Origin of the sequence: Spongiivirga sp. MCCC 1A20706 (assembly GCF_046524175.1) — a bacterium.
In the GTDB taxonomy this organism is placed as follows: Bacteria; Bacteroidota; Bacteroidia; order Flavobacteriales; family Flavobacteriaceae; genus Spongiivirga.
This window is the reverse complement of record NZ_JBEFZF010000001.1, coordinates 57,672-173,014: the sequence shown is the minus strand read 5'-3', so window position 1 is coordinate 173,014 and position 115,343 is coordinate 57,672. Positions and strand designations below refer to the sequence as shown.

Here is a 115,343-nt window from a genome sequence, read left to right as displayed (position 1 = left end):
TTTCTCCTTCAGCCATGAACTTAAATTTTTATAATTTATAGTATATACAATAGGGCAATATACGTATTTTGGATGCTTGTCTAAAGCAATTAAAGGCTAAAATTTACCATTACTTATTAACAAAAAATATGGCTGCCAAAGTTCATAATAAGGCTGTTAAATGTTTTGATTTTAAAGGTATTTTTTGTCTATTTACTTGACCTAACCTAAGAAAGGTATGGTTTTTGACCATACGATCTTATATTTTGTATTTTTAAAGAAGAAGGAGGAAGATCTTATGGATGATAATTTTTCACCAAGAGTAAAAGATGTAATCGCTTACAGCAAGGAAGAAGCGCTGCGGTTAGGTCATGATTTTATAGGAACAGAGCATTTAATGTTAGGACTGCTACGCGACGGAAGCGGCAAGGCTATTAATATTTTAAATGCGTTAGATATTGATTTAAATCACCTGCGACGAAAAGTGGAGATTTTGAGTCCTGCCAATCCCAATGTAAGTGTTGGCAATGACAAGAAAAATTTACATTTAACACGACAAGCTGAACGTGCATTGAAAACTACTTTTCTAGAAGCAAAGTTATTTCAAAGCACCTCGATAAATACAGCACATTTGTTATTGTGTATTTTGAGAAATGAAAACGATCCAACAACTAAACTACTTAATAAACTGAAGGTAGATTATGATGGTGTGAAAGAACAATTTAAACTTATGATCACTAGTGACGACGATTATATAGACATTCCAAAGGCTGAATCATTCTCTGAAGAAGGATCTGCCGAGGAATCTAAAGATAACCCATTTAATAGCCCCGGAGGTAAAACCAGTAAAAAGTCTAAGACCCCAGTGCTCGATAATTTTGGACGCGACCTTACCGCTTTTGCCGAAGAAGGAAAACTCGATCCAGTAGTGGGACGCGAAAAAGAAATTCAGCGCGTATCGCAGATTTTGAGTCGCCGTAAAAAGAATAACCCCTTATTAATAGGTGAGCCTGGAGTAGGTAAATCAGCCATCGCTGAAGGACTAGCACTTCGTATCATCAAAAAGAAGGTTTCGCGCATACTTTATAACAAGCGTGTAGTCACACTTGACTTAGCAAGTTTAGTTGCAGGAACTAAATACCGCGGCCAGTTTGAAGAGCGTATGAAAGCGGTGATGAATGAACTTGAAAAGAATGATGACATTATTTTATTCATAGATGAAATTCACACTATTGTAGGTGCAGGTGGAGCAACAGGGAGCTTAGATGCATCCAATATGTTTAAACCCGCCTTAGCAAGGGGTGAAATTCAATGTATAGGCGCCACTACTTTAGATGAGTATCGTCAATATATAGAAAAAGATGGTGCGCTAGAGCGTCGTTTTCAAAAGGTAATGGTAGAGCCTACTTCTGTCGAAGAAACCGTGGAGATTCTCAATAACATCAAAGAGAAATACCAAGAACATCATAATGTGGAATATACGGATGCTGCTATCGATGCTTGCGTGAAGTTGACCAACAGATACATGACTGATCGTTTTCTGCCAGATAAAGCAATTGATGCCCTAGATGAGGCTGGCTCTCGGGTTCATATTACGAATATCGACGTGCCTAAACAGATTCTTGAATTAGAAAAGCGATTAGAAGAAGTTCGTGAAAGTAAAAATTCTGTAGTTAAAAAGCAGAAATATGAAGAAGCGGCGAAACTGCGGGATGACGAAAAAAGAATTGAAAAAGAATTAAGTATCGCTCAGGAAAAATGGGAAGAAGAATCAAAACTTCATAGAGAGCTTGTAACTGAAGATAATGTTGCCGATGTTGTTTCGATGATGACAGGGGTGCCAGTCAACAGAATAGCACAAACGGAAAGTAATAAACTTGCAGAGTTACCGCAACTTATCAAAGGTAAGGTAATAGGCCAAGATGATGCTGTTGCTAAAGTGGTTAAAGCCATACAACGTAACCGGGCAGGACTCAAAGACCCTAATAAACCAATTGGTTCGTTTATATTTTTAGGTCAAACTGGTGTTGGAAAAACCCAGTTGGCAAAAGTACTTGCAAAAGAATTATTTGACAGCGAAGAGTCTTTGATTCGTATTGATATGAGTGAGTACATGGAGAAATTCTCGATCTCCAGATTGGTTGGTGCACCTCCGGGTTATGTGGGTTACGAAGAAGGTGGACAACTGACAGAAAAAGTTAGGAGAAAGCCTTACTCCGTTGTATTACTCGATGAAATTGAAAAGGCGCATCCAGATGTTTTTAATATGCTCTTGCAGGTGCTAGATGATGGATATCTGACAGATAGTTTAGGTCGTAAAATAGATTTTAGAAATACAATCATTATTATGACATCAAACATCGGAGCGCGTAAATTAAAAGACTTTGGTCAAGGTGTTGGTTTTGGTACATCTGCTAGAAAACAACAAGCTGATGACAATGCTAAAGCCGTAATTGAAAATGCACTTAAGAAGGCTTTTGCCCCTGAGTTTTTAAACCGAATCGATGATGTTGTTGTTTTCAATGCGCTTGAACGTGAAGATATTCATCTTATTATTGATATCGAATTGGAAAAACTATTCAAACGTATCAAAGAAATAGGTTATGACCTTAGTTTAAGTAAAGAAGCAAAGGACTATATTGCTGAAAAAGGCTTTGATAAGCAGTATGGAGCGCGACCACTAAAACGTGCAATCCAAAAATATATTGAAGATGCTTTAGCCGAAGAGATTATATCTTCTAAAATTGCTGAAGGAGATAAAATCCATATGGATCTTGATAAAGAAAATGAAGAATTAATTATAAATATTAAGAAAGCCGAAGAATCGGCAGAGTCTTAAGAAAATAATTGTGAGGTTCTAAAAAACTTCATCCTTGTAATTAAGGGTGAAGTTTTTTTGTATCTTTAAATAAACAGCTTAGCATATCAACCACCCATGAGTGATGGCATTTTCTTAGAATTTGATTTTGGACAGGTTAGCATTTTTGACTCCTATATGGTGGTAGTCATGGATGAAGACACCACAGTTCAAAGAAATTACATGCCTTACTTACAAGAAATCTCGGACACATATTTTAAAAACAAGTCTTTTGTCTACATTGCTAATAGAATTAATAATTATGCCGTAGACCCTTTGATTTACAAATCAGTCTCCCAGATTGAAAATCTTATTGCATTTGCAGTCGTCTCTACAAGTGAAAATGCTAAAAATCAGATTAAAATCGAAGCGCAATTTTATGACAAAGAACTCAAACATTTTAATGAATTAAATCAAGCAATTAATTGGGCATCTAACTATGTAAAGCTGGAACGATCAAAATCAAAATATGATATCCTGTCCGATGACACTCCAGTTAATTTAGAATTAGATTTTTGTAAAGTTGCCATCTACAAGTCTTACGTTATCGTCAACATCAATGAGGGATTTACCACACAACCAAATCAAATCGATATTTTTAAAAATCTGGTAAACGCCTACTACGGTACTAATCCATTTGTTTATATTTCACATCGTGTTAACTCCTATTCGGTGAATCCAGCCGTATATAACGAAACTTCCAAAGTTGAAAACTTACGTGGCTACGCTATTGTTGATGAAAAATCTACAATGTATAATAGTGCTCAGGTTGAAAAGCTGTTCTACAATAAAGCCTTCGAATCATTCGACAACTTAGAAGAAGCGAAAAAATGGGCAATTAGGCTCTTAAACGAAGGGTTTACTCCAAATCTTTGTTAATTATTCACCGTAGTTTTCAACTATTGAGTATTTAAAGTAACAGGAATAGTTATTATTATTTAATTTTACATCAATAAAATCTATTGTATGACAATTACCCAGTTACAATATGTTCTGGCAGTCGCAGAACATCAAAATTTTACCAAAGCAGCTGAAAAGTCTTTTGTTACACAGCCTACCCTAAGTATGCAAATTCAAAAATTAGAAGATGAACTTGACATATTAATATTCGACCGTAGCAAAAAGCCTATTCAACTCACTGAAATTGGTCAAAAAATAGTGAACCAAGCTCGTAATATTGTAAATGAAGCGGACAGGATACAAGATATTGTAGATCAACAAAAAGGGTTCATTGGTGGAGAATTCAAACTAGGTATTATACCCACGGTTACACCCACTCTACTTCCCATGTTTTTAAATAATTTCATTAAAAAATACACTAAAGTTAATCTCAAAATAGAAGAATTAACTACGGAAACAATTATTGAAAAACTGCTGGATGGCCACCTAGACGCTGCTATAGCCGCTACGCCCTTAGAAAATGAGCTCATTAAAAAAAGAGTGCTTTATTACGAACCTTTTGTTGGTTATATTAATGAGAGTCATCCACTGTATAAAAAGAAATCACTTACCATTGAGGATATTGATATTGATGATATGTTGTTATTAGATGATGGCCATTGTTTTAAAAATAGTGTTATCAACTTATGCAGAGTTAGTAATCCCGTTGAAAAAAATGGATTTCAACTGGAAAGCGGTAGTTTTGAAACCTTGATCAAATTGGCGAATGAAGGGCTTGGAATGACATTATTACCCTACCTTCATACCTTAGATTTAAAAAATAACGAAGAGAAGTTTTTAAGACAGTTCGAGGACCCTAAACCGGCAAGGGAAATAAGTCTAATATTTCACCGGTCAGAACTAAAAATGCAAATAATTGAAGTATTACAAAGCACTATTGCAGGAATTATTAAGGGTGCGATTGCGTTTCAAAATGTTCAGATTGTGAGCCCGTTATCTAACAGCAAATAAAAAGTCCGCTTTTCAGCGGACTTCACAAATATTAATTTTTTAAGTAAACTAGACAAGGTTCTAATTCCGGCTGCATCAGCACTAATTGTCGAACCCAAATTTTTAATTCATCCACTTCATGGGGTAATAAACGTTTCATAGCTTTTTTCAATTCCCGCGCAAATAAGCTAATATCAAAACTTACGCGTTGTAGTACATTTTTTGAGTACTCAAACATTGCTCTCGCCATAATTTCAGTTTAATTTTAATTGATTTGGTCTTCAATAAAGATAACGATATTTTGTCATTTTTATTAAACAGAATGCTGTTAAACTTGTTTAAATATTTATTAAATCCGATAAACTACTCATAACCAAACAACTGCAAATGCATTTTAATCCTTTTTAGCTAAAGGCGCGTTATTCTTAACATTCAGCTTAAAATATTTAAGATTTTTTTATAATTATAACATTCGAAACATTCTGAAACTTTGTTGAATCTACTCTTTATATTTAGCTTTTTGTTTAACTTGTTATAAATTATGTAATACATGAGTAAGACCTATTTTGTAGTTATTATTTGTTGCTTATTACTATTTTCTTGTGCCGCCACCAAACGCGAGGCGAGACCTAAACAAATTGAAAAATACCTTAAACAGCCTTTTTATAAAAATCAATTTACTGGTTTCAAGCTTTTCGATCCTGAAAGCCAAAAAACTATAAAAAGCCTAAACGCATCTAAATTTTTTATTCCAGCTTCCAATACTAAGATTATAACTCTTTTTACTGCTTTAAAATCTTTAGATGATTCAATTACCGGGCTTAAATATTTACATCAAAATGACACATTATATATTAAAGGAACAGGAGATCCTAGTTTGTTACATCCTTATTTTAAAGATAGTACTGTTATTAAATTTCTTCGGTCAACTAACACTCCTATAGTTTTACAAGTAGGACAATTTCAAGATAATACGTACGGCGCTGGTTGGGCGTGGGAAGATTTTGACACATATTTTTCTCCAGAAAAAAGTGCTATCCCCATCAATGGTAATGTATTGACTATAAACAAGAAGAGTGATACGATTACTATTTATCCATCATTGTTCAAAAAAGACATCACCTACAAGAAGTCATCATTTAGAAGAGACCGGCATAAAAATATATTTAATACCTTGGTTTTAGAAAATGATACTATACAAATACCATTTATCACAAGTGATAGTTTAACTGCCGTTTTATTATCAGCGGAAATTGGAAAACAACTGATTATATCTGATTCAATAAAAAAAGGTGAATATCAAACATTAAAAACAGTGAAAACTGATAGTTTGCTATCCCGCATGATGATCGAGAGTGACAATTTTATTGCTGAACAGCTATTAATTCTTAGCGCCGACAAACTATTCGATACGCTCAGCGGTAAAATGGCACGGAACCATATTATTCAAAACAACGGACATCTTTTTATTGAAAAACCGCGCTGGGTAGATGGTTCTGGTTTATCCAGATACAACCTTTTTAGTCCAGACCATTTTGTAAAAGTCCTAGACGAGTTATATAGCACTGTCGACCATTCAAGATTATTTGATTTGTTTCCAAAAGCTGGGGTAAACGGAACGCTAAAATCATATTTGATACATGAAAAGGAACCTTTTATCATCGCTAAATCTGGCGCAATGGGAAATACGTACAATCTAAGTGGATACCTAAAAACAAAAACAGGAAAAGTTTTGATTTTTAGTTTTATGAATAATCATTTTCAACATCCAACTAATAGCGTACGAAAAAAACTTTATCAATTATTAAAAGCTATTAGAGACGAATATTAATCTATTGCCTTTACAATTGGCTTATAAAGACCCCTGAATAGCGTTGATATCACCTTTCCTTCATGAACAACATCCCATACTTGTAACACTGTGCCATCCCCATTTTTGGACCACGTAATGCGATTTTTTACCAGTTTACCGGCTTTGTTTTTGGACTCATCTGACTCCAGTACCATTTTATCTTCAACATAATTTCCAGACAACTTTAATATACTTCCTTGGTTGTCTATCCAAACTTGTTCCCATTTATTAATGGCAGCATTATAAAAATTATAGCTTGTACCCGTATAACCAGCAGTCGCGCTAGTCCATTCTTCTTTAATAATACAGCCATCCTGAATTTTTGAAATTTTATTAATTCCAGCCTTACTTCCATTAGGGTTTGTAACCTCCCAGTCGCCAAGCCAGAAATCAAAAGTGGTATGCTCTTCTGAGCAGCAATTGCATGGTTTATTATTTTGAGCATCAGTATTTTGAATTCCTAACACAAGGATACTTAGTGTTATAAAGAGTGTTATTCGCATATTGTTTCATCTTAAAAATCAATATTATATAAACATTTTTAAGATTACTTTAAGATTGTTCTTAAAACTATCACAAAAAACAGGTAAAAGATTATCGGTATTTACTAATAAAAATAGAGTTAACCATAAAAGTTGTAAATTCATAAGGCTTTAGGAGTGTATACTAAACAGGCTAATTCGACCCTAATGTTCATCAACCAAAAAATCGCGCTAACCACGCTGTGTTTATTTTGCATATCTATATGTAATGCCGCTTCATCTATGTTAAAAGGAATCGTAGTTCCTGATAACGATGAGAAAACGATCTTATACAATAAACAGAAGGCGCTAGAAAATGCTCAGTTGGGTAATGCAGCTGAAGCCTTATTTTATGCAAAAGAATACATAAAAGCTACGAAAGATCTATCCATCATTAATGATCATTTGTTTCAGGATATTAAATCATCTCCAGAATATATCTCATTTAAAAAAAGGTATGCTCCAAAAATCACTTTTTGGAATATCATTTACTTCGTAGCTGGTTTCTTAGGCATTTTCGTCGGTATTTTTATTCATTTTAGAAAAAAGGCCGACCACATTGGTATTTTACTGATCAGTTTATTTATTATTTTTCATTCACTTTTCACGCTTCATCTTAGTGTGCATTTAAGTCAGCTACAATACAGTTTACCAAATACTTTGTTCGTATCGACAACTTTTTCATTTCTTTATGGGCCATTGGTGTACTTCTACATAAAAAGAGCGGCACATGGATATTCATTCAAATGGATAGATTCTATTCATCTTATCCCATCCCTCGTGCTTTTAGTGTATATAGCCCCGTACTATAGTATGGATAGTTTAGAAAAATTCAATGTGTTGTTTGCCGGTGACGCTTTCTTACTTCCAGGAGCCAATGCTATTATTATCATTAAAATAATTTCGCTAGTCACCTATGCTTATTTGTCTTATAGACTTTACACTAATAGTAAGATTAACAAACCTGATAATACCAATAACAACACCTTTATCTGGCAGCGTAACATCATTCTTATTTTTTCAATTTATGTAATTACATATATTATTTATGCGGCAGCCTTGACGAGGCTCATAAGCTTTGCCCCTATTGTTCACGTTCAATTGATACTGATGATCGGGCTCATTTTTTATGTCACCTATATCGCATACGTCCAGCCTGATGTATTTAGTGGTAAGATTTTATTAAATGACCCTAAAGAACTGTTTAAATACAAGAAATCAGGGCTTACCACCTCCTATTCTATTGAGCTTAAAGAGCAATTGTTGTTTTTGTTAAATGAGAAAAAACTGTACAAGCGAAATGACCTCAGCCTTGATATGCTTTCAAAAGAACTCGGGACAAACAGACATGGAGCCTCTCAAGTAATTAATGAACACTTCGATATGAACTTTTTTGAGTTGATTAATTCTTTCAGAATTCACGAGGCAATAGAACTACTTAAAAATGATATTCAACATAATCTGCATATTATAGACATTGCCTATGAAGTAGGCTTTAATAATAAAGTAACATTTAACAAGGCGTTTAAAAAAGTTACCTCTTGCACTCCTTCTCAATATTTACAATCTCAAATGATTTCAGTGGCGGGTAAAGTATAGGTAAACTTCTATCGGCAAGGTAAACTCTTACAAGCATTACCTAAGAAAATCTTAAATACGCATTTCTTTAAAACTGCAATTGCTTCAGGGCAGTGCAGTTTAGAATTTTTTTACTATCTGAAAATCCCACTAAACCTTGTTTAATTTTTAGAAGTAATTATTCGAATTAGCCATCGCATTCTTACTGCCTGCCTTTTTTCCAATTGCACTGACTCAAACAATTTTTAACAAATTCAATTTTTATGAAAGTAAAAAATTATTTTGCGATGTTAGTGTTTTTGGTGTTGGGTACATCATCATTAATAGCGCAACAACAAACAGTAAAAGGGTTAGTGATATCCTCCGATGACGGAGGTCCACTACCTGGCGTAAGTATTGTAGTCCAAGGCACATCTCGAGGGACACAAACAGATTTTGATGGGAATTATTCAATTTCCGCATCTCCAACTGAATCGTTAGTATTCTCTTATGTTGGATTTAAAACACAAGTTATTTTAGTTGGCAGCAAAACTGAAATTAACGTAACCTTAGAAACAGATACCGAACAACTAGACGAAGTCGTTGTAGTTGCTTACGGTACAACTACCAAAGAGGCCTTTACTGGTTCAGCCAGTGTCATTGGCGCAAAAGACTTAGAAACACGAAATGTAACTTCACCAATTGCTGCTATAGAGGGTAGAGCTACTGGTGTGCAGTTCACCTCATCACAAGGTCCCGGTTCTTCTCCAGGAATTGTTATTCGAGGTGTTGGTACACTCAATGGAAGTACAGATCCCTTATTTATTGTAGATGGCGTTCAATATCAGGGAGCGTTAAATACAATCAATCAGGAGGATATTGAATCGTTCACGATTCTTAAAGATGCTGCCTCCACCTCTTTATATGGTTCAAGGGCTGCTAATGGTGTGGTAATCATTACTACCAAAAGTGGTACCAAAGGAGCCATAAAAGTAACTGCATCCACACAGTACGGCTTAGTATCTCCATCAATTCCATTTTATCCAGAATTAAGTCCAGGTCAATATTATGAGACCATGTGGGAAGCTCTAAAAAATTCAAGTGCTGGTGGTGGTGATCCTGCTTTCGCTTCTGCAAATATCTACAACCAGCTTGGTTACAATCCATTTAATGTTCCCAATGATCAAATTGTGGGAACTGATGGAAGACTAAATCCTAATGCCCAGATTATATATCAAAGTCTTGATTGGTATGATGTGTTATCACGTACTGGTATCCGACAAAATTACAATGTGAATGTTTCTGGCGGAGGTGAAAACCATAAAGTATTCTTCTCAGCATCCTATCTTGATGAAGAGAGTTTTGTTGTTACATCAGGATTCGATCGTTTAACGACAAGACTTAATGCGGAATTTGACGTTAGTAACAGCATCACTATTGGGGGTAGTGCTAACATTACAATTACCGAAACTACAGCACCGAGCTCCGCTGGAACTGGGAGTATTGTGAACCCTTTTGGTTTTGCGAAAAACATTGGTTCAATCTATCCTGTATTTGTAAATGATTTACAAGGGAATATTGTACGGGACGTTTTTGGAAATCGCGTCTTTGATAATGGAGAAGGCTTCTCTGAATTTAATATTGGATCAAGACCTTTTAGTCAAGGCCGCCATGCCCTTCAAGAACTATTATTAAATGATGAAAGAGATCGAGATAACACCTACGGTTTTCGATTTTTTACTGACATAAAACTTTTTGATGGCCTTAGTCTTCGAGTAAATTATGGTCGGGACATTAACGAATTGTTAGAAAAAGAATACGAAAATAACATCATTGGTGATGCACAACCCGATGGACGATATAGTGAAGAGCGAGCCAGAAGACAAATCACCAATTTCAATCAGATTTTGACCTATCAAAAAAGCTTTGGCAACCACAACTTAGATGCTACGGCCGGCCATGAAAGTACAGACTGGACATTCTCTGGAAATAGTGGTTTGGCCACAATACAAGCGGCGAATGGTATATTTGAATTTGCAAACTTTTCAAACATTGTTGATTTGGACGGATCAACCGCTCAAAAAGGTCTTGAAGGATACTTTTTAAGAACCAATTACAATTACGATAACAAATATTATCTAAGTGCATCTGTGAGACGAGACGGGTCATCGGTTTTTGATCGCGATAGACGCTGGGGTACTTTTTATTCATTTGGCGGATCTTGGAGAATTGATCAAGAAAACTTTTTAGCCAACTCCTCCGTAATTAATCAACTAAAACTAAGAGCCTCATATGGTGAAGTAGGTAACGATAATTTGAACGATTTCTTTCTTTCTCAGGCAAGATTCTCTATTACTTCGAATGCCGCAGCACCTGCTATTATATTTAGCAATATAGGAAACTCCGAACTGCAATGGGAAACTATCGAAAATTTTGATGTCGCATTGGAATTTACCTTGTTTGACAACTTCTTAGATGGTTCTGTAGAATATTATAAACGAAATTCTTCAGATCTATTGTACAACTTACCAATTGCCCCGAGCAACGGACTCAATGAAGTGCCAATTAATGATGGTGATATGTTTAATTCCGGATGGGAAGTTTCGTTAACAGCAAACCTTATACGTAGAGAAGATTTCAACTGGAATGTAACCCTACAAGGATCTACCTTAAAAAATGAAATTACTAGTCTACCAGATCCCTTTATCAACGGATCAAAACGCTGGGAAGTGGGGCGTTCAAGATTTGATTTCTTCCTTCTCAGAACCGCTGGGGTTGATCCTGCAACAGGAGATCAACTATTCCTACTGTATGAACTAGATGAAAACAACAATAGTGTTCCTGTACTTGATGCAAATGGTGAAATTGCAACTACAAACGATTGGCAAGAAACCGAAAGAGCTTATACTGGGGACAGCTCAATACCTGACTTTTTAGGCTCAATAGCCAGTAGTATTAGTTATAAGGGTTTTACTCTAGACTTCTTGATAAATTACGGAATTGGTGGTTCTATTTTAGATAATGGATATTCGGCAATGATGCACAGTGGTGAATTTGGCGATTCATACCATCCTGATATTTTAAGAGCATGGCGTCAACCTGGCGACATAACAGATGTTCCAAGATTAGAAGCAGGCAACCCTAATTTGGTTAGAACGCAATCTGAACGCTTTTTAACAGATGCATCATTTTGGACACTTAAAAACGTAAACCTAGGTTACAACTTTAAGCAAAGAATTGCAAGTCAATTAGGGCTTGATAACCTAAGGATCTCAATATCTGGCGAAAATTTATATACCAAAAGTGAAAGAGAAGGCTTAAATCCGCAGTTTGGTCTAGCCGGAACCGGCGCTGGTAATGACTTTAACCCACCAAGAATAATTTCAATGGGTCTAAATTTAGGATTTTAAAAAAAGAACAATAATTATGATACATAAAATAAAACTTCTGTTATTCGTAATCCTAGGGATTGCCATAACATCTTGTGAAGAAGACTTTTTGGAAAACACTCCAACAGATGCCATTTCAGCGGCAGATGCACTGGCAAATGAAGATAATATGCAGCTTGTCTTAAACGGTCTACACCGAGGTTTATATTCACAGCTTCAAAATATTCTTCCTGGTGGTAGTTCATTTAGAGCGGGTAACCATTATTGGATTCCAATAGGGGATAATTTAAGTGGTGAACTCATACATTCCGCAAATGCTGATAATTTAGGATGGCGTACTGAGATGCAGTGGAACTCTCATACTGATCCAACATCATTAACTACACGTCTTTTATGGTACCATCGCTATAATACTATTTTAGGGGCCAATTTACTTATTAATCGAGCAACAGATGGAACTTTAACCCAATCACCTAAATTATTCGAAATTTTAGGTCAAGCATACACCTACAGAGCGTACGCATACCTTTCTTTGGTACAACATTATGCTAGAGGCTATTTGATTGGAAATCCAGCATCAGATCCTGGTGTACCAATTTTGTTTTCGTCAGAATCTCCTTTTACAAGCGAACCAAGATCAACCGTACAAGAGATATATGATCGTATAGAACAGGATCTTAACGCTGCAATTGATGCATTCGAAAATGGTTCAGGTAGATCAGGAAGTGGTCCTGCGGTTAAATCACAATTGAGTATTGATGTAGCGTATGGATTATTAGCACGAATGGCCTTATCAAAAGGCGATTGGCAGTTAGCAGCCGATTCAGCCATAAGAGCTCGACAGGATTATCCTATTATGGGTGAAGAAGATTGGTTATCGGGATTCAACTCTAACGAACTTCCAGAAGTAATTTGGGGTAGTAATGTAATCGAAGCAGAGACTACCTTTTTCCGTTCTTATTTTTATCTAATGAGTAACACATTTAATGGAAGCCAAATTAGAAACAATCCAAAAATCGCTGATCGAAGATTGGTAGATGCCATTCCTGATACTGATTACAGAAAACAGGTGTTTATCATAAATGCACCAAACACCAACACATCAGCTGCAAATGGCCAAGGTGGTTTTGGCAATGATCCTAATTATACGGATGAAGATGAATTTAATGCTGATGTGGATTCTTTAAACTCGGTCTACGGAATTACTACCAGGTTTAATTTACACCCGTATATGCATTTTAAAATGAAGAATGCGCTTCCAGGTACTATCAGTCCAGATGACATCATTTATATGCGCTCTTCTGAGATGTACTTGATTGAAGCAGAAGCCAAGGCCATGATGAATGATATTGCAGGGGCTCAAGCGGCATTAGAACCTTTAGGCTCTGAAAGAGATAGCGCTTATGATGCATCAATCTTTAATACACAAGAGCTGTTAATGGAGCATATTAAGTTTCAAAGACGCCTAGAATTATGGGGTGAAGGCTTTGGTTATACCGATAAAATTCGCTGGGATGAAGGTATTGACCATGCTGCTGACGGAGGTTCAGGTGCATCGGCCATACTTTATCAAGAAGCATATCAAATTGAAAGACCCTCTATTAATGACGATTGGATTTTCAAAATCCCACAGCAGGAGATTGATGCCAATCCAAACATAGGGCCAGGAGATCAGAATTAAAATGGGTTTGGTTTGATTACGCAATCATAAAAATCCAAAAAGAGAAAACTAATTTTGGTTATTTAGTTTTTAAGGTGAGGTGCCATTTACCCTGTAAATGGTGCCTCTTTTTTTATAGGATAAAAGAGGAAAATTGTTTTAAACTCCAGATAGAAACTTAATAGTCTCTTTATTAAAAAAATCGGGCTGTTCAACATTAACAACATGTCCGCAATTGGGCACTACACATAAAGAAGAAAAGCCATGTGCCTCTACAACTTTTCTAACTGATGGCAGAAACATATAATCTTCTTCACCCATCACATAATGAGTAGGAATCTTTAACTCAACCTGTCTGAAAAAACGAAGCAACGGATTAATTTCGGCAGTAAGCTTAAACCACCTTACAAATTCCTTTTGATACAACTTTTTTGCTTCACGAATAAACAACAACCTCGATTCCTTGTGATTCTTATTTGGCATTATAATAAATGCAAAGAATTTATAAAGCCATAAATAAGGTACCAACGATTTAAAGATAATACCGACTCGCATCAAAATTTGAGATCGGATATTTAGTTTCATAATCGCCCCACCCATGATCATACTTTTTACTCGATTAGGGTGCATTTCAGCAAGCTGACGAATAATTATAGTTCCTAACGAAATACCAATAAAATGAGAATTCTCAATTTTCAAATGATCCAGAACGACTAAAATATCATTAGCGATAGATTGAAATGTATAGCGCTTATCGAAAGCATCTTTCAAAGCTGTTTTCGAATTTCCATGGCCTCTCAAATCTAAAAGCAAAATGTTATAGTGTGTTCTAAAGGCACGTAATTGCTTATACCAGATGGTACTGCTACCTCCTGCTCCGTGCACAAAGGTTACCCAATCTGTAGCATTGGGGTTTTCATATATAGTGTAGTTTAACAAGCAACTAATTTAAAGACCAAAGGTAGGTACAATAAAAATCAATAACAACTCATTCTCAAATCTGATAATAGCTTATACAAAATTAAAATAATAATTAAAATAACTAGCTAATTATCAATTATTTAGCTATATTTATAACTCACTAACTTACTACACCAATGAAACGCGTTGCCACCAAAATCAAACGAAAACTTAACCGTATCGCTATTGAAAAACGGTATCTACAAATGATAGAAAAAGCTTATAATTTTAGGCAAACAGATGCTGGTTTAAGCGATTTCTTTGAATATGAAGCTAATAAGTTGCGCTCTAAAATTCATGCTTTAGAACTGGAATAGTATACTTATTGATCATATTATTAGAGGAAAATTCTCATGAAAAATATATGCCAATCCCATTATTTACAATTATTTAACGTAAATAATTCATCTCATGGCCTGCTTTTTGACGTATATATACTGATTTAAAACATTAAGTTATGAAAAAGTCACAATTTTGCAGAGTGGGGGCTGTAAAAGCCGCAAGCGACTTAGGATGGCCATTGGCAGATTTGAAAAGAAAGTATCAGCTGTTTTGGGAAAAATCGTATAGTATGGAACAAACTGATGCAGGCTTAAGCGATTTTTTTGCTCATGAAGCTAAAAAGGCTTTGCGCTCTTTAAAGAAATATGAAGCGGCTACCTTTAGTATATAAGTGTTTTAAAGTAATCAAAAGCTTTTACGAGTCGCGAGCCATACCAAGAAAAGTACTCACCGTCGACAAGTTGAATCTTCGCATTTGTTAAACGCTCCAATTCAATAATATGTTTTTGTTTAAAGGGAAATGGCTCTGAAGACAAGAATATCAAATCGGGATTACATTGCTTTAAAAAAGTCTCTAGCGCAACTTCGGGGTATCGATTCTGCTCAACTACATTTTCAAATTTATTTACCCTTAGTAGGTGATCGATAAAGGTTGCTTTGCCAGCAAGCATCCAGGGGTCTTTCCAAATAAAATATGCGACTTTTTTAATTGATTTGCTACTAATTTTCTCTTGAAAATCATTGAGGGATTGTATGATATGATCAATGATTATCGAGGCTTTATTTTCCCTTTTAAAAATCGAACCATATTCTTTGATTAAAACCAAACAGTCATCAATTGAAGAGATATCCGATACGTGAACCGGGGCAATTCCAGATAATTCGCTAACCATTTCCTCAGTATTTTCCTCTTTATTACAAAGAATAATATCTGGGTCAAGTGTTTTAATCTTGTCCAGGCGAACCTGCTTTGTACCACCAACAACGGTTTTAAATTTTCGGATATGATTGGGATGAACACAAAACTTCGTAATACCCACTAATTCATTCTCTAAACCCAGATCACAAATCAATTCAGTCTGACTAGGTACTAAAGAAACAATGCGTTTTGGAGCACCATTTAGCTGGATTTCTCTGTTAAGCTGATCGACTATAATCATTCACGTGACATTAATATGTCTTTCATTTGTTGCTGTAATTCTGCCGCTTTTTCTCTTGCGGCAGCAGCAAAATTATTCCCCTGACCAGCATAAATAATGCCTCTAGATGAATTAATTAATAGCCCGACCTGATCATTCATCCCATACTTACAAACTGCATGCAAGTCGCCACCTTGCGCTCCTACTCCCGGTACCAATAGAAAACTATCTGGAATTATTTTTCTAATCTCCAATAAATACTCAGCCTTAGTCGCCCCCACTACATACATTAAACGGTCGCTATTGTTGTAAGCTATTGAAGTTTGTAGTACCTTTTTATACAATGGCAAACCATCAATTTCTTCGGTCTGAAAATCGTATGCTCCCTTGTTGGATGTTAGAGCCAACAGAATAGTGTGCTTATTATCAAAATCAAGAAAAGGTTCTACCGAGTCTCTTCCCATGTATGGTGCCACTGTTACCGAGTCGAACGCCATATCTTCAAAAAATGCTTTAGCATACATACTAGCCGTATTACCAATATCACCACGTTTAGCATCAGCAATGGTAAAGACATTAGGATAATTATAGTTTAAATACTCAATAGTCTTTTTAAGAGACTGCCACCCTTTTATACCATAAGCTTCATAGAAAGCGATATTTGGTTTGTATGCAACAGCTAAATCATGTGTGGCATCAATTATTTGCTTATTAAACTCAAAAATAGGGTCATCACTATTCAATAAGTGAGAAGGAATTTTCTCTAGATCAACATCCAAACCTACACATAAAAAGGAGTCCTTTTCATAAATTTGATCAACAAGTTGTTGGGTGGTCATACTAACTACTTAAAATGAAAAACCCAGACCTTAAGCCTGGGTTTCAAAAATACGATTATAAAAGCATATTTAATTGATTAGTTTTATTTCAACGCGACGGTTTTTTGCACGCCCCGCCATATACATATTAGTAGCGACTGGGTATTTTTCTCCTAAACCAACAGCTTCTAGTCGAGATGCATCAATTCCGTTTTTGATAAGATAATCTCTTACCGCATTCACCCTTAGCTCGGACAATCGCTGATTCATCTTTTCTTCTCCTCTGCTATCAGTGTGTCCTTCTAATCGGAATCTCGCATTCGGATACTGCTTCATTACTGCGGTCATCTCCTGTAATATAGTAAATGACTCGTTCTTAAAATCTGCTTTATCAGGAGCAAACAAGATAGTTTTCCCATATTCATTTAGCTTGGCAACTACCGCTTCAGTTACTTCAGGACAGCCTTTTCCTGCAACTGTGCCAGCAGTATCTGGGCATTCATCATCTTTATCAAAAACCCCATCGCCATCAGAATCTGGCCAAGGGCATCCATTATTCTCCACAGGCCCTGCATTATCAGGACAGATATCGACATCATCATTAACACCATCACCATCCTTGTCTACAATTGGGCAGCCTTCATTATCCTTTCTTCCCCCCTCATCCGGACACTTATCATCTTTGTCGTATACGCCATCTTCATCACGATCAGGCCAAGGACAACCTTCGTTTTCAATAGGTCCTGGAGTATCCGGGCATGCATCTTCTTTATCTAAAATCCCATCACCATCTTTATCTCTAGGTTTTCCTCTATAAATTGGTACTTTCAAACCGGCATACACATCTACACCTTGCGATTCATCGTTAATAATATTAGATAGCACAGAACCTGAACCAACAAAAAGTGGGCCAACACGAAAACCGGTTCCCCACGAAAAACCACTATACTCTTTATAGCCGACAGGCATATAAAAACTAAACCATTTGCTTTCATAACGTGGAGTGATAAATGCGTTGGTAGCCACACTACTGCTATTTCTGCTAGCTGCTTTTACCAATGAAAAATCGGCATTAGCATTGATATAAACACTTGGGATTATATTATAATCTATAGTCACATGACCTGCGGTAGGAAGCCTAGGATCTAAATCTTCATCTGCTTCTTGAAATGTATAGATATCTCTTAGGGCATCTTCAAAACTTAGGTTTTCAAAATCAGTTTCGCTAATATCAACCCCTGTAAGATTATACAGTGCTTGATTACTGTTTTTATAGCTAATGGACCCAATATCAGTGACTGACAACCCCACTTTTAATTTATATCGCGTTGGATCGCCTTGTATATTGCCTTCGCCCCCATCAGGTCTATACTCATAGGAAAAACCAATGTCCGCACCAAAACCGGTTGATCCTTCTACCAGCTCTATATTCTCTAAATCTCCCGCCAGGTTGCTACTACGACCGTATGTTAAACTACCACTAGAATCGAACGATGCAATATTTGGGGCGGTACCATCGGCATCATAGTTAATATCTACTGTTCCTTCTCCATATGCATTTCCTAAACCTTGTAAGTACTTAACTGATACACCCCCGGTAAGAAAATGATTTCCTTTATCCATAAGTACCGTTGCATATGAAAGGCCTAATTCACCCCAACCATGTGTAGTCCCAAAAAAGTCGTTTGCATTAACTACAAAATCATTGTCAGCATCAAAATCATTGGTCACTGTTTCAAAAAGCTCCCCATTAATATTATTTACATTGGCAAACAAACGCGCTCTAGTAAAAACAGCAATGGTGTGCTTGGGCTTTATATTGAACATGAATGATGGTCCCAATACATCGGCAGTTACAATATAACTATTAGCGTCAGATGGAGATGTAATCGCATCTCGCTCAAAATCAAAATCGCTTTTTAATAAATTCGATAATGATATTCCGTAATAATCATTATCGCCTAAGGCACTCAAAGAGGCAAGATTAATATCAGCTTTATAAGGGGAGTCGACCAAAGTTGCGGGGTTCGATACAACGCCGTGGACACCTTTATAATTGTCAGATAAAAATCCGATATAGGACTGTGAATAGGTAAAAAAACTGGATCCGAGAAATGCAGTAAGCAGAAAAATATACTTTTTCATCTTGTAGCAGGTTATTGGTTTTGAATTATTTAGCAATTAGGGGCTTCCTAATTATGTTGGTTCAACGTGAAGATACTATTATTATTTTCAAGTTTTTTCAAAAAGCAAAAAGAGCCGATAAACGGGGTTTATTGGCTCTTTTTTTAACGGTTTACTACCAGTAGTTAGATGACTTCACCAGCCTCTTTCAACTTTTCTGTATTTTGTACCAACTGCAACTCATCTATGATCTTTTGAATGTCACCATTAATAATGTTTTGTAAATCATATAGGGTAAGGTTAATTCGGTGATCGGTTACTCGGCCTTGCGGATAGTTATAGGTTCTAATTTTAGCAGATCGATCCCCGCTACTTACTTGGCTGCTTCGCTTAGCAGCATCCTCCTCTTGTTTTTTGGCCAGCTCAAGATCATATAGACGTGAACGTAATACCTTAAAGGCTTTTTCCTTGTTTTTATGTTGCGATTTTTGATCCTGGCATTGCGCTACTAATCCCGTGGGTACATGCGTAAGCCGCACGGCAGAATAAGTAGTGTTAACCGACTGCCCCCCAGGCCCGGAAGAACAGAAATAATCAATACGAACATCTTTAGGATCTATCTGTACGTCAAATTCTTCTGCCTCAGGTAACACCATTACAGTAGCCGCACTGGTATGTACACGTCCTTGAGTCTCCGTTTGTGGTACCCGTTGTACCCGATGCACACCCGCTTCAAACTTTAAAGTACCATACACCTCTTCACCTGTAACTTCAAACTGTATTTCTTTAAAACCACCGGCAGTTCCTTCGCTAAAGTCAATCACACTCACCTTCCAGCCTTTACCTTCACAATATTTGGTATACATACGGTGTAAATCTCCGGCGAAAATACTTGCTTCATCGCCACCAGTACCTGCGCGTACTTCAACCACGACATTCTTACTATCTTCAGGATCTTTTGGGATTAACATTAGCTTGATTTCCTCTTCAAGTTTTGGCAGTTTTTCCTTGGCTTCTTCTAACTCCATTTTTGCCATTTCAACCATTTCAGCATCACTACCATCAGCTATAATCTCCTCGGCTTCCTTAATATTGTCAGTAAGTTGAATATAGACAGCGCGCTTATCAACTAGGTTTTTAAGATCCTTATACTCCTTATTTAACTGAACATATTTCTTCTGATCAGAAATAATATCTGGTTGTATAATTAAGTCACTTACCTCGTCAAAGCGTTGTTTTACTATTTGTAATTTCTCTAGCATAAATCTGTTCCAATTCTAAGATCGTAAAGGTACACTTTTTGAAGACTTTTCTATCGTTCCCTTGTGCATATTGCGTCTAGTTGAATATTAAAAATATAATTAATTCTCTCGGTCGGGCTTTATGCACAACAGGGTAGCCAACTTCAATCCCTAATGCGATGTTAATCTTTTTGCAGCTTCCTGATGAAATCATAATTTTCATGAATGCAACTATCAGCAATACTGCACTTTTACAAACAATTTCTGCAGTCTACAAGCTTTATAAGCTTAATAGCTCTTTTTTTAACTGGTAATAATGCTGTATTTATAACTGCCAAAATAATTTGTTCATTCGCTATTATCTGGGGATATTCAAGCAACAGGCAAAAAAACATTCTTGCTTTCTATCATAATCTTGGTATTACCAAAACGAAGCTGATCTTGATTTTTGTTTTACTGGATTTTATGCTTTGTGCCACCATCCTATTATTTAAGACATGGTTATGGTCGTTGAAATAGATAATGTTGAATTAAGTTTTGGTGTGAAAACCATATTAAATGGGGTTTACCTAAAGGCAGAAACCGGAAAAGTAACCGGACTCTTAGGCCGGAATGGCTCAGGTAAAAGCAGTTTGCTATCCATTATTTTTGGAAGCCTACAACCTAAATATAAGTTGGTTCGGGTTGATAAAAAGCCGGTTGTAAGAAAATTATACACCACGGGAAAGGTATACTTATCCTCACAAATACAGACAATACCAAACTTTATGAAGCTTCATAAAGCATTCTATTTACAGCAAATTTCATGGACCTCCTTTGTTAGTGATTTTCCTCAATTAGAAAAATACAAAAATAAGAGACCGGAAAACTTGTCAAGTGGTGAATTACAACTAGTAGAAATTTACTTAGCCTTATTCTCAAACAAACCAATTATTTTGTTAGATGAACCCTTTATGCATATTGCGCCTATTTATGTCGAAAAAGTAAAAGAATTCATTAAGCAGCAAAAAAATAACAAAGCCATTATTTTAACTGATCATTATTACCAAACCGTAATCGATGTAGCAGATGATATCTATCTCCTAAAAAACAGATGTACTTAAAAGATCGATCGACTTACAGAACTGGAAGATTATGACTATTTACCAAATGGAGTTATCGCTAAGAAAACTAATAGGTAAAGGAGCCAAACTCACTTTTAATAGTCAGCTTTTTAGAATCAGCCGCTTCTACTCGACCGACAATTTGAGCATCGACATTAAATGACTTTGAAATTGAAATGAGATCATCAGCAATGGAAGCGTCTACATATAATTCCATTCGATGTCCCATATTAAACACTTGATACATCTCTTTCCAATCGGTTCCGGACTGCTCCTGTATCAACCGAAATAAAGGAGGTATCTCGAACATATTGTCCTTTATAATATGCAGCCCATCTACAAAATGAAGAATTTTTGTTTGCGCACCACCGCTGCAGTGAACCATTCCATGAACCTCTTTCGCATCGTATTTCGAAAGAATTTCTTTAATAATTGGTGCATAAGTTCGTGTTGGCGATAACACTAGTTTACCGGCATCAATCGGAGCATCTTCAACGGTATCTTCTAATTTAGTATTGCCTGAATATACCAGTTCAGATGGTACGGCGTGGTCATAACTTTCAGGGAATTTTTCAGCTAAATACTTCCCAAAGACATCATGCCTGGCCGAGGTTAGCCCATTACTTCCCATCCCGCCATTATATGCTGTTTCGTAGGAGGCTTGCCCATATGATGAAAGCCCAACAATAACATCTCCAGCTTTAATATTAGCATTGTCAATGACATCAGTACGCTTCATTCGCGCAGTTACGGTACTATCAACAATAATTGTCCTAACTAAATCGCCCACGTCAGCTGTTTCTCCTCCAGTGGAATGTATGGTGACACCAAAACCTTTTAACTCTTCAATAAGTGCTTCAGTACCATTAATTATTGCAGAAATCACTTCGCCCGGAATCAAGTTTTTATTTCTACCAATAGTAGAAGATAGCATGATATTATCGGTCGCACCAACACACAACAAATCGTCAATATTCATGATCAACGCATCTTGCGCAATTCCTTTCCAAACAGAAATATCACCCGTTTCTTTCCAGTACATATAAGCCAAGGATGATTTGGTCCCGGCACCATCTGCGTGCATTATCAAACAATATTCATCGTCATTGGTAAGATAATCTGGTACTATTTTGCAAAAAGCCTTCGGAAAAAGCCCCCTGTCAATGTTCTTAATAGCGTTGTGTACATCTTCTTTTGATGCTGATACACCTCTTCCCGAATAACGTTGTGAAACTTCTGAACTCATGAATTTTTGTTGTACAGCAAAAGTAGTATTAATCTAAAAAAAATTACTGCTTTCATAGTAATGAAAGCATAATTTTATTAACGTGTAAACAACAATTCACGATACTTTGTTAATGGCCAAAGTTCGTCGTCAACCAATAGTTCAAGCTTGTCACAATGATATCGTATTTCTTCAAAATAAGGTTTTACCTTATCGCAGTACATAGCCGCTTTTTTACCAAGATCGATTAAGGCATTTGCTTTTTTACGTTCTTCTATCATTTGGGTAACACCGGCATTAATCTTTTCGATATGGTTTGAAATTTGTTCAATCAAATCCATTTGCTCTAACGCCATTTTTTTGAATGATGTCCCATAAATATCTTTTAATCCCTTCACGTTATCGATCAATAAATTCTGATATTTTATCGCTGTGGGGATAATATGGTTTCTAGCCACATCACCAAGCACGCGCCCTTCAATTTGAATGCGTTTAGCATATTCTTCTACTTCAATTTCATAACGCGCTTCTAACTCGACTTTGTTCATCACTTTCATTGTTGAGAATACATCGATAGTCGATTTTTCAATTTGAATTTTAAGCGCTTCGGGAGTGGTTTTATTATTGCTTAGTTTTCTTTTTTTCGCTTCTTTTTCCCAAGATTCATCATAGCCGTTACCGTCAAAAAGTATGCGCTTTGAACCTTTTATATACTCTCTAAGCACATTAAAAATAGCCTCATCTTTTTTCAAACTTTTTTTATCAATAAGCTTGTCTACTTCTATTTTAAAATCCTGTAATTGCTTAGCAACAATCGTATTCAAAATAATCATAGGCTTCGCACAATTGGCTTTAGAACCTACAGCTCTAAACTCAAATTTATTTCCTGTAAATGCAAAAGGAGAAGTACGGTTTCTATCCGTATTATCTAATAAAATCTCAGGGATCTTGCCGACGACGTTGAGTTTTAAATCGGTTTTTTCCTGCGGAGAGAGTTTACCAGTCGTGACCCCCTCTAGCTCTTTTAATACTTTGGTAAGCTGATCACCAATAAAAACAGACATAATTGCTGGTGGAGCTTCATTAGCGCCCAAGCGATGGTCATTACTTGCTGATGCAATACCAGAACGCATTAGTTCTTCATATTCTTGTATTGCTTTGATTGTATTAATAAAAAAGGTAAGAAACTGTAAGTTACTCATTGGGGTTTTACCTGGGCTTAGTAAGTTAACACCAGTATCAGTTGTTAAAGACCAATTATTGTGTTTTCCCGAGCCATTAACACCTTTAAAAGGTTTTTCATGCAACAATACTTTAAAATGATGTCTTGCTGCTACTTTGCCCATTAAATCCATCACCAACGAATTATGGTCAACAGCCAAATTAGCTTCTTCATAAATTGGCGCCAATTCAAATTGATTTGGTGCTACCTCATTATGTCTGGTCTTTACTGGAATACCTAGCAACATACATTCTTTTTCAAGATCTTGCATAAATCGCAATGCTCTGGTGGGTATACTACCAAAATAATGATCGTCTAGTTGTTGCCCCTTAGCTGATGTATGCCCTAGCAAGGTTCTTCCAGTCATTGTAAGGTCTGGTCTTGCCATAACCAAGGCTTCATCAATTAAAAAATATTCTTGCTCCCAACCTAAAGATGCATTTACTTTACGAACACTTTTATCAAAATACTTCGCAACATCAGAGGCAGCTTCATCAACGGCATGAAGCGCTCTTAATAATGGTGTTTTATAGTCTAACGCTTCTCCGGTATAGGACACGAACACCGTAGGTATACATAAGGTTGTACCGTATATAAACGAAGGCGATGAAGGGTCCCAAGCCGTATACCCACGTGCTTCAAATGTATTACGAATACCCCCGTGTGGGAAGCTAGATGCATCAGGTTCTTGCTGCACAAGCTGCCCACCATCAAACTTTTCAATACCTTGATTGCTGTCTAACAGTTCGAAAAAAGCATCATGTTTTTCAGCAGTTGCACCAGTTAAGGGTTGAAACCAATGGGTATAATGAGTTACACTTTTAGACATGGCCCAATCCTTCATTGCTGCAGCAATTTGGTCAGCCACTACTCTTTTTATTTTTGAGCCGTTAACAATGGCATCTTGTACACTCATAAATGCGTCTGTTGTGAGGTATTGACGCATTGCTTTTTCATTAAATACATTTACTCCGAATAAAGCCGATCTTTTCTCGTTATCATCAATAATAATAGGCTTACGCCCCATTGTTTTCTTCAAAGCATCAAATCGCAGCGTTGACATATCTATATTTTTAAGCAAATATATTGTTAATAATTAATTTTAAATATCCATACCCCCTATTTTTTTAGGGTGTTGATAAATATATCTTGTTTATTGGCATTTTACCCCCTTAATTTTGATAGCCTTTCTTAAAAACTCATATATTTGCTGCGAAATTTTGTTAGTTCAAAAAAAGAATCACCTATTATGAGTAAATCTAAATTAGAGTACATCTGGCTTGATGGTTACAAACCCACAGCTAACCTAAGAAGTAAAACTAAAGTTGAAGACGATTTTAGCGGTAAACTAGAAGACTGTCCTATTTGGTCTTTTGATGGAAGTTCTACCCAACAAGCAGAAGGAGGATCTTCTGATTGCTTACTAAAGCCAGTGGCTATATATCCTGATCCTGTAAGAAAAGACGGATACTTAGTAATGACCGAAGTATTAAATGCTGACGGTACTCCACATGAATCAAATTCAAGAGCAACAATTGATGATGATGACAACGATTTCTGGTTTGGTTTTGAGCAGGAGTACTTCATCATGGATGTAAATACACAGTTACCACTTGGTTTCCCAATTGGTGGTTATCCAGGACCTCAAGGTCTATACTATTGCTCTGTTGGTGGTAAAAACACTTGGGGTCGCGAGTTCGTTGAAGAACATGCCGATCTTTGTATTGCTGCAGGATTAAACTTTGAAGGTATTAACCAAGAAGTGGCTGCAGGACAATGGGAATTCCAATTATTTGCTAAAGGTGCTAAGAAAGCGGGGGATGAAATTTGGATTGCTAGATACTTATTGGATCGTTTAACAGAATCATATGGATACTATATTGAATATCACCCAAAACCTGTAAAAGGAGATTGGAACGGTTCTGGAATGCACGCTAACTTCTCAAATACGACTTTAAGAACATGTGGATCTCAAGAAGTTTACGAAAAAATATGTGAAGCATTCAGACCTGTGGCAGCAGAACATATTGCTGTGTACGGAGAATTTAATGATCAACGTTTAACAGGGTTACACGAAACTGCTTCGATTCATGATTTTAGTTACGGAATATCTGACCGTGGGGCTTCTATTCGTATTCCTATTATCACCGTTGAAAAAGGATGGAAAGGTTGGTTAGAAGATCGTCGTCCAGCATCTAACGGAGATCCGTACAAAATTGCGGGTAGAATCATCGAAACTGTAAAGTCTGCTGATGTTTAATTAGTAAGCTTAGAATATATTAGTAAAAGCCATCTTCAACAAGATGGCTTTTTTATTGGATAAATTCAAAGAGGTCAAACTACAAAACCCGAAAATTAAATTATTTAAATTCCAAATAGATTACCATTTGCTTTCGTTAAAAGCTAATTCAACGGGCAGTTAAAAAATCAAATAACCATTAATAGAAGCCTAGGTAAGCGTTACATATAAAAACGCCATGTACAAGCCGAGTAACACAATACCATCTCGCCAGCCTAATCGAAATCCTCTAGGCAAAAATACCAGAGGAAGCACAATAAATGATATCCCCAGCATCCAGAAAATATCACTAGTTAGTAACCCCTGGTCAATCACTTTAACAGGCGTTATCATTGAAGTAATACCAAGTACTGCACCAATGTTAAAGATGTTTGAGCCTATAAGATTACCCAGTGAAATTGCTTTTTCCTTTTTAATTACCGCAATTATAGATGCAGCAAGTTCAGGTATACTGGTACCAATGGAGACCACGGTAATACCAATAATACGCTCACTAACACCAAAGGCAGCTGCCATGCTTTTAGCGCCTTCAATAAGTAATTCTGATCCTCCCCATAATCCAAAGCCTCCTATTGCCAGAAATAGAATGACCTTATACAAAGGTATTACTTCATCATCTTCTGGAGATTCATCGACAACAGCAGGTTGTTGAAAACGCAGTAAATACACCAAAAATGCGATGAGTAAAACAAAAAAGATTACGCCTTCATACCAAACTAATACACCATCAAAGGCAATAAATAGATACAACAAAACAGATATAAGCATCATCATAGGCCAATCTGTTTTGTAAAAACCTTTTTCAACTTGAATGGCCGATAAGCTAATAGTGATACCCAATACCAAAGCAAGATTGGCAATATTCGATCCGACCACATTACCTAAAGCAAGATCCGGGGAACCATCTAATGCTGATTTAATACTGACGATAAGTTCTGGCGCTGATGTGGCAAAAGACACGACGGTCATACCAATTACAATCTTTGGGATGTCTAGACGTAACGAAAGACCAACAGCGGCCTTCAACAGAAGATCTCCGCCAACTATGAGTGCAGCTAACCCACCAATTATAAAGATATAATCCATCCCAAAAATTTGCTGCGAAGATAGTTACATTTAAGAATGTAGAATGATGAATGGTAAATTATTCTTTTCTGGATAATAGATCGATGATTTAAGTGACAAAATTTTAATTAATAGAAGCTAGAAACAGAAGACAAAAACCAAGATACAAGGACTGAGAACAATGATTTTACGTGCCCTAAAAACCATGAGAGTGTTTCTACACCCCTACCCAAATACTTTTTCAACTTTCACTGCTAAAACTATAAATTTCGTTAAATAACTATTTTTATAGTTTTAAAACTGTTTTTTTAGTTATATTCGTCTCATTAATTTATCAATCATGCACAAACTCACTAATAAAGAAGAAGAAATTATGCATATTTTATGGAAGCTAGAAAAAGCTTTTGTAAAAGAGGTTTTGGCCGAAATCAAAAATGATCCCCCGCATTACAATACATTGTCAACCATTATCAGAAATCTTGAAGACAAAGGTTATGTCGCCTATGAAGCGTTTGGAAAAACGCATCGCTACTACCCTATTGTTAGTAAAGAAGATTACAGAAAACGGTTTATGAATAAAGCCATTGAAAGTTACTTTAACAATAGCTATAAAAATGTGGTTTCTTTTTTCGCAAAAGAAGAAAAAATTAGCGTGGAGGACCTTAAAGAAATTATCAAACTTATTGAAAAAGAATAGTAATGGAAACCTTTTTTATCTACCTAAGCAAGGTAGCAGCGATTACCATTATTTTTTACGGCTGTTACCAACTATTTTTAAAAAAACATACTTTTTTTAATGCCAACCGTCATTTCCTAGTTGCGGGTTTAGTTGCTGCCTTGGCATTGCCCTTTCTGGTATTCACGAAAACAGTTTATATCGACAAACCGGTTTTAGAACAAACGTCAGCAATAACATCCACAATAATAGAACCAGCAGAACGTACAACCGCAGTTGTGCAGAAACAATTTGAGATTGACTGGTTAATGATATTTGCAATAATTTACACGATTGGTGTGCTTTTTATGTTAGGCAGATTATTCCTTCAATTTGTGGCTTTACGTAAATTAATCAACACCTATCCTACCAGCTTTGAAAGTGGTTTTAAATTGGTAGAGGTCGATACAGAAATAGCACCTTTTTCATTTTTCAACACCATTGTATTTAATCCTAGCTTATACACCAAAGATGAGTTAGCCGTCATATTGGCTCATGAGAAAGCCCACTGTTCTCAACGACATAGTTTAGACCTTATTGCAACCGAACTGTTCATTGCTTTGCAATGGTTTAATCCGTTTTCTTGGTTGTATAAACGTAGTATTCAACAAAACTTAGAATTTATTGCGGACTACGAAGCATTGACCAAAACACACTCAAAGGCTCATTATCAGAAAACACTTTTAAAAGTATCCATCGGTCAATATAACCTCACATTGACCAATAATTTTTTCAATTCATTAATCAAAAAACGAATAGTAATGATCAATCAACAATCTTCGCAAAAGCGAAATTTACTTAAAATGGCTTTCATCCTACCATTTTTAGCAATCTTTATGTATAGTTTTAATGTAAAGGAAGAGACAAAATTTAAAACAGAACCACCAGCTGTTAAAATTGCAGATGAATATATAAGTCCCATTGCCAAAAAAGATCTACAAAAAATCACCTCGGATTTTGGGATGCATAAAAGTCCATTTACCAAAAAAATGGAATTTCATAATGGTATCGATCTCGTTGCCAAGATTGGAACCGAAGTTCTTGCTGCTTCTAGTGGCCAAATTATCCTAGCCAAGAATGACGGAAAACATGGCAACAGATTAATTATTGAACATAAAGATGGTAATAAAACTAGCTATTCGCACTTGCAAAAGTTCAATGTTAAGGTAAATGATCACGTAAATATGGGCGATGTGATCGCCTTTGTCGGCAACACCGGATTATCTACTGGATCGCATTTACATTTTGAAGTTTTGAAAGAAGGTAATGCCCTTAACCCTAGATTAGTGGTTGCAAGCTTAAAAACTGTAGACACATCGGGACACCATAATGAGAGCGTCAATTCGAGCACACAAGATAAGGGAAAAGAAAAAATGGGTGAAAACCCACTGATTATCCTTAATGGCAAAGCAGCTCACATCAAGGAGACAGAAACGGAAGAACTGCATATCTTGGGTGAACTAAAAATGATAAAACCAAGTAAAGCCATTAAAAAATATGGTCAAGCTGCAAAAGACGGTGCTTATGAAGTTAAAGGTGAAATCAAACTTGTACCCAAGAAGAATATCAAGAAACTAAGTTCAAATGAAACGGTATCCTTCAAAATAACAAAAAATACAAGTGAACAAGAACTTGATAAATTAAAAGAACTAGCTAAGAACAAATACAACTGCGAGCTGAAAATTGAAAACCTAAAGCGCAATTCGAAAGGGATAATCACTGACATTAGCATAAGTTTTGCTAACAAGAATGGGACTGCAAGTAGTTCTCAGAATAACAATAAGGGCATTGCGCCTATTATTTTTGGCTATGATGATGACGGTGGTATTTTCATTACTTCTGATACTAAAATGATACATAACAATAATCAATGGGTATTGGACACCGGCGTTGAATTAATTGAACAAATTGAGGAAGAAGAAAAAGATGAAAAAGAAGAAGAAGAAATAATTGTAGAACAAAAAATAATCAACAAACACTACATTAATAATACCACAAGCGATCAAGGAATTCAAAAAGTTAAATCAAACCTCAAAAAGCATGGAAACCTCGATTTGAAAGTTGAAAAACTAAAGCGCAACAAACTAGGAGAAATCATTCGAATCAAACTAACCTTAAGTGATGGTAAAGGAAAACTGTCGAGTGCAACCTTTAAAAATTCTAAAAATACACCCATACCGACTATTATGGTAGGCAAAATCAATGGCCAATTAATTGTAAGCTCAACCACCGAAGTAGTAGAAGAGGTAATTGAAGAATCTATTGCTATTAGAGAGGAAGCATCGGATGCTTTAGAAGAACTTCAAGAAATTACTCGTATAGAAACCGATAAAGAAAAGCGCCCACTAATTATTATTGATGGCAAGGAAACTAAACTAGATACGTTTACCAATTTAGATCCTGACAATATAGAATCTGTATCGGTTTTTAAAAATGAATCAGCCATCAAACTTTATGGTAAAAAAGGAAAAAACGGTGTAGTCGTTATCAAACTAAAGAAATAATTTTTTACACAAAAACCATCTTAAAAAGCACCTTACAAAAGGTGCTTTTTTTTATGGTAACAATTGTAGGAAAAAGATGAAAACATCAAAAAATGTCATTTTCAAGATGAAATGCCCCTTGGTTTTAAAAAACCATCCCAAAAAGCCCCTACAACTATTACTATTTAAAACTAAAAATTACATTTATAACTTCAATTTATAATTTTATTGAAGACCGATATATAAATATTGAAACATATTCTATTTTTTCACTTATAAACATGTATTCAATTGTATAGATTTCGATCAAAACATTTGGCAGCATGATTTTTATCATTCATATTGGCTGAACAATTGATTATCGAAGCTATTAATTAACCTTTTAAAACCACTAACAAATGATCGCTTTACTTGTTTACGTCGTTACTACCGCATTAGAAGTTTTTATTGGATAAACACCTCTAAGCAACCACTAAAGGCTACCCAAAATCCTAGGCTGGGTAATTTTTAGTAATTTTCGACTCAAATTAAAATCTATGAAGCGAAGTTGGTTCAAATTTTTAGCAACAATCAACAAAGCACTTTTACCAAGCTTTACTAAAAGACGTTTAGATCTTTCGAAAGCATCAAAATGGCAGATGGCTATTTTTGGATGGAAATTGTATGTAACTAAACGAGCTTTAGACTAGTATTTCACTACCGACTTAATGGGAAAGGCAATTTTTTCACTTCCTTTCAAAAACTCCAATTCCATTATAAAATTACACTGGACAATGATACCACCCGCTTTGGTAACCAAATCGCATGCTGCTTTAGCAGTACCTCCTGTTGCAAGTACGTCATCGTGAATTAAGACATGCTCTCCTTCTCGTATAGCGTCAGTATGCATTTGTAAGCTATCTGTTCCGTACTCAAGCTCATAACGTTCCTCAAAAGTAGTATATGGTAATTTTCCTGGTTTTCTAACCGGTACGAAACCCGCATTAAGTTTATTCGCCAACATCGTACCAAAGAAAAAGCCTCGAGATTCTATTCCAACAACTTTATCAATATTCAAATCTGCCGCCAACGCATGCAAGGCTTCAAAGCAGGTATTTAATGCTTCTTTATTAGACAGAAGAGGTGTAATGTCTTTAAAAACAATTCCCGGTTTAGGAAAGTTTTCAATATCTCGAATATATGTATCCAAATCCATTTTTTAAGCGCTTATATCAATCTACTTTTTTCTAAAACTATTATACTGAATTTAAATTTTACAGAAAATGCTCCTAAAATAGGTAACACTCATGTTTTACTTAGCTAAAGTATAAAACATGAGTGTTTTGATTATCAATTTAAAATACAATTCAACTTATTATATATGATCAATTGAGTGGTGTGCATCAATTAATGGACCTCCATTTATAATCTCTTCAGAAGCTTGACTCGCAAACTTATCAAAATTTAAATGAAACGAATGCGCTAATTGAATAGCCTTACTGATATATGCTCCTTTCTGCAACCATGTGTTTATCGGGTCTAGCATTTCACTTGGAATATTGTGGATATACTTTGGCATTTGCAATCCAAAAATAGGGTGTTCATCATAGTCTACGTTATCCAACTCGCCACGCATCGCTGCGGTAATCATAGCTCTGGTATATTTCAATTTAATTCTTGATCCCACTCCATAGGGTCCACCACTCCATCCAGTGTTTACCAACCATACATTAACCCCAGCCTCCGTCATTTTTTTACTCAGCATTTCAGCGTAGACTGTTGGGTGTAAGGGCATGAATGGTTCGCCAAAACACGCAGAGAATGAAGGCACTGGCTCAGTAATTCCTGCCTCGGTTCCTGCCACTTTAGCGGTATAACCTGAAATAAAATGATAGGCTGCCTGACCTGGTGTAAGCTTAGAAATAGGAGGTAAAACTCCAAAGGCATCACAGGTTAGAAAAAAGATGTTTGTTGGGTTTTTAGCGTACGAAGGAATTGCAATATTTTCAATATGGTGAATAGGATAACTTACTCTGGTATTTTGTGTAATACTACTGTCAGTGTAGTCCGGTTCGTTAGTCCCTTCTTTAAAAACGATATTTTCCAAAAGTGCACCTGGCTTAATAGCTCTATAAATATCTGGCTCTTTTTCTTCTGTCAAATCGATCACTTTTGCGTAGCACCCTCCTTCAAAATTAAAAATAACATTATCTGAAGTCCATCCGTGCTCATCATCACCTATTAGCCTTCTATCAGGATCCGCTGATAATGTAGTCTTACCAGTACCAGAAAGCCCAAAAAAGATGGCTGTATCTCCGTCCTCGCCGACATTGGCAGAACAATGCATAGGCAAAACGTTTTTCTCAACTGGTAGTACCAAATTCAAGGCAGAAAAGATACCTTTTTTCATTTCTCCAGTATATGCCGATCCACCAACCAAAGCAATTTTTTTCGTAAAATTTAAAATAGAAAAGTTACCCTGTCTTAAACCAAAAGCTTTTGGGTCAGGGCATACATATCCGGGCGCGCATAATACTAACCACTCTTCTTCAAAGTCAGCAATCTCATCATCTTCCAGCCTTAAAAACATGCTATTGATAAAAAAATTAGACCACGGGTATTCGGTAATTGTTCGAACGTTCATTCGATATGTTGGATACGAACATACATAGCCGTCTCTAGCATAAATCTCTTTTCCAGAAAGATAATTCACTAATTCAGCTTGTAATTTATCAAAGTTATCAGATGTTATTGGTTTATTGATACGTCCCCACCAAACTTTATCCTTTGTATAATCATCTTTTACTAAAAAACGATCATTTGGAGATCTACCGGTAAACTTTCCTGTATTAATAGCTAGCGTACCGTTATCTGTTTCCACCCCCATGCCTCTTTCAACTGTTATTTTTTGAAGTTCTTCAGGGCTAAGGTTCCAATTCACAGTTGCATTCTCAATTCCGTATACTGATAAATCGGCTTTTTTTGGTATTCTTTCAAGTGTTTCCATGATACGTGTTTTTAAATGATTAGAAAGGCCAAATAATTGGCACAAGTATTATTGTTATTGTAAAAAAGAATAGAAGCAATGGCGCCCCTACTTTTAAGTAATCTATAAATTTATATCCCCCTGCCGCCATCACCATGGCATTGGTGGTTGTACCCACAGGTGTTAAAAAGGCGGTTGACGCACTTACCGCTACCGCTATCATAAAAGGCTTGGGAGATACACCTAAGGTCGTAGCAGCTAACAATGAAATAGGAGCCATTAATACCGCGGTCGCCGAATTATTAATAGTTTGACTCATTGCGGTCGTCAAAATGAAAAATGCGCCTAATAAATAAACTGGCCCTGCCTTACCAAAAAAATCGACCAAGCTTTTTGCAGCTAACTGAGCTATCCCCGTTTTTTGTAACGCCATACCCATAGGAATCATCGCTGCAATCATTACAACACTGGTCCAACTTATTCCTTTATAGGCCTTGCTAATGGGTACACAACCCGTAAGCATCATGATTCCTGCACATACTAAGGCAGCAATTGCCCCAGGCAAAATTTTAAACACTAACAGAAAAATCAATACCACTAATGTGAATAATGCTATATATGATTTTAAGGTGAGCTTATCTACATTTTTTGCCATGGCCTCAGGGCTACCTGATATGACCAAGTTTTCATACATAGCGCTTAACGCTTCTATATTTTTCCAAGAACCTCTAATAACAAAGGCGTCACCTGCTTCGATTTTTATATGAGTACCATTTATTGGTTTGTTGGCTCGTGAAGCACCCAAAAGTTGAATATTAAACTGCTTCAAATAACTTCCTAATGGAATACTGCTTCCAACAAGTCTAGATTTAGGAGTAATAATCATTTGTGCCATCCCAACTTCCTGATTAATGAATTCATCTTTCAAGGCTGCCTGATCATCAGGTTTTAAAGGAATAACACCCAACTTGAATTTTCGTATAACATGATCAACATCTCTTGCATCACCCTTTACAGTAATGATATCGTGATATCTCATTTCTGTACTAGGCTTAGGAAATTCAACAAAAGGAAAAATACCTTTAACCATATTAGGGTGTCTTCGTTTCAGTCTCATAACACTTACATGGTAGTTTTTCTCAAAATCCCACTCACTTAAAATGGTGTTTTGTAATGGTGACATTGATCGTATTCTTAAACGATAAAGGTTGTTTCCAATACTGTAATTCTCAATCCATTTATATAGTTCGTCATCAATACTGACTGGCTTGTTATTTGTTTTGTTAGAAGGCAAAAGTCTATAACCAAGAAACCTAAAGTAAAGGATGGCCGCAATGAGTAGCGGAATACCTATTAACCCAATTTCAAAAAAAGAAAAACCTTCAAAACCTTGTTCTGTTAAAGCATTGCTTACAATTATATTAGGAGGAGTACCTGTTAATGTAAGTAAGCCGCCAGTATTAGAACCAAATGCAACGGGCATTAACAATTTTGAGGGCAAGGTAGCAGCGTTCCAAGCTGAAGATACAGTGACAGGTAACAAAGCCGCGACTGTACCTGTGTTACTTACAAAACCAGATAGTACGCTAGAGCCTAGTGTAATAATTACTAACAGTTTTGGAACGCTATTCTTAGCCCACTCCACAAACTTTTTACCAGCGATTGCAGTCCAACCGGTTCTAGATAAACCTTCGCCTATAATAAACAATGCCGCAATCATCATTACAGTAGGATTGCTAAAGCCAGAGAGGGTCTCTTTAACATCCAGGATATCAAAGAGAAACAAAGCGATCATAGACATTAATGCGACCACGTCAGGTGGGAATTTACCCCAAATAAACAACGCTATAGTCACCGCTAAAATGACAAGTACTAAGACCATACTTATTCTATTTGAGATTAATCAATTGCCAAAACTGGAACTTTTGAATGCAATGTTAACGACTTCGTAAGCCTACCCTCAGATGCGTTAGCACTCTCGACATGATTCCTAGGTAATATGGCCAACAAATCGATCTCATTTTTATTAACATAGTCAAAAATACCTTCTAGCATGTCTTCATTTTCCGGATAAGAATGTACCGCATAAAACGACTCCAAATAGTAGTCTAAAGTGCCTTCATTCTTTTCGTTTACCGCAACGTGTGGTGAAGTAGGGTCATCGACAGTCAAAGCAAACACCTTTGCATCAAACGTTCTTGAGATATCCAGTAATACATTTAAAACTTTCGGCTCATTTATTGGATTATCACCAATAGTCAATGCTATTTTCTTAATATTAAAGCTTTCATAATCCTGAGGGACAACGATTACAGCACAATCAGCTTCTAAAACCAATCGTGATGTATTGGTTTCTAAATTATCTTCAGCACCCCTTTCAACCCCTTTGGTTCCCATAATAATTAGATCTGAATCATATTCTTGCTGAAATTTTATTAGGTTGTCAATTAAGGCTCCTTCAGCAGTCAAAAACACTACTTCAATTTTTGGAGGATTCTTAATTGATGCCATTATTCTTTCGAAATGAATTTTTGGGTCATATTCTTCTTCTGGAGCGCTTTTGATATGGGCCAACTGCAAAACCGACCCCTTATTAATTTGCATAAAATCAATAGCATATAATAAAGCATTCTCGGAAGTTGGTGAGGAATCGAACGGAACTAAAATTTTTGTTAGGATACTCATAACTATGCTGATTTTATTTTCAGTTATTAAAATTATGAGGATTAGAAATCAGAAATAATGACAATTATCAGCCAAAAATCAGGTGATTACAACTAAAACGATTTCGTAACAAAAAAATAAAGTTGTGTTACTTTTGTATAGATGTTTGAGGTTATTGTTCCCGAAAACAATTTGGTAATTTCACGAAGCGAAAGAATGAAAATAATCAACGTAACCTACAGAGATACGATGCTTACCTTGGTTATTCGTCAAATTGATCGGTGTATCGACTCGCTAATCAAAAATTAGATCTTCAGCCTGTATTTTGTCTTTTTCGATAAAATCATATAAAGTAAGGCGGCGAAGGGTATAGTAATCTACCCAGAACTTTTCCAAGGATTCTAAGTAATCGACCGCAGCGATATCCTTTTCTTGTTGCGCCAGATTAAGATCAGTAATAGTAATTTTCCCTAAGATAAACCGTGCTTTGGAAATGTCATACCGCTTAGCAGCCACCTCTCTTGCTTTCTGTGCGGTCGCCAGAAACGTTCGTTGATTAGACCAATTGAGTGTATGTAAATAGATTTCTTGTTCGAAAGCTTCCTGATCTTGTTCGATATTAGTATTCGTGAGTTCAAGATCAGCCTCGGCAACTTTACGTTCAGCTTTTGATACGCCCCAGTCAAAAATGGGAACTCCAAGCCTTAAGCTTACACTTTGTTGCCTAAGATAATTACCAAATAGTTGGTCAAACTCTTCACCATTTTGCGATATACCAAAATTAGCGTTTAAGTTAATTTGCAAACGATTGGTACCTTTAACCCTCGCTACTTCCTTTTCTGCTTGCAAACGTCTTCGCCTAAATTCAATAACAGCTTTTCTGTTATTTTGTGCCTCTTCTAATGCCTTTTGCGTGCTCACATCAAAATCTTGTAATTTTTCAGGAATAGACAACTCAATATCTTCTGTTTCTAATCGTAGAAAACGCGCTAGGTTTTGAGATGTTTGTTTTAGGTTTATCTCACTGTTTGTTTTACTATTCTTTGCATTTAACAAACTTAGTTCCAATTGTAGTAATTCGTTTTCAGCAATCTTACCAATTTTAAAGCGGTTTTGTGCAATTTTGTATAACGTATCCTGATTTGCTAGGTTAGTTTCGGCAATTTTTAGTTGAATTTGCGCTCTAAGCAATCCAAAATATCGGCGACAAGTACGAAGTGATATATCTTCCATTTTCTCAACAAAATCTCTCTTAGATTCCTCGTACAACAAAGGTTCTATCTTTTTATCCCATCTAAAAGGGTTGTAAAACAGTGAGTTCTGAAAGTAATTTAGTGAGAACGGAACTATATTATAACGGGTACTGTTGTTATCTCCAAAAATATCAACCCGGTCGAGGCGGGATTGCACTGAAAAAACACCACCTGTAAATGGTACATTTTGGCGTAAAGACAGATTAAGATCAGTCACAGCTTGGTTTTGGTTAACAAAAATATCTTGACCTTGGTCATTTAAAATTCGTTGCACCCTTTCTGAATAATTAGGTAGTGTAGCATCTAATCGTAAACCGGGTAAAAAACCAGCTTTATATCTTCGGTAGGCCCAATATCCTGATTGGTATCGATTAACTGCAGCCTGATAATCTGGTGATTCTTTTTGGGCGACTTTAATTGCCTCGGATAATGTTATGGTTTGGCTTTGTGATTGTAGTTCTAAAGAAAAAATACAACAGCTAATAAATAGGAATAATACTCTCATACGGTTACTCACTTCTAATGGCTTCAATAGGTTTCTTATTTGCAGCAGCACGGGCGGGAAAAATTCCAAATATTAACCCGACTGATGTGGCTACAAAAAATGACAAAATGATAGAATTAATAGTCAATACGGTTTCAATACCCGAAATTTTTTCTAGAAGCATGGATGCGACAATACCTAAAATTACCCCAATAAGTCCACCGCCAAGGCTGATTAAAACTGATTCTGATAAAAACTGCATGACGACATCTTGTTTGGTAGCACCAATGGCTCTCATTATTCCGATTTCCTTTGTTCGCTCGAGAACCGATGCCAGCATGATATTCATGATGCCTATACCTCCTATTAGCAATGATATACCCGCGATAATACTTAGTACTATGTTGAATATCTGCTTCGTTTTTTGTTGTTGTTTTAATAGTTGGATTGGTATGGTTATTTCAAAATCAGCAACATCATTATGTTTGCGTTTAAGCATACGACCAATAACATCGGCTGTCGGTTGTAAAAATGAAGATTCTTGTACTTGTACAGTAAGCTTATCTATTTGATGATAATTACCGCGGGGAATTCTCTTTTTAGGACCTTGATCTCCGCCTCCAAAAATCATTATATTACCTTCAGGCATTGGCGCATCGGATATTATCTTTCGATCCTTGAAACGTACAAGAAAGGTTTTAACAGGAATATAAACATCTCGATTAAGATCACGAATGCCTAAATTATCTTGTGCTTCTGTTGAGATCAATTTTTCCTCAATAACACCAACTATTTTCAACCAAACATTACCTACCTTAATGCTTTTCCCTAGTGGATTTTGCCCAGTAAAAAGCTTGTTTTCAACATTTTTACCGATAATACATACCGGTAGGGCATTATCTTGTTGCAGTCTAGAAAAGTTTTTCCCTTTCTCGATATCGATATCAGAGATTTTAAAGAAGTTATCCTGTACCCCGATCAACTTCATACTTTGCTGCCGACCATTCTGAATCATATAATTATCCATAACGATCTCGGGACTCACTGTTTTTACAGAAGGGATGGTCGAGAGTATGCTTTGGGCATCCAGCAGATCCAGTCCTTTTGAAAATCTTGTAGTAGTTTCTTTTCCTTCAGCACCTTCTTCTTCTCCGCCATTATCATCTTCTTCAACATCTTTGATAGGGGTGATTACGATATTATTTACACCGATTAGCTCCAACTGAGCCAATATTTCTTTTTCAGCTCCTTTACCAATTGCTAGCATGGTAATAACGGCGCCAACGCCAAAAATAATTCCAAGTGCAGTAAGAAATGTTCGAAGTTTATTTGCTGCAATTACACGAAGTGCCTCCTGAATACTTGCATTCAGTTTTTCAATTAATACCTTATCGATCATTAGTCAATAGGCTTAATCGATGCATCTTCGTATCCGTCTGGCTTATTTAAATACACCACATCTCCAGCACCCAATCCGTTTTCGATGATAATATGATCATTATTCGCCTCACCCAATTTTACCTCCTGCTTTACAACAGAAAATCCAGATTTTTTAAAGACATAATTTGTAGAATCTTTAGTGAAGATTGATTCCAGTGGTGCACTCACCACATCCTGTTTGGTACTTGTTATAATACGGTTACTAGTAGTCATACCTGGTCGCAATGCATCATTTGTATTATTTAGCTTGATGAGTACTTGAAATAATTTAACGTCTGAACCTCTTTTCTTTTCTCCAACATTCGCTACGTCAGTTACAACCCCTTCAATTTCCATATCAGGAAACGCGTCAAAACCAATTTTAACTACAAGCCCTTTTTTAATTTTTCTGATGTCCACCTCATTTGCGTAGGTTTTAGATTCCATTTTAGTAAGGTCTGGCAAACTAGCTATTGCAGGATCCCAAGGACTGATATTTCCGCCTACTTTTCTTTTAGCGCCATCCCAATTTTTTACATACGTAATCATTCCAGGACTGTCAGTATAAATAGTAAATGTCTTTTGCAAATTCATTAAATCTTCCAACTTCTTTCTATTTTTAGAGACCTCTGTTCCTACTTCGATCATTTTAGCATCAGCCTGTTGCTTTTTGATAGAATAGTTTTCTTCTTTTTCACGTAAATCCCTCTCCTTTTTCTCTAAGTTGATTTCGAGTTTTCTTATGGTAGCGGGCGGCTCATATATAGATTGTTTTAATTCTAACCGAGTCTCTTCAATCTGAAACTTAAGATCCTTTACAGCGTTGCGTTCTTGCTTTAAAGTTAAGGTCGTATCTAATTGTTGTTGTGTATATTTTGATTGGGCGGTTTCAAGATTTAGCTGGGCATCTAAAATAAGTTCATTAACACCACTGGGGTCTAACTTGCCCACGTAATCTCCTTTTTTAACAATGGTGCCCTCCGGTACCAAATCCTGAATTTTAACTTGATTCAACCGAAATTTTCGAAGGTTTGATGGGCCTTTTATTTTTTGAAGACTTGTTGATTGAAGCTCTCCGGAAATAAATACTTCATCAATGAATTCTCCTGAAGTAACCTCAGCAGTGAGCATAATATCTTCGTCATCTTTGCTACTTATTAAAAAATAAGAGGAAACTAATAGGAGTACAACAAGTGCAGGAATCCAAACTTTTCTGTTCTTCATCAGTTAGTGTAATTAAGGTTAGTATTAGTATGGTGTTAAAACTACAATAATCTTGCTAAGATGAATCTTTTTTAAGATAAGATTAAGGTGGTTAGAACGTTAAATAAATGCTAACATCTTTATTCAACGAGCTCCTAAAAATGTCGTGAAAAAAAATACAATAAATTTGAATAAATTGTTGTGTTATTTGAAATGAAAAAGTACATTTGCACCCGCTGAATAACAAAGGCCATCCTTTTTATATTTGGCAATGTTCTTTAACATTGGAGAGGTGCCAGAGTGGTAATGGAGCAGATTGCTAATCTGTCAACGGGCAACCGTTGCCTGGGTTCGAATCCCAGTCTCTCCGCAACAACGAAAGTACTTATCTAATTATAAAGTACAGATTGAAGGTAGTCAATTCATCTGACCCTTCGTTTAAAGCATCCTCAGGATGCTTACACCTAGTCCGGGGTGTAGCGTAGCCCGGTTATCGCGCCTGCTTTGGGAGCAGGAGGTCGCAGGTTCGAATCCTGCCACCCCGACTAAAATCATTTTAAATGATTTTAATTGATTACTAACTAAATGAAATTCAGGGTTTTAACAAAAATTCGATTTCATTTAGTTAGTTTTAAAATCAAATAAATCGGGAACAATTCGGGAACAGAACGGGAACAGTTTGCTTATCTTTTTTTCCTTACCTTCTTTAGCGAAAGCGTGACTTTCTATGTGATTTAACTTTTGTGTTAGGATGTTTAACCTAAAACGAAAGGAAATGCAAACTTCAAAAACTTTCAAAATTTTGTTTCGGCTAGTTAAAGCCAGAAAGAAGAATAATGGTGCACCCATTTATGTGCGTATTACTGTAAATGGAAAACGTGCAGAATTTAGTACAGACTTATTTTACCCTATCGATGAATGGGATAGCAAAACGGGAAGGGCAATTGGGAGGACTTTAAAAGCTCGAAGCTTAAACGATGAATTGGATACTATCAAAGTTGATTTAAAGGAGTCCTACAAAGAACTGACCAGAGAAGGTCGTTTTGTTACTGCACAAGCTGTAAAAGCCCGTTATCAAGGCACAGACCATAATAACGAAACTTTACTAGGCTTGTCAAAGTATCATTATGAAAAAAACAAGGTCAAACTTGCCAAGGGTACGCTAAAGAATTATAAGACTACCGAGGCCTATTTACTTGCCTTTGTAAAGAAGCAATACAAAGCCTCAGATTTACCATTGGAGCATATCCAGTATAGCTTTGTGGTCGATTTTGAATTGTATTTGCAAAACCCAAAAAATCATCTCAGCAAATCGCAAACCCTTAAGAACAATGGGATAATGAAGCATATTGAACGACTCAATAAGCTTATGGGCTTTGCACATAAATTAGGTTGGATCGATAAGCATCCTTTTGAAAAATATGAGCTTTCCTATACCAAGTTCAAGAATGGATTTTTGACTGAACAACAATTGGAACGTTTTGAAACGGAAGAACTGGAAAGTGCAAAATTGAATAGGGTGCGTGACGTGTTCGTATTCTGTTGCTATACGGGACTTTCGTATATCGATGTGAAACTACTTACCAAGGATAATATTGTAATGGGTATTGATGGGATGTTGTGGCTCTCATTTTGCCGAGAAAAGAGTGATGAACCTGTTAAAATACCCTTGTTGGATAAGGCGAAAGCAATTTTGAAGAAGTATGAAAACTTTGAAGAGTCTATTCGATTGTTGCCTGTATGTTCTAATCAAAAAATGAATCAGTATTTAAAAGTAATCGCAGGAAAATGTGAGATTGACATCAAAGTAACCTGTCATATTGCCCGCCATACCTTCGCGACTACGGTGACTCTTTCTAATGGCGTACCCATCGCCACAGTCTCCAAATTATTGGGTCACGCCAAACTTTCTACCACTCAGATTTATGCCAATGTGGTTGAAAAAAAGTTACGTGACGATATGAATAGCTTACAAGACACCTTAAATCGCAATCAAATAAGCGCATAAAAATGTGCAATTCTTTACAAATAGTTCAAAAATCTATGAAAAAAGGTGTTAAAAGACTATTGTGCAAAATTGCGATTTAATCCAAAATTTAGTTGAAGACTGAAAGCAAAAAAAAAGACTGCCATTGCCCCAGATAGGATAGCAGTCTTTTTTAATAAATTAAAAATAGGCTATTGCCTACAATATTAATTTGTCCAATTATTTTTCACCAATATGTTCTTTATAGAATTGCCAAACTTCTTTCGCCACATTTCGTCCTAGTTCCAATCCAGCAACATTGTCTGCTTGAATATGGTATCCGCCTAAAACTCGCGATATTCCTGCCATTTCTGCTGTTTCGGTAAAAGTCGGGAATTCTAAGGTTACTTTATCCCCTAAATTATCAGGCTCTGTCATTGCACCCGCCACTAATTCGGCACTTGAACCAAATTCATCACTTCCTGTCCACATTTTCAATGCTTCTCCACATCCTCCACTAATGGTGCTATGACCTGAAACATAGCTTGGGAAAGGGGGACATAAAAACGTTTCAGGTGAGTAGGGTCGCCATTGTTTCCCTTCCATTTCTATGATTCCTTTTCCTTCTCCTCCCCACGCTTTTATTTTTTGGCTGTCATAATATTCGTGTACAAGTGCATAGGGTCGTGCATAATCATAAAACATTTTTGAATCCCAAGAGGCAATAAAAGCATCCATTGCAACCACTTGGTTATAGAAGTACATTTTCACATCTTGGTCAAGTGTATGGTTATCTCTTCTAGAAACATCTTGCGCAAATTTCAACCAATGCCCAGCTTGCTGTACTGATTGAGGGCCGTCTCGCATAAATTCAACCAGCGCTTTTTGATAATCGGTCAAACTGGCTTGCATTTCAATAACTTCTTGTACTTCTTTTTCCAATTGTTTTGAACCTATCATTGGTGGTGGACCTGGTCTAAATTGGTCTCCTGATTTTAGTGCAATGGGTTTAACCTTGTCCCAAAAAGGTGTCAAACAGCCTGGGGCAAACTTTCCGCCTTTACCATCTGAGAAATATTTGGGTTGCCAACGATTGGCATCAACATTCTTATCAGCAGAATTAACGGGTTCGTAGCCTACATAATTGAAATAAGGTTCGCCATTTGAGCCTTCTTCTTCACCGTACTGGTTAGCCCCATCTCCTTTTCGAGCTTCAATTACGGCTTTGGCCGCCAAATTGCCAATTCCTTCAGGAGTGTTAGGGTCAAGGCTTTCATTGTTAGGATCCAGACCCAATTCCCTCATAAAATCCTCAAAAAGTTTTTTATCTGAGTAGTAATATTCATTCATAGCCTTAAAAGCGGCATAGCTTATGGCAATTTCTTTATTTTTTAAGGATTGTTCGTTTTCTGGTTGTCTGTCTACATTGCTCAAATAAACTGGAATTGCTTTGTCATCATATCTCGACCAAGCATCAAAAATGGCGACAAAAATTAGACCTAAATAACGTGATGTAATTGTTGGTCTGGGTTGAAATCTTTCGGTGTCATTTGCCGTTGCTGTCAAGGCCATTTCGCCCCATTTGTAAGCAATGTTTTCAACACCTTTTGGTTCAGCTATTTCAGTCAAAGCCCTTGATTTACTTTGGTTGTTCTTACATCCAAAAAAAGCTAAGACAATGATTGATATCAGTAAAATTCTTTTCATTTTTATTGGTTTGATTTAGTAGGGAAATTTAAAAAAAAATAACAATCCTGATGGTAAAAGACCATAACCGATACCTGCATAGAAATGAGCAATTCTTTGAAAATACTTCAAAAACTAACAAATAAAAGTGTTAAACCATGGATAAGCAAAATTGAAACTCGTCTACCGAATTATTTTGGCGACGAAAGTTAAATCATGTTTTAAAGGCTGTTATTCGTAAATTACAATAACAGTCTTTTTGACTATACCTTAGTTAGAAATTTGAACTTAATTGAAAAGGGTAGTGTCATAAAATCAAATCACTTGTTTGATTAAGCTCAAAACATATTCAAGTTGGGCATCATCTTTTAGATCTATTTCATAATCCCCATAACCATAATGTCCTTTATTAGCTACATTATTCGAGATTTCCATAGAGTCTTTAATATCACCCCATTTGGCATTAATCCAAAGTTTGATATTTTTCTTTTGCAAGTGTAGATAAGCGATATTCCTATTGTTTTTGTTGAAAGCTATATATAGTTTTTTGGGGATGATTTCGATATCATTCGTAAGTCCTACAATAGCATCTCTGTAGGTTTCATATAATTCTACAATAGTGTCAGACTTGTCAGTTAGGTGGTCATCTTCTGTGTAAACCTTGATTTCTCTTGTTACTGCTTCTAATTGATGATTTCTGGACGAAAGTGGTTTAATACTTTCTGCTGACTTGCTCTTTTTGACTTGATTAATACTTACTAAATCATTCTCATATCTTTTTACTTCCCAGAGCTCGATTGCAATGTCTTTAAAATTGGTAGCTGTTTTTTGGTTATCGGTAAAGCCTGTTGATACAAAGATGACTCTTGTTTGGCTCCAATCAATGTCAGAACGTTTTAATGTGCGCTTTTGGGTTTCATTGTACTCCACAATGAAATCAGCCTTGTTTTCCAACATTAAACTTAAATATGTGAATCCTTGGTCAACGACACTGATGTTTTTACTTCGCTTATACTCAATTATTACGAAGGCTTTGGATTGAATATCATAAGCCAAAGTATCTATCCGTTTACTTTTAATAGAAAATTCAGATTTTACAAGTTGCAATCCCATTATTATTTCAAGGTTATCTTCAAAGAGGGATTGAATCTCCTTTTCTAGTTTAAAGGGCTTTTCTTTTACGCTTTTAAGCTTTTTCTCTTTGGTATTGTATAAATTCATTCTGGTCGGTTTAAGCTAAAGTATTTTCAAGTTTGTTTTTCCATTTTTCCCAGTCAGGCATTTCCCTAGTTTGTAAATCAAAGAAAGCCTTGGTGTGGTCTCTATGCACTAGATGACAAAGTTCATGTATTATGACATACTCAATACAAGCTTTGGGGGCTTTAATCAATTCTGGGTTTAATAAAATCCTACCCCTATTTGAACAAGAGCCCCAGCGGTATTTCATAAGCTTGATTTCAACACTTTTAGGGGATACATTATATTTTTTAAATCTATCTATCAAGGAATCAGCTAATTTGTTGAACCAAATATGAGCTTTGACTTTATACCAATCCAATACCATTTTCTCGACTTTGGCCTTTTCTTGGGTATGGACTTCAATAAAACGACCAGTGTATTTAACCCTTTCCTCATTTGTATCAGTTACGATTCTGAGTTGATATTGTCTACCTAGATATAAATGGGTTTCACCTGAAACATAACGTCTTTCTGGTATTCTAGGTTCAAAGGATAAAAAATGGTCTTTCTGTTTTAAAATCCAAGGTGCTTTTTTACGGATCTTAGCTTGTATTTTGTCTATCGAACTTCCCATGGGAGCTTTCACCAAAATATCCCTATCAGGTTGAACGGTTATTCCTAAGGTTTTCCGCTCAACAAAGCTTAGTTGATACTCAATTACCTCTGATCCAAATTGCATTACCTGTTTCATTATTTGTATCGAATTTTTGCCACGTCAACCATCCTTTCAGCTATCTTATCAATATCTTCGAAGCTTAACTTTAAATCATATTTGTCTCTTATTTCATCAATAATAAAGTCTCCTATTAGAAATATCATTTTCTTTGGTATATCAATACTTTTAGCCCAGTCAACTTTTCTAAGCCTTTGTATTATTTCATCACATTTTAAGGCTAAAGTTTCGGATACTATCTTCAATTGGGTTTTGTCATCAAGCTTAGGTTCAAATTCCTCTAACGAAATACCATAGAAAGCCCGAGCAACACCTTTGTCTTTTAATGACTCTGGTAGTTCGGAATCTGTTCTGTTTAAAACGGCATCCATAATTTCTTCCATTTTATTAAGATATTCGGCTTCAGTTATTCTTTTCTGCAGATAGTCATCAATAGTTTCTTTTATCAACTGAGAAAATCTTTTGTAAAAAGCCGGATCTTCTTCCATTTTTTCACTGATGTGCTTTGAGGTGCGAGAAGCAATCATGTCAGCTTTAGCCGCCTTTCCAACCACTTTTTCAACTTCTTGTTCAAAGGCTTCTTTATCAAAAATGTTAACTAAATCTGTTAATTTAACTACCCCTTCCGTTGGAATATGTGTATCAATTAATTTCTGAATTTGTCCTTCGTATTTCTTATAGTTGATTTTATCGGAATATCTCGATATAACTGAGTTACGAAGCTTTACAAAAAATGCTAAGTCCTCTTTATATCGATCCAATTGAATTTGCGGAGTTGTCTTATGAAATTCAATAGAAGACAACGCCAATTTCAGGATTCTGGCATAATTCGATAACCTGTTGTAAAATTTGGTCCGAATGGCTTCATCTCTCAACAGTTGTTGATATGCTTCAGCATCTTTCTTGTTTTCAATACTATTGAACAACTGCCAAATATCGGAGTGTACTTGCGGCAATCGTTTTATTTCATCATTTATGTTGGTAATTGTCCCTTGCAATTGTGCTTCGTCAAAATCCTCGAATGTGGAATACGTCTTTATAGCGCTATCCAATTCTTGCAACACACCATAGTAATCAATTACATAACCATAATCCTTGTCAGGATAAACCCGATTAACCCTGGCGATAGCTTGTAAAAGGGTATGACCTAAAAGTTTTCTGGTTAAATAGAGCACCGTATTATTGGGAGCATCGAATCCAGTTAAAAGCTTATCAACAACAACTACCAATTCTGGATGGTTATCATTTTTAAATCGATTTACAATATTCTGCTGGTACTTTTTAGCCGAGCCATGTTCATCCATCATACGATACCAAAATTGTTTGACGGAATCAGGTGTTTGTCCAAAAGCGGAATCTTCACCCTCACGTTCATCAGGAGGTGAAATGACCAGCTCAGAAGTTACTATGCCTATACTATCCAAGAAATTCTTGTATTTAACTGCAGAAGCTTTGCTTTGACATACCACCTGCCCTTTGAAACCAGTTCCCTGAAAGTTCTTTTGAAAATGTTTTGAAATATCCCAGCAAATGGCATAAATCTTTTGTTCCGCGATATTTAGTTGGTCTGCTTTACTAAACTTCTTTTTCAAATCTGCCCTTTCATAAGGTGTCAAAGGTTCGGATATCATATTGAAATAGTTATCCAAAGGTGCTGCATTCACATCTTGAAGTGCATGTCTTCCCTCGTAAAGTAGTGGTACTACTGCTTTATCTCTTACGGCTTGGTCAACCGTATAGCTGTCAATGATAGTTCCGAATTTGGATAATGTATTCTTATCCTTTTTGAACAAGGGTGTTCCGGTAAATGCAATAAAACACGCATTAGGAAGTGTCTTTTGCATCTCAATATTAAAAGTACCGTGCTGGGTACGATGGCCTTCATCAACTAAAACAAAAATATTAGGGCTTTCCAACGGAGTCTTGATTCGTTTAACTGCTGTTTCAAACTTGTTGATTATGGTAGTTACCACAGCATCACTTTTACTTTCCAACAGCTCTACCAACTGAGCACCTGTCTTTGCATTTTCAACATCATCATAACCGCATTTTTGAAAGGTCCCTGTTATCTGTCTATCTAAATCTGTTCTATCGGTGACCAATATAATTTTTGGATTTTTTATTGTTGGTTCCATGGCTATAGCCTGTGCCAACATCACCATGGTCAATGATTTACCGCTACCTTGAGTATGCCAAACCACGCCACCTTTCCTTTTCCCTTCAGAAAGTATTGTAAGCTGAGCCATAGCTTTTTTAATGGCAAAATATTGCTGATAACGCGCTATCTTCTTTGCTCCATTATCGAATAAGGTGAAATCATATGCCAGTTCCAACAATCGTTCTGGTCTACACAAACTATATAAGTACTGGTCTTGTGGAGTAGGTTGTATGTCTTCATTGTCCAATTGCTCAAAATTGGCTCTCACATATTTGAAACGTTCGGTAAACAGCTGTTCATTGATTTCTTTGGGTAACGGTTTGTTTTTTAGCTGAAATAGATCTTGCTGGTATTCTGTCTCTTCCTTTTGTGAACGAAAATTTTCTAGCCATTTTGCCCAAAACTTAGGTTCTGTACCCGTAGTAGCATAGCTACCTTCGTTTACCGTGAGAACCATGAGTAATTGTGAGAGCGCATATAAACTTCTAATGCCATCGTCTTGTTGGTTGCGCAATTGCTGGGAAATAGCTTGCTCTAAGGGTTCTTTTATGTCAGGACGTTTGCATTCAATAACAGCTAGTGGAATACCATTAACAAACAGGACAATATCTGGTCGATAATGGTCTTTTCGTCCACTACGGAGTACATTAAATTCCTCGGTTACATGGAAAACGTTATTCTTTGGGTTTTTCCAATCTATGTAGTGTAAGTCAAAGCTTTTACGGTCGCCATCCACAATCTGCTCTAATGATTTCCCTAAAGTGAGTAGCTCGTATATTTTTTGTGAAGTAGTCAAATACCCATCTACCATCGGCATATCTCGTAACGCAATGATGCCACTTTCAATATTGCCATCACTAAAGGGTACTTCTTTGGTGGAGGACACTTTAACTGAATTAATTTCATGTAATTGCTTTCGCAGTATATCTTCAAGGAATACATTGGACAGTTTGTTACCTCGAGCTTCAGTGGCTTCTTGCTGATTTATATAGGTATACCCCATCTTAATTAGCAGTTGTAAAGCTGGGATTTGCGAAATATGGTCTTCTTTAAATGATGGTGTTTCCATTAAAATATTCTTTCTCTTTGAATTTGAGCTCTCTTTAATAACTCATCGTAAAGGATGATTTCAACATTTTTTAGAGAGTTTCTTAATATTTTAAAATCCTCTCTTTTTTGTTCCGTGTCTAGTTGGTCTGATTTCCCTATTATTAAGGATACTTTTGGTTTTAATACTTGAACATTTGCAAAACCATCTTGTCGTCGTAAATCATTTTGTAACTGTTCTGCGCGAATACCAGCATAATGCAAGTATTTTTCGGCTTGCATTATGGCCTTAATTGCATCTGTATGCCAGTAATAATTATTCCGGTCTTGTGAAGCTGCAAGTAAATTGGTAGTAGGTTTCTTAATCTCAAAAATGTCTAGAAAACTATCATAATCCATTAGCCCAAAATCAACTTGTCTGGCTCTTACAAGCGTAAGTATAACCTCCGGTATAGCTTGAATATATTTTGAGTCTATTAAGAATAAGTTTTCCTTTAAAAAAGCACCCCAATTGGCTTCGCTTTTAGTTTCATCAGCCAAAAAGGCCTCATATCTAGAGATAACAGAATCCAAAGCGATAGAATCAAACTTTAACTTTGTTTTTTTGACTAATCTTAATTTATGTGGAACGGAAATGTATCTGCCTTCTATAAGAGAAGCATAAAAATTCTCCAAAGCTTGCATCTCATCAGTGCTGAAATCACTAATAATATCTGGACTTAAGTTTTCAATTATTCTCCTTCTCCGAACGTGCGTTGTTGATTCTTCTACTTCAAACCGATTAGGGTATAAATCATGAAAGAATTCATCAACATAAGTACTGCGCATTCTCTGTGATTCGGTTTTAATACTCGAAAGCTGATTTTTAAGCCTTTGAAAATCTGAATACGGCATTTTCATTCGACTTATTCCTCCTCTGAAATTCCTGCACATTCTATCACCTTCATTTTCAATAATAAGCTCTGTTGTTCCTGCCTCTCTACATTTCTTTTGTAGGTAATACATCACACCACCTTTTACGTAACCATTTCGTGTGAATTCATCTGGTAATCTATTGAACCCATCTAAGACTATAGAAGTAATCTGCATATTGTCCTCGGGAAAAGGATAAAAGATTATCTTATTGTTCTCCCTGTCTATTTGATAAGCCAAATGCCTTTCATCTGGTGTTTCCTCTGACCAAACATAAATCTCATTTATACCCTCAGGGGTCCTTATTGTCTCATTTTGATACGCCATAATACTTATTCGTTTAACCTGTCGTAAAACTGATAGAACGGTTCTAGTTCAGATTTTCGAACAGTGATGTTTTTACCAAAGGATTCAAACTGTTTCTTATATTTTTGAAATAAGCCTTCATTCATTGCGGGGTGTATAATTATTGTAATGGGTAAATCATCGAAATTGTCCAGTTTGTACAATAAATGCCCTGGCTTGTCTTCGGTACTGGTGGTATCTATCACAACCACTCTGTATTCATTTTCATGCGCAAAGGATTCATCCTTTCTGAATGCCAAATACAGAACAGTATTCGCCTGTTCATTTTCGATTACCCTTGGATAATCCTGATATTTTATCCTTCCAACAACGACCCTTTGGTCTTTGCTGGGAATATTCGATTCAACCGACTTCTTAATAGTCTCTTGAAACACTTTCCAATCTATTTTGACGGCAAATCCATTTTCTCGGGCATAGAATCTCCACATCCCATCTGATTCGCGGTCCGAGTTAAACCAGCAACTCACATAGTGTGCAGACTGTGTTAGTTTCAGTTTATGACCTATGTCACTCAGCTTCTTTTTTGATTTTGTTTTTAGATCTCTCCAATCTGCCAGCATTTTTGGATTAATTTCTTTCTCGTCGTCAACGAAACATATGTCATAGGCCGTTCTTACCTCCGTTATATCGTAGGTGGATATTCCTTCAAGCTTATCATCGAAACGGTACATCGCTGGCATATAAAGTGCTTTTGACTTCAAAAAGCTTGTGACCTTTGCTTCATCCATATATCTAAAAACATACTTCTTTCTAATGCCTTTGGTGTGATACGTGTTCCATTTCTTGCCTAATAAGCCCATATTATTCTAATTATTAATTAACCTCTTTTTCCCCGTTAATAACTGCTGCATCATACCCTTTTTCTGTAGTTCCATTTGCTCCAGTTGCTCTTGTAACAATTGAATTTCCTTATCAGCTGTAGCAAGCACTTGTGAAATTGCCTTTTGTTCCTTTAGTTTAATGTTTGGGATTTTAACCGTGCAGAAATCTGAATAGCTGATTTGTTTACCGTCTCTAATTCCTATTACGGCAATTGATAGCCTTTCAATGAATTCATAGCTCTTGAAATAATACTTGTAGAAAGACTGGTCAATTTCTTTTACCTCTTGAAGTACAGTATATGCCGGACTAACCAATCCCTTATATTCAGAATACTCCAATCCGCCCTGAAAACTCCTGAGGCTGATAACAAAATTTCCCTTATCAACTAACTTGAACGAATCCAATTTACCTGAAGGCATTGTAACTCTTCCGTCCAAATCTTCTCTAGGAATCACCCCTTTGTCTTGTGTTACAGATAATAATCTCTCTAAAGGTTTGTTCTTAACAGAAATACTTTTAAAAATGTTCCCCGCTCCTGTTTTCTCCCATTCCCCATAAAATCCAGGAAGCCGTTTTTTACCCGTAAGCAACTGCTGCATCAAGCCTTTTTTACGTTTTTGTTTGGCTTTGATAAGTTTGCCTAGTTTGGTGATTGCGGTGTCCCATTTCAAAAGAGCTTTAGATATGACAACTTGCTCTTCCGCAGGGGGAAGGGGAATCAGTATTTTTGAAATATTGGATTTTGATACACCAAGAACAGATATACCAGTCGCAACTCTCTTAAGGTTGTGTTTTACCTTTTCGTTTTTAAAAATAAAGCCTCTATATCCATTTGCCGTCAATCCACTATTATCTCGAACAGCAAAAGTGTGAAGCCCACCTATGATTTTTCTGTTTTTGACATTTTTCAATTCAACAGAATCGCAAATTCCTTCGTAATCCTCAGAAGCATCTGCAATCACCAAGTCTCCCTCTTGTAAAAGCTTAAATTTCTCAAGATCCATAGTCGAATTCACAAGGCTAGCAACCTCTATATCCTTATCGAAATCAAGTTGCTCATTTTGGAATGAAGTATGTATATCGCCATAATGAATGTTAAAAACATCCTTATCATTAGGTAGCGTTTTAGTAAGTTGATTTCTAGAAAATGAATAAGTAGGAATAAATTGAAAAACTTCATCAAAGCGAAAAATTTCCCAGTCATTTGGAATCCAACCTATCTTGGTATGCTTATAGCCAGGTCTTTCGCCTACTACTTCGTTACTATGTATGATATTCGTTTTTTGCATTAAAGGCTATGTTTAAATAGTTGGTAAATAGGGTATAGCTTTTCAAAATCTTTCATAATGGTACTTACAATTTGTTGGTTGGATATGGCTTTGTCATCGGGCTGGTATTCCCGGCCAATCCTGAAATAATACTTGCTAGGATTGTCTTGTAGGGTAAATTGTTTTAGAGCCTCTTTATCTTCAAAATCATGTACTGGGACCTCTTGGTTAGCAATGGTCAGCGTAAATGGCTTATCCAATTCTTGAAGCAACATCAAATACTCTGAGGTAAAGACTTTATTCGATTTAAGCTGTTCTTTGATATAGCCTCGGTCAGGATAGCTGCCATCTCTTTTACCAACACGAAGTTCTATCCAAAGATGACTCTTGAACACCAAGACCTCCAGTCGCATGTGAAATAGTGAGGTCATATTATCTCCATAGGCATTTTGGTACGCCGCTAACTCTTCTTCACCACGTCCATAGTGAAGCCATAGGGCATCCAGCTCTTTTGAAGCGCGCTCATTATGTCTATAAGAGGAAGTTATGTGTTGAGGCATGTGGTGTTCATAAACATCCCAACCCCGTTTTTGAATTTCGGGATACAATTTTTTATGAAGCTCGAGAAGCTTTTCTTGGACCTTAAATCGTTCCTGCCTTGTCTCCGGAGTATCTAAAATGGGCTTGCGGCCTGTGAAGGCGTTATAATGCTCAAACTGAAAAAATTGATTGGTGAAAACGTAGTCAGACAGCTTCCTCCGGCCTTTGGAAACTCCTGTTTCATTTTTAAAACTAGAGACTTTGGCTCTCAGTTCTTCCTCGAGATATTTACGAGCACTAAAGAGCACCTCGTAATCATCAATAAACTCTTGGGTAAGATTTGTGCCGTGCTTTTGATAATATAAATTGAACCATTTTACTAAATCGGCGGTAACATGTTCATCCTCAGTTTTGAGGGTCATCTCCAAATTAGATTCAATTCCGCCCCTAGTGCAGTTGCCCGAACCGACAAATCCTGTCCAGTGTTCGCCATTTCTGAATAGATATACCTTAGGGTGAAAAAATTGCCCTTTTATGTTATGTACTTTTGCATCAATGCTATCATCAAGCAATTTTTGAAGAGCTTTCGGTTGGGTAGGTAAATCTATACCAACCAAAACACTGAAAATGCAGTCTTTCTTACGATTATCAAAATACCCCACACCGTCTGAGGTTAACATGGCAGATGCTACGAGTATCTCATCTGCTCGATGAACGATTCGTTCAAATTCTGATTTTAATCGTAGTACTTTTTGCATTGTTGTTATCTACAACTCTAGTTTTACTAAATACCCTTTCATCTCATGTTGCACCTTGGCTAATTCTTTTTCTAACTTATCTATCTCCTGTTGTACCGCAGTGATATCAATCTCCGCCTCTTCCTCAAACGTGTCTACATATCTGGGAATATTGAGGTTAAACTCATTTTCCTCTAACTCACTATAAGTAGATACATAGCTGTATTTCTCTTCGATAACACCATGCTTCAACTTATCTGCCTTAAAGTCTTCGTAAGTCAATACGATTCGATTGATATGTTCCGGTAAGAGTTCATTTTGATTTTTTCCATTGGCAAAATGTGCACTTGCATCAATAAAGAGGGTTTCTTTTCGTTCTTGCTTGCCTTTATTGAAAATGAGAATGGCTGCCGGTATCCCTGTGCCAAAAAAGAGGTTGGCCGGAAGCCCAATGACGGCATCCAACAAATTATCTTCTATCACTTTTTTTCTGATACGCCCTTCCGAACTTCCTCGGAATAATACTCCATGAGGGACTACCACACCTACCTTTCCGATTCCTTCATAGGCACTTTCAATCATGTGGGAAATAAATGCCCAATCACCTTTACTTTTAGGAGGTAATCCTCTAGAGAAACGACTGAACTTATCATCTTCTAATTCTTCTTGGCCCCACTTATCCAATGAGAAAGGAGGATTGGCTACAACCGTATCGAATTTCATTAAGGTATCTCCCTCAATATGTTTTGGATTTCTTAAGGTGTCACCCCATCGAATTGAGGCATTGTCAAAGCCATGCAAAAACATATTCATCACCGCTAATGCCCAGGTACTTCCATTGGCTTCTTGGCCGTAAAGGGAAAAGTTATTGTCCTCAGCTTCTCTCGCTGCTTTAATCAATAGAGAGGCGGATCCGCAGGTTGGGTCATAAATACGCGCTCCTGATTTGGACTTGGTTAATTTGGCCAATAGTGTAGAAACTCCGGCTGGCGTGTAGAACTCACCCGCTTTTTTACCGGCATCACTGGCAAAATTTGCAATCAAAAATTCATAGGCATCCCCAATAATATCTTTTCCTTCAAGGTGTGATGGGGTTAAATCTAGCTTGACAAAGTCTTGAAGCAAGTTTTTAAGACGTGCATTCTTTTCTTTTTTATCACCAAGATTGCTGCTGTTGAAACTAATATTTCTAAAGATTCCTGCACCATCAGCACTCGTCAATTTCTCCCTATTGGACTCTTCCAAATCAGCCAACCCTATATCAATCAACTCTCCAATATTGTCCTCGTTGCGATTGTCGTGGAGAAAATTAAAGTGGCTATTGGAAGGCACAACAAAACGTTCAAGCTGCATTGCTCTATCAGCACGTTTTGCATCGCCATTATATTTTTCCAAATACTCCTTATGCTTTTCTGAATACACATCGGAAACATACTTGAGGAATAGCATTACTAAAATGTAATCCTTGTATTGGCTTGGGTCGATTACGCCTCTAAAGGTGTCGCAAGCATTCCAGACTACTGCATTGATATCTTTTGTTTTTACTTTATTGCTCATAATTAATTATTGAATGCGTTCTTTTAAATTGATTTCTAAGGCTTTTGATTTTAAGACGTCTATTTGCTCAATCAGCTTGGACTCCTCTTCCTTTAATTTGCTCAAGGCAATAATATCCTTCTGCATATGTAATTCAGGAACAGGAATTTCTAGCTCTGATAAAATTTTCTTGTTAATAGCAGGTAAAGCACTTCCTCGGCTTGAACTGATAAGATGCTGCTGAGTTGATTCTAGATTAACGTACCACACGAGGAATTCAGGTAAAATCTTGGTATCTATATGTTTCAACACCAAAAAAATTGAAGAGGCTACCGCTGGGGATTTTTCTTCATTGTAAACAAATGCATTAAATCCATGATGTCCCTTTGACAATATGAGAACATCTCCTTTTTGAAGATAATGGGATTCGAGTTTTGGATAATCTACAATTGTTGGTTTTAGATTACTATCCAATAAATCATTTTTGATAAAATCTCTTGCTTGCAAGTAGTAGACATTCCCTTGGGGATGTCTTTTCTGATTTATACCAGAAGCAATATGTGACAAAAGAGATAATTTCATTTATTTTGTTGTTATCAGTGTACAAAGATAAACTAATATTTTGAAACAGCACATTTATTTTATTGTTATTGATGTACAAATAATTTTACTCAAATTTTATTTGTGTTAAAATTTAACCCGACTCGGGTTGAACTGGTGATTTTTATCAGCCAAAACTATTCAAGTTTGTACAAGGAATGTCAAACAATAGGAATTGAACTGAAACAGAAGTTTTAAGGTCGATTCCAAAAAAAAGAATAGTTATGCCAGCAAGTATTTTAACAGCCGAAGATTTAGAGGATTTCAGAAAAAGTCTACTCGAAGAAATCAAAGAAATGCTATTGCAGTACAATAGGATTACGATAGATAGATGGGTGAAATCGAATATTGTAATGGCAAAGCTTGGAATTAGCCCAGGCACCTTGCAAAACTTCAGAATTAACGAAACGATACCCTATTCCAAATTGGGAGGCATCATTTACTACGATGAAGAAGAAATCAACGAGATACTTCTAAAAAACAAGAATTTCTTTTTAAAAAAGTAGGCTATGAGAATCGCAACATATAACATTCAAAACATTTTTTATCGGGATAGGGCCTTGATTAAAAAATATAAAGCAGAAAACAAAGCATTATGGGTTGAGGAATTTGAAACACTGATGCTGAAAGGAATGCGAACCAATCAGGAGTTTAACCGTATGCGTGCCCTATCACAACTTTTGGGTTTTGAAGATTCACAGCACAGTCCATACCTCACAATGATGCATAAAACAGGGCAATTGTTTTTAAAGAAGGATGTGGCGGCAAACACTTACAAGGCAACACATTTAACGGATTGGAATGGTTGGGTAAAATTAAACTCCAACCCCATTAATGATAAAGCTATTGAGAATAAGGCCAAGATTATCAAAGAAGCATTCGCAGATGTGCTCATTTTATTAGAAGTTGAGGACAGAGCTTCGTTATTGGAATTCAATACTTATTTTTTGTCAAATGCCTATACCCATATCCTATACTTAGAAACCAATGACGTGTATGGTAGGGGAATTGGGGTTTTGACCAAAGAAGGCTACAAGGTAAAATCGATGAAGTCCCACGTCAATGATTTTGATACTAACGGGAATCCCATTTTTGATATGGATTTGCAGGAATATAAAATCAGTACACCCAACGGGAAAATCGTAACGGTTCTGTCGACTTGTTTTTTGGATGATACAGTGAATCTCATACAATCTAATGCTAAGATTGAAGTTCAATCCAAACGGATAGCAGAGGTATATCAAACAATGAATGAATCCAATGATTTGATAGCTGTTCTGGGCACCTTAAATGCACCTTCATATAGTAAGTCGCTCTGGGCTATAACAGAGGAAACCGATTTAAAAGATGTTTCAAAGCATCGCACGTTTGAGGTGGATTTGGACAAGGGAAGAGATTCTAAATACTTCCGTTTGGGAGCCTACAAAATGGGAGTGAACATAAAGCAACGTGATTATTTGATGCTTTCAGCTCGATTGTTCAAAGCCGTAAAAAATAGCGGATTGATTCGAAAAGGGATTTGGTTTAAAAAACGACCCCAATGGGAAATGCTCAAAAGCATTAAGAACGAAACGCATATGGCAAGTGAACATCCCTTAGTATGGTCGCAGCTAAAAATTTGATAGAAATGGAACTACAGACGATACAAAATAGAATTTATGAAGTGCGGGGTCAAAAAGTACTTCTAGATTTTGACCTTGCCGCGATGTATGGAACGGAAACTAAAAGGTTAAAAGAAGCTGTGCGACGGAATATTGAGCGTTTTCCATCCGATTTTATGTTTGAATTGACCAATGAGGAATATAAATCTTTAAGGACGCAATTTGCGACCTTAGAAAAAGACGGGCGGGGTAAGTTCAGTAAGTATAATTCGTTTGCGTTTACCGAACAAGGTATTGCAATGCTGGCGAGTGTGTTACGTAGCCCCAAAGCCATTGAGGTGGATATACAGATTGTACGTGCCTTTGTTTTTCTCAGAAAATATGCCTTATCCCATTCGGAATTGACCCAAAAGCTCCAAGAATTGGAAACTAAGTATAATAAACAATTCAAGGATGTTTTTGAGGCGATTAATTTTCTACTTCAAAAGGATAACATTGAAACATCACACAGAGACAGAAAACGAATTGGTTTTAAGACCTAAAATGGCTCTGTTGCTAGTTACTTTTTAATTTTTCAGCCACACTGTCATAATACTCCTGGCTTAGAACCTCAGTCCAAGAGGTCGGTGTATCACCTCCATATATTGCCAAATAGGTTACATCACTTTCCTTAGTGGAAGAGTGCCAATGTTCTGTGTTTTTATCACATTTAATAACATCTCCAGCTTTGAGAATGACGGGTTCTTTTCCCCGTTCTTGATAATATCCTTCTCCTTCTACATAAATTAAAATTTGAGGAGATGCGTGTTTATGCCAATCTAAAGTGGAGTTGGCTTTGAAGGTTGCTTTAGTGATGTTGTAATTCAGGTCATCATCTGCACGCAATAATGGATTTAACCACGCTTCGCCAATATAATGCGTGTTGGGAGCCTTTGTTCCTGCTTCTGAATACGAATTGATATTGTATTCTGAGTTTTGAGATATAACCACTAAAGGAAACAACAGCAGTATCGAGATTATTATTTTTTTCATAATGGATTGTATTTTCAGAGCTGATAATTTAAGAAAATACTATCGCTTTGAAAAGTGCGTCAATAAAGTATCGAATATGAGCCTGTTATGGCAAAGCCTCATCCAAAAGTCCATAAATTATACAATCTCATAGACAAACTTACTCTTGGCGTCTCCTATCCTTTGCGTCAATTCCAATTTAATAGGTATGATAGTGCTAGGGATGCGTTCCAACTTTTGTAGGTATTCGCCCAACTCCTTTTTGTTTTCGAACATTACACCGTGTTCGTTTTTTTGGTATTCGTGCAGCCAAGCGTTAGAGCCATTGCCCACTTGGGCAGAAGAAACCAAAGGAATATTGAAATACACATCACAACTAATATCTATATGGGAATGGTCTGCCAGGCTAAAATCTTTGCCAATAGCACGATTGATAATCATACAATGTTCTAATAAAGCCTCCAAAAACTTACCGTTTTCATCTGCCTTAATCGGTTTAAGGGCAGTCTTTAGTTGCTTGAAGTTGTCCAATTGTCTTAAAGGACTGGGCATTGATTCAATTTTAAATTTCATCATCTTTTATTTTAAGTTTTTAATTTCCAATAGGGTTTTATGAAAACCGCTGCTTTATGAATATCCATAATTCATTTCCTACGGTTACCGTAATCTCTTTGAGCACTTCATATAGGCTAACAAATACTTCTTTCATCATCTTAAATTTTAATGGACATCAGTAATGCCAATGCCACTGCGTTGCTATTCTTTTTCGATTCTAAATAGGAGGCTTCATCTGTATTGGACAAGAAACCAAGCTCCACCAAAATAGCAGGACTTGTTGTTATCGACTCTCGCAATACCTGAAAATTGGCTCTTTTGATTCCCCTGTTTCTATAGCCCAATCGTTCTGTTAGCCCCTCAATCATAGAAAGGGCAACAACTTGGGATTCCATTTGATTTTCATTTTTCAAACTCGTTTTGTTGTGTAGATATATTTCAATGCCTGTGGCTTTTTCATTCTTAGCGTGGTTGCAGTGCAACGAAATAAAAAGGTCAGGTCGTAGGGCCCGAACCAATTGGGTCCGATGCCTCAGTGAAATCAAAGTGTCTTTGTATCGTGTGAGATACAGCTCGTAGGGATTGTCAAGTAGGGTTCTGTTATACATCAGGATTGCCTTGGCAATCGCCAAGGTGATATCCTTTTCTTGTGCTTTATTGATTCCTATGGCACCAGAGTCCGTTCCCCCGTGTCCAGCATCAATGATAATTACCTTTTTCTCCTGTGAAAACAGGGTATAGACAGGAACTAAAAAGAGAACTATAAGCAGTATTTTCAACGGTTTCATTGTAACTGTGTTTTTTCAATTTCTCATTACACAATTTTTAAAGATTTCACTCAAAACCTCATTTTCCTTCAAAATTTAACGCTCAAAACCGTTAATATTTTTCGTTTTTTTCCCTTTACAGGCATTCACTTATAGATTTCGCAAAAAGTAATTTCTAACAAGGTCGCTCTAAACCATTTAAGTGGCCATAAAACGTAAGTGTTATGAAAAAAGCGATGTATCTAACGTGGGCAATGCTCCTAATGAGCCTACCCACATTTGCACAAATTGGGGGCATTGAAGATTCTGTAAATGATGTTTCCGATACGATTCGGGCAATTTTCCCTTTGCTGCTCGGTGTCATTTTCCTTATCGGGTTCCTATTCAATGCGGGACATTTCTTTGGGGAGAACGCAGACCTTAAAAAAGGGATTACCCGTGTACTTGTTTTTGTACTTATCGCAGGAGCCGTAGTGGGCATCTTTACCTATCTCATTGGAATCGTAGTATAAGCCTCATAGAGGCCTTTGTTAAAAAAGCATATCCAATGAAGAAGTACGAGGTATATAAGAACATTCGCAAAGGGGCTATGATATGGGGACTTCCCATATCACTCTTTGCAATGATGATGCTTTCCATATTGGCATCTCTACTGGTCATCATTTTTTCATTCAGTTTGGTGGTCATCATAATCGCAATGCTATGGAACGGCATTATGTATATCGTGCTTACCAAAATGGCCCGTAAAACCATTTCGCTGAATTTCAATACGGTGTTCCCAAAAATCATCAGTAACAAAAAAGAAAACCTGACGCATTATGTCAATTATTAATATCGCCACATACAATCCCATCATTGAGATACAGGACAATGTCATTTTTGCCAATAATGGCAATATAATTGTCTGTTACCAAGGGGAATTGCCTGAAGTCTACTCCCTATCCGAAAAGGATTTTGAGGATTTGCACAGCACTTGGTTTCAGGCCTTAAAGTCATTGCCCGTTGGTTGTGTTATCCATAAGCAGGATGTATACCTCAAAAAAGCGTTCAATTCGGAATACTTGCCCAACGATACCTTTTTGGCGAAAGCCACCCACGACCATTTTAAGGGAAGGGAATATATCGAGCATAAATGCTACCTGTTTTTCACTTTGGTGCGAAACAAAACCTTGAACAACCCTAAATACGTCAACCCCTTTAGAAAGGTTGGTAAAGGGATTCATCAGGAATTAAATCAGAACGTGCATAGTTTCATTGGTTCGGTCAATGATTCCATCACCTATATCAACAATAGCCGCAAGGTATCGTTGCAACCCCTTGATAAAAAACAAATTCTTGAATTGAGCCGTATTTATTTCAACGGTTTCAATATCGGATATGATACCGATATACTTTTGGAAAAGTCCAAAGTGACCATAGGTAACAACCACTTTGATGTATTGGCCGTCAATAGTGAAGCCTGTTTTGGGGAGAGCGTCCAGACCAGTAAAATTAATGAAAGGTTCACTTCGGACGATTTTGTGTTTCATCAAGGATATATTGATGGTCTCGGACTTTCCTTAAATGAAAATCATATCGTCAACCAAATCATCTATTTGGACGATAAGCAGAAATGGCGCAAACTGCTGGATAAGAAAATTGAAGAACTTAAAAAGAGTTCAAATTTTGGTACCCAGAACAAGGTCATCCTCAAAAAGATGGAACATATCGTTGGTCAAATCAACAATGACGACAATGCCAGAATCATAAGAGGGCACCTGAACATTGTCTATTGGAGTGGGGAAGCCCAAGAGTTAAAACGCATTGGCTCCCGTATCAAAGCTGAGTTCAAGGAACTGGACATCATCCCATATTATCCCAGGGGAGAGGAACGCAAAAACTATATCCTGAACAGCTATCCCTGTTTTGCTTCCAACTTTTCCAATGAAGATGTCTACGTGACCGACCTAAAACACGCGCTATGCCTTTATCTGAACAATACCAATTACAGAACAGATAGACAGGGCATCATCTTTAACGACCGTGAACACAACATCCCAGTACTGAAAGATGTTTGGGATGAGCAGAAGAAGCGCATCAAGGCGCGTAACTTTGCCATTTTTGCGCCCACGGGAGAGGGCAAGTCATTTTTAGCCAATAACATACTTAGGCAGTATTTCGAGGCCGACGTTCGGCTGGTGATTATAGACCTGGGCGGTTCCTATACCAAGTTTGCCAGTCTATATCCTGAACAGTATACCGTATTACGTTATGAAAGCGGAAAGAACCTCGGTATCAATCCTTTTTATATAGCAAATCCCAACGATGTCAGCCCTGAACGATTGGAGGATTTGTCCGTCTTTCTTTTTGAACTTATAGGGGAGGGCATCAAACCAAAAAAGGAACAGTCCGTAGCTCTTAAAAAGATACTCCATTCCTACTATAAAAATAGTGTTGGGGAACACTCCCTTGATAGTTTTTACACCTATATCGAATCACAGCAGGAAGACTTATTGACGAAGCTCCATATCCATTCAGATTACTTTAATGTTGAAGGGTTTTTGCACATTTTATCGGAGTATGTGCGTGAAGGGTTGTACAGCTTTCTATTTGAAACCAATGAAGACCAATCCTATAAAATTGAGGACAAGCGTTTAATTGTTTTTGAGTTGGATGAGGTGAAGGACAACAAGGAAATTCTTTCCGTGATGCTCAAACTGATTAAGACAGCCATACAGCGTACCATTTGGCAAAACAAGGAAGAAAAAGGGATTATCCTGTTTGATGAGTTTGCCAAACAATTGAAGTTTGAGAATGTGTTGGAATCGGTGGAATTCTATTACCAAGCCATCCGAAAACAAGAAGGTGCCATCGGTATCATTTTACAGTCCATCAACCAATTGCCAGACAACTCCACATCAGCAAGTATTCTAGAAAATACACAGGTTATCTATAGCCTGAACAATGAAAAGGGCTATGGTGAACTGGTTAAACGGTTGAACCTGTCCAGCCACGACCTCAATCAACTGAAATCCATAAAAAACAACCTATCGGGAAAACGCAAGTACACCGAGATTTTTATCAAAATCGGAAAAGAGAGCAACATCTTTCGATTGGAAGTACCCCAAGAGGTGTTTGCTGCTTATCTCACCGATGGCGCAGACAACGACCACATAATACGGATTTATAAAGAGAAGGGCTCGATGGAGAGTGCCATCAAAGAATTCATTCATTTAAAAACAAAAGCGTTATGAGAAGATTCATTTTTATGTGCCTTTTGGCACTTGGAACATTTTTATTGCCTGCACGTGCTACGTGCCAAGGAATGCCAGTGTATGATAACACCAATTTTATAACACTGGGCAAGCAAATTTTAGAAGCTGCAAAGCAAACAGAAAACCTAATCAAGACGGTGGAGTTTATGCGACAGCAAAAAGAACGCATTGAAAAAGTGAGCAATGTGGTAAAACAATTGAAGGCAGTACGGGAATTAGCTCGTAATAACGAACGCCTCTTTGATGTGGTTCGAAACGATGTACGGCACATTTTAAACTCCCCATACATCAAACCCGAAGAAATCATAAGAGTATCGCAATCCTTTGAAAATATCATTGAAAATTCACTGGAAGACTTGGATTTTGTGCAACAGATACTTTCCAGTGACTACCTAAAAATGACCGACGCTGAACGGGCTGAGGTGTTAAAGGAACGCGAAACACGCTCTAAGGAAATGGTCGCCGAAATAGAGCGTAAGACCAAGCGATATCAAGACATTATTTCTTTTCGGGAAATGCAGGACAAAATCAATAACAGGGCAACAAATTATTAAACGATGCAATTGGCTATCCCATTAATAGGAGGATTGGAATATGTGGATGCTGTCTTTCAGACCATAAAGGACAGTGATTTTCTACAGTATACCATTGTGGGAATGAAAGCTCTCGCCATCCTATTCTTTTTAATCAACATCCTTAAAAAATACAACGAGGGTGTTGCCAATAGGGATGGGTACACCTGGGGATTGACCCCGACAGAATTGATAAAGAATTTCATCATTGTCATTCTGGTCATCTTTTCCAGTCAGGTATTGGGGGTGTTTGACAACATTTTGGTGGCCATTGAAGGACAGTATCGCAATACGGCCCCAGCATTATTGCCTTTGCAATTACAGGATGTGGAAATTGAAGAAGATACAGGTGGTTTGGAAGCCGCTAGCAAGGGTCTTGCCTTATTGTTCGAGGCATTAAGTTCCCCTTTGTTCGGTCTAAAAATACTGGCCTTTATTCTGAGCGTGTTCCTGTGGCTGCTCGACCTGTTCATTTACCCTTTGTTTCTGGCAGAACGGTTTTTCCTGCTAGGGATAATGCAAGCCTTTTTTCCATTGGTCATAAGCCTTGCCGTTTTCGAGAAGTTCAGGTCGATGGCCTATACCTTTTTCAAATTGTATGCCGCAGTATATATGCTGGTTCCCGCCTTTTTTCTGGTGAATGTATTTGTCAATGCTTTGTACACGGAGTTTACCACCAATTTTTGGGTAAACCTCTTCGGCTTTGATTTTGGAAGCTCATTTTTTGCGCCCATCATTGAATTGGGTACGATTGGCTTTATCGTCTTTTTGAAGTTCAAACTGTACAAGCGTGCCACCTCCTTCACTTTTAAACTTTTCACATAAAAAAATAACTTATGAAAACTCCATATAAAAACATATACGAGGTATTGAAGATGAATCGGTTTATAGTGCTGGCTGTTATTGTAATGGCTTTTCTATCCACCCTCATTTCAAGCCTCATATCCTACAAAATGTACAACAAGGCATTGGACGGCTCTTTTGCCATTGGCAAAAATGGAGAAGTAATCCCTTTGCAATGGGTACAGGAAAAGGAAAATTTAGAGGTGGAAGCTCTGGAGCATTTACGGCTTTTTCACAACTACTTTTATGGGTTGGATGCCACAAACTTTGAGAGCCATATTGAAAAAGCGCTTTGGTTGGCGGACAGCTCTGTTGACAACGTATATCGACAGAAAAAAGCCGATGGCGTCTATAACCGCTTGATGCAGTATTCCTTAGTGCAAAAGGTCATAAGCATTGAATCGGAACTGGACCTTACCGCAGAGCCATACCCTTTCAGAACGGTCACTATTTTTCAAATCAATAGGGGTTCGGCAATCGACACGTACGAACTAGTATCCACAGGGAAATTGTTGCATTTGGAAAAGCGAAACTTTCCTAAGAACACCCACGCACTATTGGTTACAGATTATTTCGAGAACACTTTAAAGAAAATTGATTATGAAGCTAGATAAGAAAAAAATAGCGTTCATCGCAGTTATCGGGGCAGTGGTCATTTTTATCATCACCTATTCCATTTTGGCATTTGGTGAGGATGATTCCCAAAAAGATGAACTACAACAGACACAGGTTCCCGTATTGGAAAACCCTATTGATGATTATACATCCAGATTGGATGCAGTGGATGATTTAAAAGAAGTCAGGCAAACCAACGCACCCAGTATCTATGATGAAAAGTATCTGGATTCCACAGGTGTCTTTGACCCTGATTTTTTGGAAAAAGAAAAGATACGGATGGTGGATAGTATCTATAACAATAGCCGCATCAATTACACTACAGGTACTTTTCGGGAAAAAAATCCTGTTCGGGATAGTGTGGTCAATGCGATAGCTAAGAAACAGAAAGCACAAAAAAAGGAAGCTGCAATATCGGTCGAAGAAATTGACCCAAAGGCGTTGGCATTGGAACAGCAGTTGTTTTTTGCTTCAAATCCCTTACCTGTAGAAGAAACGGTAAATGCACCAAGCATTGTCGTAATGATTGATAAGAAGCAGGTCATTAAAGTCAATGACCGATTACAAATGCGCACCTTGGACGATGTTGAAATTGATGGGGTATTGGTTCCAAAGAATACTACGCTGTTTGGCATTGTCAGCTTTAAACCCAATCGGGTATTGTTACAAATAGAAAACATTGATACTATTCCGCTGTCTTTTAAAGCGTATGACATTCGAGATAGGTTGGAAGGCATCTATATCAAAAACAGTTTTCGCGAAGAGTTGCGGCAACAGGTTTTGGGAGATGTAGTAGATGATATTAATGTACCTGGCGTACCACAGGTCACGGGAATCAAAAGGTTGTTCCAACGCTCCAACCGACAGGTAAAAGTGACGGTCAACCCTAATTATAAACTCATAGTAAAAGTCGATACACGGCAATAAAAAATATAGGATATGAAAAAGATACTAATACTGTTGAGCTTGGGTTTGTTTAACCCAGTTCACGCAACAAACACAAAAACATTGGACACTATTTATGCCAATTCAACAATGACGATGGCCTTGTTCTTTCCCTCAGATATAAAGCAGGGCATTACGGGTTCAGAATATTTTGTGTTCACCTACAATCGTGAAAAAGAACAAAACTTAGGACTATTGAAAGCCGTAAAAGGGGAACCAAGTAATTTATTGGTGATTACCACGGATGGCAAAGTATACTCCTATATCTTAGAGTATGCCGAACATCTAGAGAATCCCAATCGATTCATTTCTGTTCAAGAAAGTATAGGGGATGCCCAAAGGCATCCAAAAGAGGAAGTCCTAGCAGAAGACGATATGGATGTGAACATTTCGGTCAATAATTCTCCGGAACTGCTGCGCAGATCCTGCGAATCATTATTGAATCTTCCTGAAGAAAAACATATTAGTAAGAAAGAAGAAGGTATCGTTCTGAGTCTAAAGAACCTAAAATATCACGGGGATAATGTATTTCTACAGTTTGAGATTGAAAATAAATCAAGGGTGCGCTTTGATTTCGATTATCTGAAAATCTTCAAGGTAAATGGCAATCAAAAGAGGAATGCCTCCTATCAAGAGCTTCCATTAGAACCTGTATATGTACACAATATACCTTCACAAATACTGCCGAATACAAAGGTGAAGATGGTCTATGTCGTACCTAAATTCACCATTGCGAAAAATGAAAAGATAGCGGCTCAATTACAAGAGCTGGGTACCACACGAAAGGTGATTCTATCTTGGCGGTAAGCTCAAAAAAAGAAAGCCCTGATGTTACGGTCAGGGCTTATTCGATTATTTGTTAAATTCACAATAATGTAACAATATTCCTGACGGGTCGTGTACAAAGCATTCCCGCCCCCATTCAAAAGCTCTTATCGGGATAAGCTTTACTCTTTCATACTTGCTATCCAAATCTTTGGCAATTAGATTTTTCCAGCATTCATCAATATCGTCTACAGATAAGATAATCATAGAATTTTCTACCCATTCCTTGACGAAATATCGTTGTAGATAAAATCCCTGTTGCCCTTCAACGCCAAAGAAAGAAAGGTTTTCATCAATAACTACTTCTGTAAAATCTAATTCTTTGTAGAAAGCTCTTGATGCCTCAAAATCTTTGGCACCAATAAAAGGCCGTATACTGTCTATTTTATAATTCATAAATATTCTATATTACCTAAACTTACCTTCACACCAATCAATGGGTGAAAACAATAAACAGGTCAAGTGTGTATGTTTTCCAGTAAACAATGCTGGAACGGACATTACTTCACAGCCTCCGTCTCCCCGTATCGCAGCTGTAAGTAATGCTACAGCCAAATAGGTCAAAGCTCCAGTTGCAGCAGGACCACCATATCCAATAAAGAAAACAGCCAGTAAAGGGCCGAATGCCAGTATGGCACCTATAACGCTGTTAAATTTAGGAGCAAATTTTAAAATGAACAGATGTAGTAAGAGGTAGATGACCATAAGACCAATAGCCCAACCTAATCGGGTTAATACCTCGTCAATAGTTACATCCATATACACAGGCCAGACCTCGGAAACAAAAAATACACCCAAAGCAAATCTTAGGACTCTTCCCAATGGCAATGCTCTTGATATTGTATTTTTTGGATTCACACAAGCTCTAATTACTACAACATCCGTTATTTTCTTGAATAGGAGGACAGGCTACGGTACCGTACGAGCAATACACACAACAATCACCTTCTTTGGGTCTTAATACTTCTTTACAATTCTCACAGTCGTAGAAGAACTGGCAGGCCGTTGTCGGCATTTCTTCTTCCTTTTGATGACCGCAGTTTGGACAGGTAACGGTGGATTTTAGGATTACTTCCATTATTCAACGATTTTATAACCAGTTTTTCCAATGGCTGTAGCTATTTCATCAGGTGTTACCTTACCCTTGTCATACTTTACCAAAGCACTGGATGTTTCGTAGTTTGCATCCACTTCCAAAATACCTTCCAATTGGTTGACCTCGTGTTCAATATGGGCTTCGCAACCTGCACAGGTCATCCCTTGGATGGAATAGTTCAATTCCCCCACATTATTTTCAGAGACGTAAACGACCTGTTTGTCAACACTTGTGTTGGGGTAAAACAAATGCGAGTAATAAGGAAACGCCAACATCACACCCGCAAAAATGGTCACCAAAAACAAAAATGTTTTGGATTGGATGAATTTAGGCTTCTCATCCTCGCAGGCACAATCAATATCCTGTGGGCGTGGTTTTAATTTTTGATACCAGGCAAAACCAAGGATTAAGAGGGTCAGACCTATTAAAACTGGTCTGTATGGCTCTATCCAAGAAAAGGTGGAGGCAATACCCGTGGCACCCGAAAACAATGCCAAAACAGGGGTAATACAACATAGAGAGGCCACAATAGCTGAGAAAAGGCCAGCAAAAGCACCTTGGTTGGATGTTATCGTCTTTTTCATATTATGCAATTTTTCTTTCTGATTTCACATTACTTAAAATAGCGGCCAAAAAAGCTTCGTGTTTCTTAGATATGTGGTAAAAAATGGTTTGACCTTCCCTACGGGTACCAATAATTTTGGCATCCTTCATTTTACGTAAATGTTGGGAGACGGCAGGAACGCTCATTTCCAAAATATCGGCAAAGTCACAAGGACACAACTCGGTTTCCCTTTGTAATAGGAACAATATTTTAAAACGGACTTCATTACCAGCAAGAGCCATCAATCTGCTTATATCCTCTATGGAATCGGCAGTTTTGTTCAAATCTTCCTTGCAACGGAGGATTTGTTGGTGGTCTGCCTCTGCTCTGGTACAGCTAATTTCAAGTTTCATACAATTTATTTTGAGCAAAAATATAATAATCTACTTATTTAAGCAAATACTTAAATAAGTAGATTAATAAGGTATAATTTAAACGTATTGTTATTACCACTGTCCCATTACAATAAGCAATCGCTTTAATTGTAGCAGTTGATTTTCATTTTTAAAATGCTTGTGTGCCAACATTTTTTTGAGTTGAATAGTGGCTTTTTCTGAAGGAAACCCTGAAGTCTCGCAGAGTTTGTGAAACTTTTGCATTTCTTCAAGCTTGAATTTCGCTTTTTCAACAAATCGTTCAGCATTATCGTCATCTTCGTAGCTTGATTGAATCTCGAAATGCCTTTCAATGGTTCCTGGCTTACCAATTATTAATTTTTCTGCATTGCTTTGAATTATTGCATTTGTGGTAAACACGTAATCTCTATCGTGAACCATTCTATTAATTCTGGTTTGACCGTCTGCAATACTATTCGGAAAGATTTCAAGATAATATTTAGTGTCCAGTGGTAAGGTAATTACCGAATTTGGATTAAATAGACCCTCGAATCGCGTTGAGTTTATGCCACGAATCGAAACTGGATTATCACAGGTAATTAAAGGCGCATTCGCATCATCGATTCGATGTACATTTATAGTACAGTCATATTTGAAGTCTACAAATTCTTTCCATCTTTCCAAATGATTAATTATAAACTTTAGCCTATTACGCTCTTTGAATTCGTTTCTAACTGTATCAATGTCCTTTTTATTGAACTCGTAATTCTCCTCTTCAAAAGTGAACTTTACATTGCCGTTAGCATCAGCATAGAGCAACATCCTATCTAAAATCTGGTCAGTGAACGCATTCTGATGATTAAGAACTTTTGGGGTACGGAAGTAGAGTGATAGGCAAACGTACAACACCTGTCTTTTTTGTTCAGGCGTCAGAACCATTACCTTTTCATCTATCAGTAGCGCATAAATCTTTGGAAACTCTGAATCTACCTGTTCAGCATAGTGATGTTCCAAAGCATATTTCTTATCGACTTCGGCATTGGGAATCGTGTAGAGATTCTTTTTAAAGCAAATACTTTTTGTACTGATTTGTTCCAACAGAAATTCATCTTCTAACTTGTAGGCATCAACAAAATAGTTACCGTTTTTTCCTTCAATACCAAAATTTTTAAGATAAGAACGAGGTATGTAGTGTTGTTTTATGGGTTCATTTTTTGCCATATATGAAATGAATGAATTTAGAATATACTAATTCCATTTCGTTCTTTGTAACCGTATCGCATTTAGAATAGCCAATAACGCCACCCCAACATCTGCAAAAACGGCTTCCCACATCGTCGCCAGACCACCAGCACCTAGAATCAGCACGATGGCTTTTATCCCAAATGCCAAAGCAATATTTTGCCATACTATGTTACGGGTAGAGCGACCAATTTGGACAGCTCTAGCTATTTTGCTCGGTTGGTCAGTCTGGATGATAACATCGGCCGATTCAATGGCTACATCGCTGCCCAGACCACCCATAGCGATACCTACATCACTTGAAGCCAGTACGGGTGCATCGTTAATGCCATCACCCATAAATGCTACGGTAGTGTCGGGTAGTTTTTTTAGTTGCTCAATTTCATTCAGCTTATCTTCAGGAAGTAAACCACCTTTTGCCCAATCGATACCCAATTCACTGGTTATTTGTTGCGTGATGGAATTTTTATCACCTGAAAGCATTATGAGACGTTGAATGCCAGCTTCACGAATTTGCTTTATGGCTTGGTGAGCATCTTCCTTTAGTTCATCGGCAATGGTTACGTAGCCTGCAAACTTTCCGTCAATGGCTACCATTACTATGGATTCGACTATGGTATCTGTTTCTTTGGGAACTTCAATACCGAAAGAAGCTATCAGCCCTTTATTTCCGACCAAAACCTGTTTTCCGTTGACACTGCCTTTCAATCCCTTCCCTGCAACCTCCGAAACGTCAGTTGCTTCAAAATCCGCACCATCGGTTTTGTATTCCAGTATTGCCTTTGCAATGGGATGGGTAGATTGCTCTTCCATCGCCATCAGGTATTGCATAAATTCCGCTTCTTTGAAATCTGATTTATTGACTACTTCCTTAATCTTAAAGACCCCTTTGGTAACAGTGCCCGTTTTGTCCATTACCACAGTATTCACTTTGGTCATTGCATCCAAAAAAGAAGCTCCCTTGAAAAGAATACCGTTTCTAGATGCTGCGCCCAAACCACCGAAATATCCTAACGGAATGGAAATGACCAGGGCACAGGGACAGGAAATCACTAAGAATATTAGGGCTCGATACAACCAATCCCTGAATACATATTCGTCCACAAAGAAATAGGGTAAAAATGTCAATCCGATAGCCAAGAAAACCACAATAGGGGTATAAACCCTAGCGAATTTTCTAATGAACAATTCGGTTTTTGATTTTCGGGCAGTAGCGTTCTGCACCATATCCAAAATCCGTGTGATGGAACTGTCCTTAAATTCCTTGATGGTTTCTATCTCAATGACCTCGTTGAGGTTGATACTTCCTGCATAGACTTTTTCACCTTTGGCGATGGTGTCGGGTTTGCTTTCGCCCGTAATCGCAGCGGTGTTTAAGGATGCTTTTTTTGATAGTAGAATTCCATCCAAAGGAATTTTTTCACCTATGCGCACCTGTATCTTTTCACCAATGGTAACTGTTTCGGGATGCGCGGAGACAAAATCCCCATTACGCAGAACCATTGCGGTATCAGGTCGCGCATCCAAAAGCGTTTTTATGTTTCCTTTGGCACGTTTTACGGCCGACGCCTGAAAAAGTTCTCCTACCGAATAGAATAACATTACCGCCACACCTTCAGGATATTCTTTAATTGCAAATGCACCTAAAGTGGCTATTGACATCAATAGAAATTCGGTAAAGAAATCACCCCTAACTATACTCTTCCATCCTTCTTTTATTACAGGAAGACCAACAGGTATATAAGCCACCGAATACCAAACGACCCTGACCCATCCTCGGAAGAATGAAAAGGCTTCAAAATAATCAATTGTAATACCAGTAATCAGCAGAACAAAACTGAAAATAGCAGGTAGGTATGGCTTTAAATTTGATGCTTCTTTTGAGGTATTATGATTGTGGCCATCATCGTGATGGTGATGGTGTTCTTTAGGGGCTACATCCCTTAAGTTGACTTTTTTCTTTTTCATTAATTTTTTCGGTAGGTACTTAAAATATCGGCAATGTCTTCTGGCAGTTCCATCTTTTTAAGTGGAGGTATGTCACTTCCCCCCGTATTGCCAAGGGGCACGTGGTCAATGAATGATTTCCAGCCCCCTACCAAAAGACGTATTACTTGACCCAAAACTTCCTTTACATTTCGCTGTCGAAAACCGAATTTCAACATTAACCAATGGGTATAGGTATGTTCAAAAGGATAGGACTGACCGAGAATATGGGAACGTTCAAGATGGTGCCAAGCTTTGGAAAGATTTCCACTTTGCATTGAAGAACGGTACAGGTTCAATTCGTTCAGATAAAAACTTCTTAAGCCCTTTGGAATAATCGTGTTTAAATTCATCATTCATTTTTTCAAGCTCAAGATATTTATTAAGGCAATGCAATGGAAGTGCATTTATTGCCCGCTACACTTATCGCAAATTCCTTTTAGGACCAGGTTGGCGTTCTCGGCAACGAAACCATCAGGTAGATTGATATGTGGAATTTTTTGTTCGGTAAGGCATATGGTTTCACCACAAGTGGTACAATGAAAATGGAGATGTAAGTCTCTTTCCAATTCGCAATTGCAGCCTTCTTCGCATAATGCATATTTCATAATGCCCGAACCATCGTCTATTTGATGGACGACCCGTTTTTGCTCAAAGGTTTTCAGTGTTCTAAACAAGGTTGTCCTGTCCGCTTTCGTGAAAGCGTTTTCTATATCTGACAACGTAGTTGCCACTTTGGATTTGGCAAGATGTTGAAATACCAAAAGCCGCATTGCTGTTGGTCTTATACCTTTGCTTTCCAAGAATTTATCTGAAGGTATCATATTGTTTTTTAATTTAATCATTGTCTTCATTTCCAAAAGGTTTCAAAATAACCCCTACACTAAAAATAAAACCGTCCGTAGGCGCATAAATCTCTGGAAAGGTAGGGTTTTCGTGGGGGGGCAGAACCAAAGGTGAAAAACGGCTCTGTCTTCTGTCCGTAAAGTTCTCAAAATTCACAAACGTACTTCCCCATTTAAAATTACGCATTGCAAGCAATCCCATCGTAAAAAAGTCTGTTGTTTCCATACCATTGGACAGTAATTGTTTTCCCGTGTAATAGGTCTCATAACCAATACGCCATTTTTCAGATTCATACATCAAAACACTCCCTGCATTGTGCCGAGCAGTTAGTGGTTTTTGCGGATTACCAGGTAGATAATTGAGTCGTGTATCTATAAATGCATAGTTCAAAAACCACCTAAAATCTTCATAGGTAAACTTGATATTCGTTTCTGCACCCCTACTGAGAATTTCCCCAGTTGCATTTTCAAACTGAAAGAAATCATCAGTATTGGGATTGAGTAGTAATCCATCCCTAATGGCAGTGAGATAAAACAATTGATTGATAGAAAAGCCTATCTCGTCTGTCAACCTCGTTTGGTAGTTAAAATCCAAATTAAGACCGTAAGAACGTTCTGCTTTCAGCACATCTTTATCAATTCGCAATACATTTCTAAAGTTGATGAATTCAGCTTCCTCGGTAAATATATCTGGAATCCTATAACCCAAACCACCACCAAGTCTACTGGAAAAATTATTGTTTGATTTAAACAATAGTGAAACCCTAGGCAGTGTAAAAAAGCCCCAGTCAATGGCATAATCGGTACGTAGTCCCGTTTCAAGAATCCATTGTTCAGAAAGGTCAAAAATGGCATTGGCGAACAAACCCGCTGTAACATCTTGTTGGTCGCGTTCCAATGGGTTGTCCCGCTCATCAAATGATGTGGTATAAAGGTTTGCCCCCAAAACCCAATCTGACCTAATGCCCTGTTTTTGATAGGCCGCTTCTGTAAAAGTGTTCCATTGATTGCCTTTGAAGAATAAATCGGGTATTTCCAAACTCCTATCAAAAAAAGCGATGCTGTTCTTTATGGAAATGGATTGAACGGAATCTAACCGAGACTCAAAAACAGCTTGTGTGCTTACTCGTTTTGATAGGTTTTCTTCCGTAAATTGATGGATGCCATTTTCACCTTCCTCGATTTTTGTAATATCCCCACCTATTCTGTCATCATAAGTTCCATTGATTCCAAACCAAAACGTTGTGTTGTCCGAAGGATAGTAAAATAGTTTGGGGTTAAAACTTATAGATTGGGTCAGGGGTAAATTACTAAAACCATCATTCTCAGGGTCAAAAGCTTTTTGGTAGTGACCCGAGCCGTAAAGTGTCCAGCCCCATTTGTCCTTTCGCTCTCCATAGAAAACATTGGCAGTACTTCCCAGTGCCTGTGTCTGGGTTAGCATAATATCTAAAGTAGGCTCTTCCTCTGGTGTTTTAGACACCATATTTACCAAGCCTGCTATGGCACCGCCACCATATAATGTTGATGAACTTCCCTTAATGATTTCAAATTGCCTTAAGTCCAATGGAGGTATCTGCAAAATGCTCAACCCACTTGAAAAACCACTGTAGAGTGGAAAACCATCGCGTAATAGCTGGGTGTAACGCCCATCCAAACCTTGAATTCTAATATTGGTATTTGCACTGCTCAATGAGGTCTGTTGCATTTGTATTCCTGTACTTTCGCGCAGTACCATAGAAATATTGGTGGGATTCATTATCGCTTTTTCACCTAGTTCCTCGGCTCCAATAAACTCTATTCGAGTCGGGATTTTCTTGATGGTTCTTGTACTTCTTGTGGATTGTACGATTACCTCGTCGAGCGCATTTTCGTCTTCTTTTAAGTAGAAAATGAGTTCACTGGTCAAGGGTACTGTAATGGGTTCTTCTTGGGTTTCAAAACCTAAAAATGAAATTTGTAACGTATATGTTCCATTGGGAATATCTTCCAAAATAGCAACACCATCAAAATTTGTTGTTGCCCCTTTATTGAGGCTTTCTATAAAAATGGTGGCCCCGAGCAAAGGTTCTTTTTCTTTCTCGGTTACTACTTTTATTTCCAAGGTATTTTGTGTGTAACCCAAAGCACAAAATAGCAGTATGAGCCAGAGACTCAATACACTTTTATTCATAGTTTTTTAAATAAATTGACTAGATGAGGTGAAAAGGAGCGATGTATACATCGCCAAAAAAACTAGGCAATATCTTGGGGAGGTTGCAAGACACGAAACGAAACCTCTTGGGAGATATTCAATTCTTTTGAAATAATCTCTTCGATGATTGATTTGTGTTCGCTTTCTGTGAAGAAATTTTGCGTGTTTATTACGGGTGTATGACAGCACTGGCACTGGCAAAAAGGGGAGCATATTTCGCAATCATCGTCGTGGTCGTTATCAAAATCAACTACAGAAATGGTCTGTGAATCATTACCAATGGTAACATCATCATCATTACAGGGTACTGCTTGAAGTGCCAAGAGGTAAAATGATAAGATGATTGCTATAAATTTCACAAAGACAAAATTAAAAATTTTTTAGTGCAACCGTAGTGCAAAAATTAATCCAAGGTTTCAATTACACTCCCACAAGTAAGCATTGCATCCCCAAAATAGGGATTTCGTATTTCCTGTTCCGTGCTTAACCAAACGGCCCCTTTATTGGTATTGGCCATTGGGCATTGCTGTACATAAATCGTTCCTTCCAAAGATTCGAGATTGGAGGCGAGCGCAACCAAATTTTCATTGAGAATCACAAAATGCGCACGTTGATTTTCCAAATCCTCATTTTTTGAAATGGCTTTCAACATCTCAATGCTTTTGTTTAAATGACCCTTTTCCATTTTACCGATAGCGGATTGGTCCAATTTTTCAAATCCTTCCAAAGTGGTTTTGGCTTCTTGTGCTATACGGTCAGCATCACTGGCAACAAAGGCATCTTTCATTTTAAGGTAGGCAGGTAATGCCAGCTTAAAATTGTTTTGAAAGGCGGCGGGCAATTCCATTTTCATAGAATGCTCCGTTGTTTCCATTTGATGGCCTTCCTGCATTCCTGTATGCCCTTCGTGCCCTGTGGTCGTTCGTCCCCCAGACTTGTTCATCATACTTTTCTTGCCCTGCAATTGAGCGGCAGCATCCACGGTAAAGGCCCCATTGGTTACGATTTCTTCACCTGTATCAAGACCAAAGGTGATTGCTACTTGTTCCCCCTTTTTTGCGCCTACCATTACTTCACGCATCTCAAAGACCGGTTCATCAGCTTTGGTTTTCACATAGATTACGGAGCGTTCCCCTGTCCAGAGTACCGCACTTGAGGGAACATACAAGTTTTCATCGGTCGTTGTATTCGCACCATTTTCCATTTCCGCCGTGACGAACATTCCTGGCTTGAACAGGTTTTCCCTATTATTGAGTGTAGCCCTGACCAGTACTGTTCTGGTGGCGTTGTTCAAGATAGGGTCTATAAATGAAATGGTGCCTTCAAAGGTTTTGTTGGGATATGCATTGGTAGTTATACTGATTTGCTGTCCTTTTTTGAATTGGGACAACTGGCTTTCGTAGGCATCAAATGCCGCCCAAACGGTATTTAGGTTACTCACTTTGGCAATGGGCTGTCCTTTTTTGATATAATCCCCTTCGGCACGCATCACTTCCATTACGGTACCCGATACGGTCGCATATACGGGGAAGTTCTCAGTTACCTTTCCAGAGGTCTCAATGGTATTTATTTGTTTTTCCGAAAGCTTCCACAGCTTTAATTTATTGCGCACGGCATTGTAGAGTTCCGATTGTGTTTCCTTCAAAGAGGCAGCGGTCAACAATTCTTGTTGGGCAGCCACCAATTCTGGGGAATAAATCGTTGCTAAAAGTTGTCCTTTGCGTACTTCCTGACCCTCATAGTTCACATTTAACCGCTCGATGCGTCCATCAAAATAGCTGGCCTGTATGGCATTGGCTTCTTCGTTTACGGCAATTTTCCCTGAGAGGGAGACCTTATTTTCGGTGCTTCCCATAGCATTGCCCACAACAGTGGTCTGAACATTGGCCAAGGCCATTGCGTTTTTGGTCATTTTGAATTGGTCTTCGGAAAGTCCGTTCGCACTTGTTTCGGCAGGAATCAAATCCATACTACAGATAGGACAACTTCCTGGTTCGGATTGTCGAATCTGTGGATGCATTGAACACGTCCAGACCTCGGTATCGGAGTGCGCCGAGTGGTCGTGCATTTCCATTTCCGCTTTTTCCTGACTTGAATTTCCGAAGAATAGATAGCCTGCCAATAGTCCCACTATGGCTGCTACTACAATAAAAATGCTATTCTTTTTCATTGGTTTCTTTTTAATCGTTTTTTAAATTTTAGTATCGAAGGTGAGCTGATGTACCAGAGTAGAAAACCGCTCAACACGGTAATCAACCCCAATAGCGAGAAAGCCCTCAGTACTGTGGTATTGAAATCATCGCGCCCTTCATAATCCATTGTATGGGTCATCCATAGAAAATCAAAAATGCGCCAGTCTCGATGACGAACGGTCTGGAATTTTCCATCGACCGCCGATACGTATGCTTTTAGGTTTTCGTGTCCTTCATAGGAAATCACATAGGCGGGCAACAACTTTTCACGGTACTCGTGGTGGGTATCCACTTTTTCGATAAAGGCTACATCGTTGACCTGAAGTTCTTTTTTGATACGATTCCCTGCGATGTACAGAGCTTCGTCTTTGGTGATGGAGGATTTTACCTTTCCATCCAGAGCGTTAAAGAGTTGGTTTTGGTTGACCCAGTAATACGGCACGTTGTTGATGTCCCTGATTTCAATGGAATTGATTCCATTCTCCAGTTTCAACGCGGAAGGTGCTATCAAACCTGTGAAGGCCTGTGGTTGATGCTCCATATTTTTAAAATGGTCACCGTGGATGGCATCAATGTCCGTCCAACTGAAATAAATACCACTGATGGTCCACATCAAAAATTGAAGTCCCAAAAAGATACCGAGGTATCTATGGGATTTCCGAATCCATTTTGCCGTATGTCTGTTTACCATAGTTCTAAATTCTTATTAATAGCTGTATTGCTTTGGTAATTTTAAACGCATTTTTGAACCAGGAGTGAAACCATCGAGGTGTCCAGCCAACTGACCATCCTTGGTCTTAAAATGCATATGAAAATTGGTGGAATGGTGTGTAAATACCCCTTTGTGTTTGTCCGAATAAAAACCAAGAACACTTACTTCGGTATCGGTCAAATCCCCGTTCAAACCTGACTCCTTGTGTTTTTGGTGCGTATGCTCCGTATCACCTTCGGGCCAATCAATGATATGCCACGAGAGTGAAGATGCATTTCCTTCAATAAGAAAGGGAAAAGGTGCACTGGTATCTATCTTCAAAGATGCTGCCTTGTCTATGATAAAAGCCTCCAACGCCTCCTGTGTATTGATAGTTGCTGGGATTTTGATTTCTTTCCAAGAGGGTACTACAGCATAGACCAATAAAGCGGCTTTCCTCGAAAATGTGGGGTCAATAGCGATGTTATTTTTATTGACGTTTGAAATAAACGGAACACCATCAAAAATCTGGATTTCCCCTTTGAGTTGTGATACGGCACCCAAGGCATAAAGATGGTCTTTTGCTGCAAGCGTATCCAGAGAGGCTGTAGCACTCAAATCACCCGACATTATGGTGCGCAAAGCCCCACTATGGGTTGCCTTTTGATATGATGGATGCTGTACTTCCTTGCAACTGGCAAAAAGTAGCAGGGATATACCAAGGATATATTTTAAGGTGCTTTTAAGCGTGATTTGATATGTGCTTTTACCCGAAGTCATTTTAATTTAAAGTCTCCTTTACACTCCCACAATTGAGCATTGCATCTCCAAAATAGGGGTTGCGGATTTCTTTTTCCGACGACAACCAATACGCTCCCGTATTGTTAAAGGCCATTGGGCAGTATTGCTTGTATATGGCTCCAGAGGTAATTGCCTTATCCAATAACCGTTCAACACTAGCGGTAAGGTCGGGCAACGCCTTTCTTTGGTTTTCTATACCATCGGCATTGGCTATGGTCTGCGCAATTTCCTTTAATGTGGTATCCCCAGATACGTTGAGCAAAGCATTGGCACCCGTTTTTACTGCTGCTGCATCACTAGCTACCATTGCTGTTTTGATGTGGTTGTACTGCTGAAAAATGGCAGTGGTTTCATCTGTATCAAAGGCAGGCGTGCCATCGGTTTTCGTGCTTGTTTTTTCGCTTGATGTTACTTTTTCATCCGTGCTCTTTGTTGTTGCTGCATCCTTGCAGGATAATAGGCCAAATGCTATGGCGAATACGATAATTGCTGTTCTATTTTTCATATGTTGTTATTTTAAATTATTGATATGTTAAGTAATTAATGATGGTATGCTGTATGTAATACTGTTGTATGGCTCTGATACGGTTCATCTCGAACTTTAACCCCAATTCCTGAATGTCGAGTACATCGTTAAAATCAATGGTCCCCGTTTCATAGTTCTTCAATAGGATTTGCTCGGCATTCTTGGATTGCTCCAAATTTTTGATTTGTGTATCGTGCTGTATTCGAGCAGCGGTTTTGTTTTTTAGGGCTGCATCCAAAAGGGATTCCAATACATTTTCCCGTTCTTGCTTTTCGGCCAATAGTTGCTCTTGTCGCAACTTGTTTTGTTTGCTCTGCGACTTGTATTTCTTGTTTAAAATAGGGATGGAAAACGATACGGAAGGAATCAAAATATCCTTGCCATTATCATTGAAATTGGTGATGGGGCCTTCCGCAACGGCGATATAGTCCAGACCAAACCCTAAACTGGGGCTGCTTTCTTTTTGGTTCACCAGTTCTGATTGTTCCACAGCGGCAAAAAGCTTGTCATACTTCACCAATTCAGGGTGCAACTTTAAGTTGTCCAGATTATCGTTTTCTCCTTCCAAAAGAAGTTCCAACCCATCCACCACGGCAACCGCTATGGATTTTTCCCGATTTAAAAGTTTATTGAAATGGGTCTGTTCTGCCAGAAACTGTTGTTCCAGTACGCTCTTGGAAGCGGTCAGCTCATTCTGCCGAATCTGCAATTTCAACACATCCACCGCTGATGCCTTTCCTGTTTCCACAGAATTCAAGGCTAGGGTTTCATAGGTTTTTAAAAGGGCTATCTGCTCATCAAAAACAACTTGTTGTGCCTTGAGCGCATAGAGTTTGTAGTAGGATTGCGATACATCGGCCACCAGTTTACGTCTGGTAATCGCAATGTCCTCATACTGTGCATCGGCCACAGAACTCGCATAATTTTTACGTGCCGTAATGACCCCGAACCAAGGAATGCGCTGCTTTGCCGAGACCTTAAACCGTTGTGGTCCTGTACGGGTCTCTGGGCTGCTCACAGGAACGCCTACACCAAAATCGGTATTGGGCAATGAGGATGCCTGATTTACTTTTTCGGAAGCAATCTGATATTGTAGTTCAAAGCGTTGAATCTTGGGATTGTTCCTTTCAGCCTCTTCCAAATAGGTTTGCAGCTCCTGTGCATTCAATGGAATGGATACAACAAAAAGAACACTTATGTATAGTAGCTTTTTCATTTGCTTTCTCGTTTTAATTGGACTTCTTTTCGCCAACTGTATAAGACAGGGACTACGAAAAGGGTGATGAGCGCAATGAGCATTCCCCCAAAACTGGGTATCGCCATTGGTATCATAATATCACTTCCCCGTCCCGTAGAGGTCAAAATGGGAAGTAATGCCAGTATGGTCGTGGCCGTGGTCATCAAACAGGGGCGTATTCTTTTTTGCCCAGCTTCTATGACAGCGGCACGTACCGTTTTAAGGTCTTTGGGTCGGTTGCGCTCAAAAGTTTGGGTGAGATAGGTAGCCATCACTACACCATCATCGGTGGCAATACCGAACAGGGCAATAAAACCGACCCATACCGCCACGCTCAAATTGATAGGGTGCATCTGGAACAGTTGGCGCAGGTTCTCCCCAAAGAGGCTGAAATTGAAAAACCAATCCTGTCCATAAAGCCATATCATCAAGAAACCTCCTGCAAAGGCAACGGCAATTCCCGTAAACACCATCAAGGAGGTGGCTACGGAACGGAATTGGAAATAGAGAATCAAAAAGATAATGGCCAGTGCCAAGGGCACGACCACCGACAAGGTTTTTTCAGCCCGTAGCTGGTTTTCATAGGTGCCTGCAAATTCATAGTTAAGGCCTTTGGGTACTATCAAATTGCCATTGTCAATTTGCGCTTGAATAGCAGCTTGAGCACTTTCCACTACATTGACTTCGGCGTAACCGTCCAATTTGTCAAAGAGAACAAAACCTACCAGAAAGGTGTCTTCGCTTCGAATATTCTGTGGTCCTTGTTCGTATCGTATGGTCACCAGTTCACTTAGTGGTACAGGGCTTCCTTTGGAAACGGGAACATAGATGTTCTTTAAATCCTCGGGATGGTCGCGCAGTTCCCTTGGGTATCGCACCCGCACGGCATAGCGTTCACGGCCTTCCACAGTTTGGGTCAAGGGTACGCCTCCAACAGCTACCGAAAGTACCTGTTGCACATTCTCAATGGTAATTCCGTAACGTGCCAATCGCTCTCGGTCAATATCAATGAGCAAATAGGGCTTACCCACAATCCGTTCGGCAAAAACGGCCTGTTCTTTAACCCCTTCAACGGTTTTAAGGATGTTTTCCAATTCCAATCCAAAAGCTTCGATTTGCTTTAAATCCTGCCCTTTGACCTTGATGCCCATTGGTGCGCGCATTCCCGTTTGCAACATTACCAATCGGGTTTCTATGGGCTGTAACTTGGGAGCAGAGGTTACCCCAGGTAGTTTGGTCACCCGTACAATTTCGTTCCAAATATCATTTGAGGAGCGTATCTCAGGTCGCCAGTTACGGTAATATTCCCCGTCATCATCGGCAATCAATTGAGTGCGATTGATACGATAGGGGTCGGAAACGAGATTGGTATAGTTTGCTTCATTTTGGTATTCTGAATTTGGATTGGCAACCAGTTTTCCATTTTTTAGTTCAAACAAGCCATCTTCATTGACCCGATAGCGTTGTGGGCTGCCTTCCTCATTGCGTTCGTATTCGGGTCGGTACTGGATGTTGTTCTCATACATTGAGAGTGGGGCGGGGTCCAATGCCGATTCCACACGACCTGATTTTCCCACTACGGTCTTGATTTCGGGGATACTTGCCACCGCCATATCCAACTGCTGTAACACCCGTTTGTTTTCGGCAACACCAGAATGTGGTAATGATGTTGGCATCAACAAGAAAGAGCCTTCATCCAAGGATGGCATAAACTCTTTGCCCGTAGAACGCATAATCAACACCCCAAAAACAACGATTGCCGTGGGTAAGGCCAAAAAGGCGAGCTTGTTTTGCAATGCCCATTCCAAGATTCGAGTATAGTACTTTCTAAAGACCCAAAAAGTGCCCAACAACCCAAAACAGATAAGGGCCACAAAAATGAAGTTGATGACAATACTTCTATCAAAACCAAGAGGTCTCCAATAGACCGCTAGAAGGCTTACGATAGCCACTATGGAAACGCCGATATTCCCCAGATTGAATTGCTTTCGCGAAAGTATATCCCGCATAAATAAAATGGAAAGTGTTCCAAAAGCAATCAATAACAGTCCCAGGCCATAACCAAAAATCAATGCCGTGATTCCCAAGGCAATCAAGAGTGCATTAATACCGTATCGGAATACGGTTTTAATCGTGTTCTTCTTGAAAATATAGGCAGCAAAGGGAGGTATCAGGAACAGGGCTACGACAATGGAAGCAGTCAATGCCATTGTTTTGGTGAACGCCAATGGTCGAAACAGTTTTCCTTCGGCACCTATCATTGTGAAGACAGGGATAAAGCTGATAATGGTTGTCAATACTGCGGTAAGAATTGCCCCCGAGACTTCCGCTGTGGCATTGTACACCACCGTATTAATACCCAGTTGGTGTGGGGGTTCCAATTGCTTGTTATCATCCAGATGCCTGATGATGTTTTCGGAAAGTATGACCCCTACATCCACCATTGTGCCGATGGCAATGGCAATACCAGATAATGCTACGATATTGGCGTCCACGCCAAAGGCTTTCATAGCTATAAACACCATCAGTACGGCTACGGGCAACAGGCCTGATATTAAGATGGATGCTCTCAGATTGAATACCATTACGATGATGACCAGAATGGTAATGAGGATTTCCAATGTCAATGCCTCATTGAGCGTACCCAAAGTTTCCTGTATCAATTCGGTACGGTCATAGAACGGTACTATGGTAAGCTGTGAGGTACGCCCATCAGCCAACACCTTTGAAGGCAAGCCAGCCGATAGTTCGGCAATCTGTTCTTTGACGTTGGTGATTACTTCCAAGGGATTTGCCCCATAGCGTGCCACTACCACACCACCAACTACTTCTGCCCCTTCTTTATCCAATATACCACGTCGGGTCGCTGGGCCTAAATTGACATTGGCGACATCCTTAATCCGTATCGATGTGAAGTTCTCTGCATCCACCACCGTATTTTCTATGTCCGCAATGGATTTTACATAGCCCAGACCCCGTACCAAATATTCGGCTTGATTGATTTCAAGGGTCTGTGCGCCAATGTCCTTATTGGATTGTTTGACGGCCTTTACGATATGGTGCAGTCCAATGTTGTATTGCCGCATCAGTTCAGGGTCAATATCGATTTGATATTCCTGAACATAACCGCCAATGGAAGCTACCTCAGATACGCCACTGGCCGAAGAAAGCCCGTATTTTACGTAGTAGTCCTGTATGCTACGTAATTCCTGTAAATCCCAACCACCCGTAACATTACCATCGTCGTCACGCCCCTCAAGGGTATACCAAAAGATTTGCCCCAAAGCGGTGGCATCAGGCCCCAAAGACGGATTGACGCCATTGGGGAGCAATCCCGATGGTAGGGAGTTCAGTTTTTCAAGAATACGGCTACGGGACCAGTAGAACTCTACATCTTCTTCAAAAATGACAAAGATGGTGGAGAAGCCGAACATCGAAGAACTACGGATAGTACGCACCCCAGGAATTCCCAACAGGGATGTCGTCAACGGATAGGTGATTTGGTCCTCAATATCCTGTGGGCTGCGCCCTGCCCATTGGGTATAGATAATCTGTTGGTTCTCGCCAATATCAGGTATGGCATCTACGGCCACAGGGTCATTGGGCAAGAAGCCCGTGTCCCATTTAAAGGGAGCATTGACCACTCCCCAACCTACAAAAAGGGCCAGTAGCAGCACGGCTACCAACTTGTTCTCTATTAAAAATTTAATGGCTTTGTTAAGCATATCATCTGAATATTTGGATAATTACAGGCGTTTTGCAAAAGCGGTACAAAACACGTTTAGCCCTATACGGTTGACCGCAGGGCGAATTTGTAGTTATCCAAAAATCAGATTAAGAATGTCTCGTAGAGGACTTGGTAGTCTTTATCCAGTAGTGGAGGTGGACGTTCTGGAAAAGGAGTTTCAGCGGCTTCTGTACTTTCGAATAAGTTATAATACGAATGCACAAAACTTACCAAAAATACCTGCTGCTCAAAACTAAGGTTGACAACGGTATTTTTTAAATCGTCTTCACCTTCAACAACGATTTGCTTGTCGGTACAACACGATTTCTCTTCCATTTTATCACCGCATTCCTTGGTAGGTTTCATTTGCTCCATACCACAGGTTTTGGCTTCATTGAAGAATGCAACATCAACCAAATTATCCCCACAATAGTGCATTTCTACGGTAAAAGACATCGTAGAGAACAACACAAGGATTGCTAAAACGAGAGCTGATATTTTATGAAAAAACTCCTTCATTTAATAAGCAAAAGTATCGAATTTTAACATAAAACGCTAAAATATAACATTTATTTAGTGCTTCCGCACACGCTTCCATTGCGGTCCGTATTCTTCCAATTTTCTTTAAACGCATTCCCTCTCGGTCGCCACTGTTCTCTTTTTTGTCGGCAAAATAACAACATTCAGGCTTTGCAAGGCGGCATAAAGCCGTTTCGCTCCACTTCACTTTTTATACGCCCCACAAAGCCTGAATATTGAATCCACAACAGCATCAAAAAAGGTAACAGCGACGGCACTATGGGAAGTAAATCATTTAAAATAAAACCAATGAAATCATACAGAAACAATAAAACGGAAGCGGCACGGAAGTTAAAAAATCAAAAAAGGGAAAACGCTCTGGATATAATAAGTAAATCAGTTTTAAAGGCCTTGTGAATAAGGCAAAATCGAAATTCTAATATTTTAAATTTTTAAGTTATGAGTACATTAAGAAACAAAGTTCAGTTAATCGGAAACATTGGCAACGAGCCAAAAATCACGAACCTTGAAAGCGGTAATAAGGTTGCCCGTTTTTCAATGGCAACAAACGAGTATTACAGAAACGCACAAGGGGAAAAAGTACAGTCCACCCAATGGCATTATGTGGTTGCTTGGGATAAGAAAGCGGACATTATCGAACAGTATACCTACAAGGGCAAAGAGATAGCCGTTGAAGGTAAATTGATTTCAAGAAGCTATACCAATGAAATGGGTGTGAAATGCTATGTGACCGAAATTGTGGCCAGTGAAATTTTATTATTGGGTTCCAAAAATGAAAGTGTTCCCGTCAATGAAATTGAAGTAACGGAAACAGCCGTTGACAATCCAAATGGAGGTAGCAAAGAAGCTGCCACAGGAAATAAAAATCCACAGCGCAGAAGAACATCAAGCCGTAAAAATAAAACGGAGAAAGCAGCTTAAATGCGATAGTTTTTAAAAAAGTAAAGAGGGCGCACCCGCAAAAGTAACGCCCTCTTTTTCATTATTAACGTAATATAGATAACAATGAGAGAGCAAGTTAACGAAATAAAGATTAGTTACAAAGACAGGATAAAATCCGATAAATGGATAAAGATAAAAGGGTCGCAAAGCGCAGCGACATTTATATATGACTATTGGGATAAAGATACCATTGCAGCCCACGAAAGTTTTAAGGTACTATTGCTAAATAATGGCAACAAGGTCAAGGGCGTATTTGAACTTTCAAAAGGGGGCATTACAGGTACGCCCGTGGACTTACGATTACTACTGGCGGTGATTTTAAAAAGCCTTGCGGTAGGGATTATTTTGACCCATAACCACCCGAGCGGGACACTTGTCCCAAGCGCATCTGATAAGAGCCTTACAAAGAAGATAAAAGCTGCCACAGCCTTTTTTGACATCGTGGTTTTAGACCATATTATCATAACGCCCAATGCGGAGTATTTCAGTTTTGCTGATGAAGGATTGCTTTAAAATTTGGGTTATGATTTATTTAAACTTCACAAATTTAGATAGCGATACACAAGAGTATTTGCTTTCGGTATCAAAGTCCGATATTGAAAACAAATACGGTTCGGAGTTAAAGCGATTTGCTAAAAGAAATAACATCAGTTACCAATCGCTTTTAGAACAGGAAGCACAACGTAATCTATATTCCTATGATTACGTATTCAATATTTAAACCATATAGATGGACAATTTGAAAGGGCAGTTTTACGACTGTCCTTTTTTCTTTGATGCATATTCAACAAAAAGAAACATCCCCTAAGAATACGCTAAAATCCCTTGTTCAACTTTCTTAAAACCAATCCTTTTCGCATCAAACCAAGAGCCAGCGAATACCTTGGTATTTGTATTGTTTTTCGTCCGTGTGCGGGCGAAAAGGAATAGCAAGAGGGTAGCGCGCTAAAGCGACGCTATGAGTTTGATTTGCTACGCAAAGGCCCATAAACACAAGTGTTGATGAAGATTTCTTCAATATTGGAAGATTGAAGGATTGTGACAAATCAAATGGAAAGCCCCATAAACAGGAAAAAATATTGTGACAATGGACGGATTCAAATCGATACGCTTTAAGGAAAGCACCGTGAAAAGGTTTAGGGCATTCTCCAAGAAAATGGCGAAATCCTATTCAGAGTGTTTGGAATCCATTATGGATTTTTTTGAGTGGCACGGGCTGAATCCATCACAGAAGTTCGCCAAAAGTATCATTCAGGAAATACTTAAAAACCGAGCGCGTACCGATACCTCCATCAAACGGAATGAGGCCACCATTGCCATAATAAGGGACATCGAAATCAACCAGACCAAGCCCAATAATGCAATGCTGCTTTCCCTTTTTGGTGAGAATATAAAGGACAAAAAGCCTGTAAGAAAAGAAAGGAAACGAGTGGAAAAAGAAAAGGATTTGGTTGCTGAGATTGAAATCACAGTGCCCAAAATCCGATACGAAAGACTGTCCGAAAAGATGCAAAATCTAACCAGGGACTATGGACATATTTTGGGCAATGTGGAGTTGGTAAAAGGCAGTTTTGGGAAAGAATATTTAAGGCTGAACATCTCCAAATCAGAGCTGGAAAAGTTCAAGAGAACATTAAAAAGCAATACGTAATGCACATCAATATCACACCTCAAAAGATTGGAGAAAACTTCGAGACCTATAACAGTAGTGTAACCGATTATGTGAACTATTTGGAAAAGGAAAACGAAGGAAAACATCCAGAGTTACAGGAACATTTTTTTGACCAGAACAACAATCAAATCAGTCCCGAAACCGTCATTTCCGAGATTGATGGGAACACCAAAAAATTGAAAAAACGAGACCCAAAGTTTTATTCCATAGTGGTGAGTCCAAGTGCCAAGGAACTCAAACACATCAATAACGACCCTGCGTTGCTTCGCAAGTATACCAGGGAATTGATGAAGGACTATGCAGCTTCTTTTTATCGGGACAGAATAGTTACCGTTGATGACATAAAGTACTATGCAAAAATAGAACACGAACGGACGTATAGGGGCTTCGAAAAAAAGGTGAAAGCCAATGAACCTTATCGAAAAAGAATTGCAAAACTTAAGAACGACCTTGCCAAAATTAATAGGGGAGAACTAAAGGGAAGTGCCAGAAAAACACAGCGTGAAATTGATAGACTGATTGCGGAGGCTCCCTATAAAGTTGAGGGTAAAATCTTGACCGAAGGAATGAAAAAAGAAGGAATGCAGACGCATATCCATATCATCGTAAGTCGAAAAGATGTTACCAATAGCTATAGCCTTTCCCCAGATACACAGCATAAGGAAAACACCACGATTTTAAATGGAAAGGAGGTCAAACAGGGTTTTAATAAGACAAAATTTTTTGATGCAGCAGAGAAAAGATTTGACCAAACTTTTCAGTTTGACAGGAACTTTATTGATAGGTACAGCAGCAAAAATCTGTTTAGAAAAGACCCTGTAAAGTTTTTTGCGATTGTTGCTCAATTGCCAACCAACGAGCGGGAATTGGCGATAAAGACTCTGCATAAGATTGGAATACCGACAAGCAAAAAATCTGCTTTCTATACAATGTTGCACAAGGCTGGGCTGAACGTCCCGAGCATTCCCACCAATAAAGTGCAACTCGCCATCAAAGCATTCAACAAACTCAAAAAAGGATTGGATAGGGCCATTCAATCAGGCTCGATAGGTGTGTAACATAAGAACAAGTATTATGGAAAATGTAGGTCTCTTTATTACGATTTTGGTTTCAGCTTTGGTGCTGGAATTTCTTCTTATCCGATTCCTTAGAAAAGGATTCTATATCGTAGTGGTGCTTTTGGTAATGGTTGGGGTATTAGTCAAAACCAATATTCCCTTCCATCCATTTTTAAAACTCATTTTATATGGAGGATTGCCACTTTTGTTCGCAGCCATTCTATTGTTTGTTTTTGTGGCCAAGGAAGAAACGAAAAGCAATACCAATAAAAAGTACAGGGTCATCTTAGATACAAAAGGGTATCGTTTGAAGTTGGATAACATCCGTCGAGGTATATCCATAATTGGTTCGGCAGGCAGTGGAAAAACGGAAAGTGTGGTGTACAATCTGTTTGACCATTTGAGCAGGTTTGGGTTTTGTGGGATAATGCACGACTACAAGAATTTTGAAATCACTGAAATGGCCTATCCCATCTTTACACAAACGGATAGACAGTTTTATATCATTTCTTTTGACCCGATATATAACAAGGTGAACCCTATATCACCGCATTATATTCCCGATGAAGAAAGTGTCCACGAAATCTCACGTGTCCTTCTGGAAAACCTGTTGGAGCTAAAAGAATCGGGAAGTACGGGAACATCAAAATTTTTCAATGATGCCGTGGAAGGATTGATTGGGGGTATGATTTGGCGATTGAAGGAGAACTATCCCGATTATTGCACCATACCCCATATGATTGCCCTGTACCAGCATCTGACCACAGAAGAACTGGTGGATTTTCTAAGTGCCAATGTGACGGCTAAAGCAATGGCGGATGCCTTTATCTCTGGGGTGGATTCCGACCGACAGACGGCAGGCGTGCGTAGCACATTGGCCAATGCCTTTAAGAAGATAAGTACACAAAAGATATTTATGGTATTGTCAGCAGATGAAGTGCCATTAGGGGTGAATCATACCGATAACCCCTCTATAATTTCAGTGGTCAACAATCCTAAAAAGGAAACTTCTTTGTCACCCGTGATTGCCACCATCATACATTCGATTACGAAGCAAATGAGCGAACGTAATCGACTTTCTTCCTTTCTGTTGATGGAAGAGGCAGCGACGCTAAGACTATTGAATATGCACCGAATCCCAGCCACCTTAAGGAGCTATGATATAATGACCATTTATGTGCTTCAGGATAAGATACAGAATGATATGATGTATGGCGATAAGGCGAGCAAAGCCATTTTGAGCAATCTTTCCTATCAATTTTTCGGTAAGGCAAACGACCCTGATACCGCTAAATATTACGAACGTTTCTTTGAGATTGTCAAAAAAGAGACCAGAAGTATCAGTAAAGGCCATTCCCTAAATTTTGATACCAGAATTACGCAAGGTGAAAAGGAGGTCGCCAAAAGACGTGCCGATGCTTTTTATGGCTTACAGCAAGGAGAGTTCGTCGTATTCTTTGATGGAAAGGATAAAAAAGTACAGTTTAAAATGCCCGTCATTGAAAGAAAACTTCCAGAACCCATCGAAATCACCGAACAGGAATTAAAGGCAAACTTTGATAAAATCCATCGGGAAGCACAGTCCATATTTGATTCCTAAACGGCGTAGGTACTTGTAACATTGGTATAAAGGCACAATTCTTGATGTAAATTCTTAAAAAAAGAATTCAATGAATTGGTTATAAGATGCATAGAAGTAAACAACCTCCCTACATAAATAAGCCATTCAATTTATACAAAATGGGGATGTATGGAAAAGAAAATACTAGCTCAAGAATTATTGAATGAACTGGAAAGCATTCATTCAACGACATTGGACATTATCAAACAAGCCGACCTATCCATCGTGCTATGTAGAAACCTATTGTCCAAATTCAAAAAAATGGTGCTTGCCAACGGTTGTAAAGACCCGAGTTTGGAGATAGAGTTTTTTAAAGAGACCAAGCAAGTCCCCTTATCCAATTTAATTTACTTCTCCGATTTAAGGTCGTTTGAAGCGCAGTTCCCCAAGGGAAATAAGACCGTTCAAAAGCAGGCTGTTGTCAAGAAGATAAACAAGCTCAATAGGTTCTTTACGGTCAATATGGACTTTAACCAGTACATAGAGCAGGGGAGAATGTATCTGGACGACCGCTATTTTACTAGGGCGTATTTCAATAAGTTCAATGTCACGACTTCAAAATACTACTATCGTGACCCTGATTTTAGTACCTCCCACGATTTACTTCTGGGCAAGCTGTTGGCAAACAAAAGATTGATTAAGTACTTGGAAGAACGATTGAAGAACCTGAATAGGCGCAATGGTACAAAAGTCAAAAACGTTTTGAAGGGGTTTCAATGGACTTCCTCCAAAGCGGCATTGGTCGAACTTATCTATGCACTTAATCATACAAGGTCCATCAACAATGGAAACATTGAGTTGAAAGAAATCGTTACCCGATTTCAAGAAATCTTTGATTTTGATTTGAAGGATTTCTATAAGACCTACTCCGAAATAAAAGCGAGAAAAAAGAGCCGCACCAAGTTTTTGGATGAGCTATCTGCTAGTTTATTGTTCCGAATGGATAAGGAGGATATTTGATTACTTGCCACATTTTCAGGGTATTAAAAACCTCTGAAATCCCGCTAATTTATTAGGGTTTAAGTTGTTTTGCATTTTTGGTTTGTATATCTTTGCCTAGAATTTAATACAAGTTAAATCAAAGAAATCGGGAACAATTCGGGAACAAGATTTTTAGAAATCCCATAAGGTTCGGTTTTTGAAGGAATTAGGTGGAAAGGTTGTCATCCTGCCACCCCGACCAACAAAAGTCGAACACTGTGTGTTCGGCTTTTTTGTTTTCACGCAGTTACATTGGAACCTTAAGCCATCAGCCCTTACTGTAGCTTACTCGAACTAATGCTTTCTAGGATTTTCTGTTTAAATTAATCCAAAAAAAATACGGTAACTATCGAGTTACCGTATTACCAATTAAGTTTTTAAAGATCACTATTAAGCTTTAGCCTTTTTGTTAGCCGGAATCGCTGATAAATCATATCCGGAGAACTTTTTCATATAATCTTTAATAGTAGTACCATACGCATCAGCAAACTGAAACTTACCTCCGCTACGTAAGTACTTTTTCACATGTCCAGGACCCGCTAGATGTGCGGCAGCCAAAATACCTGATTCTGTGATTTTAATTCCATTAAAACGTTTACCTACAAATCGATTAATATCTCTTCGTAGCACCCATTTATTACGTGACGTATAGGCCAAAAAAGCCTTTTCTTGCAATGCTGGGTTTTTTAAAAAACTATTCGGGTTATAAACTCCAATTAAATGAAGGGTACTAGTACCAAACTGGTATTTTCCCATATAACCATAAGTATTAATACTAAAATAATTTCCTTGAGACTCTTTAAAAGCTAGTGCCTCTTTAAAACCATTAAACTCTTTCCTTAAAAAAGGAATGGGTCTTTCAGTTTGGAAAATAATCTCGCTAGCCGTTGGGACTCCTGCCTCCAATTCACCTGTTACCAAGTTGTCCGGATGCATAATTTTGCGCACCTCAACATCTTTGTTGGTATGGGTAAATCCCAAGCTAACAATAATCATTAAACAAAGAACGATAGTTTTCCTACCAATCAATTTACTCATAAATATATATTTCTTTAGGTGTGCCATTTGCCACTAAGAATCAATTATGTTTTTTAATTCTTAATGGCGGCTAGATGTGGGGCGCATCTACCTAAAATTACAGCCTACAAACATACAGCTATCTAATGATAGCTTGGTTAAAGCTTTCCTAAAGAAATGGGGTCTTTTTGTCCAATTTAATGAACGTACACTATGTATTTGGTGGGGAGTAAAGCTTTGCGAAATTAGTCGTAACTATAACATAATTTTAGCATTGACTAACAAATTTGTTAACACTTCATTGTGAATTACTTAGCTTTTATTAGGTTTTTCCTTTTAATGAATCCTAGCGTAATATTTTATTTCGCGTGGCCCATCTTCGATATTTATTGGCATTGGCAACGTGTTGTGCATGTGTTTCTGCAAACATATGATACCCAAACCTTTCGATATCTGCAACAAAGAAAAGATAATTGTGATTTTCTGCATTTAAAACCGCATCAACGGCAGAAATATCGGGCATACTGATTGGTCCAGGCGGTATACCGATGTTTTTATACGTATTATAGGGAGAATCAATTTCAAGATCCTTATTTAAGACTCGCTTTATGACACGATCCCAATTATTTTCCTCTTTTTTAAGTGCATGAATAATGGTTGGATCAGCCTGCAAAGGGATATTTCGCCTTAAACGATTTAAGTAAACACCAGCTATACGAGGGCGTTCTTCACGTTTAACAGATTCTTTATCTACAATGGCTGCAAGAGCTGTTATTTGCTTAGGTGTATACCCTAATGAGGCTGCTTTTTTCAAACGTGAATCATTCCAGAAACGCTTATATTCTTTCAACATACGGTCACGAAACCCTTCAGGGCTTAAATTCCAATATACTTCATAGCTATTAGGAATATACATTGACAATGCATTATCCAGGTTAAAGTCATTATCTTTAAGAAAGATAGGATCCTTAAAGGCACTTAAAAAGGCTGTACTGTCTTTTTCCAATTGAGCAGCAATACGACCAGCCAGTAATTCTAGTCGGTCTTGATTGTTAAATGAAATCTTAACGGGCATATTACCGCTTCGAAGGGTATTAATGATCTCATTGTTGTTCATCCCTTTCACTATCGCATATTTACCTCCTTTAATTGAATATCCCTTTTTATTGGCGGTAATTTTAAAATCTTCAATATTTTTCAAAAGCGGTGATAGTTGTTCAACAACATCATCAAAACTGGCGTCACTTGGAATAAACAAAAAGGCCTTTTCATTATTAAAGGCAGTATTTGGATTAAAAAATACATTATAAAAATTGTACACAAATAATCCCCCGGCTACAACACCTAACAGAAGGATTAATACAGTAATTTTTTTCAGGTTGCTCATAATATTGGGGTTATGATTTTATTAATTGAAATAATAGTTCATTTTTAAAAACTCCACCTACAAAATTCCAGTCTTTCTTCAAACCTGACTTTATAAAACCACATGATTCAAAAAGCCGAATACTATTAGTATTATCTTCGGCAATATTACAATACAATTGATGCACTCCTAAATAGGTAAATGTGTAATCAATTAAAAGTTGCACTGCCTCTTTGCCGAAACCTTTATTTCTATTTTCATTTTCTGCGATAATCACTCCAACTCCAACCCTTCTATTTTTGGGGTCAAAATCGAAAAGATCGATCAAGCCAATAGCCCTTTCGTTGTGATCAATCACCAACCGAAGCTGCTTTACCTCATAAATATCTTTGTGGCAATTTTTTAAGTACTCCTTTAAAATATACGATGAATATGGAGTTTGCGTATGACTTACTTCCCATATGCTTTCATCATTCTCAATAATTTCGAGAAATTCAAGATCTTCAGGCTCAAGTGCCCTAAGGTTAATATGCTTCCCTTTTAAAGTTTCCAATTGACTTCACCTTTAAATACTTGTACTGCCGGTCCTTTTAAAAAGACTTTTTTGTAGATGTCACCATCACGTTCAAAAGATACTTGTAATGGTCCTCCTTCTGATTCTAAGGTAATACTTTCAGCACTGGTATTACCCTGATAATTCATAGCAATAGCAACCGCAGTAACACCCGTACCACAAGATAAGGTTTCATCTTCCACCCCTCGTTCATAAGTCCGTACTCTAAAGTGCGAATCATCTAATTTGTTTACAAAATTCACATTAATACCAGCTTTTCCATAAAGCTCTCCATACCGGATATTAGCTCCTTTGTTTTTAATATCAAGGTCGTCAAGATCACTCTCCATTTGCACATGATGTGGTGAACCAGTATCCAGAAAAAGGTGATTAGCGTATCGCTGTATATCACTAACATCTTGCATTTGCAACTCTACATAATCATCATTTATGGTGGCGTAATGAAGTCCATCTATAGCATTAAAACAGCATTTGCTTTCAATAACACCCAAAAATTTAGCAAAGGCTACGATACATCTTCCGCCATTTCCACACATAGTACTCTGGTTTCCATCGGCATTATAATACACCATTCTGAAATCTGACGATTCGTCATTTTCTAGAAAAATAAGACCATCTGCACCTACACCAAATTTTCGATCGCATAAATGTGCGACGGTCTCGGTATCGCTTTGGGGCAATTGATAGTGTCGATTATCAATTAAGATGAAATCGTTACCAGTACCCTGATATTTGTAAAAAGTAATGTTCATTATAAAATTTAGAAGTGCAAATGTACAAATTATTGCTGCGGACCAATGCTTGTTAAAGTGTGGTTAAAGTTGAGAACCAAATACAATATTCAAGTAATTTTAAATGTTAAATTCGACTACATACTAGATTGTAAAACCTAAAAAAAGAAAATGAAGAAATTATCGACATTGATTTTGGCATCAATTATTGGAGGGGCTTTTACCTTAGGCTTTTATAAAATTGCCTTAGAGAAAGAAAAACCGCAAGAAGCGCAAACTATAAGCCAGACGGAGTCTACCTTTATACCCACAACCTATTCAACAAATAACACCCGGATAAAGTCAGCCGCGATCGATGGTATTGATTTTACCAATGCTGCAGAAAAAACTGTAAATAGTGTTGTTCATGTAAAAAATAGAGCTACAGGCTCGGCTTCCAATCCTATTTACGATTTCTTTTACGGTAGAAGTTCAAAGTCTAGAGTAAGAGAAGGATCTGGTTCAGGAGTGATTATTTCTCCAGATGGTCATATTATTACCAACAATCACGTTATCGAAGGCGCTGATGAATTAGAAGTTACGCTGAATAACAACAAATCGTATCCGGCAATTTTAGTAGGTTCCGATCCTAAAACTGATATAGCGGTTTTAAAAATAGAAGCCGATAGTGACTTGAATTTCATTGCATTTGGAGATTCGGATAATGTACGTGTAGGAGAATGGGTGCTTGCAGTTGGTAATCCTTTTAATTTGACATCGACGGTTACAGCAGGCATTATAAGTGCTAAAGCACGTGATTTAAACGAATTTGACCAGCAAAATCAATCATTTTTACAAACTGATGCAGCGGTTAACCCCGGAAACAGCGGTGGTGCTTTAGTGAATACAAATGGTGATCTTATTGGAATTAATACGGCAATTACATCACAAACCGGATCGTTTGTAGGATATTCGTTTGCAGTACCCTCCAATATTGCCAAGAAAGTAGTAGATGATTTACTAGAATTTGGGAATGTACAGAAAGGTGTGCTTGGTATTACAACGATTAATAGAAACTCACCAGAAGCAGTTGAGAAAGGTATCGATGAATTAGAAGGCGTTTATGTTGCTGGTGTTGAAGTAAACTCCGGCGCTGATAAAGGAGGCATCAAAACAGGAGACGTTATTAAAAAGATTGACCGCGTTCGCATTAGAAAGTTCGCTGATTTAACTGGGTATCTGAATTCTAAAAGACCTAATGAAACCTTAAATGTTGTCATCGATCGGGATGGAAGACGTGTTGAATTACCCGTAACCCTTTCAAAATTTGATATTTTTGAAGTGGACTTTCTAGGAATGAAGCTTCGCAATATATCAGCGGATAACAAAGAGAAATATAATATTGAAAATGGAGTTATTGTAAACGACCTTGATAAAGGTTCAGTTATTAATAGATCTACAGATGTTAGCACCGGATATATTCTTACAGAAATTAACGGAACAAAGATCAACTCGATTAGAGATATAGAAAAATTAAAAAAGAAAAATATTCAAGATAAACTAGAAAAGATTACATTTTTGAATCGGCAGTTAGAAGCTGAACGATATATATTCAGAGATTAATTAAGGAAAAGAGTTTAAGTCAAAATCCCTCGATAAACGGTTGTTTATCGAGGGATTTTAATTTTAATCATTTTTAAGCCCGAAAACGTTTGAAATTTATACTTTTGCGCAAAATTTAAACACAACAATCTTTTCACAATGGGTAGTGCAAATGACACTTACGAAAAAGAACTAGCGTTTCAAGCGGACCGCCGCCGGGCTACGGTAGAGTTTATTAAAATAGTAAGCGATCTTTGGTATGATAAATCAATTGAACTCGTACTATTTAGAAACCAACTAATCGACAAAAATGTAAGCGAAATTATCAATTTACATGAATATGCCGGCGAGTTCGTTCAAAAGCCAATTTCAATTTTTGATTCCGTCGAAATAGCGCAAGCTATTCATCAAATTAAGTTGCCTCCGGCAAAGCTAGACATTGGCAAACTTACTTATGAATATCATCTGGAAGATGATAAGCATGACAATGTAAAGTCTTTTGTGCTCAACAAGCTTAAAAATGCCAATAGAGATGAAGACATCAAGCCAAAAGATGTGGTTCTATATGGTTTTGGCAGAATTGGTCGCTTGGTAGCACGTGAGCTAATGGCAAAAACCGGAAAAGGGAGTCAAATGAGACTTCGTGCAATTGTAACAAGAGGAGCCATTACTGAAGATGTGTTGGAAAAAAGAGCCTCCTTACTTCGCGGAGATTCTATTCACGGAGAATTTTCTGGCACCGTAATTACCGATTTCGAGAAAAAAGCATTAATCATTAATGGGACCACTGTAAACATTATCTCAGCGAACAATCCGGAAGATATTGACTATACCAAACTAGGTATTCAAAATGCTTTGGTTATTGATAATACGGGTGCTTTTAGAGATAAGGAAGCGCTTAGTCGTCATTTAAAAGCAAAAGGAATTGATAAAGTACTATTAACAGCTCCTGGCAAAGGCGTACCAAATATTGTACATGGTGTAAACCACACGAACTACGACCCTGATCAAGTTGATATTTTTTCCGCTGCTTCTTGCACCACAAATGCTATTACCCCTATTTTAAAAGCGGTAGAAGACTCATTAGGCGTAGTAAGTGGTCATTTAGAAACCATACATGCATATACCAACGATCAAAACCTGGTAGACAATATGCATAAAAAATACCGCCGAGGTCGTGCCGCGGCTTTGAATATGGTCATTACCGAGACAGGAGCAGGTCAAGCTGTAGCAAAAGCGTTACCATCTTTAGAAGGAAAGTTAACATCAAATGCTATTCGCGTACCCGTACCAAACGGATCATTAGCAATTTTGAAATTAGAATTGGGTAACAGCACATCCAAGGATGCTTTAAATACCATTATGAAAAAATATGCGCTAGAAGGTGATCTTGTTGAACAAATAAAATATTCTTTAGACAACGAGTTGGTATCATCAGATATAGTGGGCTCTTCACAACCTGCCATTTATGACAGTAATGCAACCATTGTAACAGAAAATGGTAAAAATGCAGTACTATATATTTGGTATGACAATGAGTATGGGTATAGTCACCAAGTGATTCGACTAGCTAAATATATTAGTAAAGTAAGGCGATTTACATATTACTAGTAAATTTGAATTTTAAATACAATCCGCAGCACTGATTTTTAATGTGTTGCGGATTTTTTGTTTTATAAATCAAATAAGAAAGCTGTTATAAACATCCATATTATGCTATTAGTACGTATTTTTACAATAAGTTAATGTGGCACTCGTTATAATAAAAAATTTAACATTAACCTTTACAATTTATTTTAGATTTATCCGTTAGCATGAAATTTTTCAAACTCATACTCCTATTTTTAGTTATTTCATTTAGTACCGGACTTCAAGCCCAAACCACTCCTGTTGAAGGGTCGTTAGATGGTGGCACGATAGAAAGTCAGTTAACATGGCTTCTAAAAAAATCTCCTAATTATCAGGAATATGAGATGATCAAGAGGTTTATGGCCAATAAAATGAAAGCTAACGTACTGGACACCCTTAAGGTGATGCGTGCTTCCATAAATGAAGGTAAAAACACCATAACTGCGCAACAAAATCAGATTAACAATTTAAAAACAGAGCTTGCTAACACCAACCAAACGTTAGAACAAACCAACAAAGAAAAAGACAGCATATCATTCTTAGGTATTTTAATGAGTAAATCCGGGTATAATGCTCTTTTATGGGGAATTATCGCAGTACTCATTGGTTTATTAGTATGGTTTGTATATAAGTATAGAAACAGTAACCTAATTACACAACAAGCGCGTGCTAAACTTAGTGAGGTTGAAGAAGAGTTTGAGGCACATCGCAGCCGTGCCTTAGAACGTGAGCAAAAGGTTCGTCGCCAACTACAGGACGAGATCAACAAGCAGAAAGCCGGAAAAAGCTAGAAGCTATGCAAATTGTATTTGCAAATAACGATCACATCGATTTGGTTTCTCCCCTATTCGATGCCTATCGCGTTTTCTATAAACAAAAAAGCGATTTAGAAGGTTCAAGAAAATTCATACAAGATCGAATAAAAAACAATGAATCTACCGTTCTATTAGCACTGGATGACGATCATAATCCGCTAGGATTTACACAGCTTTTTCCTATTTTTTCATCAGTAACTGCTCAACCCATGTATGTGCTAAACGATTTGTTTGTAAATCCAGAAACACGGAGTAAAGGTGTAGGGACAGCTTTGTTAAACGCTGCTAAAGAATTCTGCAAGAAAAAGGGTTATAAAGGGTTAGTACTTCAAACAGAAACGCATAACCCTGCACAAGAATTATACAAACATTTAGGTTGGGAAGCCGATCCTGACCTTCACTTTTTCTGGAAAAACCCTGACATTTAATTTTTAAAATGAAAAAACCTACAAGGACCCAAGGGTCTTGCAGGTTTAAACAAACATTTTCTATATTTAAAACTATTTCTTCATCCCCGGAATGCCGCTTGGTCTTTTCATTTGCCAATGGAATATTGGCGCCTTTTTAGCCACCGGAGCTACCTCATCAAGCGTATTGGCGTCATAAACCACACCATCTTTTACCACATGAGTAATGGTATTAGTATTTCTTAAGTTTTCTAACGGATTCTTCTCCATAATAACAATATCAGCTAATTTACCTGCTTCTAGACTACCTAGATCATTATCTAACCCGATAGCCCTTGCCCCGTGAATAGTGCCCACTTTTAATGCATCGTGATTTTTCATTCCGCCACTTGCTACTGACCACAACTCCCAATGAAAACCGAGACCTTGTAACTGTCCGTGACTTCCAACACCTCCAGTACCTCCTGCTTCCACAAAATCTTTCATAAACTCGGCATGCTTTTTAAACACATGCTCTTCATCCATAAACCATCCTGGTCTTCTTCTAGATTTTTGAGCTAACTCTTCATAAGGTGTAAAATATTGCAGTTTTTTATCGTGATACGGATTCTCTCTTGAGTAATAATAATTCTCAGCCCAAGGCCCACCATACGAAACCAACAAGGTGGGTGTAACTGCCATGTCCGATTCAGCTGCGGTTTGTATTACATCTTTATAAATAGGATATATCGGCAACGAATGTTCGTGTCCAGGATAACCATCGATCATATTCACCATGTTGCGCTTAAAGTCAAGACCACCTTCCGTAGTTGGCATTAAACTAAGTTCCTTACAAGCCATAATCACCCATTGACGCTGCTGACGATTACCAACCAAATACATTTTAATAGTTTTTGTATTGTAGTATTCGCTATACTGCTTTAAAACATCTTTAGCATGTTCTAAACTTTTAATGTTATATCCCCAGAAACCTAGTCCGGGTCCGGTACTATAAACTCGAGGTCCGTGCATCATACCAGCTTCAACCATATCGGCATAGGTTAAAACGTCAGTAGTAGCTGTCTGCGGGTCACGAGTCGTCGTTACACCATAAGCAAGATTAGCAGAATATATCCATATCTGGTTTTTATGAATACCCCAGTTAGGCCACATATGGGCGTGGGTGTCTACAAATCCAGGTGTTAAAGTTTTACCTGAAACATCAATAGTCTTTGCCCCAGATGGAATACTAAAACTACCGGATGTCCCAACATTTTTAATACGATTATTTACAATAAGGATATCCCCATTTTCAATCACCTGATCTCCTTTCATTGTTATAATACGACCGCCTTTCAGCAAGACAGTACCATTAGCCATTGCTCGTTGATACGGCACCTTTATTTTATACTCGTCCGCCTTGAATTTTGGTTTTTCTTTTTTCTTATCCTTATCCTTTTCAGCTTTTTTATCTTCTTTCTTTTCGGTGCTATCCTTTTTCTTTTCGGCTTCCTTAAGTTCTTTTTCTTTCTTTTTAGCCAGCTTCAAACTATCAACAAAGGCCTTTCCTTTATCCAAATCATAAATAAAATGACTGGCTCCTAATGACCAATGTACTTTTTTACTATTGTCGCTCCAGGTAGGGAACTCTCCTCCCATGATCGTCAGTTTTCTAGCTGGAAAAGCAGCGGCATCAGCCTTTGCTAATGAGATCGAAGGTGTTTTACCAATTTTAGGAATGATTACAGAATAAATATCATTATTAATGTGTGCCAACGCATGAGTGCCATCAGGAGAAATTCTTATTTCTGTAGGTCGCGATGCCTTATTATTTTCCATCCAACCTTCTTCATGTGTTGGTAAAGCAGCATGACCATGATCCTTACCAAATACATCTGAAGAACCAAAAGTGGTAATACCCGTAACCTTTAAATGAGATTTTTCATCGGTATCATCCCAACGGATAGAGATCAATCCATTCTGAAAATGGTTTAAATAAATACGATCGTTTACTTTTGCAAAATGTGGATTTCCTCTCCCTTTAGACCTTCCTATTACATTAATATCGCCACCATTTGAAGATACCCATGCTAATTCTTCTTGTGCTCCCGAAGCAAAGGGACCTATAGCATCATTATAAGACTGGGCACTTCCTTTTACAAAAGCAATACGGTTAGAACGATATGACCATTCGGGATTGCTATAAATTCCAGGAACTTTGGTCAGCTGTACAACTTTGGCTCTGCCGCTTATATTTACTTTGTATAGGTGACCACCACCTTGTTTCCAAGTAGTAAAAACAACATTTTTACCATCAGGGGACCATGCAGGATCAGCCTCTGTAAATTCATTTTTTGTCAACCGCCTTGGTGTTCCATTAGGAAGGTCCATTACGTACAACCTATTCAAAGCGGTAAACGCCAATTTCTTTCCGTCAGGCGAGGGTACACCACCTCTAATTTGCGTAACAAAGGCTTCTTTTTCATCACTAATCGGGTATTTAAAATAAACCTTAGCCCCCATGTCCAATTCAACATCTACCTCAAAGGGAATTTCTGTCGCCTTATTATTAGCTATTGAAATTGAATAAATTTTACCTCCATAGGATGCAATAAAGTTTTTACTATCAGGCGTAAAGGCCATTGCGGGCATCACACCCAGTGGGCCTATAGACTCTTGCTCATCCCGTTGCACGGGATATGCTAACCAACGCTCATCACCATTATTTAAATTGCGTAAAACAAGCCCTGTTTCATCCTCAAAACGACTACCATACACCATCCAATTACCATCGTTAGATAAAGTAGGTGTAAATGCAGAACCATATCGGCTGGTAATTCGTTCGGTACTACCATCCTCACGATTAAAGGTCATTATTTGGTATTGCGGAAGTTGCGCATTGTAGTTCCATGCATTTCTTCTACTTGAAAAATAAACTAAATCCCCATCATGGCTTAACGCCGGATCCGTAGTTTTTAACGGTTTCTGATCTCCTAGCAAGGAAGCGCCTGCCCCACCATCTTTGTGAATAATAAAAGGCTTAATGTTTCTTCTTCCTCGTGTGCCAACTATGTAATTGCCATCAGGAGTCCAATCTGCCGAAAAGTGATATTTATTCTTGTCTTTGGTTAATTGTGTTTGTTCTTTGGTTTTTAAATCCATTGTCCAAACATTATCCGATCCACTTTTATCAGATATAAAAACAACCGATTTCCCATCTGGACTATATCTAGGGTGCACATCATATGGCATGCCCTCCGTTATACGAGTCGCCTTTCCTCCTTCAATAGGAATCGTGTACAAATCGCCCATCATATCGAAAATAATGGTTTTACCATCTGGATGTACATCAACCGAAATCCATGTACCTTGCTTGGTGTTAAATTTTATTTTCCGTTCCGGCTCAAGAGGCAATTCTTTTGTTGCCATTTTCGTTGAGTCCGTCTTTTTTTCTTCTTCTTCTTTTTTGTCTTGCGCTGAAATACTTAGCGAGAGTAGCATCGTACAAATTAATGCAAGTCGCATTAGTGTGTTATTGGTTTTCATTGAATGGTTTTTAAGCGTTGTGAAAATAACCAATTATAAACGAAACAGGAAAAGTTGATATATGCATGATTTCATCTTATACCCTTATCCTATTTTAAAAGTAGAGGTTTTAGCACTTTTAAATTTTTACACTTGGTGTGTTTCGTATTTTTGCACACATGAGAATTGATATCATTAGCGTAGTTCCTGATTTATTAAAAAGTCCATTCGATGCGTCCATTTTAAAGCGAGCCATCGAAAAAGAATTAGTTGCTGTTCACATTCATAATTTGCGAGAGTTTTCTAGTAATAATTACAAGCAGATTGACGATTACCAATTTGGCGGTGGCGCAGGGATGGTTATGATGATAGAGCCCATAGACAAATGTATATCTAAATTAAAAGCCGAAAGAGACTATGATGAAGTCATTTATATGACTCCAGACGGCATCACGCTCAACCAAGGTATTGCTAATGAGCTTTCGCTAAAGGGGAATATTATAGTATTGTGCGGGCATTATAAAGGTGTAGACCAACGGGTTCGTGATCATTTCGTTACCCGAGAAATTTCTATTGGCGACTATGTCTTATCAGGTGGAGAGTTAGGTGCGGCGGTTTTATGCGATGCGATTATCAGGCTAATACCAGGAGTGCTAGGTAATGAAACCTCTGCATTGACGGATTCTTTTCAGGACAATTTACTTGCACCACCTATTTATACCCGTCCTGCAGATTATAAAGGGTGGAAAGTGCCAGAAATACTAACATCCGGCAATACACCAGCTATTGAACAGTGGCGTGAGGAACAGGCAATTAAACGTACCGAAGAGAAACGTCCTGATTTACTTGAATAAAACATATACGGGACGGATTTTGGCTGCCCCGTATATTCATACTTTAGAAATGTAGTGCAAATCCAATGTTTAACTGCAATGAATTTATATTGAATTCATTTATACCACCATTAAAACGCAAACCGGGTTCAATACTAATGTTGTTGTTTACAAAAAAAGCATATCCTGCTTGTACACCAAAATAAGCGTTGTTTTCAGTATCCCCAGAAAAGTCTATTTGAATAGGAATTTTTTCTTTCAAATAATATTTTAGACCCACCTTGTAGCTTAGTGAGGCATCTATTAAACTGTCATCACTATCAAAGTATCCTAGACCGAGCTTTACAGCTAAATTGTCTGCAACAAAATAACCTCCTTCAGCACCAAGACTCCAAAAACTACTCCCGCTGGTATTTGTAAATGAGAAACTTGTCTGCGCAACTTGCGGTGTTCCAAAATTTGTGTTCGCCTCAATTAGCCATCTACCTTTTTCGGTAGGTTTAAATACTTCATCTTGTGAATACAATTGGAAACTAGCAGTAACAAGAATAATTAAGAAAAATAGTTGTTTTTTCATAGTTGTATGATATTTAAAAAATTAAAGTCCCGAAAGTAATTTTTAAAGCTAAGTGAAGAATTTAAACCGTGTTCCTTTAACCAGTGTTTAACGAACATTTCATTAAATTAACATAATGCAGAGGCTGTATGACATAAATTACTTAGGTTTACCTTAACAATCGATATTCGATTTGACAACAGCCCTACTAATTCCTAAAATCAATTTATACATGATAGATGACAGTATTCCTATTACAATTTATATTGGACAAGCATTGCACTTTTTAGGCCTCATTGGGCTAGTAGTTGCAGCGAGCATTTTGCTATATAAAAAAAGATCAACGCCAACCATATTGATATTCATAGGTGCTATTTTAAGTTTTTTGGCATTCTTTGGCTCATTTGCAGCCAACTACTTGGCAGCACAGCATGGGGCGGAAACTGTTGTGAAAATGCAAGGTTACATTGGCACGGCAGGAGGTATAATTTACCTAATACTCATTAGCGGATTTATTTGGCTTGGCATTTCATTAAAAAAGAATAGGTGATTTTTTTCTTCTTTTAGGTTGGTTTAATTATAGAAATTACTAATTTTGCAGCCGATTTGCATAACCTCTGGCGAGAGTCGCGAATGTTGTGTGAACCACATTATTTAAAACCATTAAAATGGATTTAGTAAAATTTGTTCAGGACGAGTTTGTAACAAAAAAAGATTTTCCTGAGTTTTCATCTGGTGATACTATCACCGTTTATTATGAAATTAGAGAAGGTAACAAAACCCGTACTCAGTTTTTTAGAGGGGTAGTTATCCAAAGAAGAGGTAGCGGTGCAACCGAAACCTTCACTATTAGAAAAATGTCTGGTACGGTAGGAGTAGAACGTATTTTTCCTATCAACTTACCAGCACTTCAAAAAATCGAGGTCAATAAAAGAGGTAAAGTTCGTAGAGCACGTATATTCTACTTTAGAGAACTTACCGGTAAGAAAGCCCGTATTAAAGAAGTTAGAAAATAGCAACAGTTATTTTGTTGAACAAAAAGCCCTGACAATATTGTCAGGGCTTTTTAGTTTATGAACAATTGTTTATAACTTTAGTTAATATCAAGTTGATAGTTATTTTGTTAAAAAAATTGATTTTATATTGATTTAACTATATATTAGCTGAACTATTAATAACAAAATACAGAATGTATTATTAAATTATTGATAGAAATAAAGTAACGTTCTTTATTATATTAGAAATTGTTTTAGAATTTTAAAAAGTTCATCAAGTTGAACGTTTTAGAGTACTAAATACTTAACGAAATAAGGATATGCAGGTAGCCTTATCTGAGTTAGGTAAATTGTTTCAGTAGGTACTAAGTAGCAATATTTAGTAAATGAGACAGTAATGACATTTATTGTGCAAACAACAATTGTTATTATTTAACAGTTTCTAAGGTTCGTTTACAGTAGCTGTTGCAAAACAAATACTCTAAAGAACCAACTGAAATAGTGCATACTGCTTGAAGGGCAAGACGAAAGTAAATTTCAGAAACCCATGTTAACACACGAATGGTAACTAGAACAGTAACAGTCTATTTCAAAAAGCCATATCATGTATTTATTTACGTTGATATGGCTTTTGTTTTTTGTGACTTTTCTACCTAATTAATAGAACTTAGGAAACCCCTAAAAAACATTCGGATTGTTGTATATTTGCCACGCTCAAAAAAATAGATCGAATGGCAAAAATCCTATACACTAAAACGGACGAAGCTCCGGCTTTAGCCACACAATCATTTCTACCCATTGTTAAAGCGTTTACCGCATCATCAAACATTAATATTGAAACCAGAGATATTTCATTAGCAGGTCGAATTATTGCTGCTTTTCCTGACAAACTTAGTCCCTCGCAGCAAACTCCTGATCATCTAGCCGAACTTGGAGAACTCGCAAAAAAACCCGAAGCCAATATCATCAAATTACCAAATATTAGTGCTTCGATCCCGCAATTAAAGGCGGCTATTAAAGAGCTGCAAGAAAATGGTTACGCGTTACCAAATTATCCTGATGAACCAGAAAACGCTGAGGAAGAAAACATCAAAAAGCGTTACGACAAAATAAAAGGTAGTGCAGTGAATCCGGTATTAAGAGAAGGAAACTCAGATCGTCGTGCACCAAAAGCAGTGAAGAATTTTGCAAAGAAAAATCCCCATAGTATGGGTACATGGACCGCTGATTCAGGCACTCATGTAGCTACAATGAGCCACGGTGATTTTAGAAGTAATGAGAAATCAACAGTAATAAATCAAGCCGGAAATTTAAAGATTCAACTTGTAACCGACGATGCCACCCATACGTTAAAAGAACAAGTTCCTGTTTTGGTAGGTGAAGTTGTTGATGCTACCGTAATGAGTAAAAAGGCATTATTATCTTTTTTGAAAGAACAGGTGATAGATGCAAATGAAAAAAATGTACTTTTTTCATTACATATGAAAGCCACCATGATGAAGGTTTCAGACCCTATTATTTTTGGCCATGCAGTTCGCACTTATTTCGCTGATGTATTTGCAAAATATGAAGCCCTTTTTGATGAAATTGGGGTGAATGTAAATAACGGTTTTGGCAACTTGTTAAGCAAGGTCAATGAATTAGAAGCTGATCGAAAGGCCGATATCTTAAAAGATATCGATGCAGCATTAGAAAACGGTCCAGACCTCGCAATGGTTAACTCTGATAAAGGTATCACCAATTTGCATGTGCCAAGTGATGTGATTATTGATGCTTCTATGCCAGCAATGATCAGAAATTCTGGACAAATGTGGAATGCAGAAGGAAAGACACAAGATACAAAAGCGGTAATTCCTGACAGCAGTTACGCAAAATTATACCAGGCGACCATTGATTTTTGTAAAAAACACGGTGCTTTCGACCCTACTACGATGGGTACCGTACCAAATGTTGGGTTAATGGCACAAAAAGCAGAGGAATATGGTTCGCATGATAAAACGTTTGAAATTGAAGAAACAGGAAAAGTTCAGGTTGTAGATGAGTCAGGCACAGTTGTATTTGAGCATGAGGTAGAAGAAGGAGATATTTGGAGAATGTGTCAGGTGAAGGATCTTCCAATTCAAGACTGGGTCAAACTAGCCGTAAACCGATCACGAGCCAGTAACACCCCTGCAGTTTTTTGGTTAGATAAAAATAGATCACATGATGCGCAACTTATTATTAAAGTCGAAAAGTATCTAAAGGATCATAATACTGATGGTCTTGATATTCGCATTTTAGATCCCGTTGCAGCAACACATTTCACACTAGAACGAATTAAAAATGGTGAGGATACGATCTCTGTTACAGGGAACGTATTGAGAGATTATTTAACCGATCTCTTCCCAATTTTAGAGGTAGGCACCAGTGCAAAAATGTTATCCATTGTGCCATTAATGAATGGTGGTGGTTTGTTCGAAACCGGAGCAGGTGGTTCGGCACCAAAGCATGTACAGCAATTTTTAGAAGAAGGGCATCTTCGTTGGGATTCGCTAGGAGAATTTCTGGCACTGGCTGTTTCGCTAGATCATTTTGGCGAAAAGAATGACAATTCAAAAGCAAAGGTCTTAGCAGAAACTCTAGATGATGCAACCGAGAAATTCTTGGACAACAAAAAATCACCTTCGCGTAAAGTGAATGAGTTAGATACCAGAGGAAGTCATTTCTATTTAGCAATGTATTGGGCACAAGAATTGGCTTTACAAACCAAGGATACTGATCTTCAAGCTCAATTTAAACCCGTAGCTAAAGCTTTTGTTGAAAATGAGGCTAAAATTGCTGGAGAACTTATCGATGCTCAGGGAAGCTCATTATCAATTGGTGGTTATTATTTTCCTGAAGATGACAAGACAGCGGAAGCAATGCGTCCAAGCCTTACATTAAATAGTATTTTAGCAGACATCTAGCGGAGTTAGTGTTACGAAGCTGGAGGTGGTCTATTCGGCTTCATTAAATATTTGTTAACAGTAAGCAATTACCATTCGTATAGGCTATTTTTATACAAAAAACTTGTATGAGGCCTGCGCAATTAAGATTGCTTACTGTTATTTTTTGTTTTTTTAGTATCCATTCACACTCCCAAAAGCGTTTTACTTTAAGTGGCAATATTGCTGACAAGGCCAGCAATGAGTCACTAATTGGGGTAACGGTCGCCATTCAAGAACTAAAAACTGGCACGGTTACTAATGAATACGGTTTCTATTCTATTTCAATCCCCCCTGGTGAATATACTGTAATTATATCCTATATAGGCTTTCAGAACGTAACGCAGAAAATCAATCTAGATAAAGATCAAAAAATTGATTTTAAAATAGAAGAAGCCGTCGAACTACTAGAGGAAGTGGTTGTAACTGACGATTCGGAAAAAATAGACATTAAAACACCTCAAATGAGTGTAAATACGCTTCAAGTGGAAACGATAAAAAAGATACCTGTCGTTCTTGGTGAAGCGGATGTCGTAAAATCTTTATTACTGCTTCCCGGTGTCACCAACGCAGGAGAATCTTCCTCAGGTTTTAACGTACGGGGTGGCGCCGTCGATCAAAACCTTATCTTACTTGATGAAGCAACTATCTTTAATTCTTCACACTTATTCGGTTTTTTTTCTGTGTTCAATCCGGATGCTATTAAGGATGTAAAGCTTTATAAAGGAGGTATTCCTGCTCGTTATGGAGGTCGTGTTTCTTCCGTACTAGAAATTTTTCAAAAAGAAGGAAATAGCAAAGAATTAAAAGTTAACGGAGGTATAGGTGCCGTTGCCAGTAGATTACTTGTAGAAGGGCCCATTGCAAAAGACAAAGCGGCTTTTTTGGTCGGAGGACGGGGATCGTATGCTCATTTGTTTTTACCACTATTTGATATTGAAAACAAGGCATATTTCTACGACCTGAACACCAAACTAAATTATCGGATAAATGATAATAACAATATATTTCTATCCGGATACTTTGGGCGCGATGTGTTCAGTATAGCAGATAGTTTTGAAAATACATACGGAAACTCTGTTGTAAACTTTCGATGGAATCATCTATTTTCTGATCGCCTTTTCTCTAATTTATCACTCATTTATTCTGATTATTTCTACGGGCTTGAGCTAGACTTTGTCGGTTTTGAATGGAACTCGGGTATACAGAACTTCAACTTAAAATACGATCTTAAAAATTATATCAATGATAAGCTACAACTCAACTTTGGTTTAAATGATATTTATTATGTTTTTAATCCCGGTAAGATAAAACCTAACGGCCCTGATTCGGGTATTGTAGAAGACCAGCTTACTAAAAAGTATGCCAATGAATTAGCTGCTTATGTTGATCTTGAGCACCAAATAAGTGACAAATTAAGTTTAGAATACGGACTTCGTTTTAGCCTTTTTAATCGTTTAGGGCAAGATGAACTAAACGTTTATGAAAACAATAATCCTGTAAATTTTGATCCATTATTACAAATTTATCAAGAAGCTGACCCTATAGAAACGATTAATCCGGGTCGCAGCGCCAACCTTGAAACCTTTACTAATTTTGAACCACGTATTGCTGCTGCTTATTCATTTAATGAAGATAACTCGATAAAAGCTAGTGCAACCCGAATGGCACAGTATCTTCATTTACTGTCAAATACCAGCTCTCCAACACCTCTAGATGTTTGGACACCAAGTGGCCCATTTGTAAAACCACAACTACTGAATCAATATGCATTAGGTTATTTTAGACGATTTAATGAAGGGAAGTTTACCCTAGCAACAGAGGTATATTATAAAGACATCGAAAATCGAATTGATTATATAGACGGGGCCGATTTAATTGCGAATGATGCAATTGAACAAGTTATTTTAAACGGAGAAGCAAGAGCATACGGACTGGAATTCCTCTTGCGAAAAAATGAAGGAAAGTTTCAAGGTTGGTTAGCATATACCCTATCAAAATCTGAGCAGCGAACTAGAGGAAGAACAATTACAGGCAGTGATGGTAGTCTGGTACAAGAGACTGGTATTAACAATGGAGAATGGTATAATACACCCTATGATAAAACGCACGATATTGCTATTTACGGCAGCTATGATTTAAATAAAAAATGGAACTTTAATGCCAATTTTGTTTATCAAACAGGTCAGCCAACGAACTATCCTGTTGGTCAATTTGAATTCCAAGGTCTTACCATTCCATTCTTCGGTCAACGAAATACGGAACGTCTTCCTGATTATCATCGAATTGATGTTTCGGCTACCTTAACTCCTGATAAAAATAGAGGTCGAAAATGGCAATCAGAATGGGTATTTAGTATTTATAATTTATATAATAGACGTAATGCCCAGTCGATTGCATTTAGGCAAAATAATGACACGGGTGTAAATGAAGCTGTTAGGACTTCTATTTTCGGAATCATTCCTGCCGTTACTTACAATTTTAAGTTTTAAACAATGAGAAAAGCACCTAAATATTTATCTGCCAGGCTAATCATATTGTTATCAATTATACAATTTTTCATTTCTTGTGAAGATGTCGTTGAAATAGAAACACCTACGGAAGCTTCTCGTTTAGTTGTTGATGCATTGATCAGAGTTGACGTAACCGAGCAATTTATGCCCATAGAAATAAGGGTATCAGAAACCAGCAATTTCTTTGATCAAAACCAAGTGACCAGTGTGGACAGGATGGTGATTATTATGCAAGAATTGGATGCAAATGGGGCTGTTATCAATGTGTTTTCATCTAGTTTGACTGAGACCACTTCAGGTTCTGGAATTTATATTCCAGATCCTACATTAAATGAAGACCAGCGGATCCCAACGTCTTTCATCGAGCGAAATATTGAGTACTTTCTTCAGATTAATTTTCAAGGAAAAAACTTTGTTGCCAGAACCGAGTTCGTTCCCACCGTTCCTTTTGACAATATCGAACAAGGAACAGATATTATTTTTGATGAGGACGATACTGAGATTATTGTATCGTTTACCGATGTTGCCAACCGAGAAGACTTTTATGTTTTTGATTTTAGCAATGGAAATTTCTTAGAAACCGAAGATACTTTTTACGAAGGACAACAATTTACCTTCTCATATTTTTTTGATGATAATGTCGAACCAGGTGATGAACTGGATATTAGTATTCTTGGAGCAGACGAGCCTTTTTATAATTATATGAGTCAGCTCATAGAACAAAGCGAAGGTGCTTTTGGCCCCTTCTCCACTCCCGTCGCAACTGTAAGAGGTAATATTATCAATGTTACTAACATTACTATTACTGATGGAGTCTTCGATAATCTTGAAGTAGCAGATGATTTCGCTCTAGGATATTTTGCGATTGTCCAAGAGTTCAAAGAAACTATCGTAATAGAATAAAAATAGTTAATTTCTAAGGCAGAATATTTCAACTACAAAACACGGATAGGAGTATAATACCTACCTTTGATTTTTTTATAAAACGACTAAGTTGAGCTTCAAAAAAACTACTGAGCAAGATTCAAATTATGACCATTTAGAAGAAATGAGCACCTCTTCTCTATTGGAAAACATCAATAATGAGGACCAAAAGGTGGCATTAGCTGTTAAAAAGGTGCTAAATAAAATAGGACTTCTTGTTGATATTATTGCGGAAAAGTTGGCAAATAAAGGTCGGCTTTTTTATTTAGGCGCAGGAACCAGTGGCAGACTTGGCATTTTGGATGCATCAGAATGTCCTCCAACTTTCGGAGTATCTCACGATTTAGTAATTGGCTTGATTGCTGGTGGTGACAGTGCTATTAGAAAAGCTGTTGAATTTGCAGAAGATGATACAGAACAAGGTTGGAAAGATCTAAAGGAGTACCAGATTAATGAACAAGATGTGGTTATTGGTATCGCCGCTTCCGGAACCACTCCTTACGTAATTGGTGCGTTAGAATCTTGTAACAAAAATAATATTACTACCGGCTGTATTACTTGCAACGAAGGGAGCCCCTTGGCTCAAGTTGCTCAATATCCGATCGAAGTAGTCGTAGGCCCCGAATTCGTTACTGGTAGTTCCCGCATGAAAGCAGGTACCGCTCAAAAACTGATTTTAAACATGATTACCACCACTACCATGATTAAATTAGGTCGAGTTAAAGGAAATAAAATGGTCGATATGCAGCTTAGTAACAATAAATTAGTGGACAGAGGTACAAGAATGATCATGCAAGCATTAGATGTTGACAGACAAACGGCAGCTAATTTGTTAAAGCAACACCAAAGTGTTCGTACTGCGGTTAATTATTACAAAAATGCACACCGATAAAGAACTTCTTATACGTGGTATTCGCATAATGGCTATAACTGCCATTTTAATGTTTTTAGGACCTACATTACTCTATATGGCATTTAAAAATCAAGAACATTTTATGTTTTATCCCGTTTTAATAGTCGGTGCAATACTCTCTGTTCTTGCTATCACATTAGCGTTTAAAGGTCTAAATACAATTATGAATTCCGTTTTTGGTAAACGAAAAAAAAGATAACCTAAGCACGGAATTTCCGATTCTATTCTGATAAGTATCGAAAGATTCTCTTCGATAGATTTTCGATGCGATATTTTTTAGGTATTACCGTATTGATACATTCTCCTTAACCGGCGTTGTAGGATTATATCCGAAGGAAGCATCAGTTACTTTAACATGAAGTCGGTCTAAAATGTAACTGATAATAGCATAATGATGAATAGTATGACTGTTTGCTTGAGCTAAAACAGCAGCAAGTGTATAAGGTAAAGCTACTTTACCTGCGCCCAGATCATCAATAACAGTCACCTTCTTTTCTGCATTTTTCAAACGACCCACAGCGGTTAAAACGCGATCTACATTAATGGAAGCATATTCGCAATCCTGTTCCATTTTCACATCCCGTTCACGCGCTGTTAGATCAATTTCTCCGCTATTTTCACCTTTTAAAATACAATCATAAAAATCTAAAATATGTCGAATATGAGAACCTACACATGAGTAATAAGGAGATATAGAAGCATCTGTTAGCTGACTGTTTGTTAATTGTTCTAATAGTACTTTTGATTTTGACAAATTTTTAGCTGTTGCTTCTATAATGCTATGCATGAAAGTAATAATTGAATATTTGCTGTACTTAGTCTAAATATAAGAGAAACTTTACAAAAGCGACTCCACTTTTTATAATCATCGCTAATTTCTAATTTATTTGAGTCTTTAAAGTTAGGATTAAAAATAAAAAGGCCGTGCAAAACACGACCTTTTCTTTTATCTAAAATGAAACTAGGATTATTCTCCGCCTTCCATTTTCTTTTTCAATGCAGCTAAAGTTTCATTTGCATCACCTAAAGTTGGTTTTGCCTCAGCGGCTTGTTGCGCTTGACGCTTCACAGCTTGCTTAACGATCTTCGCCTCTTCTGCTTTAAATACAGCAGTATGAGATGCTACTACACGTTTGAACTCTTTATTAAATTCAATGATCTTAAATTCAGCTTCTTCACCAGCTTTTAATTTACCTCCATCTTCTTTTTCAAGATGACGTTGTGGTACAAATGCCGTGATATCTTCGTTGAACTTAACCGTTGCACCTTTATCTACGATTTCTTCAATCGCAGCTTTGTGAACAGATTCTAAGGCAAATTCAGTTTCATATTTATCCCAAGGGTTTTCCTTAGTTTGCTTATGACCTAAACTTAATTTACGTCCTTCAACATCTAATTCTAATACAACCACTTCAAGCTTATCACCTACGGTAACCACTTCTGATGGGTGCTTCACTTTCTTCGTCCAAGAAAGGTCAGAAATATAGATAAGACCATCAATACCCTCTTCTAACTCAACAAATACACCGAAGTTAGTAAAGTTACGAACGATACCAGTATGCTTAGAACCTACAGGATACTTGGCAGTGATATCTGTCCATGGGTCTGGAGTTAATTGTTTAATACCAAGCGACATTTTACGTTCCTCACGATCTAATGTTAAGATCTGTGCTTCAACTTCATCACCGATATTTACGAAATCTTGAGCAGAACGTAAGTGCGTTGACCAGCTCATTTCTGATACGTGTATCAAACCTTCTACACCTTCAGCAACTTCAATAAAGGCACCGTAATCGGCAATAACCACTACTTTACCTTTTACCTTATCGCCTACCTTAACTTCTTCACCAAGTGCCTCCCAAGGGTGCGCCTGTAACTGCTTAAGACCTAGCTGAATTCTAGATTTATTATCATCAAAATCAAGAATTACAACATTTAATTTCTGATCAAGCTCAACAATCTCATTCGGATGGTTAATACGGCTCCAAGAAAGATCTGTAATATGAATAAGTCCATCAACTCCTCCAAGATCGATAAACACACCGTAAGAAGTAATATTCTTAACAGTACCTTCCAATACTTGTCCTTTTTCAAGCTGACCGATAATTTCTTTTTTCTGTTCTTCAATATCCGCTTCGATAAGCGCTTTATGTGAAACGACAACGTTTTTAAATTCATGGTTAATCTTAACCACTTTAAATTCCATTGTTTTGTTTACATACTGATCGTAGTCACGAATTGGCTTCACATCTATCTGTGAACCTGGCAAGAACGCTTCGATACCAAATACGTCAACGATCATACCTCCTTTTGTACGACATTTAACAAAACCATTTACGATTTCGCCACTATCATGCGCAGCATTTACACGATCCCATGCTTTGATGGTACGTGCTTTTCTGTGTGATAAAACTAATTGACCTGTTTTATCTTCTCTTACATCAATAAGAACTTCTACCTTGTCACCAACTTTTAAGTCAGGGTTGTAACGAAACTCGTTTAAGGATATTACGCCTTCTGATTTTGCGTTGATGTCAATAATCGCTTCGCGATCTGTCATGTGTACTACAGTACCGTCAACTACTTCTTCATCCGCAGTATCTACAAAGTTCTCTGCTACTAATTTTTCAAACTCTTGTAGCTTGTCGTCTTCAACTTGCTCAATACCTTCTTCGTATTTTTCCCAGTTAAAGTCTTTTAAAAATTGTTCAGGATTTTGTTGTGCTTCATTTACAACTGGAGCTTCAACAGTTGCAGTTTCCTGAACTTCTTCTGTTTGTTTTTTTTCAGCCATTGCTGATTAAAATTTGTATTCTACATCGACA

The 115,343-nt window shown here is 37.6% G+C and carries 102 protein-coding genes and 2 tRNA genes (1 of these 104 only partly in view); 47 read left to right on the top strand and 57 right to left on the bottom strand.

Annotated elements, in window-relative coordinates; all coding sequences use genetic code 11:
• On the bottom strand, window positions 1-16 hold the 5' end (the start) of the coding sequence (gyrA, locus tag ABN763_RS00775; RefSeq protein WP_410483494.1) for a DNA gyrase subunit A. 2,540 nt of this gene lie to the left of the window's left edge; 16 of the gene's 2,556 nt are visible here — the first part of the coding sequence; it begins with the start codon at window positions 14-16; its stop codon lies beyond the left edge, outside the window.
• Between the two features lie 261 nt (window positions 17-277).
• On the opposite strand from gyrA, the gene ABN763_RS00770 reads away from it, so the two are divergent.
• From ABN763_RS00770 to ABN763_RS00760, 3 genes are all read left to right on the top strand, one after another.
• Window positions 278-2,818: an ATP-dependent Clp protease ATP-binding subunit gene (locus ABN763_RS00770; protein WP_410484165.1), complete on the top strand. Its 2,541-nt coding sequence runs from the start codon at window positions 278-280 to the stop codon at window positions 2,816-2,818.
• Between the two features lie 96 nt (window positions 2,819-2,914).
• Window positions 2,915-3,715 carry a hypothetical protein gene (locus ABN763_RS00765; RefSeq protein WP_410483493.1) on the top strand — a complete coding sequence of 267 codons (801 nt, stop codon included), beginning with the start codon at window positions 2,915-2,917 and terminating at the stop codon, window positions 3,713-3,715.
• 87 nt (window positions 3,716-3,802) lie between these two features.
• Window positions 3,803-4,747 (top strand): LysR family transcriptional regulator, encoded by a 945-nt coding sequence (locus ABN763_RS00760; RefSeq protein WP_410483492.1) that lies wholly within the window; start codon window positions 3,803-3,805, stop codon window positions 4,745-4,747.
• A 31-nt stretch (window positions 4,748-4,778) separates the two neighbouring features.
• Here the strand turns inward: ABN763_RS00760 and ABN763_RS00755 are convergent, their stop codons facing one another.
• Window positions 4,779-4,976 (bottom strand): hypothetical protein, encoded by a 198-nt coding sequence (locus tag ABN763_RS00755; RefSeq protein WP_410483491.1) that lies wholly within the window; start codon window positions 4,974-4,976, stop codon window positions 4,779-4,781.
• Window positions 4,977-5,276: 300 nt separating this feature from the next.
• Here ABN763_RS00755 and ABN763_RS00750 point away from each other — a divergent pair, with 300 nt between their 5' ends.
• Window positions 5,277-6,557, top strand: coding sequence for a D-alanyl-D-alanine carboxypeptidase/D-alanyl-D-alanine-endopeptidase (locus ABN763_RS00750; RefSeq protein ID WP_410483490.1), 1,281 nt, complete (start codon window positions 5,277-5,279; stop codon window positions 6,555-6,557).
• On the opposite strand, the gene ABN763_RS00745 is transcribed toward ABN763_RS00750, so the two are convergent.
• Window positions 6,554-7,081, bottom strand: coding sequence for a hypothetical protein (locus tag ABN763_RS00745; protein WP_410483489.1), 528 nt, complete (start codon window positions 7,079-7,081; stop codon window positions 6,554-6,556). The genes ABN763_RS00750 and ABN763_RS00745 overlap by 4 nt on opposite strands.
• Window positions 7,082-7,342: 261 nt before the next feature.
• Between ABN763_RS00745 and ABN763_RS00740 the strand changes: the two genes are divergently transcribed.
• From ABN763_RS00740 to ABN763_RS00730, 3 genes are all read left to right on the top strand, one after another.
• Window positions 7,343-8,698: a helix-turn-helix domain-containing protein gene (locus tag ABN763_RS00740; RefSeq protein ID WP_410483488.1), complete on the top strand. Its 1,356-nt coding sequence runs from the start codon at window positions 7,343-7,345 to the stop codon at window positions 8,696-8,698.
• 242 nt (window positions 8,699-8,940) lie between these two features.
• The gene (locus ABN763_RS00735) at window positions 8,941-12,066 is read left to right on the top strand and encodes a SusC/RagA family TonB-linked outer membrane protein (protein WP_410483487.1); all 3,126 of its coding nucleotides are present in this window, start codon (window positions 8,941-8,943) and stop codon (window positions 12,064-12,066) included.
• A gap of 16 nt (window positions 12,067-12,082) precedes the next feature.
• Window positions 12,083-13,726: a RagB/SusD family nutrient uptake outer membrane protein gene (locus ABN763_RS00730; protein ID WP_410483486.1), complete on the top strand. Its 1,644-nt coding sequence runs from the start codon at window positions 12,083-12,085 to the stop codon at window positions 13,724-13,726.
• A gap of 138 nt (window positions 13,727-13,864) precedes the next feature.
• Here the strand turns inward: ABN763_RS00730 and ABN763_RS00725 are convergent, their stop codons facing one another.
• On the bottom strand, window positions 13,865-14,644 hold the full coding sequence (locus ABN763_RS00725; protein WP_410483485.1) for an alpha/beta fold hydrolase: 780 nt from the start codon (window positions 14,642-14,644) through the stop codon (window positions 13,865-13,867).
• A 158-nt stretch (window positions 14,645-14,802) separates the two neighbouring features.
• Between ABN763_RS00725 and ABN763_RS00720 the strand changes: the two genes are divergently transcribed.
• Together ABN763_RS00720 and ABN763_RS00715 are read left to right on the top strand one after the other, a co-directional pair.
• Window positions 14,803-14,982 (top strand): Lacal_2735 family protein, encoded by a 180-nt coding sequence (locus tag ABN763_RS00720; protein ID WP_410483484.1) that lies wholly within the window; start codon window positions 14,803-14,805, stop codon window positions 14,980-14,982.
• A 140-nt stretch (window positions 14,983-15,122) separates the two neighbouring features.
• Complete coding sequence (locus tag ABN763_RS00715; RefSeq protein WP_410483483.1) at window positions 15,123-15,338, top strand: hypothetical protein; 216 nt, start codon at window positions 15,123-15,125, stop codon at window positions 15,336-15,338.
• Here the strand turns inward: ABN763_RS00715 and ABN763_RS00710 are convergent.
• The 4 genes from ABN763_RS00710 to prfA all read right to left on the bottom strand — a co-directional run bounded on the left by ABN763_RS00710 (window position 15,328) and on the right by prfA (window position 20,290).
• Window positions 15,328-16,107 carry an ABC transporter substrate-binding protein gene (locus ABN763_RS00710; protein WP_410483482.1) on the bottom strand — a complete coding sequence of 260 codons (780 nt, stop codon included), beginning with the start codon at window positions 16,105-16,107 and terminating at the stop codon, window positions 15,328-15,330. The two genes, ABN763_RS00715 and ABN763_RS00710, sit on opposite strands and share 11 nt — an antisense overlap.
• Entirely contained in the window at window positions 16,104-16,925 is an 822-nt protein-coding gene (pyrF, locus tag ABN763_RS00705; RefSeq protein WP_410483481.1) for an orotidine-5'-phosphate decarboxylase, read from the bottom strand. Before pyrF ends, ABN763_RS00710 begins: the two co-directional genes overlap by 4 nt.
• A gap of 69 nt (window positions 16,926-16,994) precedes the next feature.
• Window positions 16,995-19,049, bottom strand: a complete 2,055-nt coding sequence (locus ABN763_RS00700) for a DUF5723 family protein (protein WP_410483480.1) — start codon at window positions 19,047-19,049, stop codon at window positions 16,995-16,997.
• A 164-nt stretch (window positions 19,050-19,213) separates the two neighbouring features.
• The gene (gene prfA, locus ABN763_RS00695; protein ID WP_410483479.1) at window positions 19,214-20,290 is read right to left on the bottom strand and encodes a peptide chain release factor 1; all 1,077 of its coding nucleotides are present in this window, start codon (window positions 20,288-20,290) and stop codon (window positions 19,214-19,216) included.
• A 482-nt stretch (window positions 20,291-20,772) separates the two neighbouring features.
• On the opposite strand from prfA, the gene ABN763_RS00690 reads away from it, so the two are divergent.
• Window positions 20,773-21,372, top strand: coding sequence for an ATP-binding cassette domain-containing protein (locus tag ABN763_RS00690; protein WP_410483478.1), 600 nt, complete (start codon window positions 20,773-20,775; stop codon window positions 21,370-21,372).
• A gap of 67 nt (window positions 21,373-21,439) precedes the next feature.
• Here ABN763_RS00690 and ABN763_RS00685 read toward each other — a convergent pair whose 3' ends face one another.
• A complete protein-coding gene (locus ABN763_RS00685) occupies window positions 21,440-22,618 on the bottom strand; it encodes an AIR synthase related protein (protein WP_410483477.1) in 1,179 nt (392 codons plus the stop codon).
• 77 nt (window positions 22,619-22,695) lie between these two features.
• Complete coding sequence (locus ABN763_RS00680; RefSeq protein ID WP_410483476.1) at window positions 22,696-24,882, bottom strand: glutamine synthetase III; 2,187 nt, start codon at window positions 24,880-24,882, stop codon at window positions 22,696-22,698.
• Between the two features lie 186 nt (window positions 24,883-25,068).
• On the opposite strand from ABN763_RS00680, the gene ABN763_RS00675 reads away from it, so the two are divergent.
• Window positions 25,069-26,079, top strand: coding sequence for a glutamine synthetase beta-grasp domain-containing protein (locus tag ABN763_RS00675; protein ID WP_410483475.1), 1,011 nt, complete (start codon window positions 25,069-25,071; stop codon window positions 26,077-26,079).
• A gap of 189 nt (window positions 26,080-26,268) precedes the next feature.
• Here ABN763_RS00675 and ABN763_RS00670 read toward each other — a convergent pair whose 3' ends face one another.
• Complete coding sequence (locus ABN763_RS00670; RefSeq protein ID WP_410483474.1) at window positions 26,269-27,204, bottom strand: calcium/sodium antiporter; 936 nt, start codon at window positions 27,202-27,204, stop codon at window positions 26,269-26,271.
• Window positions 27,205-27,523: 319 nt separating this feature from the next.
• Between ABN763_RS00670 and ABN763_RS00665 the strand changes: the two genes are divergently transcribed.
• The 3 genes from ABN763_RS00665 (at window position 27,524) to ABN763_RS00655 (ending at window position 31,070) form a co-directional block, all read left to right on the top strand.
• Window positions 27,524-27,880 carry a BlaI/MecI/CopY family transcriptional regulator gene (locus tag ABN763_RS00665; protein ID WP_410483473.1) on the top strand — a complete coding sequence of 119 codons (357 nt, stop codon included), beginning with the start codon at window positions 27,524-27,526 and terminating at the stop codon, window positions 27,878-27,880.
• Window positions 27,881-27,882: 2 nt separating this feature from the next.
• A complete protein-coding gene (locus tag ABN763_RS00660) occupies window positions 27,883-30,402 on the top strand; it encodes a peptidoglycan DD-metalloendopeptidase family protein (RefSeq protein WP_410483472.1) in 2,520 nt (839 codons plus the stop codon).
• 515 nt (window positions 30,403-30,917) lie between these two features.
• Window positions 30,918-31,070 (top strand): SsrA-binding protein, encoded by a 153-nt coding sequence (locus ABN763_RS00655; RefSeq protein ID WP_410483471.1) that lies wholly within the window; start codon window positions 30,918-30,920, stop codon window positions 31,068-31,070.
• Here ABN763_RS00655 and ABN763_RS00650 read toward each other — a convergent pair.
• The 7 genes from ABN763_RS00650 to ABN763_RS00620 form a co-directional block, all read right to left on the bottom strand.
• Window positions 31,067-31,576: an adenine phosphoribosyltransferase gene (locus ABN763_RS00650; protein WP_410483470.1), complete on the bottom strand. Its 510-nt coding sequence runs from the start codon at window positions 31,574-31,576 to the stop codon at window positions 31,067-31,069. The genes ABN763_RS00655 and ABN763_RS00650 overlap by 4 nt on opposite strands.
• Before the next feature lie 159 nt (window positions 31,577-31,735).
• Window positions 31,736-33,367 carry a phosphoenolpyruvate carboxykinase (ATP) gene (pckA, locus tag ABN763_RS00645; protein ID WP_410483469.1) on the bottom strand — a complete coding sequence of 544 codons (1,632 nt, stop codon included), beginning with the start codon at window positions 33,365-33,367 and terminating at the stop codon, window positions 31,736-31,738.
• A 19-nt stretch (window positions 33,368-33,386) separates the two neighbouring features.
• A complete protein-coding gene (locus tag ABN763_RS00640; RefSeq protein WP_410483468.1) occupies window positions 33,387-35,228 on the bottom strand; it encodes an SLC13 family permease in 1,842 nt (613 codons plus the stop codon).
• Window positions 35,229-35,245: 17 nt separating this feature from the next.
• Window positions 35,246-36,031 carry a universal stress protein gene (locus ABN763_RS00635; protein WP_410483467.1) on the bottom strand — a complete coding sequence of 262 codons (786 nt, stop codon included), beginning with the start codon at window positions 36,029-36,031 and terminating at the stop codon, window positions 35,246-35,248.
• A gap of 273 nt (window positions 36,032-36,304) precedes the next feature.
• On the bottom strand, window positions 36,305-37,795 hold the full coding sequence (locus ABN763_RS00630) for a TolC family protein (RefSeq protein ID WP_410483466.1): 1,491 nt from the start codon (window positions 37,793-37,795) through the stop codon (window positions 36,305-36,307).
• Window positions 37,773-39,146 carry an ABC transporter permease gene (locus ABN763_RS00625; protein WP_410483465.1) on the bottom strand — a complete coding sequence of 458 codons (1,374 nt, stop codon included), beginning with the start codon at window positions 39,144-39,146 and terminating at the stop codon, window positions 37,773-37,775. Before ABN763_RS00625 ends, ABN763_RS00630 begins: the two co-directional genes overlap by 23 nt.
• On the bottom strand, window positions 39,146-40,390 hold the full coding sequence (locus ABN763_RS00620) for an efflux RND transporter periplasmic adaptor subunit (protein WP_410483464.1): 1,245 nt from the start codon (window positions 40,388-40,390) through the stop codon (window positions 39,146-39,148). The genes ABN763_RS00625 and ABN763_RS00620 overlap by 1 nt, the downstream gene beginning before the upstream one ends.
• A gap of 265 nt (window positions 40,391-40,655) precedes the next feature.
• Between ABN763_RS00620 and ABN763_RS00615 the strand changes: the two genes are divergently transcribed.
• The 3 genes from ABN763_RS00615 to ABN763_RS00605 all read left to right on the top strand — a co-directional run bounded on the left by ABN763_RS00615 (window position 40,656) and on the right by ABN763_RS00605 (window position 42,377).
• Window positions 40,656-40,739 (top strand) — tRNA-Ser (locus ABN763_RS00615).
• 100 nt (window positions 40,740-40,839) lie between these two features.
• Window positions 40,840-40,914: transfer RNA gene (locus tag ABN763_RS00610), tRNA-Pro, on the top strand.
• A gap of 230 nt (window positions 40,915-41,144) precedes the next feature.
• Entirely contained in the window at window positions 41,145-42,377 is a 1,233-nt protein-coding gene (locus ABN763_RS00605; RefSeq protein ID WP_410483463.1) for a site-specific integrase, read from the top strand.
• Window positions 42,378-42,575: 198 nt separating this feature from the next.
• On the opposite strand, the gene ABN763_RS00600 is transcribed toward ABN763_RS00605, so the two are convergent.
• The 10 genes from ABN763_RS00600 to ABN763_RS00555 all read right to left on the bottom strand — a co-directional run bounded on the left by ABN763_RS00600 (window position 42,576) and on the right by ABN763_RS00555 (window position 55,901).
• Window positions 42,576-44,042, bottom strand: coding sequence for a vanadium-dependent haloperoxidase (locus tag ABN763_RS00600; RefSeq protein ID WP_410483462.1), 1,467 nt, complete (start codon window positions 44,040-44,042; stop codon window positions 42,576-42,578).
• A 294-nt stretch (window positions 44,043-44,336) separates the two neighbouring features.
• Complete coding sequence (locus tag ABN763_RS00595; RefSeq protein WP_410483461.1) at window positions 44,337-45,242, bottom strand: DUF5655 domain-containing protein; 906 nt, start codon at window positions 45,240-45,242, stop codon at window positions 44,337-44,339.
• 10 nt (window positions 45,243-45,252) lie between these two features.
• Window positions 45,253-45,951, bottom strand: a complete 699-nt coding sequence (locus ABN763_RS00590) for a M48 family metallopeptidase (RefSeq protein ID WP_410483460.1) — start codon at window positions 45,949-45,951, stop codon at window positions 45,253-45,255.
• Window positions 45,951-49,160: a type I restriction endonuclease subunit R gene (locus ABN763_RS00585; RefSeq protein WP_410483459.1), complete on the bottom strand. Its 3,210-nt coding sequence runs from the start codon at window positions 49,158-49,160 to the stop codon at window positions 45,951-45,953. Before ABN763_RS00585 ends, ABN763_RS00590 begins: the two co-directional genes overlap by 1 nt.
• Window positions 49,160-50,377 (bottom strand): Shedu immune nuclease family protein, encoded by a 1,218-nt coding sequence (locus ABN763_RS00580; protein ID WP_410483458.1) that lies wholly within the window; start codon window positions 50,375-50,377, stop codon window positions 49,160-49,162. Before ABN763_RS00580 ends, ABN763_RS00585 begins: the two co-directional genes overlap by 1 nt.
• A gap of 5 nt (window positions 50,378-50,382) precedes the next feature.
• The gene (locus ABN763_RS00575; protein WP_410483457.1) at window positions 50,383-51,216 is read right to left on the bottom strand and encodes a DUF2971 domain-containing protein; all 834 of its coding nucleotides are present in this window, start codon (window positions 51,214-51,216) and stop codon (window positions 50,383-50,385) included.
• Window positions 51,217-51,222: 6 nt separating this feature from the next.
• Window positions 51,223-52,527, bottom strand: coding sequence for a restriction endonuclease subunit S (locus ABN763_RS00570; protein ID WP_410483456.1), 1,305 nt, complete (start codon window positions 52,525-52,527; stop codon window positions 51,223-51,225).
• Complete coding sequence (locus tag ABN763_RS00565) at window positions 52,527-53,804, bottom strand: phospholipase D family protein (RefSeq protein ID WP_410483455.1); 1,278 nt, start codon at window positions 53,802-53,804, stop codon at window positions 52,527-52,529. Before ABN763_RS00565 ends, ABN763_RS00570 begins: the two co-directional genes overlap by 1 nt.
• 9 nt (window positions 53,805-53,813) lie before the next feature.
• The gene (locus ABN763_RS00560; RefSeq protein ID WP_410483454.1) at window positions 53,814-55,340 is read right to left on the bottom strand and encodes a type I restriction-modification system subunit M; all 1,527 of its coding nucleotides are present in this window, start codon (window positions 55,338-55,340) and stop codon (window positions 53,814-53,816) included.
• A gap of 6 nt (window positions 55,341-55,346) precedes the next feature.
• A complete protein-coding gene (locus tag ABN763_RS00555; protein ID WP_410483453.1) occupies window positions 55,347-55,901 on the bottom strand; it encodes a restriction endonuclease subunit S in 555 nt (184 codons plus the stop codon).
• Between the two features lie 242 nt (window positions 55,902-56,143).
• Between ABN763_RS00555 and ABN763_RS00550 the strand changes: the two genes are divergently transcribed.
• Genes ABN763_RS00550 through ABN763_RS00540 form a run of 3 tightly spaced genes read left to right on the top strand, consistent with a single transcriptional unit; the run spans window position 56,144 to window position 58,062 of the window.
• On the top strand, window positions 56,144-56,425 hold the full coding sequence (locus tag ABN763_RS00550; protein ID WP_410483452.1) for a helix-turn-helix domain-containing protein: 282 nt from the start codon (window positions 56,144-56,146) through the stop codon (window positions 56,423-56,425).
• A 3-nt stretch (window positions 56,426-56,428) separates the two neighbouring features.
• Window positions 56,429-57,541, top strand: coding sequence for a hypothetical protein (locus ABN763_RS00545; RefSeq protein ID WP_410483451.1), 1,113 nt, complete (start codon window positions 56,429-56,431; stop codon window positions 57,539-57,541).
• Between the two features lie 5 nt (window positions 57,542-57,546).
• Window positions 57,547-58,062: an ORF6N domain-containing protein gene (locus tag ABN763_RS00540; protein ID WP_410483450.1), complete on the top strand. Its 516-nt coding sequence runs from the start codon at window positions 57,547-57,549 to the stop codon at window positions 58,060-58,062.
• A gap of 13 nt (window positions 58,063-58,075) precedes the next feature.
• On the opposite strand, the gene ABN763_RS00535 is transcribed toward ABN763_RS00540, so the two are convergent.
• The 3 genes from ABN763_RS00535 to ABN763_RS00525 all read right to left on the bottom strand — a co-directional run bounded on the left by ABN763_RS00535 (window position 58,076) and on the right by ABN763_RS00525 (window position 59,874).
• A complete protein-coding gene (locus tag ABN763_RS00535; protein ID WP_410483449.1) occupies window positions 58,076-58,552 on the bottom strand; it encodes a cupin domain-containing protein in 477 nt (158 codons plus the stop codon).
• A gap of 117 nt (window positions 58,553-58,669) precedes the next feature.
• Window positions 58,670-59,083 (bottom strand): hypothetical protein, encoded by a 414-nt coding sequence (locus tag ABN763_RS00530; RefSeq protein WP_410483448.1) that lies wholly within the window; start codon window positions 59,081-59,083, stop codon window positions 58,670-58,672.
• A 161-nt stretch (window positions 59,084-59,244) separates the two neighbouring features.
• A complete protein-coding gene (locus ABN763_RS00525) occupies window positions 59,245-59,874 on the bottom strand; it encodes an N-acetylmuramoyl-L-alanine amidase family protein (protein ID WP_410483447.1) in 630 nt (209 codons plus the stop codon).
• A gap of 203 nt (window positions 59,875-60,077) precedes the next feature.
• Here ABN763_RS00525 and ABN763_RS00520 point away from each other — a divergent pair, with 203 nt between their 5' ends.
• The 8 genes from ABN763_RS00520 to ABN763_RS00485 are packed head-to-tail and all read left to right on the top strand — an operon-like array spanning window position 60,078 to window position 66,889.
• Window positions 60,078-60,365 (top strand): hypothetical protein, encoded by a 288-nt coding sequence (locus ABN763_RS00520; RefSeq protein ID WP_350286901.1) that lies wholly within the window; start codon window positions 60,078-60,080, stop codon window positions 60,363-60,365.
• 35 nt (window positions 60,366-60,400) lie between these two features.
• Window positions 60,401-60,685 carry a hypothetical protein gene (locus tag ABN763_RS00515; RefSeq protein WP_410483446.1) on the top strand — a complete coding sequence of 95 codons (285 nt, stop codon included), beginning with the start codon at window positions 60,401-60,403 and terminating at the stop codon, window positions 60,683-60,685.
• Window positions 60,672-63,086: a TraG family conjugative transposon ATPase gene (locus ABN763_RS00510; protein WP_410483445.1), complete on the top strand. Its 2,415-nt coding sequence runs from the start codon at window positions 60,672-60,674 to the stop codon at window positions 63,084-63,086. Before ABN763_RS00515 ends, ABN763_RS00510 begins: the two co-directional genes overlap by 14 nt.
• A complete protein-coding gene (locus ABN763_RS00505) occupies window positions 63,083-63,661 on the top strand; it encodes a conjugal transfer protein (RefSeq protein ID WP_410483444.1) in 579 nt (192 codons plus the stop codon). Before ABN763_RS00510 ends, ABN763_RS00505 begins: the two co-directional genes overlap by 4 nt.
• A 3-nt stretch (window positions 63,662-63,664) precedes the next feature.
• The gene (locus tag ABN763_RS00500) at window positions 63,665-64,504 is read left to right on the top strand and encodes a hypothetical protein (RefSeq protein WP_410483443.1); all 840 of its coding nucleotides are present in this window, start codon (window positions 63,665-63,667) and stop codon (window positions 64,502-64,504) included.
• Window positions 64,505-64,515: 11 nt separating this feature from the next.
• Window positions 64,516-65,136, top strand: coding sequence for a conjugal transfer protein TraK (locus ABN763_RS00495; protein ID WP_410483442.1), 621 nt, complete (start codon window positions 64,516-64,518; stop codon window positions 65,134-65,136).
• Window positions 65,123-66,064, top strand: a complete 942-nt coding sequence (gene traM, locus ABN763_RS00490) for a conjugative transposon protein TraM (protein WP_410483441.1) — start codon at window positions 65,123-65,125, stop codon at window positions 66,062-66,064. Before ABN763_RS00495 ends, traM begins: the two co-directional genes overlap by 14 nt.
• 12 nt (window positions 66,065-66,076) lie before the next feature.
• A complete protein-coding gene (locus tag ABN763_RS00485) occupies window positions 66,077-66,889 on the top strand; it encodes a DUF4138 domain-containing protein (RefSeq protein ID WP_410483440.1) in 813 nt (270 codons plus the stop codon).
• Between the two features lie 45 nt (window positions 66,890-66,934).
• Here the strand turns inward: ABN763_RS00485 and ABN763_RS00480 are convergent, their stop codons facing one another.
• The 18 genes from ABN763_RS00480 to ABN763_RS00395 all read right to left on the bottom strand — a co-directional run bounded on the left by ABN763_RS00480 (window position 66,935) and on the right by ABN763_RS00395 (window position 84,902).
• Window positions 66,935-67,303 carry a VOC family protein gene (locus ABN763_RS00480; protein WP_410483439.1) on the bottom strand — a complete coding sequence of 123 codons (369 nt, stop codon included), beginning with the start codon at window positions 67,301-67,303 and terminating at the stop codon, window positions 66,935-66,937.
• A 12-nt stretch (window positions 67,304-67,315) separates the two neighbouring features.
• Entirely contained in the window at window positions 67,316-67,765 is a 450-nt protein-coding gene (locus tag ABN763_RS00475; protein WP_410483438.1) for a hypothetical protein, read from the bottom strand.
• A gap of 7 nt (window positions 67,766-67,772) precedes the next feature.
• The gene (locus ABN763_RS00470) at window positions 67,773-67,985 is read right to left on the bottom strand and encodes a GDCCVxC domain-containing (seleno)protein (RefSeq protein WP_410483437.1); all 213 of its coding nucleotides are present in this window, start codon (window positions 67,983-67,985) and stop codon (window positions 67,773-67,775) included.
• Window positions 67,985-68,587 carry a mercuric transport protein MerTP gene (gene merTP, locus ABN763_RS00465; protein WP_410483436.1) on the bottom strand — a complete coding sequence of 201 codons (603 nt, stop codon included), beginning with the start codon at window positions 68,585-68,587 and terminating at the stop codon, window positions 67,985-67,987. Before merTP ends, ABN763_RS00470 begins: the two co-directional genes overlap by 1 nt.
• A 1-nt stretch (window position 68,588) precedes the next feature.
• A complete protein-coding gene (locus ABN763_RS00460; protein ID WP_410483435.1) occupies window positions 68,589-68,960 on the bottom strand; it encodes an ArsR/SmtB family transcription factor in 372 nt (123 codons plus the stop codon).
• Window positions 68,961-69,053: 93 nt separating this feature from the next.
• Complete coding sequence (locus ABN763_RS00455; RefSeq protein WP_410483434.1) at window positions 69,054-70,163, bottom strand: DUF4238 domain-containing protein; 1,110 nt, start codon at window positions 70,161-70,163, stop codon at window positions 69,054-69,056.
• A 27-nt stretch (window positions 70,164-70,190) separates the two neighbouring features.
• Window positions 70,191-72,152, bottom strand: coding sequence for a heavy metal translocating P-type ATPase (locus tag ABN763_RS00450; RefSeq protein ID WP_410483433.1), 1,962 nt, complete (start codon window positions 72,150-72,152; stop codon window positions 70,191-70,193).
• The gene (locus ABN763_RS00445) at window positions 72,152-72,523 is read right to left on the bottom strand and encodes a DUF3703 domain-containing protein (protein ID WP_410483432.1); all 372 of its coding nucleotides are present in this window, start codon (window positions 72,521-72,523) and stop codon (window positions 72,152-72,154) included. Before ABN763_RS00445 ends, ABN763_RS00450 begins: the two co-directional genes overlap by 1 nt.
• 54 nt (window positions 72,524-72,577) lie before the next feature.
• Complete coding sequence (locus ABN763_RS00440) at window positions 72,578-73,015, bottom strand: Fur family transcriptional regulator (RefSeq protein ID WP_410484164.1); 438 nt, start codon at window positions 73,013-73,015, stop codon at window positions 72,578-72,580.
• A complete protein-coding gene (locus tag ABN763_RS00435) occupies window positions 73,008-75,188 on the bottom strand; it encodes a TonB-dependent receptor (RefSeq protein WP_410483431.1) in 2,181 nt (726 codons plus the stop codon). Before ABN763_RS00435 ends, ABN763_RS00440 begins: the two co-directional genes overlap by 8 nt.
• A gap of 62 nt (window positions 75,189-75,250) precedes the next feature.
• Entirely contained in the window at window positions 75,251-75,568 is a 318-nt protein-coding gene (locus ABN763_RS00430) for a DUF6660 family protein (protein WP_410483430.1), read from the bottom strand.
• A 44-nt stretch (window positions 75,569-75,612) separates the two neighbouring features.
• Window positions 75,613-77,379: an efflux RND transporter periplasmic adaptor subunit gene (locus ABN763_RS00425; RefSeq protein ID WP_410483429.1), complete on the bottom strand. Its 1,767-nt coding sequence runs from the start codon at window positions 77,377-77,379 to the stop codon at window positions 75,613-75,615.
• A complete protein-coding gene (locus ABN763_RS00420) occupies window positions 77,376-78,092 on the bottom strand; it encodes a PepSY domain-containing protein (RefSeq protein WP_410483428.1) in 717 nt (238 codons plus the stop codon). The genes ABN763_RS00425 and ABN763_RS00420 overlap by 4 nt, the downstream gene beginning before the upstream one ends.
• 15 nt (window positions 78,093-78,107) lie before the next feature.
• Entirely contained in the window at window positions 78,108-78,872 is a 765-nt protein-coding gene (locus ABN763_RS00415; protein ID WP_410483427.1) for an acetolactate decarboxylase, read from the bottom strand.
• Window position 78,873: 1 nt separating this feature from the next.
• A complete protein-coding gene (locus ABN763_RS00410) occupies window positions 78,874-79,398 on the bottom strand; it encodes a DUF3347 domain-containing protein (protein WP_410483426.1) in 525 nt (174 codons plus the stop codon).
• A gap of 16 nt (window positions 79,399-79,414) precedes the next feature.
• On the bottom strand, window positions 79,415-80,635 hold the full coding sequence (locus ABN763_RS00405; RefSeq protein WP_410483425.1) for a TolC family protein: 1,221 nt from the start codon (window positions 80,633-80,635) through the stop codon (window positions 79,415-79,417).
• Window positions 80,632-84,381, bottom strand: coding sequence for an efflux RND transporter permease subunit (locus ABN763_RS00400; protein ID WP_410483424.1), 3,750 nt, complete (start codon window positions 84,379-84,381; stop codon window positions 80,632-80,634). Before ABN763_RS00400 ends, ABN763_RS00405 begins: the two co-directional genes overlap by 4 nt.
• 104 nt (window positions 84,382-84,485) lie before the next feature.
• Complete coding sequence (locus ABN763_RS00395; protein ID WP_410483423.1) at window positions 84,486-84,902, bottom strand: HYC_CC_PP family protein; 417 nt, start codon at window positions 84,900-84,902, stop codon at window positions 84,486-84,488.
• 459 nt (window positions 84,903-85,361) lie between these two features.
• Here ABN763_RS00395 and ABN763_RS00390 point away from each other — a divergent pair, with 459 nt between their 5' ends.
• From ABN763_RS00390 to ABN763_RS00360, 7 genes are all read left to right on the top strand, one after another.
• Window positions 85,362-85,844, top strand: a complete 483-nt coding sequence (locus ABN763_RS00390; protein ID WP_410483422.1) for a single-stranded DNA-binding protein — start codon at window positions 85,362-85,364, stop codon at window positions 85,842-85,844.
• Between the two features lie 84 nt (window positions 85,845-85,928).
• A complete protein-coding gene (locus tag ABN763_RS00385) occupies window positions 85,929-86,378 on the top strand; it encodes a JAB domain-containing protein (protein WP_350286864.1) in 450 nt (149 codons plus the stop codon).
• A 10-nt stretch (window positions 86,379-86,388) separates the two neighbouring features.
• Entirely contained in the window at window positions 86,389-86,586 is a 198-nt protein-coding gene (locus ABN763_RS00380; RefSeq protein ID WP_410483421.1) for a hypothetical protein, read from the top strand.
• Between the two features lie 366 nt (window positions 86,587-86,952).
• Window positions 86,953-87,516, top strand: coding sequence for a BfmA/BtgA family mobilization protein (locus tag ABN763_RS00375; protein WP_410483420.1), 564 nt, complete (start codon window positions 86,953-86,955; stop codon window positions 87,514-87,516).
• Window positions 87,516-88,595 carry a MobB family relaxase gene (gene mobB / locus ABN763_RS00370; protein ID WP_410483419.1) on the top strand — a complete coding sequence of 360 codons (1,080 nt, stop codon included), beginning with the start codon at window positions 87,516-87,518 and terminating at the stop codon, window positions 88,593-88,595. Before ABN763_RS00375 ends, mobB begins: the two co-directional genes overlap by 1 nt.
• 16 nt (window positions 88,596-88,611) lie before the next feature.
• A complete protein-coding gene (locus ABN763_RS00365; RefSeq protein WP_410484163.1) occupies window positions 88,612-90,195 on the top strand; it encodes a type IV secretory system conjugative DNA transfer family protein in 1,584 nt (527 codons plus the stop codon).
• A 150-nt stretch (window positions 90,196-90,345) separates the two neighbouring features.
• A complete protein-coding gene (locus ABN763_RS00360; protein WP_410483418.1) occupies window positions 90,346-91,176 on the top strand; it encodes an RteC domain-containing protein in 831 nt (276 codons plus the stop codon).
• 411 nt (window positions 91,177-91,587) lie between these two features.
• On the opposite strand, the gene ABN763_RS00355 is transcribed toward ABN763_RS00360, so the two are convergent.
• The 4 genes from ABN763_RS00355 to dapF all read right to left on the bottom strand — a co-directional run bounded on the left by ABN763_RS00355 (window position 91,588) and on the right by dapF (window position 94,906).
• On the bottom strand, window positions 91,588-92,235 hold the full coding sequence (locus tag ABN763_RS00355; protein ID WP_410483417.1) for a hypothetical protein: 648 nt from the start codon (window positions 92,233-92,235) through the stop codon (window positions 91,588-91,590).
• 325 nt (window positions 92,236-92,560) lie between these two features.
• The gene (gene mltG, locus ABN763_RS00350) at window positions 92,561-93,601 is read right to left on the bottom strand and encodes an endolytic transglycosylase MltG (protein ID WP_410483416.1); all 1,041 of its coding nucleotides are present in this window, start codon (window positions 93,599-93,601) and stop codon (window positions 92,561-92,563) included.
• A 10-nt stretch (window positions 93,602-93,611) separates the two neighbouring features.
• Window positions 93,612-94,133, bottom strand: coding sequence for a GNAT family N-acetyltransferase (locus ABN763_RS00345; RefSeq protein WP_410483415.1), 522 nt, complete (start codon window positions 94,131-94,133; stop codon window positions 93,612-93,614).
• The gene (gene dapF, locus ABN763_RS00340) at window positions 94,121-94,906 is read right to left on the bottom strand and encodes a diaminopimelate epimerase (protein ID WP_410483414.1); all 786 of its coding nucleotides are present in this window, start codon (window positions 94,904-94,906) and stop codon (window positions 94,121-94,123) included. Before dapF ends, ABN763_RS00345 begins: the two co-directional genes overlap by 13 nt.
• Window positions 94,907-95,056: 150 nt before the next feature.
• Between dapF and ABN763_RS00335 the strand changes: the two genes are divergently transcribed.
• The 4 genes from ABN763_RS00335 (at window position 95,057) to ABN763_RS00320 (ending at window position 99,338) form a co-directional block, all read left to right on the top strand.
• Window positions 95,057-96,487 carry a trypsin-like peptidase domain-containing protein gene (locus ABN763_RS00335; RefSeq protein ID WP_410483413.1) on the top strand — a complete coding sequence of 477 codons (1,431 nt, stop codon included), beginning with the start codon at window positions 95,057-95,059 and terminating at the stop codon, window positions 96,485-96,487.
• A gap of 138 nt (window positions 96,488-96,625) precedes the next feature.
• Window positions 96,626-98,077 (top strand): glyceraldehyde-3-phosphate dehydrogenase, encoded by a 1,452-nt coding sequence (locus ABN763_RS00330; protein WP_410483412.1) that lies wholly within the window; start codon window positions 96,626-96,628, stop codon window positions 98,075-98,077.
• Window positions 98,078-98,280: 203 nt separating this feature from the next.
• The gene (locus ABN763_RS00325) at window positions 98,281-98,886 is read left to right on the top strand and encodes a tRNA (guanine-N1)-methyltransferase (RefSeq protein ID WP_410483411.1); all 606 of its coding nucleotides are present in this window, start codon (window positions 98,281-98,283) and stop codon (window positions 98,884-98,886) included.
• 5 nt (window positions 98,887-98,891) lie between these two features.
• Window positions 98,892-99,338, top strand: a complete 447-nt coding sequence (locus ABN763_RS00320) for a GNAT family N-acetyltransferase (RefSeq protein ID WP_410483410.1) — start codon at window positions 98,892-98,894, stop codon at window positions 99,336-99,338.
• A 72-nt stretch (window positions 99,339-99,410) separates the two neighbouring features.
• Here ABN763_RS00320 and ABN763_RS00315 read toward each other — a convergent pair whose 3' ends face one another.
• Window positions 99,411-102,842 (bottom strand): amidohydrolase family protein, encoded by a 3,432-nt coding sequence (locus ABN763_RS00315; protein WP_410483409.1) that lies wholly within the window; start codon window positions 102,840-102,842, stop codon window positions 99,411-99,413.
• Between the two features lie 158 nt (window positions 102,843-103,000).
• Here ABN763_RS00315 and trmD point away from each other — a divergent pair, with 158 nt between their 5' ends.
• Window positions 103,001-103,675, top strand: coding sequence for a tRNA (guanosine(37)-N1)-methyltransferase TrmD (gene trmD, locus ABN763_RS00310; RefSeq protein ID WP_410483408.1), 675 nt, complete (start codon window positions 103,001-103,003; stop codon window positions 103,673-103,675).
• Window positions 103,676-103,718: 43 nt separating this feature from the next.
• Here trmD and ABN763_RS00305 read toward each other — a convergent pair whose 3' ends face one another.
• Entirely contained in the window at window positions 103,719-104,231 is a 513-nt protein-coding gene (locus ABN763_RS00305) for a hypothetical protein (protein ID WP_410483407.1), read from the bottom strand.
• A 211-nt stretch (window positions 104,232-104,442) separates the two neighbouring features.
• Between ABN763_RS00305 and ABN763_RS00300 the strand changes: the two genes are divergently transcribed.
• The 7 genes from ABN763_RS00300 to ABN763_RS00270 all read left to right on the top strand — a co-directional run bounded on the left by ABN763_RS00300 (window position 104,443) and on the right by ABN763_RS00270 (window position 112,717).
• Entirely contained in the window at window positions 104,443-104,760 is a 318-nt protein-coding gene (locus ABN763_RS00300; RefSeq protein ID WP_410483406.1) for a hypothetical protein, read from the top strand.
• A gap of 118 nt (window positions 104,761-104,878) precedes the next feature.
• Window positions 104,879-105,226, top strand: coding sequence for a 50S ribosomal protein L19 (rplS, locus tag ABN763_RS00295; RefSeq protein WP_410483405.1), 348 nt, complete (start codon window positions 104,879-104,881; stop codon window positions 105,224-105,226).
• Window positions 105,227-105,936: 710 nt separating this feature from the next.
• Window positions 105,937-108,150, top strand: coding sequence for an NADP-dependent isocitrate dehydrogenase (locus ABN763_RS00290; RefSeq protein ID WP_410483404.1), 2,214 nt, complete (start codon window positions 105,937-105,939; stop codon window positions 108,148-108,150).
• A gap of 107 nt (window positions 108,151-108,257) precedes the next feature.
• A complete protein-coding gene (locus tag ABN763_RS00285) occupies window positions 108,258-110,660 on the top strand; it encodes a TonB-dependent receptor (protein WP_410483403.1) in 2,403 nt (800 codons plus the stop codon).
• A 3-nt stretch (window positions 110,661-110,663) separates the two neighbouring features.
• Window positions 110,664-111,584 (top strand): DUF4249 domain-containing protein, encoded by a 921-nt coding sequence (locus ABN763_RS00280; RefSeq protein WP_410483402.1) that lies wholly within the window; start codon window positions 110,664-110,666, stop codon window positions 111,582-111,584.
• 91 nt (window positions 111,585-111,675) lie between these two features.
• Window positions 111,676-112,497 (top strand): N-acetylmuramic acid 6-phosphate etherase, encoded by an 822-nt coding sequence (gene murQ, locus ABN763_RS00275; protein ID WP_410483401.1) that lies wholly within the window; start codon window positions 111,676-111,678, stop codon window positions 112,495-112,497.
• Window positions 112,484-112,717, top strand: a complete 234-nt coding sequence (locus tag ABN763_RS00270; RefSeq protein ID WP_410483400.1) for a DUF6095 family protein — start codon at window positions 112,484-112,486, stop codon at window positions 112,715-112,717. The genes murQ and ABN763_RS00270 overlap by 14 nt, the downstream gene beginning before the upstream one ends.
• 84 nt (window positions 112,718-112,801) lie before the next feature.
• On the opposite strand, the gene ABN763_RS00265 is transcribed toward ABN763_RS00270, so the two are convergent.
• Window positions 112,802-113,305 (bottom strand): DinB family protein, encoded by a 504-nt coding sequence (locus ABN763_RS00265; protein ID WP_410483399.1) that lies wholly within the window; start codon window positions 113,303-113,305, stop codon window positions 112,802-112,804.
• A gap of 180 nt (window positions 113,306-113,485) precedes the next feature.
• Window positions 113,486-115,312: a 30S ribosomal protein S1 gene (gene rpsA / locus ABN763_RS00260; protein WP_410483398.1), complete on the bottom strand. Its 1,827-nt coding sequence runs from the start codon at window positions 115,310-115,312 to the stop codon at window positions 113,486-113,488.
• Window positions 115,313-115,343: the final 31 nt, after the last annotated feature.

What these genes read in the sequence shown, in the direction of transcription:
- ABN763_RS00460 (WP_410483435.1), bottom strand. Translation starts at nt 68,960, where the DNA reads ATGAAACTTGAAATTAGCTGTACCAGAGCAGAGGCAGACCACCAACAA.
- ABN763_RS00685 (WP_410483477.1), bottom strand. Translation starts at nt 22,618, where the DNA reads ATGAGTTCAGAAGTTTCACAACGTTATTCGGGAAGAGGTGTATCAGCA.
- ABN763_RS00375 (WP_410483420.1), top strand. Translation starts at nt 86,953, where the DNA reads ATGGACGGATTCAAATCGATACGCTTTAAGGAAAGCACCGTGAAAAGG.
- ABN763_RS00470 (WP_410483437.1), bottom strand. Translation starts at nt 67,985, where the DNA reads ATGGAAGTAATCCTAAAATCCACCGTTACCTGTCCAAACTGCGGTCAT.
- ABN763_RS00395 (WP_410483423.1), bottom strand. Translation starts at nt 84,902, where the DNA reads ATGAAGGAGTTTTTTCATAAAATATCAGCTCTCGTTTTAGCAATCCTT.
- ABN763_RS00590 (WP_410483460.1), bottom strand. Translation starts at nt 45,951, where the DNA reads ATGAAACAGGTAATGCAATTTGGATCAGAGGTAATTGAGTATCAACTA.
- ABN763_RS00670 (WP_410483474.1), bottom strand. Translation starts at nt 27,204, where the DNA reads ATGGATTATATCTTTATAATTGGTGGGTTAGCTGCACTCATAGTTGGC.
- ABN763_RS00320 (WP_410483410.1), top strand. Translation starts at nt 98,892, where the DNA reads ATGCAAATTGTATTTGCAAATAACGATCACATCGATTTGGTTTCTCCC.
- ABN763_RS00735 (WP_410483487.1), top strand. Translation starts at nt 8,941, where the DNA reads ATGAAAGTAAAAAATTATTTTGCGATGTTAGTGTTTTTGGTGTTGGGT.
- pckA (WP_410483469.1), bottom strand. Translation starts at nt 33,367, where the DNA reads ATGGAAACACTTGAAAGAATACCAAAAAAAGCCGATTTATCAGTATAC.
- ABN763_RS00300 (WP_410483406.1), top strand. Translation starts at nt 104,443, where the DNA reads ATGATAGATGACAGTATTCCTATTACAATTTATATTGGACAAGCATTG.
- ABN763_RS00605 (WP_410483463.1), top strand. Translation starts at nt 41,145, where the DNA reads ATGCAAACTTCAAAAACTTTCAAAATTTTGTTTCGGCTAGTTAAAGCC.
- ABN763_RS00420 (WP_410483428.1), bottom strand. Translation starts at nt 78,092, where the DNA reads ATGGTAAACAGACATACGGCAAAATGGATTCGGAAATCCCATAGATAC.
- ABN763_RS00540 (WP_410483450.1), top strand. Translation starts at nt 57,547, where the DNA reads ATGGAACTACAGACGATACAAAATAGAATTTATGAAGTGCGGGGTCAA.
- rplS (WP_410483405.1), top strand. Translation starts at nt 104,879, where the DNA reads ATGGATTTAGTAAAATTTGTTCAGGACGAGTTTGTAACAAAAAAAGAT.
- ABN763_RS00400 (WP_410483424.1), bottom strand. Translation starts at nt 84,381, where the DNA reads ATGCTTAACAAAGCCATTAAATTTTTAATAGAGAACAAGTTGGTAGCC.
- ABN763_RS00765 (WP_410483493.1), top strand. Translation starts at nt 2,915, where the DNA reads ATGAGTGATGGCATTTTCTTAGAATTTGATTTTGGACAGGTTAGCATT.
- ABN763_RS00530 (WP_410483448.1), bottom strand. Translation starts at nt 59,083, where the DNA reads ATGCCCAGTCCTTTAAGACAATTGGACAACTTCAAGCAACTAAAGACT.
- ABN763_RS00495 (WP_410483442.1), top strand. Translation starts at nt 64,516, where the DNA reads ATGAAAACTCCATATAAAAACATATACGAGGTATTGAAGATGAATCGG.
- ABN763_RS00510 (WP_410483445.1), top strand. Translation starts at nt 60,672, where the DNA reads ATGTCAATTATTAATATCGCCACATACAATCCCATCATTGAGATACAG.
- ABN763_RS00520 (WP_350286901.1), top strand. Translation starts at nt 60,078, where the DNA reads ATGAAAAAAGCGATGTATCTAACGTGGGCAATGCTCCTAATGAGCCTA.
- ABN763_RS00305 (WP_410483407.1), bottom strand. Translation starts at nt 104,231, where the DNA reads ATGAAAAAACAACTATTTTTCTTAATTATTCTTGTTACTGCTAGTTTC.
- ABN763_RS00675 (WP_410483475.1), top strand. Translation starts at nt 25,069, where the DNA reads ATGAGTAAATCTAAATTAGAGTACATCTGGCTTGATGGTTACAAACCC.
- ABN763_RS00680 (WP_410483476.1), bottom strand. Translation starts at nt 24,882, where the DNA reads ATGTCAACGCTGCGATTTGATGCTTTGAAGAAAACAATGGGGCGTAAG.
- ABN763_RS00745 (WP_410483489.1), bottom strand. Translation starts at nt 7,081, where the DNA reads ATGCGAATAACACTCTTTATAACACTAAGTATCCTTGTGTTAGGAATT.
- ABN763_RS00750 (WP_410483490.1), top strand. Translation starts at nt 5,277, where the DNA reads ATGAGTAAGACCTATTTTGTAGTTATTATTTGTTGCTTATTACTATTT.
- ABN763_RS00500 (WP_410483443.1), top strand. Translation starts at nt 63,665, where the DNA reads ATGCAATTGGCTATCCCATTAATAGGAGGATTGGAATATGTGGATGCT.
- ABN763_RS00365 (WP_410484163.1), top strand. Translation starts at nt 88,612, where the DNA reads ATGGAAAATGTAGGTCTCTTTATTACGATTTTGGTTTCAGCTTTGGTG.
- ABN763_RS00290 (WP_410483404.1), top strand. Translation starts at nt 105,937, where the DNA reads ATGGCAAAAATCCTATACACTAAAACGGACGAAGCTCCGGCTTTAGCC.
- traM (WP_410483441.1), top strand. Translation starts at nt 65,123, where the DNA reads ATGAAGCTAGATAAGAAAAAAATAGCGTTCATCGCAGTTATCGGGGCA.
- ABN763_RS00480 (WP_410483439.1), bottom strand. Translation starts at nt 67,303, where the DNA reads ATGAATTATAAAATAGACAGTATACGGCCTTTTATTGGTGCCAAAGAT.
- ABN763_RS00525 (WP_410483447.1), bottom strand. Translation starts at nt 59,874, where the DNA reads ATGAAACCGTTGAAAATACTGCTTATAGTTCTCTTTTTAGTTCCTGTC.
- ABN763_RS00730 (WP_410483486.1), top strand. Translation starts at nt 12,083, where the DNA reads ATGATACATAAAATAAAACTTCTGTTATTCGTAATCCTAGGGATTGCC.
- ABN763_RS00280 (WP_410483402.1), top strand. Translation starts at nt 110,664, where the DNA reads ATGAGAAAAGCACCTAAATATTTATCTGCCAGGCTAATCATATTGTTA.
- ABN763_RS00335 (WP_410483413.1), top strand. Translation starts at nt 95,057, where the DNA reads ATGAAGAAATTATCGACATTGATTTTGGCATCAATTATTGGAGGGGCT.
- ABN763_RS00585 (WP_410483459.1), bottom strand. Translation starts at nt 49,160, where the DNA reads ATGGAAACACCATCATTTAAAGAAGACCATATTTCGCAAATCCCAGCT.
- ABN763_RS00435 (WP_410483431.1), bottom strand. Translation starts at nt 75,188, where the DNA reads ATGAATAAAAGTGTATTGAGTCTCTGGCTCATACTGCTATTTTGTGCT.
- rpsA (WP_410483398.1), bottom strand. Translation starts at nt 115,312, where the DNA reads ATGGCTGAAAAAAAACAAACAGAAGAAGTTCAGGAAACTGCAACTGTT.
- ABN763_RS00740 (WP_410483488.1), top strand. Translation starts at nt 7,343, where the DNA reads ATGTTAAAAGGAATCGTAGTTCCTGATAACGATGAGAAAACGATCTTA.
- ABN763_RS00545 (WP_410483451.1), top strand. Translation starts at nt 56,429, where the DNA reads ATGAGAATCGCAACATATAACATTCAAAACATTTTTTATCGGGATAGG.
- ABN763_RS00570 (WP_410483456.1), bottom strand. Translation starts at nt 52,527, where the DNA reads ATGCAAAAAACGAATATCATACATAGTAACGAAGTAGTAGGCGAAAGA.
- ABN763_RS00360 (WP_410483418.1), top strand. Translation starts at nt 90,346, where the DNA reads ATGGAAAAGAAAATACTAGCTCAAGAATTATTGAATGAACTGGAAAGC.
- dapF (WP_410483414.1), bottom strand. Translation starts at nt 94,906, where the DNA reads ATGAACATTACTTTTTACAAATATCAGGGTACTGGTAACGATTTCATC.
- ABN763_RS00325 (WP_410483411.1), top strand. Translation starts at nt 98,281, where the DNA reads ATGAAATTTTTCAAACTCATACTCCTATTTTTAGTTATTTCATTTAGT.
- ABN763_RS00485 (WP_410483440.1), top strand. Translation starts at nt 66,077, where the DNA reads ATGAAAAAGATACTAATACTGTTGAGCTTGGGTTTGTTTAACCCAGTT.
- ABN763_RS00330 (WP_410483412.1), top strand. Translation starts at nt 96,626, where the DNA reads ATGGGTAGTGCAAATGACACTTACGAAAAAGAACTAGCGTTTCAAGCG.
- mobB (WP_410483419.1), top strand. Translation starts at nt 87,516, where the DNA reads ATGCACATCAATATCACACCTCAAAAGATTGGAGAAAACTTCGAGACC.
- ABN763_RS00580 (WP_410483458.1), bottom strand. Translation starts at nt 50,377, where the DNA reads ATGGCGTATCAAAATGAGACAATAAGGACCCCTGAGGGTATAAATGAG.
- ABN763_RS00625 (WP_410483465.1), bottom strand. Translation starts at nt 39,146, where the DNA reads ATGATCGATAAGGTATTAATTGAAAAACTGAATGCAAGTATTCAGGAG.
- ABN763_RS00535 (WP_410483449.1), bottom strand. Translation starts at nt 58,552, where the DNA reads ATGAAAAAAATAATAATCTCGATACTGCTGTTGTTTCCTTTAGTGGTT.
- prfA (WP_410483479.1), bottom strand. Translation starts at nt 20,290, where the DNA reads ATGCTAGAGAAATTACAAATAGTAAAACAACGCTTTGACGAGGTAAGT.
- ABN763_RS00755 (WP_410483491.1), bottom strand. Translation starts at nt 4,976, where the DNA reads ATGGCGAGAGCAATGTTTGAGTACTCAAAAAATGTACTACAACGCGTA.
- merTP (WP_410483436.1), bottom strand. Translation starts at nt 68,587, where the DNA reads ATGAAAAAGACGATAACATCCAACCAAGGTGCTTTTGCTGGCCTTTTC.
- ABN763_RS00270 (WP_410483400.1), top strand. Translation starts at nt 112,484, where the DNA reads ATGCACACCGATAAAGAACTTCTTATACGTGGTATTCGCATAATGGCT.
- ABN763_RS00600 (WP_410483462.1), bottom strand. Translation starts at nt 44,042, where the DNA reads ATGAAAAGAATTTTACTGATATCAATCATTGTCTTAGCTTTTTTTGGA.
- ABN763_RS00380 (WP_410483421.1), top strand. Translation starts at nt 86,389, where the DNA reads ATGATTTATTTAAACTTCACAAATTTAGATAGCGATACACAAGAGTAT.
- ABN763_RS00715 (WP_410483483.1), top strand. Translation starts at nt 15,123, where the DNA reads ATGAAAAAGTCACAATTTTGCAGAGTGGGGGCTGTAAAAGCCGCAAGC.
- ABN763_RS00515 (WP_410483446.1), top strand. Translation starts at nt 60,401, where the DNA reads ATGAAGAAGTACGAGGTATATAAGAACATTCGCAAAGGGGCTATGATA.
- ABN763_RS00640 (WP_410483468.1), bottom strand. Translation starts at nt 35,228, where the DNA reads ATGGTCTTAGTACTTGTCATTTTAGCGGTGACTATAGCGTTGTTTATT.
- ABN763_RS00450 (WP_410483433.1), bottom strand. Translation starts at nt 72,152, where the DNA reads ATGAAAAAGAAAAAAGTCAACTTAAGGGATGTAGCCCCTAAAGAACAC.
- ABN763_RS00560 (WP_410483454.1), bottom strand. Translation starts at nt 55,340, where the DNA reads ATGAGCAATAAAGTAAAAACAAAAGATATCAATGCAGTAGTCTGGAAT.
- ABN763_RS00650 (WP_410483470.1), bottom strand. Translation starts at nt 31,576, where the DNA reads ATGGATTTGGATACATATATTCGAGATATTGAAAACTTTCCTAAACCG.
- ABN763_RS00655 (WP_410483471.1), top strand. Translation starts at nt 30,918, where the DNA reads ATGAAGCGAAGTTGGTTCAAATTTTTAGCAACAATCAACAAAGCACTT.
- ABN763_RS00710 (WP_410483482.1), bottom strand. Translation starts at nt 16,107, where the DNA reads ATGATTATAGTCGATCAGCTTAACAGAGAAATCCAGCTAAATGGTGCT.
- ABN763_RS00505 (WP_410483444.1), top strand. Translation starts at nt 63,083, where the DNA reads ATGAGAAGATTCATTTTTATGTGCCTTTTGGCACTTGGAACATTTTTA.
- ABN763_RS00700 (WP_410483480.1), bottom strand. Translation starts at nt 19,049, where the DNA reads ATGAAAAAGTATATTTTTCTGCTTACTGCATTTCTCGGATCCAGTTTT.
- ABN763_RS00285 (WP_410483403.1), top strand. Translation starts at nt 108,258, where the DNA reads ATGAGGCCTGCGCAATTAAGATTGCTTACTGTTATTTTTTGTTTTTTT.
- ABN763_RS00770 (WP_410484165.1), top strand. Translation starts at nt 278, where the DNA reads ATGGATGATAATTTTTCACCAAGAGTAAAAGATGTAATCGCTTACAGC.
- ABN763_RS00575 (WP_410483457.1), bottom strand. Translation starts at nt 51,216, where the DNA reads ATGGGCTTATTAGGCAAGAAATGGAACACGTATCACACCAAAGGCATT.
- ABN763_RS00265 (WP_410483399.1), bottom strand. Translation starts at nt 113,305, where the DNA reads ATGCATAGCATTATAGAAGCAACAGCTAAAAATTTGTCAAAATCAAAA.
- ABN763_RS00385 (WP_350286864.1), top strand. Translation starts at nt 85,929, where the DNA reads ATGAGAGAGCAAGTTAACGAAATAAAGATTAGTTACAAAGACAGGATA.
- ABN763_RS00550 (WP_410483452.1), top strand. Translation starts at nt 56,144, where the DNA reads ATGCCAGCAAGTATTTTAACAGCCGAAGATTTAGAGGATTTCAGAAAA.
- ABN763_RS00720 (WP_410483484.1), top strand. Translation starts at nt 14,803, where the DNA reads ATGAAACGCGTTGCCACCAAAATCAAACGAAAACTTAACCGTATCGCT.
- ABN763_RS00660 (WP_410483472.1), top strand. Translation starts at nt 27,883, where the DNA reads ATGGAAACCTTTTTTATCTACCTAAGCAAGGTAGCAGCGATTACCATT.
- ABN763_RS00455 (WP_410483434.1), bottom strand. Translation starts at nt 70,163, where the DNA reads ATGGCAAAAAATGAACCCATAAAACAACACTACATACCTCGTTCTTAT.
- ABN763_RS00425 (WP_410483429.1), bottom strand. Translation starts at nt 77,379, where the DNA reads ATGAAAAAGAATAGCATTTTTATTGTAGTAGCAGCCATAGTGGGACTA.
- ABN763_RS00415 (WP_410483427.1), bottom strand. Translation starts at nt 78,872, where the DNA reads ATGACTTCGGGTAAAAGCACATATCAAATCACGCTTAAAAGCACCTTA.
- pyrF (WP_410483481.1), bottom strand. Translation starts at nt 16,925, where the DNA reads ATGACCACCCAACAACTTGTTGATCAAATTTATGAAAAGGACTCCTTT.
- ABN763_RS00690 (WP_410483478.1), top strand. Translation starts at nt 20,773, where the DNA reads ATGGTCGTTGAAATAGATAATGTTGAATTAAGTTTTGGTGTGAAAACC.
- ABN763_RS00405 (WP_410483425.1), bottom strand. Translation starts at nt 80,635, where the DNA reads ATGAAAAAGCTACTATACATAAGTGTTCTTTTTGTTGTATCCATTCCA.
- ABN763_RS00565 (WP_410483455.1), bottom strand. Translation starts at nt 53,804, where the DNA reads ATGCAAAAAGTACTACGATTAAAATCAGAATTTGAACGAATCGTTCAT.
- ABN763_RS00595 (WP_410483461.1), bottom strand. Translation starts at nt 45,242, where the DNA reads ATGAATTTATACAATACCAAAGAGAAAAAGCTTAAAAGCGTAAAAGAA.
- ABN763_RS00620 (WP_410483464.1), bottom strand. Translation starts at nt 40,390, where the DNA reads ATGAAGAACAGAAAAGTTTGGATTCCTGCACTTGTTGTACTCCTATTA.
- ABN763_RS00355 (WP_410483417.1), bottom strand. Translation starts at nt 92,235, where the DNA reads ATGAGTAAATTGATTGGTAGGAAAACTATCGTTCTTTGTTTAATGATT.
- ABN763_RS00410 (WP_410483426.1), bottom strand. Translation starts at nt 79,398, where the DNA reads ATGAAAAATAGAACAGCAATTATCGTATTCGCCATAGCATTTGGCCTA.
- ABN763_RS00665 (WP_410483473.1), top strand. Translation starts at nt 27,524, where the DNA reads ATGCACAAACTCACTAATAAAGAAGAAGAAATTATGCATATTTTATGG.
- ABN763_RS00635 (WP_410483467.1), bottom strand. Translation starts at nt 36,031, where the DNA reads ATGAGTATCCTAACAAAAATTTTAGTTCCGTTCGATTCCTCACCAACT.
- ABN763_RS00760 (WP_410483492.1), top strand. Translation starts at nt 3,803, where the DNA reads ATGACAATTACCCAGTTACAATATGTTCTGGCAGTCGCAGAACATCAA.
- mltG (WP_410483416.1), bottom strand. Translation starts at nt 93,601, where the DNA reads ATGAGCAACCTGAAAAAAATTACTGTATTAATCCTTCTGTTAGGTGTT.
- trmD (WP_410483408.1), top strand. Translation starts at nt 103,001, where the DNA reads ATGAGAATTGATATCATTAGCGTAGTTCCTGATTTATTAAAAAGTCCA.
- ABN763_RS00440 (WP_410484164.1), bottom strand. Translation starts at nt 73,015, where the DNA reads ATGATTAAATTAAAAAACAATATGATACCTTCAGATAAATTCTTGGAA.
- ABN763_RS00555 (WP_410483453.1), bottom strand. Translation starts at nt 55,901, where the DNA reads ATGAAATTATCTCTTTTGTCACATATTGCTTCTGGTATAAATCAGAAA.
- ABN763_RS00315 (WP_410483409.1), bottom strand. Translation starts at nt 102,842, where the DNA reads ATGAAAACCAATAACACACTAATGCGACTTGCATTAATTTGTACGATG.
- ABN763_RS00390 (WP_410483422.1), top strand. Translation starts at nt 85,362, where the DNA reads ATGAGTACATTAAGAAACAAAGTTCAGTTAATCGGAAACATTGGCAAC.
- ABN763_RS00445 (WP_410483432.1), bottom strand. Translation starts at nt 72,523, where the DNA reads ATGAATTTAAACACGATTATTCCAAAGGGCTTAAGAAGTTTTTATCTG.